This is a genomic window from Rheinheimera sediminis, assembly GCF_004005375.1.
Classification (GTDB): Bacteria; Pseudomonadota; Gammaproteobacteria; order Enterobacterales; family Alteromonadaceae; genus Pararheinheimera.
Map to the genome: position 1 here is coordinate 115,343 of NZ_RZUF01000002.1, position 115,343 is coordinate 230,685.

Here is a 115,343-nt window from a genome sequence, read left to right on the forward strand (position 1 = left end):
GTTTTAACAGCAGTGCCGATAAAGCCGGGCTTAACGTCAAAGAGTTCAGCGCCGAGATAAAGGTGGAAATAGTGATAGTTAAGGCAAATTGTTTATAAAACTGGCCTGTTAAACCTGACATAAAAGCGGTAGGAATAAATACGGCAGCCAGCACCAAGGTAGTTGCAACTATAGGGCCTGTCACTTCTTTCATGGCTTTTTGCGTGGCGGCCATAGGAGACAAACCATCAGCAATATTACGCTCAACGTTTTCGACTACCACTATGGCGTCATCCACCACTATACCTATGGCCAATACCAGACCAAACAAAGATAAAGCGTTCAGTGAAAAACCCAGCAGGTGCATAAAGGCAAAGGTACCGACCAGGGACACAGGCACAGCCACTAAAGGAATAATAGAAGCGCGCCAGGTTTGCAGGAATAACACCACCACTAAAACCACCAGCAACACTGCTTCCAGCAAGGTTTTGACGACAGCTTCAATAGAGCCACGCACGAAGACTGTAGGGTCGTAGACGATGTCGTAAGTTAAACCTTCAGGGAAACCTTTGGACAGTTCTGCCATAGTGGTACGCACGTCATCAGAAATCTGAATAGCGTTGGAACCAGAAGCCTGGAAAATTGGAAGAGCTACAGCATCTTTGTTGTTCAACAATGAGCGCAAAGCATAAGACTGAGCACCTAACTCCACACGGCCAATATCACGGATGCGGGTCACTTCGCCGTCTTCACCTACTTTGACGATAATGTCTGCAAATTCCTGCTCTGTGGTTAAACGGCCTTTGACGTTGATCAGAATTTGGAAATCACTGTCACCTGCAGGTTGGGCACCTAAAGAGCCCGCAGCGGCCTGTTGGTTTTGCTCGCGAATAGCAGCTATTACTTGGGCTGGCGATAAACCTACAGCTGATACTTTGTTTGGATCCAGCCATATACGTAAGCTGTATTCGCTGGCACCAAATAAACGCACAGCACCTACACCTTCAATACGGGCTAATTCGTCTTTGACGTTCAGCGCCGCATAATTCGACAAATACAACATATCGTATCTGTCGTCCGGTGAGGTTAAATGCACCACCATGGTTAAGTCTGGTGATGATTTTTCAGTGACTACACCTAAACGTTGCACTTCCTGCGGCAGGCGAGGGCTGGCTCTGTCAACCCGGCTTTGCACTTGCGCCTGAGCACGGTCTACATCTGTGCCTATAGCAAAAGTGATAGTTAAGGTCATACGGCCATCAGAAGTCGCCTGAGAAGACATATACAGCATGTCTTCGACACCGTTAATTTCCTGCTCTAAAGGCGAGGCGACAGTCTCAGCTATGACTTTAGGGTTAGCACCCGGATAGTTAGCCGTCACTACGACTGTAGGTGGCACCACTTCTGGGTATTCAGTGATGGGGAGTTGCCAGACAGCTAAGGCGCCGCCGATAAAAATCAGCAGCGACAGCACAGCGGCAAAGATAGGTCTTTTGATAAAAAATTGCGATAACATAGCCCTTCCTTAACCCTGGTTAGCCGCTTGTTGCACAGAAGCAGCTTGTTCAGCAGCAGCGGTAAGTTCCAGCTTGCTGTCTGCCTCTAACTGCTGTTGCTCTGCTTTTAAAGCGGAAAGTTGTTGTACAGTGGCCATTTCTACCTGCTTAGGCTGAATGGTCATGGCTGGACGAACACGTTGCAGACCGTTTACCACGATCCGATCCGAGGCATTTAAACCAGAGCTTATAATGCGCAGGCCGTTGACCTTTTCACCTAAAGTGACAGGGCGGTATTCCAGTTGGTTTTCGTTATTCACCACCAGGACAAACTTGTTGTTTAAGTCTGTGCCTATGGCTTTGTCGTCAATCAGAATGCCTTGATAGGCACTGCTGCCAACCAGTTTTAAGCGGGCGAATAAACCCGGAATTAATTTGTTATCGAGGTTTTCAAAGCTGGCGCGGGCACGGATGGTTCCGGTCTGGGCATTGATACTGTTGTCGATAAAATCGATGCTACCGACATAACCAAAGTCGCTGTCACCCGCCAGCGCCATATAGACGGTGTTGTGGGCTGTGCGCTGCTCGGCTCTGTTGCCTTCAGCGGCCAGTTGTACATATTTCAGATAGGTTTGTTCGTCGGCATCAAAGTACGCATACATTTTGCTGGTGCTGACTAAAGTGGTCAGTTGGCTACTGCCAGCCTGAACGAAGTTACCAGCCGTGATTTGCGCATAAGAGACACGACCCGAAATAGGGGCTTTGACCTGGGTAAAAGACAAGTCCAGTTCAGCGCGCTGTAATGCGGCTTTAACAGAAGCCACAGTGGCTGCTGATTGCAATTTACGGCTTAAGCGGGTATCCACTGCTTCTTCAGAGATCGCCCGTTGTTTTTTCAAGGCTTCAGCACGACGGTAATCATTGTCGGCCAGTTTTTGCGCTGTTTCAGCATTGGACAATTCAGCTTTTAAGCGCGCTACTTCAGTGGCAAAAGGACGAGCATCAATCTGGAACAGCAAGTCGCCTTGTTTGACTAAAGCGCCTTCAGTGAAAAACACCTGTTCGATATAACCTGATACTCTTGGTACTAAAGTGACGGTTTCAGGCGCCTGTAAGCGACCGGTAAACTCATCCCATTCAGTAATTTTTTCATGTACTACTGTAGCTACATTAACTTCTGGCGCTGCCATAGCGCCTGGAGCTGCAGCTTCCGGCGTGCCACAAGCGGATAACACTAAGGCAGCTATGCTTCCCAGTACAAAGGTTCGGATAGTGTTGTTGCTCATGACGTTTTCCTCGTGCAATTAGGTCAATTTGGGGCAGTAAAGAGATTCGGTTTCAACTTATGTTGTACAAACTAGTTTCATCTGTTAGTTTTGTACTGGTCGGTAAATATATAGAAGTTCAATCCAGAGTCAATCTTTATTTTGTACTGACCGGTAAAAAATGAAGAACCTTTTGAACTGAGCCGAAAAATTTTGGTTATAAGCTGTAGTTTTGTAGGTGAGCAGTACTACTGCCGGAAGCTCTGTTCACGACTTGCAGCATAAAATTTGTGCTGTGTTTACTGAATATCCAAAAACCGCGTCGTATTGCCTAAAACTACCTGGTGTTAAGTAGTCAGAAGCAGGCCTGGCAACTGGTCTGTCAATATCAGTTGCTATTACATACAATAATGTACCGACTGGTAAGTATTCCTTTCTGGACATGTGTCGCCAGGCAGTTTAAGCTAGGCCATCGTTGTTAATCCGGAGTTTGAAATGTCAGCATCAGCGGTTACACCAGCGCCAACAGTGGGACGCCCGCGCGCTTTTGACATGGAAAAAGCCTTACAAAAAGCACTAGAAGTCTTCTGGCGTAAAGGTTACGAAGGCGCATCCTTACCTGATTTATGTGAGGCTATGGGCATCAACAAACCCAGTTTGTATGCCGCTTTTGGCAATAAAGAACAGTTGTTTTTAAAGGCTATTGAGCTGTATGAAAACCGTCCTTGTGCGTTTTTTTATCCGGCGTTGGAAAAAGAAAGCTCTTATGAAGTTGTTAAACATATGCTTTGTGGTGCAGCCAGCACTACAGCTGATCCGGATAATCCGCCAGGTTGTGTCATAGTGCAGGGGGCTTTGGCCTGCAGCGAATCAGCAGCTTTTGTCAAAGAAGCGCTGATTGCAAAACGTCGAGCCGGAGAAGTCGCTTTATACACTCGTCTGGAACAAGCCAAAGCTGACGGCGATTTACCTGATCATTCAGATCCTGCTGCTTTAGCCCGCTATATAGTTGCTGTGCTGCAAGGTATGGCAGTTCAAGCCACCAGTGGAGCAAATTGCGCAGAGTTAAAGCAGGTCGCTGATACTGTATTATCTGCCTGGCCGGGTAAAAGGCCATAATACTTTTATAATAAAACTACTCACATTGATTCAGCTTGAGGGATGTGAGTTTGCCTTTCTAAACTCAAGTTCTTCGTCCTTCCTTCTTTGCTAAAGTTGCTCTTCCTATAAATGCAACTGCATTCGCTTTTGTTTATCTCTGTAGCGAGCCTATTTGGTCTCAGTTGTTGACGATTGTTTTTTTGAGGGTTAACTTGTGTGAATTAATTAACGCAAGGATGTAAATATGAAGTTGTTGGTGTTCGTTTTGTTGCTCGTGCTATCAGGGGCCGCGAATGCCCAGACAGAGAGGGTTTTGTACCTGACTCGTGCTGATTTGTGTATGGATTGTACCGATAGCCAATTGGCTGAAATGGCTTTAAAGCTAAGCCCGGGTTACTCCACCAGTACTACTGAGACTTATGTTTTTTTGGTCGACCCTGTCCGACAAAACTATAAACAAATTATAGTATCCACGGTCGGCAGGCAAAAAGCCGTCAGTGAAATCAGTGCTATGGCAGGGAAAGAACAACAGACTTTTGCTCCTTTAATGCGTTATGGTCAAGGGGTTCAGGCGTTGCAGCAAGCGATAGCTGTATTTCCGCCCGAAACGCTGTTGAATGATGAAAGCTGCGATACAGCATTGGACGCTTATACCGACAAAGCTTGCGAAGGAGAATTGCGAAGCGAGGTTTTAGCTGAAGCGCGAAAGCAGGATATCTTCAATTTCAGGCCTTTTAATTATGCTTACACCCTTGGTGGCGGCACTCAGACTATCAACAGCAGCGTGACGATAAGCGGACAAGGTTCAGATGGCATAGTTAAGGTCACTTTTTATTGGAAAGATGGTTCGAGAACGGTGTTTAATTTTATAGATGAAGTACTGAGCCTTAATCTTGATTTGAGTGTAGATGAAAATGGTGCGCCATTGACAGAAGTGATTGCCAGACTTGAGCGCGTTGATCCGNAAATCCATTAAAAGATACTATTGCTAAACTAGAACGCGATAAGCCCATGTTAGGCATGGTTTGGGGCGATAAGCTGGGAGACCGAATTAGTGTATGGGAAAGATACAAAAGTAAAGGCTGTGCCCTGATGCCTGGTTATAAAGTTGTGCAATTACAAGTGCTTGAATGCAGGATGATTGAGGCTGGTACTGTTGTCGGTCCTGATGGTCAGTCAATACAACAATATGCCGTAGAGTGCACAGAGATGGGCGGGCAGAACATTCAAAGAGTCTACGAATGTCGCTAAAGTCTGATTCAACGACAATAATGCGCCTTCTGGAACAGTTGGCGCTGTAATCTTCCTGGTGAAATAACGTCTCATAATGGTGATCTAGTGCTGCTTCATGCGTGTGGCGCTTTTCTCTCACTGCTATTTACGTTTTAGCTTCCTCCGCTGTACAACAAAGTGACTGGTTTTACTGAGCTATATGGTTCAACTCAAATTATCCTTAAAATACAACTGCATTCGCTTTTGTTTATCTCTGTAGCNCTTATCTCCCACTGCCAGTGTTTAACCATCAATGTTGCGGCAGAGTTTGTTATGCCTTTTCTCAGCTGATGTTCCAGTAATAACTATGTGAATTTATTGAAGTCTGTACGATGGTTATGCCATTTTAACGTCCTATGACAAGATGCTTGGCTGTAATCTGGCTTTTTGCGATATTTTTTATCAGGACCCTCGCAGTATTCAAGGCATCTCCTTTGATGATTTAACGCGTTTTTCTTTTCGCAAAGGCAAAGCTGTGCGCTTTGACGCGGACAATATTGAAGACTGGCTGGCGCAGGCTAAGCAACATTGGTGGCAAAATCCATTCCGGTTATTTGAGGTGGATTTAACGGACTGTCGTTGGTTCTTGCTTTCCAGACAAGTTGCGTCGATGCTTTATATGGCTGGACGCAAAATGGTGGGAATGGTGCTGGCGTAAAAATATTAGACATGGAAAACAGTTTCAATTCAGCTCATGAAAATCTTCCGACTACTTTTGTGCAAATAAAAAACACTGCAGCAGCAACTAAAAATCATGGCACGGCGGTTATGAGTATTCTTGGGGCTAAAAATAACGGATTTGGGCTCACAGGTATCGCTTATGGTGCTTCTCTGGGGTTTTACTGTTGGGGAAGTAACATCGCAAACTCAATTCGGACTGCGGCTGACCGGCTTAGATCTAAGGGGGAGCTTGGTCGTATTATCAGGTCGTTGGGACAGATGCTATGTGTAGTAATTTGCTTACATGGATCTCCAACCCGTCAGTAACTTTTTATAGTGTTTATGTTAACAATGTGTTTTTGAAAAACTCCTCATTAACAACGGCTTACTTGAATGTTGTTGGCTCAGGAGCAACGGCATACGTTAAGACATGCAATGCATCAGGTTGTAGTAGAGAATCAAACACTATTAATTTGGCTTACAGAAATACATGCCTGTAGTATTGATCTATGCGACTAGTTGCATCTGACACTGTTCTTGCCTCCTAGCCTTTGGATGGCAATTATACTGTTTAACACGCTCGTTTTGCTCTGGCCGGAAGTCTCAAATTAGCAATGCTTCATTCTGACGTGATGACCACAGTAGAGATTTGGTTTAGCTTGTAGTTCACTGAGTTTACATTGAAGTCTCCTTCTAACAGTTCTGGTAAAAACTACAAAATACGCTCAAAATCCATTTTTTTAAGACCAAGTGCATGTTGATATTTTGGCCTGGAGGCTTTTTGGTGAATTCGTCGTTGTTACACTCGTTATTCCGTGTGTTTGGCTTGATACTTTTTGCTTTGGTGTTGCTATCTCCCGTCTTACTGCAATGGCCGCAGCAGGATCTGATGCCTTTTTTACAGTGGAAACTGATAGCTGCTGTCTGGTGTTACCTCCTGGTATTGTCGTTATTCCGTTCTTTATGGCCTGGTTTGGTGTTGTTATTGCCTGCAGCCTTGTTGGTACCGCAGGAGGTGTTTTATCTTTTAACTTATCAGAAAAATACCGACGCACATGCTATTGCCATAGTGGCGGAAACCGATCTGAACGAAGCTCTGGGTTATTTGACTGGGGTTGGTGTTTTTTTAGCTGTGATGGTGGCAGCTATTTTGCTGTTGTGGTGGTACCTGGTTCGCAGCGCCTGGCAACGACAGTGGCGCTGGGAAGCCGGAGTACGCCCTTTGGTCTGGCTTATTGGTATTGGTGTGCTGGCGAGTTTGGGCTGGAATGAATGGCAGTATCAGCAAATCAACAAAGCCAAACAACGCAGTAATCCGGAAGAAAATATCTTTGTGCAACGTCCCTTGCCTTATAGTTATGAAAAGTTTCATGCCACTTATCCGCTAAATATCTTGTTGGCTTTGAATGAATTCGTTAGACAAAAACAAGCTGTTGCGGATATTGCTCAGGACCTGGCTTTGTTTAAGTTTTCCGCAAAACAAACCAAAGCGCCTGAGGCTCGGCAAATTTATCTGCTGGTGATAGGGGAAACCTTGAGGCCAGACAGATTGCAGCTCAATGGCTACAACAGAGCCACTACGCCCCGGCTGGCTGGCACAAAAAATGTGATTAGTTTCACAGACATGGTTAGCCCCTGGGCTTGGACCCGCATGTCTGTGCCAGTGATAATTTCACGTAAAAGCCCAGTGGATCAGCGTTATTTTCCGACAGAAACCTCTTTGGTTGCTGCTTTTCAGGAGGCTGGTTTTAACACGGCTTGGTTGTCAACTCAAAGTCCTTTAGGAGTGCATGATTCGTCCATTGCTTTGCATGCCAGTGAGGCCGATCAGGTGCAATATCTGAATCCAGTCGGTTATAAGCAAGAAGGTTTTTACGATGAGATACTCTTGCCTGCTGTTGAACGAGTAGTGCAACAAAACCACACCAGACAGTTGATAGTCTTACACACTTTGGGCAGCCATTTTAGTTACACAGACCGTTACCCTGAATCCTTCGACTTGTTTACTCCCTCGGGTAAAGGACAAGCCATTAGCATGCATGATAAAAAGTCCAAAGTAATGCTCAATAATGCTTATGATAATACTGTGGCCTACACAGACTTTATCCTGTTTAGTCTGATCAAACAGCTGGAGCAAACTCAAAGTATCAGTACTTTATTCTATGTCTCAGACCATGGAGAAAATATTTTTGATGGCCAATGTAACAAAAGCGGTCATGGTCACAATACAGAGCGTGATTACAGAGTTGCAGCTTTGCTCTGGACCTCAGATGCTTACAATCAACAGTATCCTCATAAAAAAGCTCTGGCAGAAAAAAATCGTCAGCAGCCTTTGAGTACAAGCAGTATTTTCCATAGCATGCTTGATCTTGCCGATATTCAGTATCCGGATCAGAAGCTGAGTCTAAGCTGGGTGAATCCTGCTTGGCGCACCTCCCCCCGATTACTCCAGCAGGGGCTTCATTTCGATACAGCAAAAAGAGTGGGTATATGCCAGGAGCTTCAATCCCCTTAAGTTTTGTCATAATATTGTCATCTTATAGTCATAAAATAGACTTCGAAATGTCATGCTTCTGAAGCGTTATCGCCATATTTGCGATAATCCAACACCGAACCATGAATAAATAAATAGGCGCAGCGACTGGACTTCTGCGCCAAATGTCTATAATTCAGCTAACCAGAGCTTCTGTTCTTAGCCCTAAGTCCCTACCTGAAAAGGATAAAATCATGTTTGCAAAAACTTTAATAAGTATTGCATTGGCTTTAAGTTGTGTTACTACCGTCCAGGCACAAAGCTTGGAAATCTACGGAAAAATTAATGTGACAGCACAACAGTCCGATGAAGGCGAAGGATCGTTCGGTGAATTAAAAAGCAACGCCTCTCGTTTTGGTATTCAGGGCGATTATGCGTTGGAAGACGGTTTGACATTGATTTATCAATTGGAATGGGAAGTAGATCCCTCAGATGAAGCCAACGAAAAAAACATTAAGTCCCGCAACCAATTTATTGGCTTGCAGGGTGCATTTGGTACCCTGACGGCTGGTCGTCACGATACTGCGCTGAAAATGTCGCAAGGTAAGGTCGATCAGTTTGGCGACTATGAAGCCGATATCAAAGCTCTGTGGAGGGGCGAGAACCGGATGAGCGATTCAGTTGCATACAGCTCACCTGCTTTTCAGGGCTTTAAGCTGATGCTTAGTTATGTGATGGAAGATGAAGCAGATGCAGAGGATGCTCAGTCTTACGCCTTGGTGTATGGTGATGATAGTTTAAAAGAATCGAGCTGGTACGCCTCTGTTGCGATGGACAGTAAAATTAATGGCTATGATGCAACCCGAGCTACAATACAGTTTAAGATTGCTGAGTTTAAGCTTGGTGCTATGCTGCAACAACAGAAAGAAGTCAACACAGGTAAAAAAGCGGATGGATATTTAGCCAGTGCTGCTTACCCGTTGAATAAATGGGAGCTGAAAGCCCAGTATCAGACTTTGGAAGATGATCAGGGCATATCTTTAGGCACAGATTACAAACTAGGTAAAAACACCAAAGTTTTTGCTTGGTACAGTAGTTTTGATTTTGATAGCAAAACAGACAGCGACTATCTGGCTGTAGGTATAGAACATAAGTTTTGAAGGCAAAGCTGAATTACTAAGGCAGCCAAATGGCTGCCTTTTTATTATCTGAGATAAAAAAACAAGTTTGAGCGTCAAGTGGCTATTTAAATACAAAATGCTTGGTTATGATAATCGCAAAGCAGTAGCGTAATGAGTGGGTTCTGATGTGGAAGTGGGCGTTGTTGCTCTTGCCCTGTCTGACGTGGTCGGCAGAGTCACTAAGAGCTGTAGTCAGTCAAACCAATACTGCACCTTATGCTATTTTCGATGAACACAACAGTCTGGCAGACGGTGTAGCGAAAGACTTGCTGGATGAACTCGCTGTGCGCTTAAAAATGCCGATACTGTATCTTGATTTACCCAGAGGCAGGGTTGTGGAATGGTTAGTCACTGATCAGGCCGATATCAGCTGTTTTCTCAACCCTGAGTGGGTGCCCGCTACTTATAAACTAAACTGGACCCCTATTCTGTTTCATACCCGCCAATACATAATACGGCGGATTGAAGATGGTCCAGTGCGTTCTAATAAAGACTTGTTTCGAAAGCGTATAGGCACGACCAGAGGCTTTAGTTATCCTGAATTGCAGCAATTATTTGTCACTGGATCTTCTGTACGTGATGATGCTGAATCGCTGGAAAAAAACATTCAGCGGCTGGAGCAGGGGAGGATTGATGTCGTTATGACGGTAGATCTGAGTTATGGCCATTATCAACAACATTTTGATACCTCAAAGCTGGCGGCTGATCCGTTATGGGCTGAACCAGCCGCAGTCTATTGTGCGCTCAATCCAAAAAATGCGCTTTTGGTGCAAAAAATTCAACAGCAGCTTAGTTCTATGCAACACCAAAAATTGATTGAGAGGATGCTGCAGCGCTGGAAGCACTCTTCACCTTAGAGTGTATTCCCTGCACAAATCTGCCATTTCGCACCTTGCCGTTTCGCCACATAAAGGGGTGTACAGCTCAGACCCACTTTGTGCTTTCGTCCTCTCTGATACCACTGCTGTTCTGCATTGATTAAAAAAGTATCCAGATCCAACTGCTGCAGGTGCAATAACTCATATATCCAAACCCTGTCCTGGTGCCTGTCTATTAACTGCTGTTGATAGTCTATCAGCTGCGCTGCCCCTGTCAGGCGTTGGCCAAATAAATTGACCAGTACAGCATCTGCACTAAAGCAACTGCTGAATAATGACCAGTTACGCTGATTAATAGCACTTTGCAAAAGCTCTAATAATTGTTCTGCATGCTGTAGGTTGGACTGAACATTTGCTCCAATTCTGTAAACGGCCTGTTCCAGCATAAAAATCCCCTTTTGGTTTAAATTGCGGTTATGCTAAAACCTCAAGTTAGGTTAAGGTCAACAGTTTTTTATGCAGCAACTAAAAACAGTGTTATCAGTGGGTGAAGTGGCAAAACGGACAGGGGTGTCAGTCGCTACTTTGCATTTTTATGAGCAAAAAGGCTTGATCCATAGCCAGCGCAATGCAGGCAACCAGCGCCGTTATTCGAGAGATGTATTACGCCGGGTGGCTATTATCAAAGTAGCGCAACGCACCGGTATTCCGCTGGAGCAAATAGGCAAAGCTTTGTCAGTGCTGCCTGCAGGTCAAAATGCCGACCAGCACCACTGGCAACAGATGTCGGAGCAATGGAAGCTTGAGCTGGATTTACGTATAGCGCAACTGACTGATTTAAGGGATCAGTTAAGTTTGTGCATAGGATGTGGTTGTTTATCTATGGCGCATTGCCCGCTACGTAATCCACAGGATAAGTTGGCAGCACAAGGTGCCGGTGCACATTTTTATCCACTGCCTGGTGAGGTGTTGCCGGAAGAAAATCCCTGACAGAACCATTAAGGTTTAAGTCAAAGGGCTTTTAGGCTAGAATGACGCTGTTTTTTCTGAGTCTCCAAAGCGCTTGCCATAAGGAACTTTGTCGCCGATGTAGTTGTTAAACCGTTTTTTCTATCTGTAAAAGTAAAAACGCAATTTGGGGCGTTACTGCTTTTATGCCGAAAAAAATGCGTTTATTCAGTACTCAAACACCAAGGAATTCCTGATGTTTCAATCGATACGACAGCAATGGCTGTCTAATGTCCGTGGCGATGTATTATCCGCCATCGTGGTTGCTCTGGCGCTTATTCCCGAAGCTATAGCCTTTTCTATTATTGCCGGTGTAGATCCTAAAGTAGGTTTATACGCTTCTTTTGCTATTGCGGTGATCACTGCTTTTGCCGGTGGCCGTCCGGCGATGATTTCTGCAGCTACAGGTGCCATGGCACTGCTGATGATCACGCTAGTTAAAGAACATGGTTTGCAGTATTTACTGCTGGCTACCTTGCTAACGGGTGTGCTGCAAATTCTGTTTGGTTTATGCAAACTTGGCGAGTTGATGCGGTTTGTCTCCCGTTCTGTAGTCACAGGTTTTGTGAATGCCTTGGCTATTCTTATTTTCATGGCACAGTTGCCTGAGCTAACAAATATGACCTGGCACGTGTACGCTATGACAGCTGCGGGCTTAGCTATTATTTATTTGTTTCCTTACGTGACCAAAACTGTGCCTTCTCCTTTGGTCTGTATTGTGGTGTTAACCTCTATTGCGCTGTATTTCCAGATTGATGTTCGTACTGTGTCCGATATGGGCGCCTTGCCTGATAGCCTGCCGATTTTCTTATGGCCCGATGTGCCTTTGACTCTCGAAACGCTGCAGATTATTTTCCCTTATGCTTTGGGTCTGGCGTTAGTTGGTATTCTGGAATCCTTAATGACAGCCACTATTGTCGATGATATGACGGATACCAACAGCAACAAAAACCGCGAATGTATAGGCCAGGGTATTGCCAACATAGGTTCTGGTTTATTGGGCGGTATGGCGGGTTGTGCCATGATTGGCCAGTCAGTTATTAACGTAAAGTCCGGTGGTCGTACGCGTTTATCCACCTTTTTAGCTGGTATTTTACTACTTATTTTTGCAGTGTTTTTAGGCGAATGGGTGGGGATGATCCCTATGGCGGCCTTAGTTGCCGTGATGATTATGGTGTCTATAGGCACCTTTAACTGGCAGTCAGTGCGGGATTTAACTACTAATCCAAAGAGTTCCAGCCTGGTGATGATTATTACTGTATTGGTGGTGGTCTTTACTCACAATCTGGCTTACGGTGTGTTTGTTGGTGTACTGATGAGCGCGTTATTTTTTGCCAATAAAGTTGGGCAATTACTGGCGATACAGTCTGAATTATCAGTGGATGGCCATAGCCGTCGTTATCTGGTTACAGGCCAGGTGTTTTTCACATCGGCTGAACCTTTTGTTGCTGCTTTTGATTTTAAGGAGCCACTTCGTGTTGTGCAGATCGATTTAACTCATGCACACTTTTGGGATATCACTGCCGTCAGCTCGCTGGATAAAGTGATCTTAAAATTCCGTAAAGCTGGTGTTGAGGTTGAAGTGATAGGTCTGAATCATGCCAGTGCAACTTTAGTGGATAAGTTTGCAATTCATAATAAGCCAGAAGCTATAGAACAACTGATGCACTAACAAAAAGGGTCAGAGCTTTGGCTCTGACCCTTTCATCAGTCAAACGAGGATAGTACTTAGTACTTATAGCTAAAGCTTAAACCGTAGCTTTGGCCTTCAACGCGGCGCTGTAACAACTCACCTTGCTGCATAATTTCAACATCTTCATCCAACAGGTTTTTCAGCGACAGTTTCACTGAAGTCGATTCGAACGGCGTGTAAGAGTAGACAAAGTCCAGCGAGTTAAACGGTTGCTCGTAAGCATCATCTTTATCGTTTACACCAGCAAAAGCGATACGCTTACCAAAGACGTTGTAAGTCATAGTGGCGTTGTGCTTATCGTCGTCGGAGTCAAAGCCTAACTGAAAGTTCACCACATGTTTAGAGTGGCCACTTAATGGACGAGTCAAATTGGTCAGGTTAGTACCGGCAAAAGGCTGAATAGTGATTTCAGACTCACTGTAGGTAAAGTTACCAGCCACAAAGAAGTTATCCAGCCAGTTTTTGCCTTCAAACATATTCAATTGTTGCAGGAATTCCGCTTCCACACCGTACACTTCACCTGTGTCGCCGTTACGGAATGACATCAGTAAGTTGCCGTCTGAACCACTTAATTCAATGGATTCAATTGGCTTGTCCAGGTCTTTATAGAACACACCCACACTGTAGTTGCTTTCGTCGTAGTACCACTCTAAACGGGCATCGTAGCTGCTGACATCAGTCGTTTGCAGGCCAGAAAAACCTGTCACTTTAAAGTCGGTCAGAGGGTCGATAAAGAGGACTGGTGTAACTTCACGTAAGTCCGGGCGAACTACTGTATTGCTGTAACCGAAGCGTGCCTGCAAATCTTCACTGACAAACCAGGTTAAAGATAAGGAAGGGTAGAAACCATCTTCTTCTAACGGGAAATCTTCGACATTACCGCTGATTTCGCCATCCCCATTCAGTGGGATAGAAATTTGGCGGAAGTCTTCATAACGTACACCAAAGTTTAAACGCAGCAGGTAGTCATAGTTCATTTCCATACCCACATAAGCTGCATCTATCATTTGTGCTGCTATGTAGTCGTCAGCTTGAGTGGTGACGTTGGAAATCTGGAAACCATTGGCTGTATTGAGGATATTTTCATCAGAAAAAATTTCAGAAAAGCTCTGGCTCAACTGTGCAAGGCTATAACCTACTGTATTGAAGTTAAACAGGTTACTTTCAGATTCACGGGTCCGTTCAAAATAGGAATAGCCACCGTTCAACGTCATCTCTGCTTTACCTAAGGTAAAGGGCAGTTTGGCATTCCAACTGGCATTTTCAGTATTATCTTCCATTTTACCGAAGATATAGTTAACTGCATTCTGGTTGCGACGCAGGAACGAAGTCACAGAACCGTCAGGCTGAATTTCGTTTAAGTACCGATATTCCACTTCACCCGGTGCATCACGTTCAGCTTTAGCGTCAGTGTATTGCCAGTCAAGGCTAATGTCGTATAACCAAGGCAGAAGATGACGACCACGAACCTGATTACTCAGCATGGAGCGCTCTTCATAGCGGATAGATGTATCGGTATTGAAACGGTCTTCCTCATTGACGGTTTCGATGCTGTCACCATTTTTCACTTTTACTTCGTCTTTGGTATCAAGCAAATAAATAGAAGCAGTCTCGAAACGGTGGTTTTCATCCAGCTCTAAACCAAAGTTCAGCATGCCCGACAATTTCACCTGATGTTCTGTACCTTTGATATCGTCGTAAATATTTAACGGCACTAAGTTATCGCCAGAGACAGAAAAGTAACGCTCCTGTTCTTCAATATTTTGCGTGGATCTGTCGTAACTAACGCCAGCCATGACACCAAAAACCGATGAGCCTATATCGAATTTATCGCCAAAAGAGACACTACCATCAAAATCGGGCTTGATACTTTCACGTTGTACGTCGATATCACGATTAAAAGCTAAGCCTAATTCACGCACTATAGTGTTGGCTTGAGCCAGATTGCCAGCGTTAATACCACCTAAAGCTTCGGCAATATTGATTTGGCTGATGGTACCGTATTGATCCAAAGCAGCGCGTAAGTCAGGCGACATAGTACGGGTGCCATCGTCGCTGCCCATCCAGTCATCACCACCACCATTGTAGCTATAGCCTTTATCACTGTTCAGGCTGTTGTAACCAGTACCTACAGACAGGTTAAAACTGCGTTGTAGTGGGATAGAGGCAGTGCGGATATTAACATTACCACCACCAAAAGCAGCTGGTAGTTCAGGCGAATAGGCTTTTTGTACTACTAAACTTTCAATGATACCGGCTGGGAACATATCCAGAGGAATAACGTTCCGGGTCGGATCCGGGCTTGGAACCATGGCGCCGTTTAACAAGGTACTGGAATAACGTTCCCCTAAACCACGCACATAAATAAACTTGTCTTTCACTAAAGTTAAACCTGTTACCCTGCGCAGTGCTGTTGCTGCATTGCTGTCGCCTGCTCTGGAAATTTGCTCCATGCCCAATAATTCTGCGACATAAGGTTGTTCACGGCGCTCTGCAGCAGCGGAAGCGGCTGAACTCATCAGACGGCCTGATACTTCAATGCGTTCAACGGCCTGTTCTTGTTCTGCAGGTTCTGCAGGAGCTTCCTGGGCTGATGCAGGCATAATGCTGGCTGTGGCGGCTAAAGCCAGCAGCACAGAACGGCCAACCTGACTGATTTTAAAACTTTGCTTGCTGCTCATTTGAACTTGGTCCTATCAGCTAATTCGTACATCAATGTGCCGGGCTTATCCAAAGGAGGCCCGGCACTAAGTGAATTCAAAACTGCCAGCAGGCTGGCAGTTTATGGTGGTCTTAGTCGTCCAGACCTACAGCCCAGCCAGCAGTCCAGTTATTGCTTTCAGACACAGCACCGACAAAGTTAACAGTGTCGAAGAAGGCATCGACTGTTTTCATATCTTTGGCAGGATTAGTATCTATAGTGAATATACCTTTGAGCACTGTACTGCGGTCCGCAACCAGCTTGTTACCTGTTTGTCCAAGGAACCAAGCTTCAGTGCTGATACCCGTAGCTATGTTGCCTCTGGTTGGCTCAGGGCAAGAGATGACTGAGTTGGTCATGGTTAAGTTACCTGCAGCAGCTAAGGCTAAAGACTCGGTAGACTCTATTTCCAGACACTCACCCATACCTGTTGGGCCTGTGATAACAAAGTTTGCCAACTGTGCATTTGTTCCTCTGCGCAGCACAATACCTTCAGAATCGTCATCGCCATCAAAGGTGTTACCAATAATCGTCATGTTGGCGATTGTTGGATTAGAGATCGGGGTTGCACCGAAATTATCTGCGTTGTTATCAGCTTCAATACCACGGTTAGCTTTAGCGTTGCTCGGGTCATGTTTTACCAGTACAAACTGCATTTTACCGTTCCAGCCATCAGCCCAGTCGACTGAATCGTCACCGTTCCAGGTCAGAACCACGTTTTTACAGCTGACTGAACCACCGAAAAACTCAACGCCGTCATCAACGTTCTGGTGAACCTGGATGTTTGAACATTTAGTACCAGAACCCACGCCAGCAAAAGTGATACCGTTTAATTCGTTATCAGGAAGAACTTCATAGCCTGCGTGTTTAACAACGACATAGTTCAATGAACCGCTGCTATCTGCTGCATCTGGACCACCGTATGGACCAGCTTCACCTTCAGCCTGAGTTGCGCAGTTATTCAGATTCGGGCAAGTGTTAGTAGGAGCTTTTCCTAACAGCACTAAACCACCCCATTGTCCAGCGGCAGTAGGTGAACCAATCACATCCTGCACTGAAGTCATAGTGATAGGGTTAGCAGCAGTACCTTCCGCCATAATTTTTGAACCACGGGTAACCACCAGGAAGTCAGCACCGGACTTACCGTAGATTGTTACGCCTGGTTGTACGGTTAAAGTGGCAGCTGTACTGTTATCCACACCAATACGAACACGGCCATTTAGCACATAGTCAGCACCCGCTGCTAACGTGACATTAGTGGTGATATCGCCCGTTAACTGGCAGTTTAAACGGCCTGTTAAACTGACTACTTCAGTAGTGCCTGCTGGGCAAGACGTAAGATTTACACCATCTGCCTGATGTAAAGACGTGGTCCAGCCTTTGGTCCAGTCTGTTGTGCCATTGAAAGCACCAATGTAGTTGACATTATCAAACCAGCCATCGACATTGTTTGATACATTGTAGCCATTACCTAAAGCAGGAGAGTTAGGAGCTGGAATGTAACCACCCAGTAAGGCATCGCCCACTAAGTTATTTGGCTGAGCTTCAAACCAGGTTCTGGCGTTGAAGGTTACGTTTCCTGCAGAATCTCTGATATTGGCAAAAGGCTCGGCGCAATCGATAATGGAGTTACGGAAAACTAAATCACCGCTATTGGCGAAGTTGGCTGTTTCTGTAGTGTTAATTTCAAAACACTCACCCATTTTTTCAGGGCCAGTGACGATGATGTTATACAGCTCAGCAGAGGTACCGGCACGCAATAAAATGCCTTCAGAGTCTTCATCACCATCAAAGTTGTTGCCGATGATTGTCAGGTTAGATATTTTGGGCTTACTAATAGGAGCGGCCGTGAAATTACCAGATTGGTTATCTGCTTCAATACCACGGTTAGCTTTAGTATTGTTTGGATTATGACGAATTAATACGTGTTGCATACGGCCAGTCCAGCCATCTGCCCAGTCTAAAGAGTCGTCGCGGTTACCTGTTAATACTACATATTTCGCATCTACAGTGCCGCCGAAAAATTCAACACCGTCATCAAGGTTGTTGTGAACCTGAATATATTCAACTGTAGTGCCACGACCAACACCAGCAAAAGTAATACCGTTCAACTCATTGTCCGGGATTACCTCAAAACCAGCATAACGTACTTGTACATATTTTAATGCACCACTGTTATCTTCTGGATCTGCACCACCGTATGGTCCAGCTTCACCCTCGGATTCAACCTGGCAAGTAGCCAGAGCAGCTTGATCACATTTGTTGGTAGGTGCTTTACCTAATAAAACCAGACCACCCCACTCAGCAGCAGATTCGTCATCAGATAAACCTAACATGTCGTTAACCGAGGTCATGATGATAGGGTTAGTGGCTGTACCAACTGCCTGAATTTTTGAACCACGGGCTACCACTAGGTAGTCTGCGCCGCTTTTACCAAAAACTTTAGTACCTGGCTGAATAGTTAAGGTAGCGCTGTTAGCGTTGTCGTTACCTACTGTTACTTTACCTGATAAAGCCCAGGCGATATCTGCAGTTAAAGTGATATTGCTTGTGATAGTGCCTTTAATTTCACAGACTGGAGTAGTTACACCGGCTAAAGCTGAAGCCTGAGTAGCAAAAGAAGGGCAGGCACTGGTTGGAGGTGGAGTAGGGGTACCACCACCGTTACTTCCACCATTATTACCGCTGCCGGTATTGATATTGATATCACCACCGCCGCAACCAGCTAACACTAAAGCTGAGGCTATTGCGCTCAGTTTTAAAAATTTACGTAAAGCCATTACTCAATCTCCAAATAAGTACGAACAGGAATGCTGTTGTTATAAAAAGCTGTAGCCAACCATACTTATGCTTAATGACTTTTTTATTACAGTGGCAGGATTTGAAATTGAACTTTAAAGGCAGGCCACGTTTGGCGCGGCATAGCGCTGCCCCTGTCAAAAAAGGTTCATTAAAGTGTCATCTAAAGCGCTTTTTTGTTTATTAGCAAAATGTAAGCGGATTGCTGGTTTTTTATTTCGCTCAGATGTAGTGAAAGAAATGGCGGCCAGAAGCAGTTCTTATTGGTGTGCCAGAGGCTAGCCAGGGTCGTTACCATCTACAATGCTTGTTTTGTTTTCATAAAAGTGTCATAAACAGACGCCATACTGGTCATAATTGGTAAGTTATCCTGAATTGGTAGAGGGTTATGTCTAGAAAAATCCTGGTCGTAGAAGATGAAGCACCTATCCGTGACATGTTATGTTTTGTGCTTGAACAAAATGGCTATCAGGCCAGTACAGCAGAAGATTTTGATTCGGCTGTCAACATGCTGATTGAACCTTATCCTGATTTGGTGTTGTTAGATTGGATGATCCCTGGTGGCAGCGGTATCCAGTTTGCCAAAAAGATGAAAAGTCATGAAGTCACCCGCACTATCCCCATCATTATGATTACAGCTCGTGGTGAAGAGGAAGACAAGGTTCGTGGCTTGGAAGTCGGCGCTGATGACTACGTCACTAAACCATTTTCACCAAAAGAATTGATGGCTCGAATTAAGGCCGTTATCCGCCGTGTTGCGCCAACCAGTCTTGATGATGTGATTGAAGTTCAGGGCTTAAAGCTGGATCCGGTTTCACATCGAGTTACAGCCTCTGAACAGGCCGTGGATATGGGGCCCACAGAGTTTCGGTTGCTGCATTTCTTTATGACGCACCCAGAGCGGGTTTATAGCCGTGAACAGTTGCTGGATCATGTCTGGGGTACTAATGTGTATGTCGAAGACAGAACTGTAGATGTGCATATACGCCGTTTACGCAAGGCCATTTCTGTGGCTGGACATGACCGTTTAGTTCAAACTGTAAGGGGTTCGGGTTATCGTTTCTCTGCTAAGTGAGAATTGAGACCCAGTTTTTGTTGCTATTTACCCTAGTTATTTGGAGTTGCAGTCAGGCGGCAACTGAATGAGACCCCATGAACATAGTTGTAGTATGTGATTGGAGAGCAAGACTGCTGCCCACAACGCTGCGGCTTCAAGAACGACGGGTAATAAGTAGGTGCTATGCGTTTGTTGCTATCTAAAAGGAAGATTTTCGGTAAGATCTTCCTTTTGTTTTTTACTGTTGCGTTAATAGGCTGGCTGCTAGGTCTGCTGTTTCCTGCTTTGTTAGTGGCCGCTTTGTTGTTACTTAGCTGGAACTACCGACATCTTTTTATGTTAGATAAGTGGCTGTGGCGCGATAAAAAACTAACACCTCCCGCAGGGGACGGCAGTTGGCAGCAAGTCTTTGACGGTATTTATTATCGACTGCGTAAAGCCCGTAAAAAGAATAAAGAATTACGTGCTTTGATCCGGCGCTTCCGCGATGGAGCTGAAGCTTTACCTGATGCCATAGTGGTGTTGAACAGCGACTGGACTATTATATGGTGCAATAAACTGGCTCAACAGCTGGTCGGTTTACGCTGGCCACAAGATGAACGCCAGCGTATTGATAACCTGATCCGTAACCCGGAATTTCAAACTTATATTCAGCAAAAACAATTTGAGCAACCGCTGGAGTTGTCTTCGCCAGTGAATGAAGATTTGATACTGGAATACCGTATGCTGCAGTACGGCGATGATCAACATCTGCTGATTGTTCGCGATGTAACTCAACTTAAACTGCTGGAGCAGGTCCGTAAGGATTTTGTAGCTAACGTATCCCATGAGTTGCGCACTCCACTTACTGTGCTGCAAGGCTATCTGGAAGTGATGGATGCGGATAACTTACCAAATGCCGGCATTTGGTTAAAAGCTCACACTGTAATGCTGGAACAAACTAAACGTATGGATGCTTTGGTGCAACAGCTATTGACCTTGTCACGTATTGAAGCTGCGGCTAAAGTGCAATTTGAAGATGGCATTGACGTACCTGCTATGTTGGCTATGTTGGAGCAGGAGTCTCAGACCCTAAATCGTGACAAACATCATCAGATCGTTTTTTCAGTTGAACCCGGTCTGGTGGTTTCAGGTATTCGTGAAGAGTTACGCAGTGCTTTTTCTAACCTGATCACCAATGCGATTAAATACACTCCAAATGGCGGCGAAATCCAGGTCAGTTGGGTACGCCAGCATCAAAAAGCAGTATTTAGCGTCTCTGACAATGGCGAGGGGATAGCTCCTCAGCATGTCAAAAGACTTACGGAACGTTTTTACCGCGTTGATCAAGCCAGAGCGCGCGCAACGGGCGGAACAGGTTTAGGTTTAGCTATAGTTAAACATGTACTGCAACGCCATAACAGTAAGCTGATGATATTTAGCGAACCGAAAAAAGGTAGTAGTTTTTCGTTTAGCTTGCCCGCGGAACAGCAGTCAAAACGCAAAGCTGTCAAGGCGCGATAACAGAGTTACCCTGCTGTAAAAAATCTAAAAACTTTTGCAGCAGGGGCGCTTGATAATTTTTATGTTGCACCAATCGGAAATGTCGCTGCAATTGTAACGGACTTTTGAGTAACATCAGCTGACCAGCGTTAACTTCATCCTGTACAGCCAGCAAAGGTAAACAGCCTATGCCGAGTCCTTGTTTCACTGCTTGTTTAATAGCTTCAGGGCGTTCTAACTCCAGTACATTTTCCGGAGACCAATGCAGTCTCGCTAGTTCATGCTCCAACACAGCACGGGTGCCAGAACCTTGCTCTCTGACTATCCAGCGCTGTGCCAATAATTGCTCTACAGATAAATGCTGATGCAGCTCTGGCTTACCAAATAACACAGTTAAATCCTGCCGCCACTGTCGGATGTTGAATTCCGTACTAAGCACTGGGCCTTCGACAAAACCTAACTGAGCTTGCTGCTGATGCATCAGTTGTATCACTTCGCTGCTGTTACACAGGCGTAGTTTGAAATTTATCTGTGGATTAAGTGCAGTAAATTGTGCCAATAAAGCGGGCAGCAAGTAACAACCTATAGTTTCGCTGGCGACCAGTCTTAGCTCACCTTTCTCAGGGTTTGAATTGACCAGCTCTTGCTGTAGATCGAGGAAGATCTGCAGTTTGGGTAACAGATCCAGTGTATGTTGGGTTGGGATTAATTGCCGGCCCTGACGCAAAAATAATGGCTGCCCCAAACGTTGTTCCAGCTCTTTTAGCGCTTGACTGGCAGCAGACTGACTTAAAGCCAGGCGATCTGCTGCTTTGGTCAGACTGTGTTGACGACAAATGGCATCTAGTAATAACCAGTGACGTGGGCTGGGATAATTCATTTGTTATTTTAATCTGAAGCATAAGATATATCCATTATTCTTATTTCTAAGGCTTAGTACAATAGCGCCGTCACTTTCATTAAGATGAATTTCTATGTTGATATTGCTACTGCTAAGCTTATTACTGCATTTATGTTATCTGGCTTTGCCTGCACTGGAATATCTGATCAGTCCGGTTTTTGTCGCTCTGTTGCTCGGCTTATTAGCTGCTTTTGTATTGCCACTCTTCTCCATTCAACCCCGCCAGGTACTGGCGTCCAGGCTAGATACTATTGCCAGTTGGCAACAAAAGGCTTTACGTTTTGGTATAGTTCTGTTTGCTTTTAGTGTTGAACCACAACTGGTAATGCAGACAAGCTTACTGGCTTTAGTACAGCTAGTTGTTTTGATTCTGGTAACGCTGGCTACAGCACTTTGGCTTGGTATCAAGCTGTTTAAATTGCCGAAAGAGCTAGTACTGTTGATTGGCTGCGGCTTAAGTTTTTGTGGGACTTCAGCTATTTTTGCCACCTGGTCGGTACGGCAAAGCGGGCAGGCGACTTTAACTCAAAGTCTGGCTGTGGTGCTGTTGATGGGGTTGCTGTCTTTACTGGCTTATACTGTGCTGATACAAGGCGGCTGGTTACCTGAAGTCCAACTCGCCTGGCTGATTGGCAGCACGGCGCCTGAAGTATCACAGGCTGTAGCTGCAGGCAGTCAGTTAGGGGATGCAGCACCGCAGGCGGTGATCGCCAAGTTGTTCAGGGTGTGTTTACTGGTGCCTTTTTTACTGTTGCTGAGTTTTAACAGTAAAACGAAAGATGGATTTGCGTTTCCGTGGTTTGTTTTAGCTTTTATCGCAGTCTTGTTACTCACCATGGTTTTTTCCGTGCCAGCTTGGTTCAGCCAGGGCGCTGTGCTGTTGTCACAAAGTTGTCTGATTTTTGCCATGCTGGTGACAGGGCTTTTAACCTGTTGGCAGGATTTGAAGCAATGTAGCGGCAAAGTTTTTGGTTTTGCCGCTGTGGTGATGCTGCTGTTGTTTAGTCTTTCTTTGCTGTTTTTGCCGGGTTAGCCAGATAGTCCAAAGCCAGAGCTGTTAAAGCCCGAACGCCGTTTTCCAGCGCCTGTTCATTGACCTGAAACAGCGGCGAATGGTTAGGAGCCGTTTGTTCTACAGGCGTATTTTCAGGGGCTATGCCTAAAAAGAAAAACATGCCCGGTACTTCTTGCTGGAAAAATGAAAAGTCTTCCGAAGCGGTAATAGGTTTTATTGGCGCAACTCCGGCTTTGCCTGCAGCCCAGTGCAAGCTGGGCATAGCCCATTCAGTCAGTGTGACATCATTCCAGGTCACAGCTGCAAAACTATGGTTATGAAATTCAGCAGTGGCGCCACTGGCGGTCGCTATATGTTCTGAAGTGTGCTGCATTTTTTGCAGGAGCTGTTCGCGCATCTGTGGGTCAAAAGTGCGGATAGTGCCTTCAAGTGTTACGTCATCCGGGATAATATTCCAGCGTATGCCGCCATGCACCTGTCCTACAGACAACACGGCAGGAGCCTGAGTGACATCTAACTGGCGAGCTGGGATTTGATGCAGAGCAGTGATTAACTGGCCCGTCACAGCTATAGGATCTACGCCACGCCATGGGCTTGAACCATGCACTTGCTTGCCTTTGACAGTGATATTAAAACTGTCAGCTGCCGCCATTATGCCTTCACTTTTCACCTGTAACTGACCTGCAGGGCCAGGCCAGACATGAAGGCCAAAAATGGCATCGGGTTTGTATTTGGCAAAGACACCTTCTTTGAGCATCAGCTTAGCACCACCTTCTTCACCGGCAGGAGGGCCTTCTTCAGCGGGCTGAAATACAAACAGAATAGTACCAGTAAGTTGTGCTTTAAGCTCTGTTAGCACAGAGGCAGTGGCCATCAGCATAGCTGTATGAGCATCATGCCCACAGGCATGCATTACACCTACATCTTGTCCATTAAAAGTACTGCGCACTTTAGAGGCAAAGGGCAAATCCACCTGCTCTGTGACAGGCAGTGCATCCATATCAGCGCGCAGCGCCACAGTGGGGCCTGGTTTAGCACCTTTTAATACACCCAAAACACCATGATGAGCTATGCCGGTTTGTACTTCTAAACCAAGAGATTTTAAATGCGCTGCTACTTTCTTCGCTGTATTGACTTCCCGGTTCGACAGTTCAGGGTATTGATGGAAATGACGGCGCCATTGCAGCATTTGTGCTTGAATGTTTTGAATCGCAGTTTCAGTGTGGGGTTTTAAATCTGTACTGGCTTGTGCTGAAAAAGCGCTGGCCAGTAGCACAGAAAGTAGAGTTCTCAACATGATAGTTCCTTCTGGGTGAAGTCACTACCATACTGGTACAAGCTTAGAAAAGCAAAGTGCCTTGCGACACTTTGCCGGAAAGGGGCATCTGGGTTCAGAAATAAAACACGAAAGCCAGCAGGAATACACCTAAAGCCAAACGATAAATCACAAAAGGCATCATGCCCATTTTTTCTATCACTTTAAGGAAAAAATGAATACAAACATAAGCCGAGATAAAGCTCAGAACTGTGCCTAAACCTAAAGCAGTCCAGTCCACGGCTTGTTCGCTTTTCAGCAGCTTCAGGGTTTGATAACCACCGGCCAGCAGAATAATAGGGATAGAAATCAAAAAGGAGAAACGGGCTGCTGCTTGTCGGGTTAGACCCAGCATCAAACCTGCTGTCATGGTGATACCTGAACGTGAGGTACCAGGGATCAGAGCTATAGCCTGAGCCAGACCAATAATAATCACATCTTTGACTGTGAGCTGGTCAGTTTGTTTGATTTGTTTGGCTTTTGCATCGGCGTACCACAACAATAAGCCAAAGATGATGGTTGTGCTTGCAATCACTACAGCAGAGCGGGCGTAGACTTCAATAAAATCTTTAATCAGTAAACCAAACAGAGCTGCGGGAATAGTGGCCAGAATAATCAGCCAGCCCAGGCGGCTGTGTTGGTCATGTTGTCCTTTCAGGCTGCCAAGCCAACTGACACTGATAAGTCCTACATCACGGCGGAAGTAATGCAAAACCGCGGCTAGCGTACCTAAATGCACCGCCACATCAAACGCCAGTCCCTGATCACTCCAGCCGAGTAACTGTGAGGGTAAAATCAGATGAGCCGAACTTGAGATAGGTAAAAATTCGGTAAAGCCTTGCAGTAAGGCCAGAACAATAATTTCCACGATAGTCATAAATGTCCATACAGAGGATGAAAAACCTGTGCTAGTGTAAGGCTGCATTGCATGGTTGTCTAATAAAAAGCCTCTGTATCCAGAGGCTTAATCTAAAAAAGTTGATAACTACTCAAGTGGGACTGTTATTGAATGCTCAGGCATTTAATAGTCAATCAGGGGTATTAACTTTTTCCATGATTTAGCCTCTGGGGGCGACAATTGTTATTTATCAGTCAGCGGCATTAATCAAAGCTACTATTTGATAGATTAGTTCTGACTGATACATCACTTATAGTTTTGAGTTTCTTTTTTCAGATGCTGTGGTGCTCTGAGCCATTCCCGCCAAATAGCAACCAATAAAGCCATCAGCACAGGTCCAACAAACAGACCCACCATCCCCATAGTTTGCACACCACCAATTAAACCAAAAAAAGTCGGTAGAAAAGGCAGCTTGACCGGGCCACCCACCAGGGTTGGCCTGATGGTTTTGTCAACGATAAAGAGTTCGATGCTACCCCATAAAAACAAACCTACGCCCGCTGTTAAATCACCTGTGCCAACCAGATAAATCGAAATTAAGGTAAAAGACAACGGCGCGCCACCCGGAATAAGTGCCATAAAACCTGTTAATACACCAAAAGCCACAGGGGAGGGGACGCCTGCTATCCAGTAGGCTACACCTAAAATTACTCCTTCGCCAATAGCGATAATGGTCATGCCTATAACGGTTGAGCTGACGGTCGCAGGTACTACGCGGGAGAAGCGGTTCCAGCGATCAGGCAAAATGCGCTCACCTACAGTATCCAGTTGCCATGCAATACGTTCTCCGTCTTTATATAAAAAAAACAAAGTGATCAGCATAAACAATAAGGTCAGCATTAAGCCAGCTGTAGTCCAGCCGAAATTTAACACCCATTTGGAGATGCCGCTGATTTGTTCGCCACTGACTAAACTGACCACTTGCCCTAACTGATGGGGTTCAGCTAAATAGGTTTGCCAATAGCTAGCTAAGGTATCACCCACTCCAGGTAAAGCGCTGAGCCAATCTGGTACTGCTGCACCATGTTCATTGGCATGTTTTAGCCACTCGATCCAGGCTCGTATTTCTTTCATCGCATAACTGAACACCATTACTAAAGGGATCACTAATCCCAGTACTATGGCTATGATGGCGAGGCTGGCGGCCAAGGTAGAATTATTGCGGCAGTGGTTTAGCAGATGGCGATACAAAGGCCAACTGGCAAAGCAGATAATAAGTGCTGCAAGAACTGGAATCAGAAAACCGATGAAAAAAAATACCCCTGCACCGAGTATAACCAGCAGTAAAGCTCTGCTAATAGCGTCGTTACTAAAAATCTGCGGCATCTATGACTTTTCCTTTCTGTCTCTGGATCCCAGGGATGAAATTATTACTCCTCATCCGGGTTGGATGAATCAAAGCCCGGGCTTTGTAAACTGCACTCTACTAAATATGGACAGTCCAGTACAAAGGCGATTTTTTTCAGATGTAATTGCTCTTGTTGCAGATCTGCGACCAATAAAGGTTGTTGTTCCAACCATTCTTTCGGCAACAGCAGTGTTAATTGCTGATTTTTCCCTTGCGCTCTGAGTTCAGGCAGGAAGTCGTTGCGACGTTTTTGATTCAGCAATACAGCCAGACGCAATAGCACCAGTAAAGAGACCACTGTACTTGAGCTGTACAGATAAAACTGCGATAGCTCTTCCGTTTTAATTTTGCGACGATGAGAGCGCACCAGCGTGGCTATTAACTGTTGTTGTTCCTGGTTAAACCCCGGTAAGTTGGCATTTTTTAAAATGTAAGACGAGTGCCGCTGTACGCTGGACGAATTAATATGCAGACCTATTTCATACACTGTGGCTGCCCAGCTTAACAAGTCAGCCAGCTCATCGGTCAACTGCCAACTATGGCGTAGCTGAGCAAATAATTCCAAAGCTGTGGCTCGAACTCTCTCTGCCTGACTGGTATCAATACTGTATCTTTTAATCAGACTTTGAATGGTATGTTCACGAATATCGTGGTGATGCAGCCGGTCACTCATTTCATACAGCACCCCTTCACGCAGTGCTGCGTCGACGTAGTACATCTGAGAAATACCAAGCATATTAAAAGCGGCAATTAAAATAGCTAAGCCAGAACAAATAAGTAACTTACGATCATCGGCTAAACCAGGTAAATCCAGCTGCAAACTGTTTTCCTGAGCAATGAGCAAATCTTTTAATTGCAGTAGGTGTTCTAGCTCAATGCAGGCCGGATGCCAGCCTAAACCAATAATGACATCGCGAATAGTTTTGATAGTACCTGAAGTGCCAACTGCCTGTTGCCAACCAGTTTCGCGGTAAGCTGAGACTATAGGTTCCAGTTCCTGCTCGGCTTGTAAAATAGCTCGTTCAAACTTTTTAGCACTGATCCGGCCATTGGGAAAATGAAACTGAGCATAGCTGACACAACCCATATTACGACTGGCCAGTCTGATCGGCAGAAAACCTTCGCCTATAGCGAATTCTGTGCTGCCGCCGCCTATATCCATCACCAGCCGACGTTCTTGATAATGCTCAAAATGGGCCACGCCCTGATAAATAAAGCGGGCTTCTTCCTGACCTGAAATCACTTCAATAGGAAAAGGAAATACCGCCTGAGCGCGGCGTAAAAACATAGCACTATTTTTTGCACGCCTCAGGGTGTAAGTGGCAATAACCCGCACTGATTCGGTGGGTACAGGTTTTAAAGTGTCGGCAAACTGGCTCAGCACGGCTAAACCACGCAACATGGCTTCTTCGGTTAATAACAAGTCTTCTGTTAAACCTTCGGCAAGCTGCACTTTTTGCTTTTCACGGTGCAATAGCTGCAGAGCGCCATCGACAACACGAGCTATCACCATATGAAAACTGTTAGAACCTAAATCAACAGCCGCCATGTAAGCGGCTTTTTGCGCATCTGTTGTATCTGTGTTAGTCCAATGGGTCATTTGCCGGCCTGAATGGATTGCTGCAACTGAGCAAAATAATCGTAGATTTCCTGTTGGGAGCGAATGCTACGCTTATTGCCTCTTTTTACATAGTGATTGCTTTGATCTTTATCAATAATCCGGGCTTTGACATTGTCGTTCCACTGAATATCCAGACTGGTCATAATTTGCTGTTTAATGGCTGCGTCGTAAATAGGAACGCCCACCTCAACGCGCTGATCCAGATTACGGGTCATCCAATCAGCTGATGAGATATATAAATCTGTGTTACCACCGTTGTGGAACACATAAATTCTGGCGTGTTCAAGATACCTATCCAATACACTGATGACATGAATATTATCACTCATGCCTTTTACACCAGGAATGAGGGAGCACATCCCCCGCACTATAATTCGTATTTTCACCCCAGCCATACTGGCTTTATAAAGCAAATCAACAATCTGATTATCGACCAGGTTATTCACTTTTAATAGGATTTCAGCTTTTCTGCCGGAAGTCGCAAAATTTATTTCCCTTTCGATTAGGGCACAAAGTTTTGGTCTGCTCCAGGTAGGAGACACCATCAAATGATTGAACTGAAAGGGTTTGTAGCTGTACTGAATAAATTCAAAGACCTGATCCACTTCATCACAGATTTCACTGTGGCAAGTGAACAAACTCATATCCGTATAAATTCGGGCAGTTTTTTCGTTAAAGTTACCTGTGCCTATATGCACAAATTTAACTGTTTTGCCTTTTTCCTGACGACTGATCAAACAAAGCTTCGAGTGAATTTTTAAAGTTTGCAGACCAAAAATGACTTCAATACCAGCCTCAGTCATACGGCGTGCCCAATTGATATTATTTTCTTCATCAAAACGGGCTTTTAGTTCAACCACTACTGTTACTTTTTTGCCATTACGCACCGCATCGAGCAGGGAGTTAATCACTCTGGAATTTTTTGCTACCCTGTACATCGTCATTTTGATGCTGCTGACTTTAGGATCAAAAGAGGCCTGTCGGACCCACTCCGTGAAATAACTGAAGCTGTGGTAAGGATAATACAGCAAGATATCTGAAGTTCGAATCGCTTCAAAACTGGTGGTATGACGCTCAAACTCCGGACTTTTTAACACTGGCATAGGCGGAAATTCTAAAGATGGATGGCCTATGTTTGGAAAACCAATAAAGTCTTTAAAGTTGCGGTATTTACCGCCTGGGATCAGAGAGTCATACGAGCTGTAACCCAACAGTTTTTTCAGCATTTTTAGCATATGTTCGGGCATGTTGGCGTCGTAAACCATACGCACAGGCTCAGACTTTAGGCGTTGCTTGATGCCTTTTGACATTTTATCGATCAGCGACTGGTCCAGTGTATCGCTGATATTGTATTCAGCGTCACGGGTTAGTTTAAGTGAAAAGGCCTGGATTTCGCAGAAATCAAAAAAACCATCAAATAAGTCCTTAAGGCAATGCACTATAATGTCGTCAAGCAAAATAATCTGCCTGCGGTAACGACCTCGTTTTTTGCTTTTATTTAAATGCAGCGGTAATTCGACAAAACGTGACATGGCATCGGTAGGAACTTGCACTATGGCATATTCGGCTTTGTTGGCACCTGTCATTTCCACCATCAGATAGGTGGCATTATCTTCTAAATGTTTAGCCAGCTTTACTTCTTCGGCAGATAAAATAATGGGAGAAATATGGCGTTGTACTTCGCTGCGGTAAAAGCTACGAACCCACTGAGCTTGCGCTTCGGTCAATTTATAATTGTCAATCAACTCAATATTGTGTTTGCGAAGTGCTTGCAGTAAGTCGTCATAAATTTTATTAAAGCGTTCGCCCATATTCATGACGATATGTTGAATATCATGCAGTAACTGCTCAGCATCTTCTTGTTCATTCGCATGGTATTTTTTCAGCAGGATGCGACGTTTCACATCTGCAACCCGAACCCGAAAAAACTCATCCATGTTGTTAGAATAGATGCCTAAAAAACGCAAGCGTTCTATAAGTGGGTTACGTTCATCTGCAGCTTCTTGCAGTACCCGGCCGTTAAACGCCAGCCAGCTCAATTCGCGGGGGAAATAATTTGTATCGCTCACAGTATGTTTTAACTCTGCAAAAACCATAACAGGCTCCATATCGGGTTCTAGAGTTACTCTATGGCATTTTTATGACGGACTGATGAAAGGATCAAGGGGATGATCCTTTACTACAGAAAAAATTTCTATCTAAGATTAATGCTCTATATCAACCACTACATCCGCAGCTATAGCCTCCAGAGCCTTGACCACTTCATCTTTATTCAAAGTGTCTGGAAGTTCTACAGTGGCAATCGCATGAAACAAGGGAACACCCCAATTGGGAGCGCTCTGTTGGGAGCTTTCAAAATGAATAATATTTGCACCTTTGTGTTTCATCACACTGGACAGTTCACGAACTATGCCGGGTCTGTCATTGCCCGTAATAATAAACTGCAACTGTTTATCCGGATGAATTTCTGAATGCAAGCCTTGCTGAATTTTAATGTCCAGATCGGACATACGCTCTAACTCTGTTGTTAATGCAAAGACATGCTCTTCTGGCACTTCCAGTTGCAGTATCCCCGCGAAATAACCACCTAAATGACTCAAGTTACTGGCCATCCAGTTACCTTGATGACTGGTAATTACTGTGGCAAGTTGTTCAACTAAGCCTGCTTTGTCCCTGCCTATAACGGTTAAAATCAACTGCTTCATACAACCTTACTCCCGGAAACAACAAAAAACTGATAAAAATGCAAAACACCTTTTAAAAAACAGTGGCTTAGCCAAGTTTGGCCTACCCCATTGTAGACGTCTGGCTAGTTTTTAACAGTCAAGTCGTCGCAAATCTTCTTGTAGTTTTAAAAAAAACTGATAAAGGTCACAGGATGCTCTGTCTTTTCGTCATATTAGTGTCATATTTCTTTCTTATGATGGACGCCAGAAAACAACCTGAACCACGAACAGGCATTTGTCTGTTGTGAGGAGAGCAACGTGAAAGTAGCAAAATTGTTTACATCAATCAGTCTGATTGCCGCCACTTTAGGCCTGACAGCTCAGGCAGCCATTATCGAAGCCGATCCTAAATTACCAGCTTATGTAAAAGCCACTGGTGTTTCAGGTAACATTTCCAGCATAGGTTCTGATACGTTAAACAACCTGATGACCAAATGGGCTGAAGAATTCCGTAAGCAGTACCCGAATGTGAATATTCAGATCCAGGGTGCAGGGTCTTCTACTGCTCCTACCGCTCTAACTGAAGGTACATCCAACTTCGGCCCTATGAGCCGTGCGATGAAGCCATCAGAAGTACAGGAATTTGAAGCCAAGTATGGCTACAAGCCAATGGCCGTTCCAGTGGCTATCGACTTACTGGCTGTGTACGTCAACAAAGACAACCCATTGCAAGGTCTGACTATTGCTCAGGTAGACGCTATTTTTTCTGCAACCCGCAAATGTGGTTATAAAGAAGATGTAACGCGCTGGGGCCAGTTAGGTATGGAAGGCGCATGGGCTAATCGTGATTTTACTATGTACAGCCGTAACGCAGTGTCTGGTACTTATGGTTATTTTAAAGATGTTGCCTTGTGTGGTGGTGACTTTAAATCCAGTATCAACGAACAACCAGGTTCTGCCTCAGTAGTGCAGGGTATCAGTGAGTCAATCAACGGTATCGGCTACTCAGGTATCGGTTATATCACTTCAAGCGTAAAAGCTCTGCCTTTAGCGAAAAAAGAAGGTGAGCCGTTTTATGCACCAAATGCGGACCACGCTTTAGACGGTAAATACCCGTTATCACGTTTCCTTTACGTTTATGTGAACAAGCACCCTAACAAAGAAATGCTGCCTTTAGAGCGTGAATTTGTTCGCTTTGTTCTGTCTAAAAATGGTCAGGATGTAGTAGCACACGATGGCTACGTACCTGTACCTGCTTCAGTGGCTGCTAAAGCTTTGGCTGATTTAAGCATCCAGTAAGCCCAGCTCAAATCATATGGGGCCAGAGCAGATTGTGAATGGCTCACAATCTGCTCTGGCCCCATTTTCATTTTAAATGCCTGCAATGTGTCATTTATATGACAAAGTTCCGTGATGTAATATTTCCGTCACAAAACTCTACTATAGTTGCCAACATCTAAAAGTAACTGGTGGTATAGCAACTATGCACTCAACCCATCCAAGTCAGCAGTCAGCCGGTGATGCACCGCGTTCCTTACTGCCAACTGGTGAACGTCGTGCCCGTTTACGGCGCTGGCGCTCTGTTAAAGATAAAATCTCCAAATATGGCATCAGCTTTGCCGGCATCAGTGTGGTGCTGGCTTTTGCTACTATATTTGTTTACCTGTTTTCTGAAGTAGGGCCTTTGTTTTCCTCTGCCTCAGTGGATCAGAAAACCAGCTATCAAAGCCCGACTGCAAAACCTCTGCATAGCAATATAGAGCGTTATGGTGAGATAGGTTTAACAGTGACAGCAGATGCCAAGCTGCAGTTTTTTAATGCGGATACAGGGGAGCTGAAGCAGCAAGTGCAGCTGGCTTTGCCTGCTGATGTCACAGTCACTACTTTTGCCAAAGCTGACCCTCGTACCGGCACTATCATTTTAGGTTTATCTAACGGTCAGGCATTGATTGCCAAGCATGAATATTTGCTGAGTTATCCAAATGATAAACGTCAGGTCAATCCTAAGGTTAGTTACCCTTTAGGCGAAGCTCCTGTGCAGGTGGATGCCCAAGGTCAGGCTTTAGTGGCTATTGCTATACAGGAAAAAGACGAAAACCGGATGTTGAGTGCTTATACGGCTGATGGTCGTTTAGTGCTGTCAAATATGGTGGCCGAAACTGTATTCCTGACCGGCGAAACCACTGTAGTTCGCACAGATTATACTTTGCCAGATGCTCCAGCTTCAGCCAGCAGAATACTGATCGACAATACCTTTCAAAACCTGTTTGTTGCGGATAAAGCCGGACAAATCCATTATTACGCCATCAATAACCCGGAGCAGGCGCGTTTAGTGCAAAGCGTCAATGCCGTCAGTTCTGGTGCGCAGATCACCGCCATTGAGTTTCTGGTCGGTACTGTGTCTTTGATTGTGGGCTCGTCTACCGGTGAATTGAGTCAGTGGTTTTTAGTACGTGACCAGCACAATAACTTCGACTTAAAACAAATTCGTGATTTTGAGCAACATCCTGGTGCTATTACTCAGATTGAAGCTGAATATTCCCGCAAAGGGTTTATGGCCATTGATGACAAGGGACATTTAGGTATTCATTACGGCACCTCGGCCCGAACTTTATTTTTAGACGCTTTTGATGATGAGCTGCAGCCGCAACAAATAGCTATCTCTCCCATTAATACCAATTTCCTGCTGTTAGACACTAAAGGCCAGATGCATAAATTTGAGCTGGAAAACGCCCATCCGGACGTATCTTACACAGCGCTGTGGAATGAAGTCTGGTACGAAGGCCGTGATGAAGCCAAATACATTTGGCAAGCTTCTGCCGGTTCAGATGAATTTGAAGCCAAAATGAGCATGGTGCCTTTAGCTTTAGGGACTTTAAAAGCCGCATTTTTTGCCATGTTGTTCGCTACACCTCTGGCCATTATGAGTGCCATTTATGTCGCTTACTTTATGACGCCAGTGCTGCGTGGCAAAGTGAAGCCTACCATCGAAATTATGGCGGCCTTACCTACAGTTATTCTTGGCTTTCTAGCAGGTTTATGGCTGGCGCCTTTTGTTGAAGAATATTTAAGTGCTGTGTTCGCCATTCTGATCCTGATGCCCTTTATGATGTTAGGTGCAGCTTACTTGTGGCGCTTTATGCCTGAATCTATCCGCAACCGTTTTGGTTTAGGTTGGGAAGCGGCGTTTTTAGTGCCTGTAATTATTCTGTTTGGTTACCTGGCTGTGAGTGCTAGCCCAGTAATAGACAATGCTTTTTTTGATGGCAGTTTACGCCAGTGGTTTACAGATAATGGCATTAACTACGATCAGCGTAACGCGTTAATTGTTGGTATCGCCATGGGTTTTGCTGTGATTCCAAATATCTTCTCTATTGCTGAAGATGCCATTTTTAATGTGCCTCGCCACTTAACTCAGGGGTCTTTAGCCTTGGGTGCTACACCATGGCAAACCATGGTCGGCGTCGTATTACCAACAGCCAGTCCTGGTGTGTTCGCGGCAGTGATGGTTGGTTTTGGCCGTGCTGTGGGGGAAACCATGATAGTACTGATGGCGACAGGTAACAGCCCAGTAGTGAACTTTAATATCTTCGAGGGGATGCGTACTTTATCCGCCAATATAGCGGTGGAGTTACCTGAGACAGCTGTTGGCAGCACCCACTTCCGTGTGTTGTTCCTCGCCGCGCTGGTGTTGTTTGTCTTTACCTTTGTATTTAATACCCTCGCCGAAGTGATACGGCAGCGTTTACGTCAACGCTTCAGCAATCTGTAATTAAGGGGCACTTTGATGAAATCTTTATTTGGCGTAAGAGCCTGGTTCAGATCAGGGACTCCCTGGATTTGGTTAAACGCCGGTGCTATCGCTTTGTGTCTGGTGATGGTGATAGGTGTGTTGGGTTTAATTGTAGTACGTGGTGGCAGTCACTTCTGGCCAGCAGATTTACAGCAGACTGAATGGTCGCCTGAATCTGGTCAGAAAAAAGTCATTATGGGTGAACTGGTTCGTGCTGAAACAGTGTCTGCTGTGATGCTGCGTGAGTCAGGTGCTACAGTGCCGGCAGAGCTGGAAGCTGTGACCCGTTATTTGGTCAAAGTAGGTAACCGTGATCTGTATGGTCGGGATTTCTCCTGGTATATGGATTATGAAATTAGCGGCTGGACTGCACCAGAAGGTGCTATTGCACTGGAGCGTCGTGAGCGTGGTAATTTTTATGGTTTCCCATTAAAGTTAAATGAAGGCGACACCTTGATTGCTGAGGGCACTGCCATGTGGCCTGAACTGTTGAAGCGGGTTGAACGTGCCAACGGTATTTTTCAGCAGATGAAAGATATCGAAAAAAACGATATCAGCCGTATCAACAACCAAATTGAGAAGTTACGTTTAACTGAGCGTCGTCTGGTTCTTGATAAAGTGTCTGATGCTGAAATGGCTGAATTCAAAGCGCAGGCCGAAGCTGAAAACCAAGTGCTAAACGACGAATATGCAGTGATCCAACAAAAACTGGATCAACTGCGAGCAGAGTCTAATCGTGACAGTTTGGTTGCTCGTTCTGCTGAAGGCCGCGAAGTGACTATTTCGTTGGCTAATATAGTGAATGCTTTTGCGCCTAACGATATGTCGGTATGGCAAAAGACGAAACATTACTTTAACGGTATCGCGACTTTCCTCAGTGAAGAGCCACGGGAAGCCAATACCGAAGGCGGTATCTTTCCTGCTATTTTTGGTACTGTCACTATGGTTATTCTAATGGCCATTATCGTCACGCCTTTTGGTGTGCTGGCGGCCATTTACTTGCGTGAATATGCCAAGCAAGGACCACTGCTGAAGATCATCCGGATTTCGGTCTACAACCTGGCAGGTGTACCTTCTATTGTTTATGGTGTTTTTGGTTTAGGCTTCTTTGTGTACATTATGGGCGGCAGTATCGACCAGTTGTTTTACCCTGAAGCTTTACCAAGCCCGACTTTTGGTACTCCGGGTTTATTCTGGGCGTCGTTAACGCTCGCCCTGTTAACTTTGCCAGTCGTTATCGTATCGACTGAGGAAGGTTTATCCCGTATTCCAAGTACTATTCGTATGGGTAGTCTGGCCTTAGGTGCAACCAAGTCTGAAACCTTATGGAAAGTGGTTGTGCCGCTGGCCACTCCGGCTATGATGACGGGTTTAATTTTGGCTGTAGCCCGAGCCGCAGGCGAAGTAGCTCCACTGATGTTGGTAGGCGTGGTGAAATTGGCACCAACATTACCGATAGATGGCAATTTCCCTTACATCCATTTAGATCAAAAAATTATGCACTTAGGTTTCCATGTGTTTGATGTGGGTTTCCAGAGTCCAAACGTTGAAGCTTCGCGTCCGTTGCTTTACGCAACTGCGCTGGTGCTGGTGTTGTTGATTGTGGTGCTGAATATGGCGGCCATTTATATGCGTAACAGATTACGCGAGAAATACCGCAGCGATACTGATTAGATTGCAGCAGGCCTGCACTGCAGGCCTTTAATCACAGAATTTCATAGAATGGTAATGAAGATGAATCAAGATAAATTAACAGCTCCACCAGTAGAAAACGAATTGAAATTATCGGAAGAGAAAATCAAGCTTCAGGTCAACGATCTGAAACTCTATTATGGTGATGCGCTGGCACTAAAAAGCGTCAACATGACGATCCCAGAAAAGCGTGTTACCGCGTTTATCGGTCCTTCAGGTTGTGGTAAATCTACTTTATTGCGTTGTTTCAACCGGATGAACGATTTAGTGGATATCTGCCGTATTGAAGGCCAGATTTTGATGGATGGTCAAAATATTTATGACCCAAAGGTGGATGTTGCTGAGCTGCGCCGCCAAGTGGGTATGGTATTCCAGAAGCCGAACCCATTTCCAAAAAGCATTTATGAAAACGTAGCTTACGGCTTGCGCTTACAAGGTGTCAAAGACAAACGCGTGCTGGATGAAGTGGTAGAAACGTCATTAAAAGGCGCGGCTTTATGGAATGAAGTAAAAGACCGTTTGCATGACAATGCCTTTGGTTTGTCAGGCGGTCAGCAACAACGTTTGGTGATTGCCCGGGCTATTGCCATTGAGCCTGAAGTGTTATTACTGGATGAGCCAGCCTCAGCACTTGATCCAATTTCTACGTTAAAAATCGAAGAGCTGATTTACGAGCTGAAAGATAAATATACTATTGTGATTGTAACCCACAATATGCAACAGGCCGCCCGCGTCTCCGACTATACTGCTTTTATGTATATGGGTGATTTAATAGAGTTTGATGCCACCAATAAGATGTTTACCAATCCATCGCAGCAACAAACTGAAGATTACATCACAGGCCGTTTCGGTTAATAAAAGTCATACCTTGAGTAAGTCGAAGTAGCAGCGAGACGACTAACAAGCAAGAGCGGTTGACAAGACTGCTGCTGGAAGTACCAAGGGTATTGGAGGAGAGAGCGATGGACAAAATGAATTTAACGAAGCATATTTCCAGTCAGTTTAATGAAGAAATTGAGCAGGTACGCAACCATGTAATGGCCATGGGCGGCTTAATTGAACAGCAACTGGCTGATGCACTGAATGCTATCGCCAGCAGTGATGCTGATTTGGCCCGTCAGGTGATAGCCAATGATGAAAAGGTCAACGACTGGGAAATTAAAATTGACCATGAGTGCACTCGCATTATTGCCAAGCGACAACCTGCTGCCAGCGATTTACGTTTGATTATGGCGATTATCAAAACGATTTCTGATTTAGAGCGTATTGGTGACGAAGCTGAGCGTATCGCTAAAGTAGCGCTTGAATCCTTCAATAGCGCCCAGCAGGACTTGTTGGTCAACCTGGATAATATGGGCCGCCATGTTGCGCAGATGCTGCATGATGTGCTGGATGCTTTTGCCCGTATGGATGTCGAAGCTGCATTAGCTGTACATCGTGAAGATAAAAAAGTAGACCGTGAGTACGAAGCTATTACCCGTCAATTAATGACGTACATGATGGAAGACCCGCGGTCTATACCTAAAATCATGAATGTTTTGTGGTCAGCCCGTTCTATGGAACGTATCGGCGATCGCTGTAAAAACGTGGCTGAATACATAGTTTTCCTGGTCAAAGGCAAAGATGTTCGCCACAGTGATGACGAAAAAATGGAACAGGATGCCCGTAGTTAACTAAAATTGGCAAAATGGGGTCAGGACGCATTCGTTTTTACACAATGTGGCTTGGCCCCATTTTTAGTTTTTATCGCACTCTGATCCCAATTTTATTTTTATTACACTTTGATTGCAGTACAATGCGCGCCGACTTTCGTCAACTCAACAACAAGAGGCACACTTATTATGCCAAATCACTTTTTGGCGGTTTTCGCTAAATCCCCTATCAAGCCACTGGAAGAGCATATCAAAAAGGTATTTGATGCCAGCTTGTTGCTGCTGCCCTTTTTTGATGCAGTGTTTTTAAAAGATTGGGATACAGCGGCTGAAGTTCGCAAATCTATTGTGATGTTGGAAAAGGATGCCGACAACTTAAAACGTGATATCCGTGTGCATTTGCCGCGAGGTCTGTTTTTACCTGTCGAACGAACGGATTTGTTAGAACTGGTTTCACAGCAGGATAAAATTGCGAATAAAGCCAAAGACATTACTGGTCGTGTTTTAGGTCGTGAGTTAGAGATCCCTGCTGCTATTCAAGTAGAGTTTAAAGCCTACCTGCAACGTTGTATTGATGCTGTTGAACTGGCATGTGAAGCAATTAATGAGCTGGATGAGCTGCTGGAAACTGGTTTCCGTGGCCGTGAAGTTGATTTAGTGATCAAAATGGTCGAACGTATCGATGAGATTGAGCATGACACCGATCATTTGCAAATCAGCTTACGTAAATTTGTGCGTAAAGCTGAAGCCGAAATGAACCCTGTTGACGTGATGTTCCTCTACCGCACTTTGGAATGGGTAGGCGATCTCGCTGACTCTGCGTTAAAAGTAGGTTCCCGTCTTGAAATCATGTTGGCTCGATAATTCTTAAGGTAATTCAAACATGGATATTTTAACTACGTACGGCTATACGCTGATTATCGTAGCTGCTGTATTTGGCTTTGTTATGGCTTATGGTGTGGGTGCCAACGATGTGGCAAACGCCATGGGTACTTCTGTAGGTTCCAAGGCATTAACTGTAAAGCAAGCTATTTTTATTGCTGCAATTTTTGAATTCGCTGGCGCTTATTTAGCAGGCGGTTCCGTAACCTCTACTATTCGCAGTGGCATTGTAGACCCTGTTCATTTCGCCGCAGCGCCTGAGCTTTTGGTGTTTGGCATGATAGCGGCCTTGTTGGCAGCTGGCACCTGGTTGCTGCTGGCTTCTTATTATGGCTGGCCAGTCTCTACCACTCACTCTATTGTTGGCGCCATTATTGGTTTTGCTGCTGTGGGCGTGGGTGTAGATGCTGTGGAATGGGGCAAAGTAGGCGGCATAGTCGGTAGCTGGGTCGTGACCCCTGTGTTGGCTGGTGTTCTGGCGTACTTAATTTTTATGAGTGCGCAGCGTTTAATTTTTGACACCGACAATCCACTGGCCAATGCAAAAAAATATGTGCCGTTTTACATGGCTTTTGCTGCGCTGATGATGGCCTTAGTGACTGTGACTAAAGGTTTAACTCATGTGGGGTTAGATTTGAGCACAGAACAAAACCTAATGATCGCCGGTAGTATCGCTGTAGTTGTGGGTATAGTAGGTAAAATCGCCATCAGCCGGGTGCATATAGACCCGATGGCTGATAAAGAAATGCATTTTACCAACGTAGAAAAAATCTTCGGTATTCTGATGATTACCACAGCCTGCTGTATGGCCTTTGCTCATGGTTCTAATGATGTGGCGAATGCCATTGGTCCTTTGGCTGCTGTAGTCAACGTGATTCAATCTGGCGGTGAAGTGGTAGGTAAAGCCAAACTGGATTGGTGGATTTTACCTTTAGGTGCTGTGGGTATTGTGATTGGTTTAGCTACTCTTGGCGCCAAAGTAATTAAAACCATAGGTACTGCGATAACCCATTTAACCCCAAGTCGTGGTTTTGCCGCCGAAATGTCAGCTGCGACCACCGTAGTGATTGCATCTGGTACTGGTTTACCTATCTCTACCACTCAGACTTTAGTGGGTGCCGTATTGGGTGTGGGTTTAGCCCGAGGTATTGCTGCGCTTAATTTAAGTGTGGTGCGTAATATCTTTATTTCATGGGTGGTGACTCTGCCTGTGGGAGCAGGTTTGGCTATTGTCTTCTTCTATATCATCAAGGCTATTTTTAGCGCCTGATAGATTCAGTTCTTTGACGAGAAAGCCCGGCTTATGCCGGGTTTTTTATCTGCAGAGCTGTTGTTTTGCCAATGAAGAATTAGTCCGACAAAAAGTGTAACCTCCGGAGACTGTCGCTAATTCTGCTTTTCTTTTCTTCTTTATTCGATTAAATTGCTTTCAATAGAGGCAAGCCATCGGAATAAAGGATGAAGCGTGTACCCAGTATCAAACAGTTGCAGTATCTGCTTGCTTTGCATGAGCACCAGCATTTTGGCCGTGCCGCGGATGCTTGTTATATAGGTCAGTCTACCTTAAGTGCGGCTATCGCCAATTTAGAGGAAACTATGAGTGCGCAATTGCTGGAGCGCGATCATAAAACCTTTATTTTTACGCCTTTGGGTGAAGATGTGGTGCGCCAGGCAAGATATATAGTAGAGCAGTGTGAAGAGCTGACTGAATTCGCTAAATGTCAGGGCAAGCCTATGGCGGGTCCATTGCGTTTAGGTTGTATCCCGACTATTGCACCTTTTGTATTAAGCGAAGTGATGGCGTTATCGCGTGAACGCTTTCCTGAACTGCAGTTGTTGCTCAGGGAAGACACGACTGAGAATTCCCTGCAGTCCTTGATTGAAGGGCGGTTGGATTTAGTCCTATTGGCTTTGCCTTATGACACCGGTGCCTTGCATACAGAGGTTCTGGCTCAAGATCCCTTTAAACTGGTGTTGCACAAAGACTGGCTTAATCGCGGTTTTCAACAGGATATTAGCCAGTGGCCGGACGAAAGTATCTTCTTACTGGAGCGCGAACATTGTATGACAGGGCATGCAGTGAAAGCCTGTGATCTGGATGATAATCGCAAGGTCAATCCTTTTTTTGCCACGAGTTTGCACACGCTCAGTCAAATGGTAAATAACAAGTTGGGTGTGACCTTTATGCCGCAAATGGCAATAAATAGTGGTTTATTGCGGGGTACAGAACTTGTAGCGCAAAAACCCAATTCAGGTCAGGCTTATCGTGATATTGGAGTGGCATGGCGTCCTACCTCTAGTAAATTGCGCAGTTACCGCCAGATGGCTCAGTTAATCTCTGAGGTTCTGCAACAAAAATGCGGTGACTAAGGACTGACCTTCTAAAGGCTTAGGGCAATTCAGGTAAGGTCAGTTGAGGGTGTTTTTGATAAAACTGCTTCAAGTGACCCATTTGATAAAGCTTAAGAAAACGCTGATCCCATAAGCTTTTAAATAAACGGCCAGATTCATTGTCAGCAAAAGCTACATAAATAGGGTCGCGTAGCAGCTCCTGATAAAGTAAAGGTGGCAATTGTTTGGCGCCTTCGCTTAATAAGTAGTGCTGTAACTCATTTTTCTCTGCAAGGTAAATATCAATTCTGCGATTTTTAACCAGCTCAAGACCTTGTTTAATGTTCCGCACTTCGTAGCCTTTTTCCGGTAAGTCCAATACCAAATGCAAATCATAGGCTAAATCCCATGCCAGTTTATAGTGGGCTAATTGGCTTAATTTTGGCAGTGTCGTGTGCGCAGGGTGGTAAACCGCGACAATCAGATCAAAATCAAAGGGGTGAGCGGAGAGCAACAATCCTTGTCGTGCTTTTATCGATTCATGGGCCGACAGACCGGGAACCATGTGGTATTTCCCTTGTTGCACCTGGTTGATAGCGCGGCCAAAGTGACTGAAATGCCATACCAGTTGCACTTGTTCCGTTGGATAAATCAGTTGAAATAAATCTGCATAAATACCGGAACCATCAGCATTAGTAAAACCCGGCCAGACCTGAGTGCTGATCTTAAGCTGCATTGGTAGCTTTTGCTCAGCCTGAGCAGAGAGAGCTACTAAAAAGCAAAACAAAAATACAGTAGCGCTATACATCATCTGGTTTTGTCCTTAAGCTTTTTTCAAGCTTAGCTTAAATTTAGCTGATTACCGTCGTATTAAAAATAGCTTGTATTGAAAAAAGCATCTTTGTAGACTGCCGCGGCGGCGCAATGGTGCGGCGTACTTGGTGCCGGCATCAATGCCGGTTTGATACAGTTTGTCGGTAAAGCGGACTAGACATATGCAAGTAAAAGATTTTTCCTTCGAGCTGCCAGAGCAGCTGATCGCACGTTTTCCTAAAGCTGAACGTTCCAGTAGTCGTTTATTAAAAATGCAGCGCCAGACTGGTGAGTTGTCCCATCTGGTGTTTACTGATTTGCTTGAACAACTTAATAGTGGCGATTTATTGGTATTTAACAATACCCGTGTGATACCAGCCCGTTTATTTGGTCAAAAAGAATCGGGTGGCAAAGTCGAAATACTGGTCGAGCGGGTCTTGGATTCACAACGCTTTTTAGCTCATGTGCGTGCCAGTAAAGCGCCTAAACCAGACAGTTTTATTTTGGTCGATGACAACACAAAGCTGAAAATGCTGCAGCGCCACGAGACCTTATTTGAGTTGGAGCTGCTAGGCGAAGAGGTTTTATTGACTATGTTAGACAGGCTGGGCCACATGCCTTTGCCCCCTTACATAGACAGACCTGATAGCGACGAAGATAAGCAGCGCTATCAGACAGTATATAACCAGAAGCCGGGTGCAGTAGCTGCACCTACTGCAGGTTTGCATTTTGATGAGCCTTTATTGGCCGGATTAAAAGCCAAAGGCGTTGAGTTTGCTTATGTTACCTTGCATGTCGGGGCTGGAACTTTTCAGCCGGTGCGGGTAGATAATGTGTTGGATCACCAGATGCATGCTGAATACATTGAAGTGGATCAGACTGTCGTCGATGCTATTGTGGCCTGTAAAGCTCGTGGCGGGCGAGTGGTCGCTGTAGGGACTACATCGGTGCGTTCACTGGAATCTGCCGCACAAATTGCTTTGCAGCAAGGCAAAAACTTACAACCGTACAGCGGCGATACCAAGATTTTTATCTACCCTGGCTATCAGTTCCAGGTAATAGATGGCTTAATCACCAACTTTCATTTACCTGAATCTACATTGATTATGCTGGTCAGCGCTTTTAGCCAAAAAGACTATGTGATGCAGGCCTATCAAACCGCTATAGAGCAAGAGTATCGCTTTTATTCCTACGGCGATGCGATGCTGCTGCTGTAAATTTTCCTTAATCGGTCGTAGGGGCGGGTCTTGCACCCGCCCGTCTTGAATTCCAATCCGATGCTAAGTTGGACTTATCCCTGTTCTTCTCTTGCTACCATGGAGCCTATGGACGGGCCAGGACAAGACAAGTCGTGGCCCGTACAATTCGTTGTTTACAATGTTTTTTGGCACTAAAGGCTATACCGCTTTAAGGGTGGGGTTTGGCCTTATCTTCTGCTACAATCGGGCGCGAAAAAAGCCGGACTGTTTTTCTGGCAGAGACTGAGGTAGCACGTGAAATTTGAATTATTAAAAACCGATGGCAAAGCCCGTCGTGGCCGTCTTGTATTCGAGCGCGGAGTTGTTGAAACTCCTGCATTTATGCCAGTTGGCACTTATGGCACAGTCAAAGGCATGACGCCTGAGGAACTGGATGCGACAGGTGCACAAATCTGTTTAGGCAATACCTTCCATTTAATGCTGCGTCCTGGCACTGAAATCATCAAAAAACACGGTGATTTGCATGACTTTATGAATTGGCACAAACCTATTCTGACCGACTCTGGTGGTTTTCAGGTGTTCAGCTTAGGTGAGCTGCGTAAAATCAAAGAAGAAGGTGTGACCTTCCGCTCGCCACTCAATGGCGAAAAAATTATGTTAACCCCTGAGCGTTCTATGCAGGTGCAACGTGATTTAGGCTCAGACATTGTGATGATTTTTGACGAATGTACGCCGTACCCTGCGACAGAGCAGCAAGCGAAAAAATCGATGGAAATGTCTCTGCGCTGGGCTAAACGCAGTAAAGATGAACACGGCGATAATCCATCAGCTTTGTTTGGTATTATTCAAGGCGGTATGTACCCAGAGCTGCGTGATATCTCTTTGCAAGGCCTTGAGGAAATTGGCTTTGATGGTTATGCCATTGGGGGGTTATCTGTAGGTGAGCCGAAAGAGGATATGATTAAAATCCTCAATCACACCACAGGCCAGATGCCTCAGCACAAGCCACGCTATTTAATGGGTGTGGGTAAACCAGAGGACATAGTCGAAGCGGTGCGCCGTGGTATTGATATGTTTGACTGTGTGATGCCAACCCGTAATGCCCGTAATGGCCATTTGTTTGTCAGCACTGGCGTGATTAAGATCCGCAACGCTAAACACAAAGACGATGCGTCTACTTTAGATGCAGAATGTGATTGTTACACTTGTAAAAATTATTCTCGGTCATATCTACACCATCTGGACAGATGCAACGAGATTTTGGGTGCGCGCTTGAATACCATCCACAACCTGCATCATTATCAGAAGTTAATGCAAGGCTTACGTGCAGCTATAGCTGAACAAAAGCTGGAAGACTTTGTAGCTGAGTTTTACCAAAAACGCGGTATGGAAGTGCCGCCACTGGAAACAAGCATTACAGAACAATAAGATTTCATTTTTAATTTTAAAAACTTTTAATTTAAAACTTTAGGGGACATGTGATGAGTTTATTTATTTCTAATGCATACGCCAACGCTCCAGCTCCAGCACCTGCAGGTGGTGGTTGGGATTTACTGATTATGTTAGTGGCTTTTGGTTTGATCTTTTATTTCCTGATCTACCGTCCACAAGCTAAGCGCGTAAAAGAGCATAAAAATCTGATGTCTGCTTTAGGCAAAGGTGATGAAGTCTTAACTCAAGGTGGTTTAGTAGGCCGCATTGCAAAGATTGCTGATGATAAAGACTTTGTGGCTATCGCATTAAACGATACCACTGAAGTGACAGTGCAGAAATCTGCTATCGCTGCCGTACTGCCGAAAGGCACTATGAAATCACTGTAAAAGGATTTTAATGTGTTAAACCAGAACTCCATCTGGCGGTACTTAGTGGTGATCATCGTCATGGGCGTCAGCATGCTGTACGCCCTGCCGAATTTATATCCTAATGACCCGTCGATACAAATCAATGCAACCCGGGGCGCTGATGTGACTCAGCAAACTGTGGATGAATTGCAAAAAGCTTTTACTGAACAAGGGTTAACGCCTAAGTCTGCTGTATTGGAAAAAGGCCAGGTGCTGGTTCGCTTTTTAAACACTGAAGATCAGCTAAAAGCGCGTGAAGTTGCGAATAAGACGTTAGGCGATAATTTTGTCACTGCATTAAATCTTGCCCCTGCTACACCAGCCTGGCTGGATGCTATAGGTGCAGCTCCAATGAAATTGGGTCTGGACTTACGTGGTGGTGTGCATTTCCTGATGGAAGTGGACATGAAAACCGCGATGGAGAAAAACGTCAACGACTTGGTGCTGGTCTACCGAACTGATTTACGTGAAGCCAAGGTTCGTTACCGCGCCGTAACTGCTGATGTGCCAAATTTAAAGGTTAATCTGAGTTTCCGCAGCGCTGAAGATTTAGCTGCAGCTCAAACCTTGTTAAGCGGTAAAGACCGCGACATGACCTTTACTGAAATTGACGATCTGACTTTGGTTGCAGCTTTTAGTGAGATCAAAGTAAAAGCATTGCGTGAAGATGCGGTAGCACAAAATATCACTATTATCCGTAACCGTGTTAACGCCATTGGTGTAGCTGAACCTTTAGTACAGCGTCAAGGCGCAGAACGTATTGTGGTTCAATTGCCAGGTGTGCAGGACACGGCGCGTGCAAAAGAAATTTTAGGTGCAACTGCTACTCTTGAATTCCGCATGGTGGATGAAGCTGGTGATTTGCAAAGCGCGATAGAAGGTCGGGTGCCGCCTAATGCGCAGTTGTACAACGACCGCGAAGGTCGTCCTGTGTTGTTGCAAAAACGTGTAATGTTGACAGGTAACCATATCATTGGTGCGAACAGCAGCTTTGATGAATACAGTCGTCCGCAGGTCAATATTGATTTGGATGCCAAAGGAGGAAACACTTTCTCACAAGCGACCAAAGAAGCTATTGGTAAGAGAATGGCCACTGTATTTATTGAATACAAGCCAACAGATAAAAAAGATGCGCAAGGCCGCACTATTCTTGAGAAAAAAGAAGAAGTGATCAACGTGGCTACTATTCAGGCTCGTTTAGGCCGCAGCTTCCGTATTACTGGCGTAGATAGCCCTGCTGAAGCGCAAAATCTGGCGCTGTTATTACGTGCCGGTGCTTTGATTGCGCCTATTCAGATTGTGGAAGAACGTACCATAGGTCCAAGCCTGGGTCAGGAAAACATTGAGCTCGGTACCAACGCTATTATGGTGGGTATGCTGCTGACCGTTATCTTTATTGCCTTTTACTACAAGTGGGTGGGGGTTGTAGCTAACCTGGCATTGGCCAGTAACGTGGTCTTGCTGATAGGTGTCTTATCTATGGTGCCTGGCGCTACACTAACTTTGCCTGGCATGGCCGGTATTTTATTAACTATAGGTATGGCTATCGATGCCAACGTACTGATCAACGAGCGTATTCGTGAAGAACTAGCCAGTGGTCGTTCTGTGCAGCAGGCTATTCATGAAGGCTACAACAGAGCTTTTGCCACTATTACCGACTCGAACATCACCACCTTCTTAGTGGCTATTATTCTGTTTGGTTTAGGTTCTGGCCCGGTCAAAGGTTTTGCCGTGACTTTAGCCATAGGTATTATCACCTCTATCTTTACCGCTGTGACCGTATCCAGGTTGTTTGTCAATCTGATCTGGGGTGGCCGTAAAGTTGAAAAATTACCTATATAAGGAATTATGATGAAGTTTCTTGATTTTAAAGAACCGCTTAACTTTATGCGCTTCAAGTCGCCAGCCATCATATTTTCTTTGTTGCTGGTGCTGGGATCTTTGTTCAGCATTTTTACCAAAGGTATTAACTTTGGTCTGGATTTTACCGGCGGTATAGTGGTTGAAGCTGGTTTTGAGCAACAAGCTGATTTATCAAAAATACGAAATGCTTTAGCTGCAGATGGTTTTCCTGATGCGGTAGTGCAATATTTTGGTACTTCTACTGAGGTGATGATCCGTATAGCGCCACGCGAAGATGTAGACCAAGCTGTAATTGGTGAGCAGATTATTGGCTCTATCCAGAAAGTGGAATCAGGTGAGGTCACTAAGCGTCGTGTTGAGGTTGTTGGTGCTGCGATAGGTGATGAACTGAAAGATGACGGTATGCTGGCTTTATTAGCCTCTTTTATCGGTATCATGATGTATGTGGCCTTCCGCTTTGAATGGCGGTATTCAGTCGGTTCTGTAGTGGCGTTAATTCACGACGTAATCATTACTGTAGGTATGTTTTCTATCACAGGTATGGAGTTTGATTTAACTGTATTAGCGGCCTTACTGGCGCTGGTGGGTTACTCAATCAACGACACCATAGTGGTATTTGACCGCATCCGCGAAATGTTCCGTAAACTGCGTGAAGCCACAGTTGAAGAAACAGTGAATGAAGCTATAACCTCCACATTGAGCCGTACCACTATCACCTCTGGCACTACCGCTTTGTCTTTGGTGGCACTGTTTTACTTGGGTGGCCCTTTGTTGCATGGATTTGCTGCTGCTTTACTATTTGGCATTGCCATTGGTACTTATTCTTCAATTTACGTAGCAAGCTCTATTGCTGTGTTGTTAGGCGCAAGCCGAGAAGATTTGTTACCTGAAGTGATTGAAAAAGAAGGTGAGAATACCCCCTCACTCTAGTCATAGATGATCAATATTACTAAAGGCCGGTTTCCGGCCTTTTTTTATGCCACCACAAAAATTTATTTTGCATAAAACCATGAGTTGTTATTTGTTCAGTTTTTTAGCTTTGTTTATTGATTTTATTAAGTATTTTAGGTCGCCTAACTGAAGGCTTACATAGTTAAGTACTTTTCTATCAACATTTTCCAGCTAAAGATGAAGTAAAACTGCATGCTTTATCACTGTCATAGATTGTCTGGTCTGATCAGTTTGGTTTTAGCGCTTGGCGCACTGCATAAAACTTGTTATAACAGACGTGTAGAGCTCTATTGTGGATGTTTCAAGCAGTCTGAGCCGAACAGGCATACCCTACAAAAACGCCTGGCGGCATACGGAAACGTCGGAACCAGCCCTACTGAACAGTGTCGTCTCACTGGTACGATCTGAAATTTATTGGTTCTAAAGGGCTGGCTTGCTCTTTAGAATGAGCCACCATTTCGGGTTGCACCACAGCTCATGGCAAATAGAAGATAACAGCCCACAGGGCATACTTACTCATGGAACCTCTTACCTATGTCAGACTTTCGAGAACAGGCGCTGAAGTATCACGCCGAACCTAAACCGGGAAAAATCAGTATTGAGATCAGTAAGCCTGCAGAAACAGTCAAAGATCTGGCTTTAGCGTACAGCCCTGGTGTGGCTGAGCCAGTGCGTGAAATAGCGAATAATATTGATGATGTCTACAAATATACAGGCAAAGGCAATCTGGTGGCTGTTATTAGTAACGGTACCGCTATTTTGGGGTTAGGAAACTTAGGCCCCATGGCATCTAAGCCTGTAATGGAGGGCAAAGCTCTGCTGTTTAAGCGCTTTGCTGGGTTAGACTCTATAGATATCGAGGTCACCCATCGTACTACTGAAGAATTTATCGACACTGTGGCTAATATAGCGGATACCTTCGGCGGTATTAACCTTGAAGATATCAAAGCACCTGAGTGCTTTGAAATTGAAAAAGAGCTGATCAGGCGCTGCAATATTCCTGTGTTTCATGATGATCAGCATGGCACTGCTATAGTCACTGCTGCGGGCTTGCTGAATGCTTTGGAAATTCAGGGCAAAGATATCAGTAAAGTCGTGATTGTCTGTTTAGGTGCTGGTGCTGCCGCTATAGCCTGTATGGAGCTCTTGATCAAATGTGGCGCTAAACGCGAACATATTTATATGCTCGATACCAAAGGAGTGATCCACACCCGCCGCAATGATTTAAACAAATACAAAGAGTTATTTGCCAATAATACTGACAAACGTACTCTTGAAGACGCAATGGACGGAGCCGATGTATTTGTTGGAGTTTCTGGTCCCGATGCTTTACCAGCTGAAGCTTTAAAGTTAATGGCTGATAAACCGGTGATTTTTGCTTGCTCGAATCCAGACCCAGAAATTAAGCCTGAATTGGCTCATGCACAGCGCAATGATTTAATTATGGCGACAGGTCGTTCGGATTACCCGAATCAGGTTAACAACGTTTTGTGTTTTCCTTTTATTTTCCGTGGTGCTTTAGACGTGCGTGCCAAAGTTATAAACGATGAAATGAAACTGGCTGCAGTGCAGGCGATTCGCGCTATCGCCAAAGAGCCTGTATCGCAGGCCGTACTAGCAGCTGCTCAGGTGGATAAACTGGAGTTTGGTGCTCAGTATATTATTCCGAAGCCAATGGACCCACGTTTATTGTCACGTGTCGCTCGTGCTGTTGCTGAAGCCGCTGTGGCATCAGGAGTGGCGCGTTTGCCAATGCCTGAAAACTATATGCTGTAAACAAGCCGGTGTCAGGCCTTGAATGTTGAATCTGATTCAACATTCAAGGCCTGACCCCGTGTCTATTATTCTTCGTCCGATTCCGCTTCTTCAATCACAGGAATTGGCTTACCCATACTGGTTAAAATGTTACGTACTTCCACTGGAATTTGGTGCGGATTGTCTTTGCGTAAATCTTCGTCTGCAGGCAAAGGCTGGCCAGTGAATGCATGCAAAAACGCTTCGCATAATAATTCGCTGTTGGTGGCATGACGCAGGTTATTGACCTGACGGCGTGTTCTTTCATCGGTTAACACTTTCAAAACGTTCAACGGGATAGAGACTGTGATCTTTTTTACCTGTTCGGACTTCTTTCCATGTTCCGCATAAGGGTGAACATATTCACCATTCCACTTTGCCATAAGGATACCTTGATTGAATTTAGTTATATGGTCTGCTGACCTTTGCTACGTTGTCGCGCACGTACACGTAATTGAACGAAATTTTACTTCTTTATACCCCCGAGCACAAACTCTGTGCAAGATTTAATAGTACAGACGTCTAAATGTTTTGACTTCTTATTTTTGCTGGGTATACTTTTAGACGTCTAAACATCTAAATTTGAGGTTTTTTATGAGCAAACAACACTCAGCCACAGTTGCTGCCCGCGCCGGAATAGCGCAGGACTCTGCCTATGGTGCTGTGACTCCGCCTTTGTATCTAACCTCAACTTATGAACTCAAAGCCTTTAAACAACCCGGCAAATATGATTATTCGCGCTCGAACAACCCAACACGGGATTTATTAGGTGATGCCTTGGCAGAGCTGGAAGGTGGTGCTAAGGGTTTAATTACCGGCACTGGCATGTCCGCTTGTCTGCTGGCGCTGCAATTGATAGGCCCGGAAGATACTTTAGTCATCCCCCATGATTGTTACGGTGGCAGTTATCGTTTATTCCTGAATCTAGCCACTCGCAAAAAAGCTTTTAAGCTGGTTGTGGTGAATTTCCAGCAAGCCGACTGGGTAGAACAAATTAAAGCAGCACAGCCAAAAATGATTTGGGTTGAAACCCCAAGTAACCCGTTGCTGCAAATTACTGATGTGAAAGCGACTGCAGAGCTGGCTAAAACACTGAATGCGATTTTGGTGGTAGATAACACCTTCTTATCACCAGCTTTGCAAAACCCTCTAGCTTTGGGTGCTGACATAGTGGTTCATTCCACTACTAAATTTATTAATGGCCACAGCGACATAGTTGGCGGCGCTTTAATTGCCAAAGACGCCGCTGTGGGTGACGAGCTGAAATGGTGGGCGAATTGTTTAGGTGTGACAGGTGGCGCTTTTGATGCCTATCAAACCTTACGTGGCCTGCGCACTTTATTACCCCGTATTAAACAACATCAGCACAATGCAGAGCTGGTGGTGGATTTCCTGCAAAAACAACCACTGGTGGGTCGTGTCTATTACCCAGGTTTAAAAGAGCATCCAGGTCATGCTATTGCCAAAGCACAACAGCACGGTTTTGGTTCTATGCTGAGTTTTGATCTGGCTGCCGAAGAAGCCTATTTAGCAGTATTTTTTGCAGCCCTGCAGTGTTTCACTTTGGCGCAGTCTTTAGGTGGCATTGAAAGCTTAATTTGTCACCCTGGTTCTATGACGCATGCCTCTTTAGATGCAGCCACACAAAAAGCCGCTGGTATAGGTCCAACCTTAATTCGTTTATCTGTGGGTATTGAAGACGCACAAGATTTAATAGCCGATCTGGCACAGGCTTTTGCTGCGGTAGATGCAGCGATAAAGCAAAACCACCCAACAGAAAAAGTTCAGTCAGAGCAAGCAGCAGATTCAGCTTTAGCAAAAAATGAACAGCAGCAATTCAGATTAAATCCGGCACTTAGTGTTTTATGGTGAAAGTGATGAGTAGTAGAGTAAAGAATCAGAACACAGTGCATAAATTTGGTGGCAGCAGCTTAGCCAGTGCTGAACGTTTTTCTGCGGTCGCAGCTATTGTGGCAAAAGAGCCTGAAGCCTGGGTCGTGGTATCAGCACCTGGTGACACCACAGACGAGTTATTGGCTTTAATCGATAGTCGTGAACAGCCAGAGCTTTTTGCTGCGTTGCTACAGCAACTGACTGAAAAGCTGAGTTTACTGATCCAACGCACCTTAAATGAACCTAATGCTGCCGCTCTGCGGCAAAAAGTACAAAGCTGGCTCGCTGAAGTACCGGGCTTTTTAGCTAGCGCTCAATTTAACGATGTATTGGCCATAGGTGAGCGGTTCTCAAGCCAGTTATTGGCCGCTTTACTGAATCAGCAAGGCATAGCTGCCAATGCCATTGATGCCCGAGATTTCTTACGTTTAGATGGCAGCGAAGTGCAATACGAAGTGTCCTCTTCATGGCTGGCACCTTTTGAAACCAGTGGCATTAAAGTAGTCACAGGTTATATTGCCCGTGACTTACAAGGCAACAGTATCACTTTAGGCCGTAATGGCAGCGATTACTCAGCTACTATTGTAGGCCGTCTGGTGAAAGCTCAGGCCATTCATATCTGGACTGATGTGGATGCAATTTATAGTGCCGATCCACGTAAAGTGCCTTCAGCACGGGCTTATCGTCAGGTGCCATGGCAACAGGCTTTAACTTTGGCTCAGTTGGGAAATCCGGTGCTGCATGCCAAGACCCTAAGTCCTTTATTGGATGCACCGGCCGATTTAATAGTACGCAGCAGTTTTGAACCTAATCATCCAGGCTGCAAAGTCAGCCAACAAGCCGCTATTGAAGTGCAGTTTTTAACTGACCTGGCCCAAGCTGCATTAGTAACAGTACCTGGGCACTGTACATTGACTGCTGCAACTGCGGCTTCCGCCTTACAAATTACCGTCTTTGCAGCACCCAATGCTTCAAATCAATGGATAGTCGCCAGCAACCAGGTGGATACTTTATTAAGTTACCTGGCAGGCCAGCAAGTGTTTGCCCGGGTTGATCCGCAGGCCTTTCACGCTGTGGTCTGGGTAAAACCTGCTGCTCGTCAGCAAAAACAAGTCAATGCTGCTGCCGGGCGTTGGTTAGACCGTCAGCAAGCGGCTTTTCATTTTGAAGACGAAGAGCTGGCTTTATGGTTATTCCGAAGCGTTTTAACCTCTTTAGAACTGACAGAGCTACATCAACTATTACTGCCAACTCAAGTACAACTGAATATAGTAGTGGCAGGTACAGGCAATGTGGGCGCTGAGTTTTTAGCTTTATTGGCGAAGCAGCAACAAGCTTTTGCGGGGCAGATCGATTTAAAACTAGCAGGTTTGTTGAATTCCCGTCAGGCGCTTTTTGCCGAAAAAATCGATATTCACAACTGGCAGCAGGCGCTGTCTGCCGCGCCAGCCTATACTGAAGTTCAGCTGGATTTGGCACTGCAGCAACTGCCTGAACCTAAAGTGCTGGTGGATTTAACGCCAAGTCGTGTTTTTGCCGAACGTTATCCGCAGTTTATCAATGCTGGTTTAGATTTAATCAGTGCCAATAAACAAGGTGTGACTTTGCCATTAGCTCAGTATCAGCAGATTAAACAAGCCGCTGAACAGCAGCAGGTGCAGTGGCTGAGCAACACCACTGTAGGTGCAGGTTTACCAGTACAGCGATTATTGCAGGAGCTAAAAAGCAGCGGCGATACTGTGCATCGCATCAGTGGGATTTTCTCCGGTACCTTGTCCTGGTTGCTGGCAAAATTTGATGGCAGCAAAGCCTTTTCCGATTTTGTGTCAGAAGCGCAGCAATTAGGCTTAACCGAACCTGATCCACGGGATGATTTATCGGGTAAAGATGTACAGCGTAAATTGCTGGTGCTGGCACGTGAGTTGGATTTAGCTTTGGATATTAACCAGATTAAACTCGAGCCTTTGTTACCCGCTTCATTAAGCTGTGGCAGTATTGAGGACTTTTGGGCGGGGCGCGCAATTCTGGATCAAGAGTTGGCTGCTTTGCAGCAGCAGGCTAAAGCTGCAGGTAAAGTCTTACGTTATGTCGCCGATTTAAAGATAGAAGCGGGTAAGGCCAAAGCTCAGGTGTCTTTGGTAGCTGTCGCGCCTACTGATCCTCTGGCTGCTATCTTGCCCTGTGACAATGTTTTTGTCATTGAGTCCGACTGGTATCAACAGAATCCATTGGTGTTAAAAGGCCCAGGTGCTGGTCGTCAGGTGACTGCTGGTGGTGTTCATGCCGACTTAGCCATTTTAGCTAAACAAAAAATTGCCGCTGCCAAAGCAGCTAAACATAGTCAGGCTCAGGCCGCAGCCTGGGTGAAGTGAGAAATAATATGTCTTTTGTCAGCGCACAGTATGTCGAATCCATGAACCGTAACCTGCAGGATGTGGCAGGTAAAGTGAACGTCAGTTTTGAATTTTTTCCGCCAAAAACCGAGCAGATGGAGAATACCTTATGGCAATCCATCGAGCGTTTAGCCCCTTTGGCGCCGTCTTTTGTCTCTGTGACTTATGGTGCCAATTCAGGTGAACGTGACCGTACCCACGACATTATTAAATCGATTAAACAGCGCACTGGTTTAATAGCTGCACCGCATTTAACTTGTGTTGATGCCAGCCGTGCTGAACTTGAGCGTATTGCCAAAGACTATTGGGACAATGGTATTCGCCATATTGTTGCTTTACGTGGCGATTTACCTCCGGGCAATAAAGAAAAACCAGCCTTGTATGCGGCGGATTTAGTTGAAATTTTACGATCTGTGGCTGACTTTGATATTTCAGTGGCGGCTTACCCTGAAGTACACCCTGAATCACCAAACGCTCAGTTTGATTTACTGAATTTAAAACGCAAAGTCGATGCTGGTGCGTCCCGCGCTATTACCCAGTTCTTTTTTGAACCGGAAAAGTACTTACGTTACCGCGATCGATGTGCCGCCATTGGTATAGATGTGGAAATAGTGCCTGGCATTTTACCTGTGACTAATTTTCAGCAACTGACCAAATTTGCCACTATGACCAACGTAGCTATACCAGGCTGGATGAATAAGGCCTATGAAGGGCTGGAGCAGGACGCAACCACCCGTAATTTGGTGGCCGCTAATATAGCGATGGAAATGGTGAAAGTGTTAAGCCGTGAAGGAGTGAATCATTTCCACTTCTACACCTTAAACCGCTGCGAATTGAGTTATGCGATCTGCCACTTATTAGGAGTGCGGCCGCAGAGTGCCATTGCCTGAGATCAGTGCTAGCCTGAACGACAGATGCTTCCTCAGTCTGAAGTTCAGCCCAGAACAACAACGGCTGCTGCATGCTTATCAGCAGCCGGCTTTTTGTCAGGAAGCGAAGTGGCACCCAGCCAACAACCTGCATCTGACATTGGTATTTTTAGGTCAGCAAGCTTTCGCTGTGCAACAGCAGTTATGGTCACAAAGCCTGGAAGTGCTTCACGAGCTACCACCTTTCGAACTCTGTTTTGACCAGTTGGATCAGTTCAGCCACGCCAAAGTGCTGTATCTTGGGATCTCAAAACCTCCTGCAGCTCTGATGGCCTTACAACAACAGCTGCAACAGCTGGCTTTGCCTTTTCTCAATGCGCCTGTGCCGGAAATTTTTGTGCCTCATGTCACCCTTGCACGTAAGTTTCAGTCTGCTGATGCTTTTCCTTTATCTGTTGAACCTTTGAGTCTGCTTTGTACAGAAGTTGCTTTGTACCATTCCGTCAGCACAGAGCTGGGCGTAAGCTATCAGAGTGTCGAAACTTATACTTTAGTCCCAAAGGGCTGAATCTTTACACTAGATCAACACCTTAGTCGCTAGACTTAGTTACACTCACTTTGTGTTTTGCCACTGGACGGATTCAGATGTCGCACCGCTCTTATTTATTTTCTTTACGTATCGGTCATGCGCTGCGGGAATGTCTGGCTGAAGGTTATAGCTTTGGCGCTTTTAAGCTGGATCTAATTGCCGGTATTACGGTGGGAATTATCGCCATTCCACTGGCGATGGCGCTGGCTATTGCCAGTGGTGTGCCGCCGCAATACGGTTTGTATACAGCCGTTATCGCAGGTTTTTTAATTGCCCTGACCGGTGGTTCGCGTTACAGCATTAGCGGGCCTACAGCGGCTTTTGTAGTGATATTGTACCCTGTAGCACAAAGTTATGGTCTGGCGGGTTTGCTGCTCGCCACCATCTTGTCTGGGGTGATGCTGATCATCATGGCCGCTATGCGATTTGGCCGTTTTATTGAATATATTCCAGAAGCTGTCACCTTAGGTTTTACCAGTGGTATTGCTGTGGTGATTGCCACTTTGCAAATCAAAGATGTGTTTGGTTTGCCGATAGACAAGCTGTCTGAACATTATCTGGAAAAACTACAGCAACTGTCTTTTGCCTTACCTGATATGCACTGGCCATCCTTGCTGGTCGCTGCCGTCACTTTAGCTGTGATGTGGCTCTGGCCTAAACTTAAACTGCCTTTACCACCGCATTTACCCGCCATAGTGATAGCTACAGCTTTGGCCTTAGCGCTGGCTCAGTTTGGGCTGGAGCTGGATACCATAGGCAGTCGATTTAGTTATCTGTTGCCTGATGGCTCGCAAGGGCTGGGTATTCCTGCTGTATTACCCGAATTCACCTGGCCCTGGCTGCAGGCTGGCCCTGATGGGCAAACCTTAGAGTTCAGTACTCAAATGGTGAAAGATTTACTGGCGGCAGCTTTTGCAATGGCGATGTTAGGCGCTATTGAGTCTCTGCTTTGTGCCGTAGTGCTGGATGGCATGACAGGACGCAGGCATAGCGCCAACAGCGAATTATTGGGTCAGGGTATAGGCAACATAGTAGCGCCGTTTTTGGGCGGTTTTACCGCTACTGCGGCCTTAGCCCGTTCTGCCGCTAATGTGCGGGCAGGCGCGCAGTCGCCAGTAGCCGCTATGGTCCATGCAGTGGTGGTGTTGTTAGCCTTGCTGGTACTGGCGCCTGTATTAGCCTATTTACCTATGGCCGCTATGGCCGCTTTGCTATTGGTAGTGGCCTGGAATATGAGTGAAGCGCCTAAAGCTGTGCATCTGCTAAAAACAGCACCCCGTAACGACATTATTATTTTCCTGATTTGTTTTGGCTTTACAGTGCTGTTTGATATGGTGATCGCCATCAGCTGTGGCATGGTGATAGCGGCTTTTTTCTTTGTCAAACAAGTGGCGGATATGACCCGTGTCGCAGATATCAGTCATAACAGGAAATACCTGTTTGAGCCTTTGCCTGAAGGCTGGAAAGCATTTCGGATCAGTGGCCCTTTGTTTTTTGCCGCAGCCGACCGGGTTTTTGGTGAGCTATCGGTAAAACTCAAACAACAGCAAGGCGCTATTTTGGTGATGGATGCCGTGACGTTGATGGACGCTGGTGGCCTCTCGGCTTTTACCAAACTGGTCAGTCTGGCAGAAAAGCAGGGTATTCATTTATTGGTGACCGATTTAACCTTTCAACCGCTAAAAACTCTGGCGAAAGCTAAGGTGCAGCCTTTACCTGGTATTTTGAGTTTTTATTCAACCTTAGCTGATGCGCTAAACAGTCGGCCTGGTCAGAACATCGATCCTCGGGACTAAGCTGTGGGGCTTTGATTTAAGTCAGTTCGACTTCTGCCTTGAGCCGTTTTGGTCTAAGCTGTGGTCTTTCTGCAGTGGATCGGGTGCTTATTTGGATTTATGAATTAAGTAAAATAAAAATTCACTAATTCAGCATAATAATTCTTGAAACTGCATGGAGAAGCCACTACACTGGCCACACTTTTTTGGCTTGGCCTTAATTTATTATTTTTGTTTTCGGAGACTCAGCGACCTATGTCCACTCAATCCACTTCCCCTACCACCAAACTGCGCAGCGCTGTGTTAGGTGCTGCCGGCTATAGCGGCGCCGAATTGGCCGTTATGTTGGCACGGAATCCGTATTTTGAGTTGAGTTATGCTTTTGCTTCTGCTGGCCGCACTGCTGAGCCTTTTTATAATTTATATCCACGTTATCAGGGCGTTGTGGATATCCAGGTTCAGCCGTGGACAGATGATTTAGTGGAAGACTTAGCAGGCAAGCTGGACGTGGCTTTTTTAGCTTTACCACATGAAGTCAGTGAAGCTGTCACGCCTTTGTTATTGGCCAAAGGCATAGCCGTGTTTGATTTATCCGGTGCTTTCCGCTTAAAAGACCCGGCTTTGTATCCTAAATATTATGGTTATGAGCATCAGCATCCGGAATTGCTGGAGCAAGCAGTGTATTCACTGATGGAATGGCTGGATAAGCCATTGCCACAGCTGGTTTCGGTGCCAGGTTGTTACCCAACAGCTTGTTCGCTGGCGTTATTGCCTTTATTAAAAGCAGGTTTAGTAGCTGATGGCTGTATTCCAGTGATCAACGCCACCAGCGGTGTGTCAGGTGCTGGTCGTAAAGCTGCGTTAAACACCTCATTTTGTGAAGTGGGCTTGAATGCTTATGGTTTCTTTAAACACAGACACAGACCCGAAATCGAACAGAATTTAGGCCGTAAAGTGGTGTTCACGCCACATTTAGGCAACTTTAAACGTGGCATTCTGGCGACCAGCGTCGTGACTTTAAAATCTGGTGTTACTGCAGAGCAAGTGGCTGCCACTTTCCAGCAGGCTTATGCAGCTAAGCCATTAGTACGTTTAGTCAAGCATTCGCCCAATGTGGCTGATGTGGCAGGTACGCCATTTTGTGATATCCACTGGCAACAGGACGGTGAGCAACTGGTGATTGTGTCCGCTATTGATAACCTGCTCAAAGGTGCTGCTGCACAAGCGATGCAGGCGGCCAATATCAAATTTGGCGCTCCTGAAACCGCAGGTTTATTTGCAGGAGCAGCAGAATGAGCCAGACACCTTTAGTTCTTAAAATGGGTGGCCGTTTATTGCAGGATCAGGCCGCTTTAGATGCCTTATTAAAAGTCTGTGCAGAGCTTAAAACTCAGTATCCGATCGTGCTGGTGCATGGTGGTGGTGATCAGGTCGATCAGTGGCTGGCAAAATTTGGTTTTACCACTGAAAAAATTGATGGCCAAAGGGTATCTCCAGCTGAACAAATGCCAGTGATCACTGGTGCTTTAGACGGTGCAGTTAACGCTGATATGGTGGCACGAGCGACATTACAGGGTTTAAATCCTGTAGGTTTAAGTCTGGCTGCCGGTGGCAGTCTGGAATTTGACATTAATCATAAATTAGGTGCTGTGGGTATCGCCAAAGCGGGCAACCCACTGTTATTGAATACTTTATTGGCTCAGGGCTTTACCCCTGTATTCAGCTCTATTGGTTTAAGTGCCGATGGTCAGTTATTGAATGTGAATGCCGATATTGCAGCTGCTGCTATTTGCCAGTTGGTGCAGGGACAATTGGTGTTGCTGACCGATGTGCCAGGCATTCTTGATGCCACTATGCAGCTTATCCCAACCTTAACTGCAGCAGAAGCTCAGCAACTGGTCACAGATGGTGTGATTAAAGGTGGCATGAAAGTAAAACTGGATGCTGCGCTGGAAACAGCCCAAGCACTGAAACGTAATATTACAGTGGCAGGATGGCAGCATCCGGACGATTTATTAAAGTTGATGCAACAAGAAGCAGTAGGCACCAACATTATTTACACCGAAAGTAATTGATTTAATGAGTATATTGATCCCGAAACAAAACAGCGCCTGATACCCTGTTGACTCCAACAGAAGCTGAGCCTGTTGCAACGATAAGGATGCCGCCTAGCGGACATGCAGTGTGTTTTTATGAGTAAATTAACCCAGCTTTTATGTTTAGCTGAATTAGATCAGAAGCAATTATCCGACCTGCTGGAGCTAGCGCTTCAGATCAAACAAAATCCAGAGCAATACAGCTCTGCGCTCAAAGGCAAAAGCATTGCCCTGTTGTTTGAAAAACCTTCTTTGCGAACCCGCGTCAGCTTTGATGTAGGGATCAATAAATTAGGTGGTCACAGTGTCTATCTGGATCAGCAAAACGGAGCTATGGGCGTACGCGAATCAGTGGAAGATTTTGGCAGTAATCTGGCCTGTTGGTGTGATGCCATAGTGGCGCGGGTCTATTCTCAGAAAACATTAGTGCAGCTTGCGCAAAGCAGTAAAAAACCAGTGATTAATGCACTGAGCGATTTGTACCATCCTTGTCAGGCGCTGGCCGATTTGTTGACTTTAAAAGAGCATTATGGCGACTTAAGCAAGGTGCATCTGGCTTTTGTCGGTGATGGTAACAATGTTTGCCACTCGCTGATGTTAGGCGCTGCCATTATGGGCATGACGCTGACTGTGGTCACACCACAAGGCTTTGGTCCTGATGCTCATGTATTGTTAAAAGCTCAGGCGATAGCAGAAAAAAGCGGCGCCAAACTGACCTTAAGTCAGCATGTGTCTGCTGCTGCCGGCGCTGATGCTATTTACACCGACACCTGGTTGTCTATGGGCGCGAAGGCCGATCCTAAATTGGTCGAGAACCTGTTTGCGCCCTATCAAATCAATACCGCTGTGATGCAGCGTTTAGCGGTGAAACATTTTATGCACTGTCTGCCTGCACACCGTGGGCAGGAAGTGACCAGCGAAGTGCTGGACAGTGATAATTCCTTAGTGTTGCAACAGGCAGAAAACCGTATGCACGCTCAGAATGCCGTATTAGTCAGTTTATTTAGTTGAGGTTGGACATGAGTATCAAAAAAGTAGTGTTAGCGTATTCAGGTGGTTTAGACACATCAGCCATTGTGCCTTGGTTAAAAGACAACTATGACTGTGAAGTCATAGCTTTTGTTGCCAACGTAGGTCAGGGCGATGAAGAACTGGCTGGTGTGGAAGAAAAAGCTATTAAATCAGGTGCCAGCTCCTGTTATGTGGTTGACCTGCGTGAAGAACTGATCAAAGAAGTGATTTACCCAACCTTGAAAACAGGTGCAGTGTATGAAGGCCAGTATTTGCTGGGTACTTCTATGGCACGCCCTGTGATTGCCCGTGCTCAGGTTGAGCTGGCACTGAAATTAGGTGCTGATGCTTTATGTCACGGTTGTACTGGTAAAGGTAATGATCAGGTGCGTTTTGAAGGCGCTTTTGCTGCCTTAGCTCCACAGTTAAAAGTGATAGCGCCATGGCGTGAATGGCAGTTTAACTCGCGTCAGTCACTGCTGAATTACCTGGCTGAGAAAAATGTGCCTACTACAGCTTCAGCTACCAAAATCTATAGCCGTGACGCCAACTTATGGCATATCTCGCACGAAGGCGGTGAGATTGAAAACCCATGGAATGAGCCATCAGACCAAATTTGGATGTGGACTAAATCTCCGGAACAAGCGCCGGATAAAGCCGAACATATTCAGTTAAGTTTTGAAAAAGGCGAACTGACCCAGTTAAACGGTGAAGCTGTAGCTCCGGTTAAAGCCATTGAAGTGCTGAACGCTATTGGTTCAGAGCATGGTATAGGCCGTATCGACATAGTCGAAAACCGTTTAGTAGGTATGAAATCCCGTGGTTGTTACGAGACTCCTGGCGGTACTATTTTAGTGGCGGCTTTACGTGCACTGGAATCTCTGGTGTATGACCGCACTTCACTGAAATACCGTGAAGAAGTGGGCTTAGAGTTTGCTCAGCTGGTGTACGACGGCCGTTGGTTCACGCCGTTAAAAGATGCCTTATTAGCAGCTGCTACTTCATTGGCTGATCAACTGACAGGTGACATAGTGGTCAAGCTGTACAAAGGCAACGTGACTGTGACGCAACGCCGTTCACCCAACAGCCTGTACTCTGAAGCCTTTGCCACTTTTGAAGGTGATGAAGTGTACAACCAAAAAGATGCTGCAGGTTTTATCCGCCTGTATAGCTTAGCCAGCCGTATTCGTGCTTTGCATAGCAAAGGTTAAGCTTCTGGCGTGACTATTAATAGGGCGGCCACCAAGCCGCCCATTCTATTTGGATAAGAGGTATTTATCATGGCGATGTGGGGTGGTCGGTTTACCGAAGCCAGTCTGGCCGAGTTTAGTGAATTTAATGACTCATTAAGTTTTGATTATCTGCTGGCGCAACAGGATATTCAGGCCTCCCGTGCCTGGACCATAGGCTTGCTTGAAGCAAGCATTATTACGGCAGCCGAAGCAGAGCAACTGGATCATGCGTTGGCGGATTTGGCTTTAGCGCTCGAATCTAATCCTAAGCTGCCATTGCAGACGCAGGAAGAAGATATTCACAGTTGGGTGGAAGCTCAGTTACAGCAAAAAATTGGTGGTGTAGCGAAAAAGCTGCATACAGGCCGCAGCCGTAACGACTTAGTAGCCACCGACTTACGCTTGTGGACCAAATTGAATGCCAATCAGGTTCGCAGCACGTTAATCACGTCCATTGGTGCCCTTATTACTTTTGCTGATGCGCATTTTGGTGCTGTGATGCCGGGCTTTACCCACTTGCAACGGGCACAGCCTGTGCTGGTCAGTCACTGGGCTTTGGCGTACATCGAAATGTTTAAACGGGATTTAAGCCGTATTGATGATGCTTTAGCGCGGATGGATGTTTGTCCTTTAGGTTGTGGTGCTTTAGCCGGTACTGGTATTCAAATCGACCGCACAGCGTTAGCGCAGCGTTTAGGTTTCCAATCTGCAGCACTGAATAGCTTAGATGCCGTATCTGACCGGGATTATGTGGTGGAGCTGTCCGCTACTGCATCTTTGTGTATGACACATTTGTCGCGTTTATCTGAAGATGTGATTTTCTTTTGCTCAGGCGAAGCGGCTTTCTTTAAGTTGGGTGATGCGATTAGCAGTGGCTCGTCTTTAATGCCACAAAAGAAAAACCCTGATGTGTTTGAGTTATTACGTGGCAAAACCGGCCGGGTGTTGGGTCATTTAGTGGCTATTTTGCATGTACTCAAAGGTTTGCCATTGGCGTACAACAAAGATATGCAGGAAGACAAGCAGGGCTTTTTTGATTTGATGGCCAGCTGGCAGCAATGTTTGCTGGTGCTGGCGACAGTACTGCCGCATTTATCCGTCAACGTTGAACGTTGCCGTTTAGCTGCTGAGCTCGGCTATAGCAATGCCACTGACCTTGCTGATTATCTGGTAGGAAAAGGCATAGCCTTCCGTGACGCTCATGAGTTGTCCGGTGAGCTGGTGCTGGTGGCTTCAAAGCAGCAAAAACCGCTGGAAGCTTTAGCTTTAGACGAAATGCAGCAGGTGTCGCCTTTAATCAGCGACGATGTTTTTGCCGCCCTGACCATTGAAGCAGGTCTGGCAAAACGCGCCTCTTTAGCCGGCACCAGTCCGGACAGAGTCAAAGAAGCGCTGGACGCCACTAAAGTCTGGTTTGAAGCACTCTGAGTTGATTTGACCCAAATGAAAAAGCCGGATTTTTGATCCGGCTCTTTTGCTTTTTGCTTTTTGCCGCAGCCAAAAGTTAAGCGGCTAATGCCTGTTTGGCCTGAAAATCCAGCTCGGCTTTGAGTTCGACCGGTAATTTAAGCTGACGTGCCAGCTCCTGCAGATAAGCCCCTTCCATATAGTTTTGTTCATTGATCACCAGCAGGCTGGCCAAATACATCTCAGCTGCCATTTCTTCTGTAGTGGCTGCGCTTGCGATATCGGCTGGATCTAAAGCTTTGGCCAATTCCTGCTCAAACCAGCGCTGCAGGCTGAAATCCGACGTCAGTTTGGCGATTTCACTGTCAATCAATTCGCGCTCTTGCTGATCAATATGGCCATCGGCTTTGGCTGCACCAATCAGCGCTTTTAAAATCGCGTTGCTGTGCAGCTCTGCCTCTGGAGCTGGCAAGCGATCCACCGTCTGTGGTTCATGTTGATCCACTGTGCCTTTGTTTTGCTGTTGCCAGTTGCCATAGGCTTTATAAGCCAGCACACCCAAAGCCGCCAGGCCACCATAAGTAATCACTTTACCACCCAAGCTGCGACCTTTTTTTGAGCCTAACAACAAAGCTAAAGCACCTCCTGATAAGGCTCCACCGCCAAAGCCTGACAGCAAGCTACTGACAGAGGAGATATCTGACTGTTTGCTGCTAGCAGGTCCTGAGGTATTTTTTTGCATTAGATCTGAGCCCGTTTTTAATAACTGATCTAGCAAAGCTTTGGTATTCATTAATTTTTCCCTTTTTGAATTGAGTTAAAAATTCTGACAGATCTTTTCTTAAAAAATTCATTAGCTTGTGTAACGGAATGTATCAAGCAACAGGATCCACCCGCTAAAAATAGCTTTCGCTAACCAGAGTGTGTTGACCTTTTTGAACTTTATTGCCCAGATGGTTGCAGGTAAGGGAGCTGGGGATCGGCGGAAGCATCCCTAAGCTTCATTCTTGCTTTTGCGCTCAAAGCGTCGTTAGAGCAAATAAAATTTAATCATCGCAACGTCAGTTTGTTCTCAATTTCTGATGGAAAAATATGCACTAATTCGGACTGTTGCAATTGCACTAATAGGATCACAACACATAACTCATGAACGATAATGGTGCATTTATATTCATTTTTGTGGGTGTGGTACTTTTAGTGCTGTTTGATTGTGGTGCAGAAAGTAAAAGGCGATTTTACTTTGAAAAGATCAATTGAAACATAGTATTGCATGAAATACTAATTTTCATCTGATGGTTAATTTTTATTCATTTGACGGGTGTTGAACTAAATAGGACTGTATTTATATGTTGATTATTTGAATTGAAAATCAACGGGTGGCGGCGCGATTTTGCCGCGTTCAGGGCAGAAATACAACTTTACCTCTCATTCTGGATAAAGACTATGAAAATAAAAAAAAATGCGTTAGCTCTTCAGATTGGTGCCGCTTTACAAGGTGCTGTGTTACTTAGTTTTAGTGGCTTTGCCCTTGCTGCAGAAGAGGATGATGCAGCCAAAGAAAAAGAAAATGTTGAGAAGATTGCTGTCGTTGGTTCCCGCGCCGCGCCGCGCTCAGTTGGAGAGTCTCCGGTACCTATCGATATTATAGGGGCCGAGGAGTTCGCCAATCAGGGTAATCCGGACATGCTCAATATGCTAAGCACCTTAGTTCCCAGTTTTAATATTAACACTCAGGCGATCAGTGATGCTGCGACTCTAATCAGGCCCGCAAACTTACGCGGTCTGGGTCCAGACCAAACATTGGTATTAGTGAACGGTAAAAGGCGCCACAGAGCTTCGGTTATTGCTTTTGCCGGTGGTGGTATATCAGATGGTGCCCAAGGCCCTGATATTTCAGTGATCCCTTCTGTTGCAATCAAGCAGGTGGAAGTATTAAGAGATGGTGCTGCCGCTCAATACGGCTCAGATGCCATAGCTGGCGTGCTGAACTTCCAGTTAAAAAACGACAACGAAGGTGGCATGCTGGAAGCCAAGTGGGGTCAGTATTACGAGGGGGATGGCGCTAGTGAAACACTGGCTGGCAATATTGGTTTGCCATTAACAGATTCAGGTTCAGCTAACTTTAGCTTTGAGTACAAAAATGCAGATCCGACTGACCGCAGCGTGCAGCGTTCTGACGCTGCAGCTTTGATTGCTGCGGGCAATACGGCTGTAGCCAATCCGGCTCAGGTCTGGGGTTCTCCGGAAATTAAAGACGACTATAAGCTGTTTGCTAACCTGGAACTGGATCTGAAAAACGGCAAAGAAGCCTATGCTTTTGGTAACCATGCCTCGCGCGAAGTAGAAGGTGGTTTTTACTACCGTAACCCAAATCTTCGTTCTGGTGTTTATGCAGGTCCTAAAGTCACAGTAGGCGGGGTAGACTATAACACAGTAAGAGTAGGCGACATGACGCCAGATGATGGTAATAGTTGTGGGCCTTTACGACTGGACGCCAATGGTATCCCTATTGCCTCTGATCTGGCTGCGGTCACAGCCGACCCGAACTGTTGGTCTTTTGTTGAACTGTTCCCGGGTGGTTTTACCCCAAAATTCGGTGGTACTGTGACTGACAGCGCCATTGCTGCTGGTGTAAAAGGCGAGCTGGTCGACACTGTCTTTTTTGACGCCAGTGCCTCTTATGGTCGCAATGAAGCTGAGTTTAAAATTAACAACACGGTGAATGCGTCTATGGGCGCTAATTCTCCAACCAGTTTTACACCTGGTACTTACGTGCAAAGTGAGCTGGGGTTAAATTTCGATTTATTCCGTGAATTTGAAGTGGGTTTGTATGACGCCGTGGTGCTGGCCGGTGGGGTGGAGTGGCGTGAAGATACCTTTGAGGTCAAAGCAGGAGATGTTGCGTCTTACACTGTAGGTGTGCTGGCAGATCAGGGCTTTGGTATTGGTTCTAACGGTTTCCCCGGCTTTAAACCTGAAACCGCCGGTATATTTAGTCGCCACAACTTATCGTTTTATACTGACCTTTCAAACTGGGTTACTGAGAGTCTGATGCTCAATGCCGCCTTAAGGTACGAGGATTACTCAGACTTTGGCGATACCACCAACTGGAAGATGTCTGGCTTGTACAAACTGACTGACAGTATCTCGATTCGCGGTGCTACAGGCACTGGCTTTCGCGCGCCAACTATAGGTCAGAGTAAGGTAGTGAACGTCAGTACGCTGTTCGGACCCAACGGTTTGATCGATCAGGCGACTCTGCCTCCAGATAACCCTATAGCAGTGCAAAAAGGTGGCAAGGCCTTAACGCCAGAAGAGTCGAAGAATATTTCTTTTGGTTTTGTCGGTGAGTTCGGGTCTACCCATGTCTCCTTAGACATGTACAGGATCGACGTGGAAGATCGCTTAAGCCAAACCTCTGGTTTGGAACTGACGACAGCAGATATTGATGCGTTACTTGCACTAGGGATAGCTGATGCAACCAGTTACTCCAGCGTCACTTTTTTTACCAATGACTTTGATACTGAAACCACAGGTGCTGATTTAGTGATCAGTCAGGATCTGGATTTAGGCTCAGGTGCGTCCAAGTTAAGCTTCTTAATGAACTGGAATAAAACCGATGTGACTGTGGATCCAACCACTACCAACATCGATGACGTGAAAATCCGTACTCTGGAAGAGAACTTACCTAAAACCCGCGGAAGCATTACCTTTAATCACGCTCAGGACAACTGGCGTGCTTTGGCAAGACTGAACTACTTTGGTTCATTTTGGGAAGTTGACGACACCTATGATGCAACTCAGGGCATGTCCGAAAGTTCTGCCTTTCTGGTTGATCTTGAACTGGCTTATATGCTCAGCAGTAATATCGAATTGATTGTAGGTGCGCAAAATGCCTTCGATAAATATCCGGGCTTAAACCCTTATGGCGATTCTGTAGGTGCTAAATACCCAGTGACATCGCCTTATGGTTTTAACGGTGGATATTATTACTTCAGAGGCGTGTATACCTTCTGATCTTGCTGCATGACTGGCTCGGGCTGAGGAGCGTAATGCGCAGCCTGACGCCAGTTCTCTCTGATATTGACCCTTCTGCTGTTGGGCAGGATCTTGAGGTGTAGGGCCGATGACAAATCCGGACAATAAACAAATCCCTGCTAAAGGCTTAACTCGCAGAGAAGCCTTGTTGTGGATAGGCAAAGTGGCAGGTTCTGCCGCTATGCTGCAGGCTGCAACTCTATTTGGAGTGCTCGCAGCGCCAGTAGCGGCACAAACTGAACAGGTGAAACTAAAGCCACTGACAACAGGGCGTAAAACTGTCTTGATACTCGGAGCTGGTATCAGCGGTTTGGTGGCGGCCTATGAACTGGGAAAGGCAGGCTATCATTGTAAAATCCTTGAAGCATCGCACAGAGCTGGTGGCCGGAATTTCACTATCCGCCATGGTGATTTTATTGATGAGTTGGGGAATCCACAATTTTGTAACTTTGACAAAGACCCAGATCTTTACTTTAACGCTGGGCCAGCCCGTATTCCGGCTCACCATACCGCTATTTTGCATTATTGCCGTGAGTTTGGGATCGAAATGCAGCTGTTTTGCAATCATAACAAAAACTGCTACACCCAGGATAACACTGCTTTTGGCGGCAAAGCAGTGCGTATTGGTGAATATGAAGCTGATACCAGAGGTTTTTTCAGTGAACTGATGGCGAAATCTATTCAGTCTCAGGCAAAACTGGATGCTCCTTTTGACGACATAGACAAACAAAAGTTGCTTGATTTTTGCCGTTCTTATGGTGATTTATCCAGTGATTTTACCTATGAAGGCAGCGTGAGAGCGGGTTATAAGTCAGGCGGTATTTTATCGCCTGGTGTACTGAAAACTCCCAGAGCCTTGGCGGATTTACTGCAAAGCGACTTCTGGGCTGGTGCTATGCACTTTGGTGAACTCTCTGATCAGTCTGCTGCATTAATGACGCCTGTAGGGGGCATGGATAAAATTGTCGATGCGTTTTTAAGCCGGCTTGTTGGCAAAGTACAATTAAAAGCTCAAGTACAGAAAGTACAACTTTTACCGCTTGGGGTGGAGGTGAGTTATTGGCTGGATGGACAGCTGCAAGTTGAACAGGCGGACTATTGCCTGAATTGTATTCCAGCACAGTTGATGGCTGGTATAGAAAACAATTTCCCGGCTGACTATGTCGGTGTGATGCGCCAGCTAAAACGGGGCAAATTATCAAAAATTGCACTGCAAGCCAAAGAGCGGTTTTGGGAAAAAGATCAGATTTATGCCGGTATTAGCTGGACCAGTCAGGATATAACCCAAATTTGGTATCCTTCTCATGGCATGTTCAAAGCGAAAGGCATTTTATTAGGAGCTTATAGCTGGGATCCCGCCATCTCGGATCGATTTTCTGCCATGACAAATCAAGAGCGTATAGCTACAGCTATTGCTCAGGGGGCTAAGTTGCATCCGGACTATGCCAAATACATTGAGCAGGGCAACAGTATTTGTTGGCAGCGAATGAATCATATGCTCGGTTGCGGCGCAGTTTGGTCTGAAGATCTGTTAAAAACCAGTTTTGCCAGGTTACAAGCACCAGTTGGCAGTCATTATCTGGTTGGTGATCAGGTCAGCTATCATCCGGGTTGGCAGGAAGGAGCTGTGCGCTCTGCCTGGTATGCGATGGAAAGTATTCAGCAGCAAGAGCAACAAAAACAACGACAGGGGGCTGCATGAAAAATTTGATCTTAGGTTGTCTGTTGTTTTGCGTTTCTGTTCAGGCTGAAACCTTTCACAAGGATGCGCAATATTGTCTGGTCTGTCATGGCAGCAATGCGCAGGGCAACGAAGCCATCAGTGCACCTAATCTGGCTATTTTACCTGATTGGTACTTATCTTCTCAGCTACAGGCATTTAAATCCGGTTGGCGTGGTCATCAAACAACAGATGCCTACAGCAAAGAAATGATGGCTGTGGCTCAAAGTATGAGTCCTGAGGATGTAAAGCGCGCTATTGGTTTTATTACTGCTTTTCAGGTCAGCAAAGCAGTTGAAACTCTGGATGGTGATATCAGTCATGGTAAAGATTTATTTCAGACGTGCGCGGCTTGTCATGGAGCCTCAGCTGAAGGCAATAAAACCCTGGGAGCCCCTCCTTTGGCGGGGCAGTACAGCTGGTATTTGTTGAGGCAGCTTGAAGCATATCGCAGCGGGCAGCGTGGTGCTGCTGCACAAGACAGTAATGGTGCGATGATGAAACAAATAGCCACAGCCATTAAAACTGACCAGGATTTGAATGACCTCGTGGCTTATATCAATACTTTAGCTCTTCCATCAACAAAGGTTAAACATTAACAGGAAATGATTTCATGAAAACATGGACAAAATTAGCTTTTTTATCACTTTGCGTTGCAAGTACAGGCCTGCTGGCTGAAGTGAAACGTTATCCTCTGCCAGACAACAGCACTTTTCCTATTGCCAATGCAGTGGAAGTGAATAAGCTGGTGTTTGAAAGTGGCAAAGTACCGGCACCAAAAGATCCGAACGCTGCCAAAGGTACAGTCGAGTTTTGGGGAAATACAGAAGAACAGACTCTGAGCGTGTTGAGCCAGATTGAAAGCTCGTTAAAGCAAAAAGGTTTGGGCATGGGGGATGTGATTAAAATGACTGTCTTCTTGGTCGGCGATCCGGCTTTGGGTGGGAAAATGGATTTCAGCGGTTTTATGAAAGGGTACACCCAGTATTTTGGTACCAAAGAGCAACCTGCTTTGCCAGCTCGTTCTGCGCTGCAAGTTGCCGGTTTAGTCGCTGAGGGAATGTTGGTGGAAATCGAGGTAATAGCAGTTCGCCCCTGAGCCTCCTTTGTTACCTGAAACCTATGTGCTTGAATGCTCGCGATCACCCCAGTCACTCAGGTGACTGAGGTGTTACTTGTGAGTGTCCCAGCTGCAACTCTACTCTGTTTAACTCACCTGCACTCTGGATTATGAGTGTAGAACACTCTAAATTTGACATTACAAATCAATTAGATAAATGAACGCACTGAAGTAACTTAAGTCTTTGCAACGCACAGAGGCTAGACAAGATGCTTGTTCAGTGGCGCGGCTTATCCCGAGTACACCAGGTGGTCTGTATTGCCTTGGTAGCCAGTTGATCCGCGGCCATTGCAGTATACTTGCGGATGCTGATAAAAAAGGCCGCAAAAGCGGCCTGTTTTATCAGTTGGGTTAAGTCATCAGAACAACTCGATATCTTCCTGCTGTTGCTGATTATTTTGGGTTGGCAATTGTTGTACCGATGAGTTTACATAAGTTTTTGGTTCAGTACCCTGGATAAAAAACTCGAAGCCGCTGCTGCTATCTGTTGCCTGAGTCAGTAAACCTGTTTTTAAATCAATACGCACTGAAGTAATACCTACAGGTGGTTGCACATAGACTTGTGGTTTGTCTTTCAAAGCAAAACCAACAAATTCCTGCCAGGCAGGTAAAGCTGTTTTTGCTCCGGATTCACCGCCAGCAATCTGATCTTTACCTAAGTTGTTATTCCAGGCCGTTTTACCTAAGCGGCTTTCTGAATCATCAAAGCCTACCCATGCAGTGACGACCAGTTCTGGCGAAAAGCCAGAGAACCAGGCATCTTTTACATCGTTGGTAGTGCCTGTTTTACCTGCCAAGTCTTGACGTTTCAACTCTCTTAACCTGTGTGCTGTGCCAAGCCAACCCGAGCCAGCTTTCCAGTCTCCGCCTCCCCAAATAGAGCTTTTCAGAGCATCCGCAATTAAAAAAGCATTTTGTGCTGATATAACTCTTGGCGCATAAACAGCAGATTGGCTTTTTGTCTGCTCTTCGGCTTGGCCGGCCATGGCTGTCTGTTCGGCAAAGTTGGCCTCCAGCAGTGCTTCAGTGTCGTTAAGCTCTGTACTTTCTTCCGCCGCTTCGGCGGCAGATGTCTGTTGCTCGCATTCAGTGCAGACTGATGCAGGAATGTGCTCGTAAATCAGATTGTTTTGGTCATCCAAAATTTTCGTGATGACATAAGGCTTTACTAAATAGCCTCCATTGGCGAAAACCGCATAACCAGTGGCCAACTCCAGTGGTGTTAATGAAGCAGAACCTAAGGCCAGAGTTTCACTCTGTGGTAAATCTTTTTCTCTGAAACCAAATTTCGTCAGATGCTGACGAGTATTTTCTACCCCAACAGCACGCAGTAAACGCACTGCGACTACGTTTTTTGATTTCGCTAAAGCTTCGCGGATACGAATGGCGCCATCATAAACTTCAGGTGAATTTTTTGGCCGCCAAGCCTGATTAGAGCCTTCATCCCATTGATGAATAGGCGCATCGTTCATCAAAGTGGCTAAAGTGAGATTCGCCTCTAAAGATGCAGAATAAATAAAAGGTTTGATGTTTGACCCTACCTGACGATTAGCCTGAGTCGCGCGGTTAAACTGCGTCATGGCAAAGCTGTACCCACCCACCAAGGCCTGCACAGCACCATTTTTTGGATTAATGGCCACTATAGCGCTACTGACCTCGGGAATTTGGCCTAAACGCCATTCGCCTGCTTCAGGACGCACCAATACATGCATGCCAGGAGCCAACACATCAGCTGCAGCTTTAGGGGCGTGGCTTTGTCGGTCGTGGCTGATAAAGGCCCTTGCCCAGCTCAAACCTTGCCATGGTATGGTTATTCTGCGTCCGCCTGATAAAATAGCTTCGGCCTGCTGACCTGCAATCTCTGTGATTACTGCTGGAATTAAATCTTCCAAACCGTCTTGTGTATCCAGATAAGCTAAAATAGCTTCATCGCTCAGACGTCCAGATTCCGAAAACTGCACAGAACCGTCTGCCTGTGACACCGGTGTGGCTTGCCACAAAATAGCCACAGGCCCCCGATAGCCATGGCGCTCGTCATAGCCTACGACATTTTTTTGTACTGCCGCGACAGCTTTACCCTGCAATTTGGAATCTACAGTGGTAAATACCTGAAAACCTTTGGAATAGGCTTCATCTTCGCCAAATTTCTGTACTACTTCCTGACGTACCATCTCGGCAACATAAGGAGCTGAAGCAGTAATTTGAGCACCATGCAGTTTCGATACAATAGACTCTTGCACTGCTTCGTCATGTTGTGTTTGCGTGATATAGCCTTCGTCCAGCATTCGACCCAGCACTATGTTACGACGAGCCCGGGCTCGGCTGGGTGAACGCACCGGATTCAATACGGATGGGCCTTGCGGTAATCCCGCGATAATCGCCATTTCAGATAAGGTTAAATCCTGAATGTTTTTGCCAAAATAGACTTGAGCCGCAGCGCCTACACCAAAAGAGCGCTGGCCTAATTCAATTTTGTTTAAATACAGCTCCAGAATTTCATCTTTAGTGAGTTCTTGTTCAATACGTAAGGCTAAAAAGATTTCTTTAATCTTGCGGATTAATTTTTTCTCTCGAGTCAGAAAAAATACACGGGCCAATTGCTGAGTAATAGTACTGGCGCCTTGCCGCGCTTCACCGCTCATAGCCACTACAGTAAATGCCCGAAACATGCCAATCACATCAATGCCTGGATGTTCATAGAAGCGATTATCTTCTGTGGCCAGAACAGCTTTTAATAGCAAATCTGGCATTTCATCCAGTTTCAACGGAATACGGCGTTTTTCACCAAATTGTGAAATAAGTTCGCCGTCCTGGCTAAAAACGCGCATAGGTGTTTGTAGCTTCACATCTTTTAAAGTAGCCACGCTTGGTAGATCATCTTTAACGTACCAATAACTCGCTGCAACCACTGCTACAACGGAAAAAACGCCTGCAAGCAGCAGAATGATTAGTTTTTTAAGCCACGACACTGATTAACCTCAATGTATATTTTGGACCTAGCGGGAGTGCTAGTCTGTTTTTTTTAAAAGCTGTTTGTCTACCCTACGCAATATTGTATGAAACGACTAAGCTTTTGATAGCAACACAACATAACTCATTGACCAGTGTGCAGGACGCCATGCTAAAGCAGCTGTTTCAAACAAAGAAAGCCTTGATGTTAGGGGTCGATATTGGTTCACATGCTGTGAAAGCTGTGTTGTTAAGCCAACACAACCTGCATTATAAAGTAGAAGCCTTTGCAATAGAACCTATGCTGAAGGGCAGCATGGTCGATAGTGAAATTCAGGATATTGAAGTTGTAGCTGATGCCTTACTGAATGTCAGAAAAAAGATAAGTAAATCAATAAAATATGCTGCAGCTGCCGTGTCCGGTTCGTCCGTGATTAGTAAAATTATTTTTATGGATGCCAGTTTAACAGAGGCTGAACTAGCACGACAGATTGAATTGGAGTCAGATAGTTTAATTCCATATCCGCTGAATGAAGTTAGCTTAGATTTTGAGCGGCTTAGCGTCAACGAAACTGACCCAAGCAAAGTCAATGTGCTTTTAAGTGTTGCTCGCACAGAGAGTGTTCAGGCAAGAGTGACTGCCTTAGAATCCGCAGGGTTTATTGCCAAAGTTGTCGATGTCGAAAGCTTTGCGTTGAGCAGAGCTGCTGCATTATGTCTTGATCAATTACCTGCCAATGCTGCGGACAAACTTATAGCTGTGCTTAATATAGGCGCTACTATCACCTTGCTCAGTATAATAAAAGGTGATCAACATCTCTATACGAGAGATATCGCTTTTGGTGGTGAATACTGTAGTCGCAGTATTATGAATTACTGTAATAAGACCTATGAAGAAGCTGAACGGGCAAAGATTTTTGCCGATTTGTCCTCAGATTGTCAGGTTGAAGTTTTGCTTCCTTTTCAGACCATGTTAGTACAACACATTCGCCGTGCTATTCAGATGTACCTGGCTACGAGCGGGCAGGAACAGGTGGATTATTTACTGATCTGTGGCGGCAGCAGCTTACTGCAGGGAATGGACAGATCGATCAGCCACAAGCTGGCTATTAAGACTGTGATCGCCAATCCGTTTCGTCATCTCGCGTTTGCTGAGACTGTAGACCATGAAGAACTGACTGCAAAAGCCCCTTGTCTGATGATAGCCACAGGCTTAGCACTGAGGAGCTTTGAATGATGGCATCAATAAACCTGCTGCCATGGCGTGAAGCAGCGCGCAAGCAAAAACAATTAAGTTATCTGACTCTGTTAGCGCAGGTGGTAGTGTTCGCTTTTGCAGTGATGTTTTTTGTCTACTGGCTTTATCAGGCTCGCGTCGAAGGCCAACTTAGCCGTAATGCGTTATTGGAAATAGAAATTCAGCGCCTGAGTCAACGCCTTATCCAGATCAGTCAGCTGGAAAAACAAAAAGCAGCTTTGCAGCAGCGTATTGCGCTGATCGAGCAGTTGCAGCACAGCAGAAATCTTGGGACTCAAATTCTGAACGAAGTTGCGAAGGCTGTTCCCCCTGGTGTGTATTTGGTGTCCTTAGAGAGAAAGCTGAATAGTTTACTTGTGACTGGGAAAAGCGAATCTAATAACAGATTGTCCAGCCTGCTGCGCATGATTGAACACTCACCTGCATTGACTCGGCCTGTGTTGGAGTTTATTCAGGTGAGTCAGGAAGGCAGCGGTCTGTTGAGTGATTTTAAAATGAGGATAGATCTAGTTGAACATGGGCCATTGCCACCTGACGCAGCAACTGGTGTCTCTAAGGGAGGAGTAAGCCAATGAACTTGAGTACTGGCTGGCCCGACTTGGATTTGTCGCAAATTAATATCAAAGATATGGGATCCTGGCCCAGAGCAGGGAAAATTGGGCTGGCTATGGCGGTAGCCTTCATTGTCGTGCTGTTAAGTTACTTTTTCTTGATAGAAACCCAAGTCAGCACACTGAATACTGCACAAAAAAAAGAGTCAGAGCTGCGCCTGGATTACCAGCAGCAGTTCGCAAAAGCAGTTGCTCTGGATATGTACCAGCGACAAATGCTGGACATGGAAATAGTATTCTCCACCCTATTAAAGCAATTACCCACTAGCCACGAAACTCCAAGTATGCTGGACGACATCACCTTTGCAGGTACTTCGGTGGGATTGAATTTTGTGCGTATTCATTGGATGTCAGAGATTGAACAGGAATTTTATACAGAATTGCCCATTCAGATCGAAGTGATTGGGGATTACCATCAGATCGGGAATTTTATCAGTGAAATAGCCAAATTACCCCGAGTTGTCAGTTTGCACGATTTTCAGATCCTCAGTCTGGACAATGGTAAACAGCGTTTCAGTGTTATCGCTAAAACTTACAGATACAAGGAGTAATTAAAATGAAAATGATGCATTTTTTCCTGTTGGTCTTCAGTTTTTATTTAACAGGCTGTTTTGATGACACTACAGATATTCAACACTTTATGATTGATGTGGAAGCAAGCTCTAAAGCACAGATTCAACCCTTGCCAGCCATCAGAGTTTTTGAACATCTGCCTTACAGCGGCTCTGATTTGCGTAATCCTTTTAGCCTTCCATCAGCAGATGCGCATAATCAGAGTGGGGAGCCTAAGTCAGTCTGTATCCAACCTGCTAGTCGAGGCGCAAAGCAGGCATTGGAAAAATTTGCTATCGATAACTTAACGATGCGTGGCACCTTGGGTCATGCTGACCAGTTATGGGCTTTGATTGAGGCTTCAGACCAGAGTGTACACAGGATCAGCGTTGATGACAGGCTGGGTTTATTTCAAGGCAAAGTAACAGCAGTAAAGCCGGACTATATTGAGATCACAGAATTCATCCCTGATGGCATGGGTTGTTCTGTGCAAAGAAACAGCAGGCTGCAGTTGGTGCACGCGTCTGCTGATATTGCCGAGGCTCACTGAGTGTGCTGAATGATGATACAGATTAATTCAAGTGACAAAATGCGCTGTTTTCATTGTGCCGTGGTTTTGTGCTGGCTTATGGCGACAGCTAATGCTTTGGCGCATCAATCGAATAAAGACTTTACCAATGAAATTGAGTCAATAGATTTTCGTCGTGGCGAACAAGGCGAAGCTAAAGTACTAGTGTTTCTGCAACAAAACTCCGCTGTGGTGGATGTCACTGAACAAAATGGCCAAGTGCAGCTGGACTTTCACGACACCAATATCCCTGATGAGTTGCTGTATCAATTGGATGTGCTGGATTTCGCTACTGTAGTCAAAGGTATTGAAACTTTTCGTGATGGGAATAAAGCCAGTTTAGTGATTGAAACCCTGGACACTTTTACTTTTACCTACCAGCAAATTGACCTGGTGTTCTATTTGGTTGTACGAAGGAAATCTGCAGAACAGACCAAATCAGTTGCTGTGGATCAGTATGTCGGTCGTGCTATTTCTTTAAATTTTCAGGATATTCCGGTTCGGACCGTGCTGCAGGTTATTGCTGACTATAATGACTTTAATCTGGTTACCAGCGACTCAGTGACAGGCAATATCACTTTACGTCTGGACGGTACGCCCTGGGATCAGGCGCTGGATACAGTGCTGAAAATCCGAGGGCTGGATAAACGTATGGACGGCAATATTCTGATGATAGCTCCGTCCGACGAGTTTGCGGCCCGCGAAGCGAAAGAGCTGCAAGCCCAGCAGCAGGTTGAACAGCTTGAAGCACTAAAGTCTGAGCTTCTGCCCATCAATTATGCCAAAGCCGCCGATATTGCTGCCTTGTTAAACAATAAAGAGGCTACTTTATTATCGGCCCGAGGCAATGTTGCAGTAGATGACAGGACCAACAGCTTATTGGTAAAAGACACTGCTCCTATCATTGAAAGTGTCAGACGTCTGTTAAAACGACTGGATGTTCCTGTTAAGCAAGTACTGATTGAATCCCGTATGGTGACTGTCAAAGATAATGTGCGTGATGAAATAGGTGTGCGCTGGGGTTTTAGTGAACAGCAAAATGACAGAGCCTGGTCAGGAAATGCGCCCGGTGCCAACGACCTGGCGGTGGGCACAGTACCTGCACTGAATGACAGATGGAATGTTAATTTACCTGTAGCAAATCCGGCGGGCAGTATTGCTCTTCATGTGACAAAACTTGCTGATGGTACTTTGCTTGATTTAGAACTTTCCGCCCTGGAGCAGGAAAACAAAGGCGAAATTATTGCCAGCCCCCGTATTACCACAGCGAATCAGAAAAAAGCCAGAATAGAGCAGGGTACCGAAATTCCCTATCTGGAAGCATCCAGTAGCGGTGCTACCACTGTGACCTTTAAAAAAGCTGTTTTAAGCCTGGAAGTCACGCCCCAAATTACACCTGACAATAAAATTATTCTGGATTTAGAAATTACTCAGGACACCCGGGGTGAAACTGTATCTACTGGTAATGGCCCGGCGCAGGCAATAGACACTCAGCGCATCCAGACCCAAGTTTTGGTGGATAATGGCTCTACAGTGGTCTTAGGTGGCATCTATCAGCAGCAGATGACTCAGACCATTTCAAAAGTCCCTGTGTTTGGCGACATTCCTTATCTGGGCTACTTATTTAAACGCCGGAATGACTTTAATGAAAAAACTGAATTACTGATTTTTGTCACGCCAAAAATCCTGACCGAAAGTTTGTAACAGGATTTAAAGCAAGGCCGGAGCGGACGCTGGCTACGGCAGAAAATTCGCTTGCCAAGCCAAGCCCATTACTGACATAATTCACCGCTTCAAATTTTCGTGGGAGCTTTCGGGTCCTGAAATTAACCTTCTAAGTTAGCGCAGCAGCATTACGAACTATGGCAGAAAAACGCAATATCTTCCTGGTAGGCCCAATGGGTGCAGGCAAAAGTACAATTGGCCGTCATTTAGCAGACATGCTTCATCTCGAATTCTACGACTCGGATCAGGAAATTGAGCGCCGTACCGGTGCAGATATAGCCTGGGTCTTTGATCTGGAAGGCGAGGAGGGGTTCCGTGTTCGTGAAGAAAACGTGATCTCGGACTTAACAGAGTTACAAGGCATAGTACTGGCGACTGGTGGTGGTTCAGTGCTAAGTAAAGAAACCCGCAACCGTTTATCCGCGCGTGGCATAGTGGTTTATCTAGAAACCCCTATAGAGAAACAAGTGGCTCGTACTCAACGTGATAAAAGACGTCCGTTGTTACAAACCGAAGAGGCGCCAAAAGAGGTGCTGGAACGTTTGGCGGCTGAGCGTAATCCTTTATATGAAGAGATTGCTGACTTTACCGTACGTACAGACGAACAAAGTGCCCGTTCAGTGGCGAATCAAATCGTTGAACAACTTGGTTTCTAGTTTGAGATAACTTTTCAGGTATATAAGGAGAGCTGTGTATGCAAAAAGTTGCAGTACAACTTGGAGAGCGCAGCTACCCTATCCTGATTAGCCCCCAGTTATTTAGTCAGTCTCTGACGGAATTTTTACCTCAAGCCCGTCAAGTGGTGATTGTATCTAATCCAGTGGTTGCAGGGCTTTATTTGCCTGCTGTCACTGCATTATTCCCTGATTCAGCAGTACACTCCTTTATTCTACCCGATGGCGAAGCCTACAAAACCCTGAGCTCTTTTGAGCAGGTGATGTCCTTTTTACTTGAGCATAAAATCAACCGTGATGTATTGCTGGTGGCATTAGGTGGTGGAGTCATTGGCGATCTGACAGGTTTCGTCGCAGCCTGCTACCAACGTGGAGTGCGTTTTATTCAGGTTCCTACCACTTTGTTGTCTCAGGTGGATTCTTCCGTCGGCGGTAAAACAGCGGTGAATCATCCGCTGGGAAAAAACATGATAGGTGCTTTTAAGCAGCCGGATCTGGTGTTGATTAACACCGCTGTTTTAAGTTCTTTACCTAAAGCTGAATTTGCTGCAGGTATGGCGGAAGTCATCAAGTATGCGCTGATCAGCGATTTGGTCTTTTTTCAATGGCTGGAAAAAAATCAACAGGCTATCCGTGCACTGCAACCTCAAGTTTTAGGCGAGATGATCCGTCATTGTTGCCAGATGAAAGCGGATATCGTCAGTCGCGATGAAACTGAGCAAGGCGAACGGGCTTTATTAAATTTAGGTCATACTTTTGGCCACGCGATTGAAGCCTTTATGGGCTACGGCCAATGGCTGCATGGCCAAGCTGTTTCTGTGGGTATGGTGATGGCGACAGAATTAGCCGTCAGCCGTGGTGATGTCACTGCAGCAGAGCTTGAACGTATAATCTGCTTATTGTCTGCTTTTGATTTGCCTGTGGCACCACCAGAGCATATGAGCATCGCAGATTTTATGCCTTATATGAAAACTGATAAAAAAGTACAGGCAGGTAAGATGCGCTTTATTGTTCCTACGTCCTTGGGGCAAAGCGCAATAGTCGATGATGTGACCGAACAAGAACTAATGGCTCTCTTTAGCATATGAGTAAACAAGCTCTGCAACAGCGTTTAACGCAACATTCTGGCCTCTTAGCCTCTCAACGACAGTTAGTGCAACGCTTGTTGCTGCAACTTGAGTTTAACCAACCCGATCGCCTGCAGCTTGTGGGCTCAAGTGGCTGCGGTAAATCGACGCTGATTTTGGCGTTGGCCGAAATATGCTCTGAGCAATTTAATTTAGCTTTACTACAGGCTGATGCCGGTCTGACCCCTGTTGATGTGCTAAAAGTATTGCAACAGCAATGGCTGGGGCTAGCAACTATGCCGCGGACTCTGACAGATTTTATTGCTCAGCTCGATAAAAAACAGCAATATCTTCTGTTAGTAGATGATGCCGATCTTTTGAATGAGACAAGTTGGCAGCTGGTGCAGCAATTGCCTGTCAGCGTTTTTGTCAGTTGCCTTAAAGCTAAAAATGATATTCGACTAGCGATCAATGTTCCTGCCTTTAGTGAGGCAGAAGCCTTAGAATTGTTAGCTCCCTATAATTTGTCAGGACGTGAGCTACGCGAGCGAATTGAAGATTGTGCTGGCGATTTGCATTTATTATTACATGGATTAGATGCAAACCAAGGCCGAAAAACAGTAGCGTTCTCTAAAGTAAAGACAGAATCAGCAGCTTCACCCCTGACATTTTCGGCGCGGGAAGAGAGCGCTGAACCTGCTTTTATTACCCATGCCAGAGAGACTGGTTTTAATTTAAATAGCGGGGATGATCCACTTGGCTTGAGAGCTATAGATACAACAGACGAACAGCCTACGTTTTCAATTCAGACCGAACAGCGCAGCGATTACCTTAGTCGGACTGTGGAAGAACCAAAACCTGCAAAACAAGCATCAGGCCAGTTTTTTTCTCCTTTTTTGATAATGAGTCTGGGGTTTGGTTTGATAGCTGCTGTAGTTATGTTCTGGTTATGGACAGAGCAGCAATTCAGGGAACCTGTTGCGGACGATATAGTGCCTTATTATCCAGCGGCAGACACCAGTGCTGCAGCACGCTTGCAAGTTGAGCGTCGTTTTGAGCCTACAGTAGAAATCAAAGCGGAAATGCCGGCGCAGTCTGCTGCTGTGGTCAATAATTCTGCGGCAACAAACAGCGCTCAAGCTGTTGTTGCTGAACGGGGGTTGCCACAAATGGCTATGGAAAAAACCACTGATGCCGCCAGCATGACAGTGCGTCAGGAAGTGGTTAAAGATGACAATGGTTTGCCTCAACAGCAAATAGTTTCTATGACTATTGAGTCTGAGCCTATGCGCGAACAACCTGTGATCCCCGCGCTACCTGCACCAGGTCAGGACGCTGCTGTTGTTGATGCACCAGAAGCCGCAATAGAAGCGTCTGTGCAACAAGCGCCTGCTGAAGCTGTACCTGAGCAAAATGACTTACTTGCAGAGATGGCTGCTGACGCCGAGCAATCCGGTCAGCAAACAACCCCGACAGCCTCAGCTCAAGGTGGTGCCTCTGTGCTGTTAGGTATGTTACCAGACACCGTGGCTATTCAACTGGGTGTATTTTCTCAGGAATCTGCTGCGAAGAAATTCTTACAGCAGTATTCAACATTAAATTTGCAGTTGTACCAGCGTCAACAGCAAGGTAAAACTCAGTTTGTTGTGGTGTCCGCATCTTATGTCAATGGTGCAGCTGCGCGGCAGCAAGTCAAATCTTTGCCTGAAGAGTTGCGGCAGCAAACTCCATTTGTGAAACCTTTAAGTGATATTCAGCGTGAGATCCGCTCAGCCAATGCAAACTAACATCATACAGCGGCAGAGTAGACAGGTGATTTGCTTATGCTGAAGAAGTCCAGAGCTTTTCTTAAATGGGCTGGCGGTAAATACAATTTAGTTGATGCCATTTCTTTGCAACTGCCAAAAGCGCCTTTATTGGTCGAGCCTTTTGTCGGAGCTGGTTCAGTGTTTTTAAACACGGATTATCCGGAATATTTGCTGAATGATATCAATGTTGACCTGATCCATCTGTACCAGCTGTTGCAAACTCAGCCTGCGAAGTTTGTTGCAGATGCCAGAGGGTTGTTTGTTCAAAGCAGCAACGAAAAAAGCAGCTATTTGTCTTTTCGGGAAGAATTTAATCAAAGTACCGACAGCTATCAGCGTTCGTTATTGTTTTTGTATTTAAATCGTCATGGTTACAACGGTTTATGCCGTTACAATAGCAGCGGTAAATTTAATGTGCCTTTTGGCAGCTACAAAAAGCCCTATTTTCCAGAGGCTGAATTGTGGTTTTTTGCTGAAAAAGCGCAAAAGGCTAAGTTTGTTTGCATGGGTTACAACGAGCTGATGCAGCAAATCAATTCACCGGCAGTGGTGTATTGCGATCCACCTTATGTTCCACTGAGTCGTACAGCCAGTTTTACCTCCTATGCCAAGAACAGTTTTGATCTGGATGACCAGGCCGAGCTGGCAAACCTGGCTGAAAATTGCCAGAGCCGTGGCGTTAGTGTAGTGATCAGTAATCACGACACCACGTTAACTCGCAAACTGTATGAAAAAGCTGAACTGACTTCTATTCAGGTAGGACGTTCTATCAGTCAGAAAGGTGAATCCCGGGGTAAGGTAGCAGAGTTGTTTGCGTTATATGCAACTAAGGCTCAGGCTGGAAGCACCCAACTGACTAGTAACAGCAGTATTCCAATGAAAATGACTACCGCAAAAACCCCGGCCATCAAATAAGGCCAAATACTCGTTGTTTCAAAGTCCTGTTGACGTTGTTGTTCCGATTGTACTCCAACAAAGGCACCGAAAACAGCTTTGAAAACCTGCTTAAGACCCGGAGATTTTGCCATTTTAGCCCCTGTGGTTAAAACGGTTAAGCAATTCGAGTAAATCAACAAAGTGGAATTGTGTAGAGCGGCTATTACCTTGCAACCAGCTAAACCAGCTCTGCTGAGAAGGCTTGCAGAGTGCGGAAAAAGCTAAGGCTTTTGTTTGCTCTGTCGGCACTGCAGGTTGACATAATTCAGCACCAGTGTCTTTGTGTTGATGAATAACCACTGCGAGACACAAGCTAATAGCCAAAGCTGACCCAAGTCTGCGATCTGTGCGCTGCCTCATACGAACCTCAACTGGTTGAATTATGTGCTGGATAATACTCAAGTTGACTGCAGGTTACAAGTTTTTAACCTGTGCTGCCAGTGACAAAAGTCACTTTAAGCTGATTTTTTATTGAGCAAACTGCAATGAAAGAACAGGGCAGAGTAAATAACCTGAACTCGGGATAAGCCATGCCACTGAATAGACATCTTTTCGCGCCTCTCTGCGTTGCTCCGTCTAGCCATAGCTTGCTATGGCGTACAACAAAGCGCCTTGAGATCCACAAAAATCTGTGCATTCAGTCAGCAAAGACTTTGTTTGCTTAACGTAATTATTTAACTTCGTTGATTTAATTCATTACATCGAAAAAAGTCGACACTCATTATCCCGCGTTCAGGTTAAATAGGGGGCATTAGGGGGGAAGGAGGGCGGTGTCAGAAGCAGCAAAGAGGAGCAAACAAGAGTGTTTTGCTCCTCCTACGAAAATTAGAAAGATTTGCTTAAAGTTAAAACACCACGGCCATCACATAAATCGCAATCTGCTGAACCTTCGATGTTCGTATCAGCATATTTTACAGATACACCAGCGCCCCAAACTTCCGTACTGAAGCCTATGCTCCAGTCGATGTAAGCATCTTTGCTAACTGGACCAGCAGCTAAAAAGGTTTCAAACTCCTCGGAGTCTTCAAAGACGTTGTAACCAAAATGCAGGTCAACGGCAAAATTTTCGACCATTTGATATTTATAATCAGCAGATAAGTAGTAGTAGTCGTTTACATCTGTGCCAAAGTAGTCTGGCGAGTAGGCAACACCTAAAGTCCAGCTGTCATAGAAAAACTTCGCATAGCCCTCGTAGAAATCAAATTGGTCTACCTCGTTGTCACCTTTAGGATAACGGTATTGCATGACGCCTACATCGACATTCCAGCTTTCGTTTAAAGCGCCGGCCCAACCGCCCAGAATATCCAGCTCCATGCTACCTTCACCAAACTTGATGTTAGAACCCCAGGTAGACAGATAAAAGCCAGATTCTCCACTTAACGTAAAACCACCCTGAATCGCAGGGCCTTTATCCGTTTGCGATATGCCGCGGAATAAATAATCTGAAGTAAAGGCTACATTGCCTGAAAGGCTAGCGGCGTTTACACCGAAACTGCTGCCCGCGATGAGCAAAGCAACAAGGCTAAGGCGAAGTGTTTTACTTGTTGCTTTTGATCCCAGTATTACTTTTTTTGTCATTTTATTTGCCCTTATCTATTAGTTCCCATCAATACTGTCCATTTTTTATGCCATTGCGTTATCTTCATATAAATCATATAGATATAAGTTTTGTTTTGACGTTTTCAGTAAAATATGTGCAAAAATGGTGCGTCGCTGCCTGATTTTCGTGCAGAAAGCCCGAGTAACAAAGATGATTTTTTTTCTGCTATTCAGTAAAGTCTGGGCCTTGTTAAGTAACAACAGCTTTTTGGAGAGAAGATGCGCCAACAGAATTGGATTGCTCCGTCAATTCTATCTGCAGATTTTGCCCGTTTGGGGGAGGATGTCGCCCGTGTATTAAAAGCTGGAGCTGATATTATCCATTTTGATGTAATGGACAATCACTATGTGCCTAATCTAACCTTTGGTCCTATGGTATGCAGCGCTTTGCGCAACTACGGCATTACAGCTCCTGTGGATGTGCACCTTATGGTTGAAGATGTGGATAGCCTGGTACCAGCTTTTGCACAGGCCGGGGCTTCTATCATTAGCTTTCATCCGGAAGCCTCCAAACATGTTGATCGAACCTTGCAATTAATCCGTCAACAGGGTTGTAAAGCTGGTTTAGTGTTTAATCCGGCAACTCCGTTAAGCTACCTCGATTATGTGCTTGATAAGGTCGACTTAGTCTTACTGATGTCAGTCAATCCTGGTTTTGGTGGCCAGTCTTTTATTCCTGCAACCTTAAACAAGTTGCAACAAGCCCGCCAAATCATTGATCAAAGTGGATTACCCATCCGGCTTGAGGTTGATGGTGGCGTCAAAATAGAAAACATTCGCGAAATAGCCGAAGCTGGTGCTGATACCTTTGTTGCTGGTTCCGCTATTTTCAGTCAGGCTGACTACCATGCCGTGATTACACAAATGCGCTCTGAGTTGGCCGGAGTGCAATAGTGAAATTTTTTCGTGTTATTGCTTTTGATTTGGATGGAACTTTGGTTGATAGCGCGCCAGATATCTTACCCGCTTTAAATCAGATGATGGTAGCTTTAGGAAAAGCACAGGTCAACTTAGTTCAGGTTCAACACTGGCTGGGTAATGGCATGGCCAAACTAGTTCAAAGAGCCTTGACTGGTCAGCTGGAACCTGATTGCTGCGATGTCGCTGAATTTCATCAGGCACAAGAGTTATTTATTCGATTTTACCGGCAGACTAATGGCTCGCAAACCCGCCTATTCGACCACGTTCCCGACGTATTGGCACAATTAAGTGGACTTTATACGCTAGCGCTAGTCACCAACAAACCCAGGCAGTTTACCGAACCTTTGCTGCGGCATTTAGGTATTGAACAGTTTTTCCAAGCGGTTTGGTGTGCTGATGATCTCGGCAAAGCTAAGCCGGACCCGCAAATGCTGTTAGCCTTATCCGCGCAACAACAGGTGCCGATAGCCGATATTTTGTTGGTTGGAGATTCCGAAAACGATATATTTGCTGCCCGTGCGGCTGGTATGCCTGTCATTGCGCTGAGCTACGGGTATAATCATGGCCAATCCATTGCACAAAGTCAGCCGGATCTCGTGTTGGAGTCTTTCTCCTCATTACCAGATTCCATTTGTTGTTTAGAACAGGAAAGATAGATGTCAGAGTCAAAAGTGAGTCAGCCTCAAGCCAAACCTATTGTTTTAAGTGGTGCTCAGCCTTCAGGTCAGCTTACCATTGGAAATTATCTTGGTGCTTTGCGTCAGTGGGACAGGATGCAGGACAACAACGATTGTTTGTACTGCATTGTTGATTTACATGCCATCACAGTCCGTCAGGACCCGGTGGCTTTGCGTAGTGCTTCACTTGATAGTCTGGCGCTGTATTTAGCCTGCGGCATAGATCCGGACCGTTCCAGTGTATTCATGCAATCTCATGTGCCGGAACATAGTCAATTGAACTGGATTTTGAACTGCTATACCCAATTTGGTGAACTAAGTCGTATGACGCAGTTTAAAGATAAATCTGAGCGTCACAGCCATAATGTCAACGCAGGTTTGTTTACTTATCCAGTGCTAATGGCTGCCGATATTCTGGTTTATAATGCACACCAGGTACCTGTAGGTCATGATCAGAAACAACATCTTGAGTTAGCCCGCGATATTGCCAGCCGCTTTAATGCTTTGCACAGTGACGTCTTTACCATTCCTGAACCTTATATTCCCGGTGTAGCAGCCAGGGTGATGAGCTTGCAAGAGCCGACGAAAAAAATGTCCAAATCGGATGAAAATCCGTGGAATTTTGTTGGTTTGCTGGAAGACCCAAAAATGATCAGCAAAAAATTCAAGAAAGCCATGACAGACTCTGAAGATCCACCTCGTGTGGCCTATGACCAGGAAAATAAAGCAGGTGTCGCCAACCTGTTAAGTATCTTAAGTGGCGTCACTGGTAAGTCGATTGAACATCTGGTTGCTGAATACGAAGGTAAAATGTATGGCCACTTGAAGGGCGATGTGGCTGATGCGGTCATTGCTTTATTAGAGCCTGTACAAGCAAAGTTCCATGAAATTCGCCAAGATCAGGCACTGATGGATCAGGTATTAAAACAAGGTGCAGCACAAGCAAGAGCGCGCGCAGCTGTGACACTTGAAAAAGTGTATCAAGCTGTAGGTTTTGTTTTACCTACCTAAGTGAGCTGTGCTTCTGTTGAACATCGTATTTTAAATACCGGATTGTTATGATTTTGTTGATAGATAATTACGATTCTTTTACCTATAATTTAGTTCAGTATTTCGCTGAATTAGGCGAGCAGGTACTGGTAAGGCGTAACGATGAAATCAGCCTGACCCAAATAGCGGCAATACGGCCTTCCAGCCTGGTAATTTCACCTGGCCCCTGCAGTCCGGATCAAGCTGGAATTTCTTTGGCCGCTATTCAGCATTTTGCCGGACAAATCCCTATTTTAGGGGTGTGTTTAGGCCATCAGGCTATAGCTCAAGCTTTTGGGGCCCGAGTGGTGCGCGCCTCTACTGTTATGCACGGCAAAAACTCGTTGATAAAGCATAAAGGGCAGGGCTTGTTTAAGGGGCTGAATAATCCATTAAACGTAACTCGATACCACTCATTGGTTGTAGAACGTCACTCTGTGCCTGATGACTTTAGTATTGAAGCCTGGACTGAAACAGAGCAGCCGGAAATTATGGCTTTGTCGCACAAAAAGTTAGCTGTGCATGGGGTCCAATTTCATCCCGAGGCCATACTAACTGAACAGGGACATCAGTTATTACAGAACTTTCTGACATTGTGCAAAGGCCTGAACAATAGTGATAAATAAGGTGTGTAAACACACAAAGTAAAGGGTAGTTATGTCCGCGTCTTCGTTCTCCTCTTTGGAGCAGATCTTTATTGATAATCTGATAGGGGTTGACCCTAATCAGCACCGTTTACGTTATCTAAAAAAACAGCAAACAACCAACGAACAGCGCCCCATGTTAGAGGTTGAACGCAAAGCCTTGGAAGCACGCCAGTCAGGTGAAAACGCCAAAAAAGTATTCCTCGATTTTACCCAGGCTCACTTACATGACGAAGTGGCGCAGGAATTGATGCAACGTCTGAGCAGTATCGAAGTGGTTAGCAGTTCTTTATTTGATTTAGGGCCAAATTTCCCTGCGTTACTTGATGCTTTAAGTGCCAAAGCAGTCACCTTAAACCAACTCGACCCGCTGATCAGTAAAGTGGACTGGCTGAAAGATGATGTATTGCGTTTAGTCAATCAGCCCAGATATCGCAATAAAACCAGTTCAGGTAATTTAGTCAAAGACATTAAAACTGCATTAAGGTTTCTTGGCATCGAAGCTTTGCAAGCCTTGGTTCCTGTGTATGCTTTTCGTCATTGCATCCCACATTCCACCGATCCTTTTGCTCAATTTAAAGTGAAAATATGGGAGTACTCTTTAGCTACAGCTCTAGCTGCCCGAGAGATTGCGAATACACAAGGGGTTAACGGTTTTGTCGCTTTTTGCGCAGCTATGTTCCAAACCATGGGGCACATGGTGGTGATCAGAAATTATTTACGCAGCTACGCTCAGGTGAAACGCACTGAGTTGTTACGAGCGCGGGATGCACGTGATACGGAGCTTACAGATGCATTGGAAGCTTTGGATGCTGATGCAAGTTTTTTATCCAGTAGTATTGAAGAGTTTGCCGCTATTATCAGTGCCGATTTAATAGCGCGTTGGCAGTTGAAGCGCATCCCTTTGGCAGCTGTATTGGATCAGATCGCCGATGACACTCCACTGAGTAGTTGTAATGATTTGACCCGTGTTGTCAAACAAGCCAATACCTATGTGCAAGTGAAGTTTCTGGTCAATGAGCAGCGATTGGATATCGAAGAGGCCAATAAAGCGTTAAACGATGCTGGTGTTCATCACGAAATGCGCAAAATGTTGTCGCTACTGGACCTTAAGAAGCTGTCTTTTGAATAAATTCAAAAAAAATAGTCAATAAACATGCAGTTTTTTTCGACACATCTTCGTAAAGGTCAAAAAGCAAAGCAGATCAACAGGGCTATTCGCTCCTATGTGTTTTTCTGCTCTGTTTCCTGAGGAAAGCACATAGCTAGTTATTCACATCCTATGCAAAACTATCTGGAAGCCTTATTTATCAAGGCTTTTAGCGGTTTTGAGCGCAAGACTTTTCATTTTTTATCTGTAATAATGCGCTGAAGCATCTTTTTTAGTGTGCTGTTGTTCACTGAAAATGTGACCAGAGTAAACAGCACAGAGTTATTGCAGCAGAGGTAAAAAATGGCAGAACATATTCAGGTCACCCGTGCGCTATTTAATGAAGTCATGGTTCCAAACTATGCACCGGCTCCTATTATTCCAGTTCGTGGTCTTGGCTCTCGAGTTTGGGATCAGGCGGGTCGTGAATACGTTGATTTTGCCGGTGGTATAGCGGTCAATGCTTTAGGTCATTGTCATCCGGCATTGGTGACAGCTTTAAAAGAGCAAGCTGACAAGTTGTGGCATTTGAGTAATGTGATGACCAATGAACCCGCACTTCGGTTGGCACAAAAGTTAGTCGATAGCACTTTTGCCGATAAAGTATATTTTGCGAATTCAGGAGCGGAAGCCAACGAAGCCGCTTTAAAGCTGGCGCGCCGCTGGGCTCTGGATAAGTTTGGCGAGCAAAAACAGCAAATTATCTCTTTTAGCAAAAGCTTTCATGGTCGTACTTTTTTTACGGTCACAGTCGGTGGTCAGGCCGCTTACTCTGACGGTTTTGGTCCAAAACCAGGCGCCATCGATCACGCTGAATACAACAATATAGAAAGTTTAAAAGCACTGATGTCAGAACAGACCTGTGCTGTAATTTTAGAACCACTACAAGGCGAGGGAGGCATTATTCCGGGTGATCTTGCATTCTTGCAAGGTGTGCGTGATTTATGCGATCAATTCAACGCCTTAATGATTTATGACGAAGTGCAATCAGGTGTTGGGCGGACAGGTAAATTGTATGCCTATATGCACAGCAATGTAGTGCCTGATATTTTAACTACGGCAAAGTCTTTAGGTGGTGGCTTCCCTGTGGGCGCTATGTTGACCACTACAGCTATTGCCAGTCATTTAAAAGTAGGTACTCATGGCAGTACATACGGCGGCAATCCATTGGCTTGTGCTGTTGCTGAAGCTGCTTTAGATACTATCAATCAGCCTGAGGTTCTGAATGGTGTGATAGAGCGCGAACAATTGTTCCGTCGGGAGCTTGCTGCTATCAATGAAAAACACAATGTGTTCAGCACTGTTCGTGGTCAGGGGATGTTGTTAGGTGCCGTATTAAATGACGAATTTAAAGGGCGTTCCCGCGACTTTTTCCTGGCAGCTGCTGATCAAGGGTTATTTGCTTTAGTAGCTGGCCCGGACGTTATTCGTTTTGCCCCTTCCTTAGTGATCCCTGAAGCAGACATTATCGAAGGCATGAAACGTTTTGAACAAGCGGTAGCTCAGGTGAAGCAGGGCTGAATTTAGCATTCTGGCGCTGTTCGACTACCCCATAATAAAGCAAAAAATGAAGCGCCTTTTCAAAGGCGCTCTGAAGCAAAATAACAGGAGTAAGCGACTATGATGGTCATTCGCCCAATCCGAGCCGAAGATTATGCTGAACTGTACGATATCGCTGTCGAATCAGGTCATGGCTTTACTTCGTTGCCCGTCAATGATGAGTTGTTACAACGTAAGATCAGTCGATCTGAAGCCTCCTTTGCCAAACAAGTGGAGAAGCCCGGCGATGAAGGTTATCTGTTTGTGCTGGAAGACCCGCAAACAGGAGCTGTCCTTGGCACCAGTGCTATTGAGGCGGCCGTGGGGCTGGAGGATGCGTTTTATCATTATCATCTAGGCAAAGTGGTGCACACCTCTCGTGCTTTAGGTGTGTACAACCCTGTAGACATCCTGACTTTGTGCAATGACTACACCGGAGTATCAGAGCTTTGCACACTATTCTTACGTGAATCCAGCCGCAAACAAAATAATGGTCGTCTGTTATCTAAATTCCGCTTTTTGTTCATTGCTGAATTCCGTCAACGATTTGCTGACAGGGTGATTGCGGAAATGCGTGGTGTGTCTGATGAAGACGGTCATTCGCCATTCTGGAAGTGGTTGCAGGACAGCTTCTTTTCGGTTGATTTTCCTACAGCTGACTACCTGACAGGGATAGGCCAGAAGGTGTTTATTGCTGAGCTAATGCCCAAATACCCTATTTACGTCAGTTTATTGAGCAAAGACGCTCAGGCTGTGATTGGCAAAGTACATGAAAAAACCCGTCCTGCTCTGGCTTTATTGCAATCCGAAGGTTTTTCTAACACGGGTTACGTTGATATTTTTGATGCAGGCCCTACGGTCGAAGCCAAAGTAGAGCATATCCGCACTGTTCGTGGCAGTCGCAGATTGCAAGTACAAATTGGAGCTGTGACTGGTGGCCAGCCTTACATGGTATCGAATACGAAGTTGGAAGATTTCAGGGCGACTTGGCTCTATCTGCTTCCTGATGAGAACAGTGACGTAGTGATAATACCTCAAGACTGTGCAGATTTATTACAGCTCAATAGTGGCGACTGGGTGCGGATAGCGCGGATTTAAGCTCGAAGGGATGGACTTCATGAAAGAACTAGCAGTGCAATTTATTAATGGGCAGTGGCAACAAGGCGCTGGCCCGTTGTTTTCTTCATTAAACCCAGCTAAACAGCAACTGATTTGGCAAGGTCAGAGTGCTGATGCGGAGCAGGTGAGCAGCGCCATCGCAGCGGCCAGGGCAGCTTTTGAGTACTGGAGTGAGTTAAGTTTTGATGCCCGTTTACAGATAGCCCGATCTTTTGCACTGCAACTGACAGAACATAAAGAACAATTGGCTTGGTGTATCGCCGAGGAAACAGGCAAACCATTGTGGGAAACCCGTACTGAAGTAGCAGCTATGATTGGTAAAATCGATATATCTGCCCGCGCCTACCAGGAAAGAACTGGGGTGAAAGAAAATCCGATGCCCCTGGGGAAAGCCTGGATCAGGCACAAGCCTCATGGCGTAGTTGCAGTTTTTGGTCCTTACAATTTCCCAGGCCATTTACCTAATGGTCACATAGTGCCAGCTTTATTGGCGGGTAACACAGTGGTATTTAAACCCAGCGAGCTGACACCAAAAGTGGCAGAGCTGACAGTGCAGTTATGGCAAAAAGCTGGTTTGCCAGCAGGTGTGCTGAATCTACTGCAAGGTGAAATTGATACAGGTAAAGCTATTGCCAGTCATCCTGGCATTGATGGTTTATTTTTTACCGGTAGCTCTGGTACTGGCCATTATTTACATCAACAATTTGCTGGTCAGCCGCATAAAATTCTGGCGTTGGAAATGGGCGGTAATAACCCTCTGATAGTGCAGAACGTAAAGGACATAGACGCAGCTGTCCATGACATTATCCAGTCAGCTTTTATTTCTGCCGGTCAGCGTTGTACTTGTGCGCGTCGATTATATTTGCCTGTGGGGGCAGAAGGCGATGCGATACTGGCTCGTTTACTTGAGGTGACGAAAGCGCTAAAAGTGGGGCTGTACGATGATGCTGAACAGCCTTTTATGGGCACATTAATTTCCGAAAAAGCCGCTTTAGGCATGCTAAAAGCGCAGCAGGATTTAATAGAACGGGGTGCACAAGTGCTGTTGGCTATGCAGCAGCAAGAGCAAAGCCCTGCTATGTTGAGCCCTGGTATTCTTGATTGCAGTGCTATTCGAGTTATGCCGGACGAAGAACATTTTGGTCCCTTGTTAAAAGTGTTCCGTTTTGCTGATTTTGGCGATGCGATTCAAGCGGCCAATGAAACCAGTTTTGGTTTATCGGCAGGCTTATTGTCAGATGATGAAGACTTGTATCAGCTGTTTTTCCGAAAAATCCGAGCAGGTATAGTCAACTGGAACAGACCTATTACCGGCGCAAGCTCTGCCGCTCCTTTTGGTGGCATTGGTGGCAGCGGCAATCATAGGGCCAGCGCCTATTATGCTGCTGACTATTGCGCTTATCCTGTTGCTTCAGTGGAGCTTGAACAGTTGCAGTTACCAGAACAGTTGTCACCGGGTTTAAGCTTTTGAGCCTGACAAAGTCGTTTTTTAAGTTTTATTTTAGTCGGGGCTATGCCCCGATTTGTTTTATCGAATAAAATTTGCTTAAATGACACTCACTTATCGGCAATTTATCTGGGCTTTTGTTCCAGACGCAGATAAAGTCCATTATCCAGAGTTGCGCACTATAGGTGTTTCTTTTGTATGGTCACTGATAAACCCGGCTACGAACATTTGATCCAGTTTTTGACGGAACATCTGTCGCTATTTGAACAACGAGGACCGGTAGTCGCCGGCGCTAAAACGTTGGGCGAAGTGCTTGAAGAGTCTATTTCTGAGCAAATCATTCAGTTGTGTACTCAGCATACAGAACTTGAAATGAATCATCGCAGCATGATAGTGCGCGAAGTGGATGGCATCTTATACGACTTTCAGGAAGTCTTAGCTTCTGTGCTGGAAGAGCCCGCGACGGAACAACAAACAGAGCTCATTCAAGAGATATCGTTATTGATCAAAAATCTGTTTGATAATGCTATTGCCGATTTGATGGATTAATCTTAACTAGCCTCGTTTGTCTGTTTTCCGTAAAATAACTTCATATTAATACGGACTTCAGGATCTTCTATGCAAGCCAGCGTAAAATGGGTCGGTGATCAGACCTTTATCGGCCGCTCTGATAGCGGTCACAATGTTGTATTTGATGCCCACAAAGAGGGCGGTGCTGCGCCTAGTCCGATGGAAATGGTGTTGATGGCTGCTGGAGCTTGCTCTTCGGTGGATGTGGTCAGCATCTTGCAAAAAGCCAGACAACAAGTCACTGATTGTGAAGTGATTTTAACGGGCGAACGTGTGGAAACTATCCCTCGGGTATTCAGTAAAATTCATCTTCATTTTGTAGTCACGGGTTTTAATGTCAGTGAAAAGCATGTAGAAAAAGCAGTTAATCTGTCGGCTGATAAATATTGCTCCGTTTCTATTATGTTGTCGCAAAGTGTTGAAGTAACTCATTCTTTTAGTGTGAAACAATCTGAAATACAGCCAACTGCTGAATAAAGATTGATGAGTGCTGTTGTTCTATACTGAACTACAGTGCTGATTATTGAGGTAAAGAAAACGTGGTTAAACCTTTTGAAAAACTAAGACTGCATGGTTTTAATAACCTGACCAAAAGCCTGAGCTTCAGCATTTACGATATTTGTTATGCTCAAACTGAACAGCATCGTCAGGAGTATATTTCTTATATCGATGAGCAATACAATGCAGACCGTCTGACTGACATCCTCAGTGAAGTGGTGGATATAATCGGTGCTAACATCCTAAATATTGCCCGGCAGGATTATGATCCACAAGGTGCCAGCGTGACTATTTTGGTCTGTGAGGAGCCTATCGAAGGTTCACCAGACAATTCAGAAAATCCGGGGCCTTTGCCTGACTCTGTGGTAGCTCACCTTGATAAAAGCCATATTTGTGTGCATACCTATCCTGAAGTGCATCCGCAAGATGGCATTTGTACCTTCCGTGCTGATATTGAAGTCTCAACTTGTGGTTTAATTTCGCCACTGAAGGCGCTTAACTTCCTGATCCACAGTTTTGAGTCGGACATAGTGACCATAGATTACCGGGTCCGTGGTTTTACCCGTGATGTGAAAGGGGTCAAACACTACATAGACCATCCTATTCATTCAATTCAGAACTTTATGGACGAGCAGACTAAAAATGCCTTCCAGATGGTGGATGTGAATGTGTATCAGGAAAACCTGTTCCACACCAAAATGATGCTTAAAGAATATGATTTAAATAACTATTTGTTTGGTACTGGTGTTGGCGAGCTGGATGATGCACAACGCAAAGCCATTAATAAAAAAGTAAAACGCGAAATGCGGGAAATATTTTACGGTCGCAATTTACCGGAAATGGAATAACTGCGGGGTCAGGCCTTGAATGTTGAATCAAATTCAACATTCAAGGCCTGACCCCAGTAGTTCACTCAAGCCAGTTAATCTGCCCCCTGGCCTGACGACGCTTAATAATCAGCTGCTCTACCAAAGGCGTTAAAATCAACTCCATAGCTAAGTTCATCTTTCCGCCAGGCACTACAAGTGTGTTGACTCGGGACATAAAAGCGCCGTTGATCATTTGCAGGTAGTAGGGGAAATCGACATGCTTAATACCGCGAAAACGGATCACGACAAAGCTCTCATCTAAAGACGGAATATCTTTAGCGCTGAAGGGGTTAGATGTATCGACTGTAGGCACCCTCTGAAAATTGATATGAGTGCGGGAAAACTGTGGTGTGATCTGATTCACATAGTCATCCATACTGCGCACTATGCTCGACATCACGGCCTCGCGGCTATGCCCCCGTTCTGAAGTATCACGGATAATTTTCTGGATCCACTCTAAGTTGACAATAGGCACCATGCCGATCAATAAATCTACATGCTGGGCCACATTGTTTTGTTCAGTCACCACACCTCCATGCAGGCCTTCATAAAACAACAAGTCAGTGTTGGGTCTTAGATCCTGCCAGGGGGTAAAAGTACCAGGCAGTTGGTTGTAAGGCACAGCTTCATCAAAGGTATGTAAATACTGCCGTACTTTACCTGTGCCTGTTTCAGCATAACTGGAGAAAAGCGACTCTAAAGCGGCAAAGTCATTCGCTTCGGCGCCAAAATAGCTGATATGTTTGCCTTGCTCTTTGGCTTTACGTATTTCCAGATCCATTTCTGGCCTGCTGTATTTGTGAAAACAATCCCCTGCAACAAAACCGGCATCAATACCAAGGCTGCGGAATATATGAGAAAAGGCGCTCATAGTTGTGGTGGTGCCAGCACCTGAGGAGCCTGTGACCGCAATAATAGGGTTTTTGTGAGACATAAAAAGCCAGGTTGTGTTGATTGTCAGCCGACTACCATAAAGGATAAAGTAAGGTTACTGCAAGCACAGTCATGAAGCTGCTGCTGATAAACAAAGAAGGACCATCAAGTGCGATCATTTTCTCTTGCTTTGGCTGTGATGACGTTGCCAGTGGCAGCTGCCTTGCCACAGTACAATTTATATCTAACTGACTTGTCAGAAGATTTATCTGTCTCTAACAGAGTTAAAATTAACGAAACTCCAACTTATATCAACCAGCCAGCTTTTAGTGGTGATGGGGAGCGCCTGTTTTTCACGCTGGAGCAGGGCAAAGATGCAGCGGTTCAAACCGATATTGGGCGTTATCATATCGCGGATAAAAAACAAGATGAGCTGACGAAAACAGCATTAAGTGAATATTCACCGACTTTATTACCTGATGGTTCAGGTGTTTCTGTTGTCGTGGTAGAAGCGGATCAAACGCAACGATTATGGAAAGTGGACTGGCAAGGTAACAGCAGCTTACTGAAGACAGATCCCAAAGGTGTTGGCTATCATGCCTGGGGGCCACATCAGGATTTATTGTTGTTTATTTTGGGTGATAAAGAAGATAACCACACAGTGCGCTATCTGGATAAAAACGGAAAGCTGACGACTCTGGCGACAGGTGTAGGACGGGCTTTAAGCTGGCAGCCTGGTACTCAAAAAGGGTTTTATGCTCAGGCTAAAAAAAGCGAGCTGTATTTAAGTTCGTACGATGTAAAGACTAGCATGACTACCCTTACTGAATTCGCGCTTCCAACAGGTGGACAGGATTTAGTCTGGTGGTCTGAAGACAAGTTGCTGGTGTCTGCTGGTACAAAAATTTATCAGTGGCAGCTTCAGGGCAAACAAGAATGGAAGCTGTGGCTGGACTTATCTACAGAATGTGACACCGAAATCAGCCGTTTTGCGCTGAATAAAAAACGTAGTCAACTGGCTTTTGTTTGTAAGGCATAGAAGAAGGTCAGAGCTAACAGCTCTGACCCAGAGGTTTAAAACTTAAAGTCGATTAAAACCGGGTCATGATCCGATGAACGGAATGGGTCCGGCGCGTATAAGGTTTTTTGCTGAGCTGCCGATTTAAACTCAGTGTTGTAATCAAGTATCGCTGGCTCATCGGCATTGATATTCCAATGCTGGAATTGAGTCAGTTTTTGCACCATGCTTTTGCTGGCAAGGGCATGGTCCAGTGAGCCGGTGCGGCCTCTGAACACATAGGAATAATGCCCGCTTTCATCTTTGGGTGCCAGATGCACCCAACCTGCTTGTTCCAGTGCATAAATCGGATCTTCCTGACGGTAGGCATTTAAATCGCCGATCACCAGCTGATGAGGTGTATTGACGTCAGTTGGCTGGGTCTGTAACCATGCAGATAAGGCGTTGGAGGCCTCAACACGGGATTGATTCCAGCAGCTCTGACCATCTTTGTTATCTCTGTTGCCACTGTCTACAGCAGCTTTATCTTCCGGGCAACTGCCTTTGGATTTAAAGTGATTCACACTGACAGTAAAAAGGCCTTCTGTGGATTTGGCTTTAAATGTCTGAGTCAAAGGGGCTCTCGAACCATAAGCAAAGGGGCCTTCGGCAATCATCACTGCTTTGCCAGCTTCTGTGACTTTATGTTGGTTGTAAATAAGAGCCACTTTAATAGCGTCACCCCCTAACGCCTGTTGCGGCTGCACAAAAGCATAACGTTGCTCTCCCAGGGCTTTATTCAGTTCTCGGACCAAAGTCGCCAAAGCACTGCGCTGAGCAAAACCGTTATTCTCCACTTCCAGTAAACCAATGACATCAGCATCCATCCGGGATAAGGCCGCAATCATTTTGGCTTGCTGGCGCTGCAGCTCATTTGCATCAGTGGCGCCACGACGGGTAGGGAAAGGCTTAGCCGCGGTTTCGCCAGTAAAAAAGTTCAGCACGTTAAAACTCGCGACCCGAATATGATCAGCGGCTTTGGCTTTAGGTGCTTCAGTTCTTGCATTGCTGGCTGCAAAATCCGGCACTCGTGCCGCAACTAAGCGATAACCCTGCTTAGTTTCAATTAAATAACCCTGCAGGTTTTTTACTGTATCGCCAACCCGCACAGTATTGCTGGCTGATAAATTGCCGTCAGGGAAGGTCACAGGATCCGGGTTCTGCTCAAAAATACCGTCATCCAGCCAGAGCTGACTTAAATTCTGTTGTTGCTCCAACTCTTTTGCTGCTTTACCTGGTCTGTGTAGCTCGGTTGCTACCCAGAGTCTTTTATCGGCCAGTAAAATTTCGCCATAGCGCGCTAACGGATAAGTGTCGTTGACTATTAAGGCTTGAGGAAAGGCCAAATACTGGCCTTCCAAAGCTTCCCAGTCTTGTCTGGATTTTACTGGCAATGTGGCCACTGCAGGTTTTGGCGCTTCCTGTTGACCACAAACTGAGGTTTTTACGTCCACCAAAGCTGTCATGCCGTCTAGCTCAACCACTTTACCTGTGACTTCTAGCTGTTGACCTGCTTTTGCCTGTTGAACCAGCTTTTTATCAGCAATAAATAAGGCGTCACTGGTTTTTGGATTGGTATCAGGGGTCAGGCTTTGGATCAAAACACCAGCTGCTTTGCTGCCCGGATAAAGAACTGCTGTGACTACGCCTGATGTAGACACAGTTTTGTTTAACAGCGGACTTTGTTTAGCATCGCCCTGAATTGCTGCAATAGTGGTTTCTGTGTTACAAGCAGCAGAAACAGCAAATGAACCAGTGGTTAGCACCAGTAAAGTAAAAATGGATAATTTCATCAAAAGTGTCCTTTAAAACAGATGCGTACAGCCTAAGGCACCCAGAAAAATCTACAAGGGCAAATCGTTGAATTTCGTATGAAATTGCTGTGAATGGCGGTTAAATAAAAAATTGCCGGAGCAATTTTTAACATTGGAGCGCAGCGACGATGGCCCTGAGGGTGAGCGCGATGGATGGCAGCGAATAAAAAATTGCCGGAGCAATTTTTAACATTGGAGCGCAGCGACGATGGCCCTGAGGGTGAGCGCCATGGATGGCAGCGAATAAAAAATTGCCGGAGCAATTTTTAACATTGAAGCGCAGCGACGATGGCCCTTTTGGGTGAGCGCCATGGATGGCAGCGAATAAAAAATTGCCGGAGCAATTTTTAACATTGAAGCGCAGCGACGATGGCCCTTTTGGGTGAGCGCCATGGATGGCAGCGAATAAAAAATTGCCGGAGCAATTTTTAACATTGAAGCGCAGCGACGATGGCCCTTTTGGGTGAGCGCCATGGATGGCAGCGAATAAAAAATTGCCGGAGCAATTTTTAACATTGAAGCGCAGCGACGATGGCCCTTTTGGGTGAGCGCCATGGATGGCAGCGAATAAAAAATTGCCGGAGCAATTTTTAACATTGAAGCGCAGCGACGATGGCCCTTTTGGGTGAGCGCCATGGATGGCAGCGAATAAAAAATTGCCGGAGCAATTTTTAACATTGAAGCGCAGCGACGATGGCCCTTTTGGGTGAGCGCCATGGATGGCAGCGAATAAAAAATTGCCGGAGCAATTTTTAACATTGGAGCGCAGCGACGATGGCCCTGAGGGTGAGCGCCATGGATGGCAGCGAATAAAAAGGCGCCATAAAGGCGCCTTAGTCATAAACTAATACACTTTAATTCTTTTCGCGGGCGATAGCACGATAGCCTATATCTCTGCGACTAAAAACACCGTCCCACTGCACTTTATCGGTTAGCTCGTAGGCTGCTTTTTGTGCCGCCGTCACATTCACGCCTAAGGCAGTAGCACACAAAACACGACCACCAGCCGTCAGTACCTGACCGTCTTTTAAGACTGTGCCAGCGTGGAATACTTTGGCTTCACGGCTGTCTTCTGTAGGTAAACCCGAAATCACATCACCTTTGCGGTAATCATCCGGATAACCACCGGCGGCCAGCACTACACCTACAGCGGCACGGCTGTCGAATTTAATTTCTTGCTGGGCTAATTTACCTTCCACAGCAGCCTGACACAGCTCCACTAAGTCGGACTGTAAACGCATCATAATAGGCTGAGTTTCAGGGTCACCAAAACGGCAGTTAAATTCCAGCACTTTACAGGTGCCATCAGGCGATACCATCAAACCTGCATAGAGGAAACCTGTGTAGATATGGCCTTCAGAGGCCATCCCATTGACTGTTGGGTAAATCACGTTTTGCATCACCCAATCATGTACTGCTGGTGTTACTACTGGAGCAGGGGAATAAGCGCCCATACCACCGGTATTTGGACCTTTGTCGCCGTCATCACGGGCTTTGTGATCCTGAGATGAAGCAAAAGCTAAGGCATGAGTACCATCAACCATTACGATAAACGAAGCTTCTTCACCTGTTAAAAACTCTTCAATCACCACACGGCTGCCAGCTGAGCCAAACTTGTTACCAGCAAGCATATCGTCAATGGCAGCAAAAGCTTCAGCTTCGGTCTGAGCGATAATCACGCCTTTGCCTGCAGCTAAACCATCAGCCTTGATCACTATCGGCGTACCATTGGCTCTGACATAAGCTTTAGCAGGTTCTATGTCAGTAAAGTTGGCGTAAGATGCCGTTGGAATTTTATGACGGGCTAAAAAATCTTTGGCAAAAGCTTTCGAGCTTTCGAGTTGAGCAGAGGCTTGGGTAGGGCCAAAAATAGCCAGACCCTGCTGACGGAAGGTATCGACCACACCTTTGGCCAGTGGTGCTTCAGGGCCCACTATAGTCAAAGCTATGCCTTCGCTTTTGGCAAAGGCGGTCAGGGCTGGCACATCGTCTGCTGCAATAGCCACGTTGGTCAGATTCGCTTCGAGCGCAGTACCTGCGTTGCCCGGAGCTACAAAGACTTGTGTCACATGAGCCGATTGTGCTGCTTTCCATGCCAGAGCATGTTCACGACCACCACCACCTATTACTAATACTTTCATCGTCAGTCTCGCCCCAATCAAAAACTAAAAAATATCAAAAACTAAAAAATCAGTGTGACTAAAACAAACAGCAGCCTAGTTGGCTGCTGGTTTGCGGAATTTCAGAGTCATACGGTCACTTTCACCAATGGCCAGATACTTGTCTTTGTCCTGCTCTTTTTGTGACAGAGTAGGAGGCAAAGTCCAGACACCACCTGGGTGATCTGCTGTATCTTTTGGATTGGCATTGATGTCACTGCTCTGTTCTAAGACAAAACCAGCTTTTTGCGCCAACTCAATAGCTAAACTTTGTGGGAAATAGCCTGATTTTAACCAGTCAGCTGATTTTTTATCTTCAGGTAAACGGTGTTCTACTACGCCTAACACTCCACCCGGCTTTAAAGCCGCGTAAAAGGACTTAAAAGCATCGATCGTGCCTTGTTCACCTTTTTGCATATACCAGTTGTGCAGGTTGCGGAAGGTTAGTACCACATCTGCACTGTTGGCTGGAGCTATTTGCTGGTCTGGTAAAGGAGAGAATTCGGTCACAACCACGTTTTTGTAGGCTTCATTAGAGGCAAGCTTTCCTTTAAAAGCTTTCAGGTTGCGTGTTGCGTATTCTGAGGTGCTGTTGGCAGGGAAATGAGCTGCATAGTATTTGCCTTCTTTGGCCAATAATGGCGCCAGAATTTCAGTGTACCAACCACCACCTGGTGATATTTCTACCACAGTACTTTGTGGTGTAACCCCAAAAAAGTGTAAGGTTTCAACAGGGTTTCTGTATTGATCCCGTGCTTTATTGGCTTCCGAGCGAGCCGGGTTCTGCACCGCCTGCTGTAAAGCTGTGATATCAGTATTTGCAAAAGAAAACTGGCTAAGCACTAAACTGGATGCTAAAACGAACTGCGATAACGCCTTCATAACACGATCCTTCTGAGTTAAAAACCGGCGCTAGTGTAGCAAAGCACAAAGGCTTTTGCAGTCAGAAATCACCAGCGGTGATATTTGTGGGATGTAAAGCCTTCATTCTTGAAGCTTCCGCTTTGTTGCCAGCGTGCTTTCGCCCCAGTAATTCCGAGAACATCGGTCAGACATGACTTGCTAGTTCTCGCCTCAATTCAATTGCATATAGGTGAACTATGCTCCTGGGGTTTGTCGCCTCTGTGCAACTCCAATTACTTTGGCTATAAAATAAGTTACTAACGCATCTAATTTCAGATGGCTGGACTGCTAAATTTCAATCAACAAAAATTATATGCTGTGATAAAATGCCGCCCCTTGAATTTTTAAGCTTGCTGCTGTGCTGAAGATTGCTGCAGAACAGTAACAGGCTTTCCATATAAGTATAGGCTGGAGCGGGCATGTTAGAGCAAATCCGAATAGTGTTAGTGGGTACCTCTCATACCGGAAACATAGGTTCAGTTGCCCGCGCTATGAAAACTATGGGTCTGAGCAAGCTGGTGCTGGTGTCACCAAAAGAATTACCGGACGGTCAGGCGTATGCCTTATCTGCAGGCGCCAGTGATATTCTGGCAAATGCGCAAGTGGTAGATACCTTAGAGCAGGCTATTGCCGACTGTGGTCTAGTGGTTGGCAGCAGTGCCCGTTCCCGTACTTTATCCTGGCCTATGCTGGAACCGCGTGAATGTGGCGAAAAAGCTGTGCTGGAAGCGACGCAAAAACCTGTAGCCCTGGTGTTTGGCCGTGAGAACAATGGCCTGACCAATGAAGAGCTGCAAATGTGTAATTACCACGTCTGTATTCCGGCCAATCCTGAATACAGCTCTTTAAATTTAGCTATGGCTGTGCAGATTATTACTTATGAAGTCCGGGTGGCCTTTTTAGCGCAGCAGGATAAAGCTCCGGAAGCGGATTTAACTGTTTACCCGGAAATAGACCAGATGGAGAAGTTTTATGTCCATTTGGAGCAAACCCTGAGCGACACTGGTTTTATTATCAAACAGCATCCGGGCATTGTGATGGCGCGTTTACGCCGTTTATTTGCCCGTTCCAGACCTGATGATCAGGAACTGAATATTTTGCGTGGCATTTTGGCCTCTATTCAACGCACCACCAAGCAATAGGATGTGGAAGATGTTTGCAGGTATCAAAGAAGACATTAAAAGTGTGTTCGAGCGGGACCCGGCGGCGCGCAGTGCTTTTGAAGTACTGACTAACTATCCTGGTTTACATGCCATCTGGTGGCACAGAATGAATCACAGATTATGGAAAGCCGATTGGAAATGGCTGGCGCGTTTTTTAAGCACCATAGCGCGATGGTTAACAGGGGTCGAAATTCACCCTGGTGCTAAAATTGGCCGTCGTTTTTTTATCGACCATGGCATGGGTGTGGTGATAGGTGAAACCGCAGAAATAGGTGACGACGTCACTTTGTATCATGGCGTGACTTTAGGTGGTACCAGTTGGAACCCAGGCAAACGCCACCCAACTTTAGGCAATGGCGTAGTGATAGGCGCAGGTGCCAAAGTATTGGGGCCTTTATATGTCGGTGAATCTGCCCGTATTGGTTCCAATGCTGTGGTGGTAAAAGATGTACCCCCAGGCGCGACTGTGGTGGGTATTCCCGGTCGTATTGTTGCTAAACAGGATATGGCTCTGACTGAGCAGCGCCAACAAATGGCGAAAAAGTTTGGTTTTGATGCCTATGCCGTCTCTAGTGATAATCCTGACCCTGTAGCAAATGCTATGGGAAGGATGCTGGATCATATGCATTTCCTGGATAACAAAGTGACGGAGCTGTGCCAAAGTGTCAACAAGCTTGGCGGCAATGTCTGCGCTATAGTGCCGGAAATCACTATTGAAGATGAGACTTTTATTCAAGCCGAGCGCGAAGCCGCCGAACAACGCAAGAAAGCTGTGGATGCATTTGACCCGACTATTTAGCCGGGACTAGTCCTTCATCGGAAAAATAGTTGAACCTAAACGGATAATACCTGACTAAAACAGTAGGATTAATACTTGACTAAAACAGTCAAGAATGTACAATTTGCGCCATTCGTTTAGGGAGTCCGTTATGCGTTTAACTTCAAAAGGCCGTTACGCTGTAACCGCTATGCTGGATGTTGCATTACATGCCGAGTCTGGCCCTGTGTCATTGGCGGATATCTCTGAGCGTCAGGGTATTTCCCTGTCTTATCTTGAACAGCTGTTTGCCCGTTTACGCAAACAAGGCCTGGTCAGCAGTGTGCGTGGTCCGGGTGGTGGTTACCAGTTGGGCCAGGACCCGATGCAAATATCTGTGTCTGCTGTGATCAGTGCGGTCGACGAGTCCGTAGATGCCACACGCTGTCAGGGTAAATCTGATTGTCATAGCGGAGCTAAATGTTTAACCCACACTTTGTGGACAGACTTAAGTGATCGCATCGAAGACTTCCTCACCGGTATCACTTTAGGTGAGCTGGTTCGCCAAAATGAAGTGAAACAAGTGGCGAAACGGCAAGATGGCCGTGTGTTAAAAAATCCAGCAACTGAAATCGAAGTCAGTTGCCAGTTGTAGGCAAAAGCCGGAGCAAAAAAATGAAGCTACCTATTTATTTAGACTATGCAGCCACAACCCCGGTCGATCCGCGGGTGGCCGAAAAATTGATGCAATTTCTGACTATGGATGGTTGTTTTGGTAATCCTGCGTCACGTTCGCACAAATTCGGCTGGCAGTCAGAAGAAGCGGTAGAAATCGCCCGTGCGCAAATTGCCGAACTGGTGAACGCTGATCCTCGTGAAATTGTTTTCACCTCGGGCGCAACTGAATCAAACAATTTGGCTATCAAAGGCGCAGCGCAGTTTTATCACAGGAAAGGTAAACATCTGATCACAGTCAAAACCGAACACAAAGCCGTGTTGGATGCCATGCGCGCTTTGGAACGTGAAGGTTTTGAAGTGACTTATCTGGATGTAGAAGCCAGTGGTTTAGTCGACTTAGACAAGTTAACTGCTGCGATCCGCCCTGATACCACGTTAATCAGCATCATGTTCGTTAACAATGAAATTGGTGTGATTCAGGACATCGCTGCTATTGGCGAGCTGTGCCGCAGCAAAGGTATTATCTTCCATGTCGATGCAGCTCAGGCGACAGGCAAAGTGGATATTGATTTAGAGACCTTAAAAGTAGATCTGATGTCGTTCTCAGGCCACAAAACTTATGGTCCAAAAGGTATTGGCGCTTTGTATGTTCGTCGTAAGCCACGTATTCGTTTAGAAGCTCAGACGCACGGTGGTGGTCATGAGCGTGGTATGCGCTCAGGCACTTTAGCTACGCACCAGATTGTGGCCATGGGTGAAGCTTTCCGTATTGCTAAAGAAGAAATGCACGCTGAACGTGAACGTGTTGCTGTGTTACGTGACCGTTTATTAGACGGTATTAAAGACATCGAACAGGTGTTTTTAAATGGTGACGCTGTGCAACGTGTACCAGGTATTACCAACGTCAGCTTTAACTATGTCGAAGGTGAGTCGCTGATTATGGCGCTAAAAGACATCGCCGTATCTTCAGGTTCAGCTTGTACTTCAGCCAGTCTCGAACCTTCGTACGTATTACGTGCTTTAGGTTTAACCGACGAGTTGGCACATAGTTCTATTCGTTTCAGCATCGGCCGTTACACCACGGAAGAGCAAATTGATCACACCATTAAGATTGTGCATGACGCCATTGGTAAATTACGCGACATGTCACCTCTGTGGGAAATGTACAAAGACGGCGTGGATTTAGGCAGCGTAGCCTGGGTTGCACACTAAGTTATTAATCAAATTAGGGACTTAGAATCATGGCATACAGTACTAAAGTCATAGACCATTATGAAAACCCGCGTAACGTCGGTTCTTTCGCTAAAGACGACCCAACTATAGCTACAGGTATGGTTGGCGCACCGGCTTGCGGTGACGTGATGAAGTTACAGTTAAAAATTAACGACCAAGGCATCATTGAAGATGCCAAATTCAAGACCTATGGCTGCGGCAGCGCTATTGCATCCAGCTCCTTAGTGACAGAATGGGTGAAAGGCAAAAGCATAGACGAAGCGGCTTTAATCAAAAACACCGATATTGCGCAGGAACTGGCTTTACCACCGGTAAAAATCCACTGTTCTATTCTGGCGGAAGATGCAATCAAAGCAGCCATTGCTGATTACAAACAACGTCACGGGAACTAAGTTATGGCTATTTCAATGACACCAGCGGCAGCGGATCGCGTCAGAAGCTTCCTCGCTAATAGAGGCAAAGGCCTTGGCTTGCGTGTGGGTGTAAAAACCACAGGTTGCTCAGGACTGGCGTACGTGCTGGAGTTTGTTGACGAGTTAAACGATGACGATCAAGTGTTTGAACAAAACGATTTGAAACTCATCGTTGACGGTAAAAGTCTGGTTTATATAGACGGCACTCAGCTTGATTTTGTCAAAGAAGGTTTAAACGAAGGGTTCCAGTTTAACAACCCCAACGTCAATGGCGAATGTGGTTGTGGCGAAAGCTTCACCGTTTAACTAAGGGCGCAGATGAATTACTTTCAGCTTTTTCATCTGCCAGCTCAGTTTGAGCTGGATTTGACTGAATTAGGCACCCGTTATCTGGAGCTGCAGCGTCAGTTTCACCCGGATAAACATGCCGCAGGGTCTGAGCGCGATAAGCTGATGGCGGTGCAACAGGCTGCCAATATCAACGATGCGTATCACAGCTTAAAACAGCCGTTATTACGTGCTGAACATTTACTGGCGTTACGGGGTTTAAAAATCAGTAATGAGCAGCGCAGTTTCATGGAACCTGCTTTTTTAATGCAGCAAATGGAATTACGTGAGTTGCTGGCAGAGATTAGCGATGCAGCGGATCCTGATGCGTTAATTGATGAAGCTGACCAGCAAATTCAGCAACAGAAAAAAGCCTTATTACGACAGTTGCAATCGGCACTGGACGCCAACAACCCTGAGCACGATCATCAGGCGGCTGATATAATCCGCAAACTCAAATTTTTCTTTAAGCTGCAGCAAGAGCTGGAGCTGATTGAACAAACACAAGACTAAAGAGCAGCATGGCGTTATTACAAATTGCAGAGCCCGGTCAAAGCGCGGCTCCACATCAGCACAAGTTAGCCGCAGGTATTGATCTCGGTACCACCAATTCGCTGGTTGCCACTGTCCGCAGTGGCGAAGCCAAAACTCTGTCTAATTCAGCAGGTCAGGATATGCTGCCTTCTGTGGTGCGGTACACCGCGGATAACGTCATAGTCGGTCATGCTGCTGCAGCTGATGCTGTGCTGGATCCACACAACACCATAGTTTCAGTGAAACGTCTGATGGGCCGTGGTTTTGCTGAAATCAACGCCGATGCAGAACATATTCCTTACGAGCTGGTTGATCAATCTGGTTTAGTGGCCATTAATACCATTCAGGGTATCAAGAATCCGGTTGAAGTCTCAGCTGAAATTCTGGCGACTTTAGCCGATACCGCAAGCCAGACCTTAGGTGGCGAGCTGACAGGTGTGGTCATTACCGTGCCTGCTTATTTTGATGACTCGCAACGTCAGGCAACCAAAGATGCAGCTAAGCTGGCAGGTTTAAATGTATTACGTTTATTAAACGAACCTACAGCTGCCGCTTTAGCTTATGGTCTGGATTCAGGTCAGGAAGGTGTGGTTGCTGTTTATGACTTGGGTGGTGGTACTTTTGATATCTCAATCCTGCGCCTCAAGCGTGGTGTGTTTGAAGTATTGGCGACTGGCGGCGACTCGGCTTTAGGTGGTGATGATTTTGACCATGCTTTAGTCAACTGGTTACAACAGCAAACAGGTCAAAGCACACTTTCGCATTCAGAGCTGCGCCAGTATCTGGTGACTGCCCGTCAAATTAAAGAAAACTTAAGTGCCACAGAGCAGTTGGATTTTGTCCTGCCTTTAGCTTCCGGTGAATTTAAAGGCCAAATCAGTCGTGCCGATTTTGATGCATTAATTCAGCCTTTAGTACGCAAGACCATCCGAGCCTGTAAACAAGTGCTGCGTGATGCCGGTTTAGACACCGAAGAAATTCAACAAGTGGTGTTGGTCGGTGGTTCTACCCGCGTACCATTAGTACGAAGCGCTGTGGCGGAGTTTTTTGCCGCAGAGCCTTTAACTTCGATAGACCCGGATAAAGTAGTAGCCATAGGTGCTGCTATTCAGGCCAACGTGCTGGTCGGTAATAAATCAGATCACGACACTTTGCTTTTGGATGTGATCCCTTTGTCTTTAGGTTTAGAGACCATGGGCGGTTTAGTGGAAAAAATCATTCCACGTAATACTGTTATTCCTGTTGCCCGCGCTCAGGAATTTACCACCTTTAAAGATGGTCAGACCGCTATGGCTATTCATGTGTTGCAAGGCGAACGTGAACTGGTCGATGCCTGTCGTTCTTTGGCGCGTTTTAATCTGACCAATATCCCGGCTATGGCCGCTGGTGGCGCACATATCCGTGTTACTTTTCAGGTCGATGCTGACGGTTTATTAAGCGTCACAGCACAGGAAAAGTCGACTGGGGTCAGCGCCAGTATTCAGGTGAAACCTTCTTACGGTTTAAGTGACGATCAGGTCGCAACTATGATCCAAAGCTCTATGTTGTATGCCAAACAGGACATGCAGCAGCGCTTGTTAAAAGAGCAACAGGTGGAAGCTGAGCGTGTACTGGAAGCTGTGACTGCGGCTTTGCATGCTGATGCCTCGCTACTGAGCCCAGAAGAAAAGTTAAATGTAGAACAAGCCCTTGCCGCACTTGATACAGTGAAACGAGGCGAAGACACTGCAGCTATTAAAGCCGCTATTGAACATACCAATCATATAACGGATGAGTTTGCAGCACGCCGTATGGATATTTCCATTCGAAGTGCCCTGCAGGGTCATAAGGTCGACGAGGTCTGATATGCCACAAATCATCTTTTTACCCCACGCAGAGTTGTGCCCTGAAGGTGTCGCAGTTGAAGCTAAAACAGGCGAAACTGTGCTTGATGTTGCACTTCGTTGTGGTATTTCTATTGAGCATGCCTGCGAAAAATCCTGTGCTTGCACCACCTGCCACGTCATAGTGCGGGAAGGCTTCCGCTCGCTGAATCCAAGTGATGAGCTGGAAGACGATATGCTGGATAAAGCCTGGGGCTTAGAGCCAGACTCTCGCTTAGGTTGTCAGGCCCGTATCGCGGATGAAGACTTAGTGGTTGAAATTCCTAAGTACACAGTCAATATGGTCAGTGAAGGGCATTAAGCCTGCTGTTGCATGGTTATAGCCGCACCAAGGTTCTGGGACTGTGTCGGCTTTCAGACTTGTATTTACATAAAAATAGGCTTTTTATTTTGCTTAGCGTATAATTCGCGGCCTTAAAAATTTATTCACCCTTTTGATTACAGGAGTCTGTCATGGCTTTAGAACGTACTTTTTCAATCGTGAAACCAGATGCAGTAGCAAAGAACCATATCGGCGCTATCTACCACCGTTTTGAGTCTGCAGGTTTGCGCATCGTAGCAGCTAAAATGTTGCACTTAAGCCAGGAACAAGCTGAAGGCTTCTACGGCGAGCACAAAGAGCGTCCATTTTTCAACGCTTTAGTTTCTTTCATGACTTCTGGCCCAGTAATGGTTCAGGTGTTAGAAGGCGAAGATGCCGTGCGTAAAAACCGTGAAATCATGGGTGCTACTAACCCTAAAGATGCTGCTGCCGGTACTTTACGTGCTGACTACGCTGCCAGCATCGACGAAAACGCTGTTCACGGTTCAGACGCTGCTGCTTCTGCTGCCCGTGAAATCGCGTTCTTCTTTACTGAAGCAGAACTGTGCGCCCGTACTCGTTAATTTATTTAAACCGTCGTTCTTGAAGCGGCAGCGCAGCTGCAACTCCAATTACTTAGGTTTAAAAAAGTGTAAAGGGACGATTCGATAAAAGGGAGCTTAGCTCCCTTTCTATCTATTTAAACTGTCCTATTTTTTATCTATCTATGTTGTGAGGAAATGCCTAAATGAGCCAAACAGAAAACAAAGTCAATCTGCTTGATCTGACCCGTACCCAGATGAAGGAGTTTTTTGTCTCTATTGGTGAAGCAGGCTTCAGAGCCGATCAGGTGATGAAATGGATTTACCATTTCTGCATCGACGACTTTGACAAAATGACCAATATCAACAAAAAGTTGCGTGACAAATTAAAAGAAAAAGCCGTGATTGCAGCGCCAGTGGTGGTGACGCGTCAGGACAGCGCCGATGGCACTATCAAGTTTGTCATGGGTTTGTCGGGTGGTCAGGAAGTTGAAACTGTCTGGATCCCGGAAAAAGATCGTCGTACTTTATGTGTGTCTTCACAAGTTGGCTGCGCTTTAGAATGTACCTTTTGCTCCACAGCTCAGCAGGGTTTTAACCGCAATTTAAAAGTATCTGAAATTATTGGTCAGGTCTGGCGTGTGGCGCAGATCATTGGCAGCTACGGCGATACAGGCGAAAAACCAGTCACCAACGTGGTGATGATGGGCATGGGCGAACCTTTGCTGAATCTGAACAACGTAGTGCCAGCCATGGAGCTGATGCTGGAAGACTTTGGTTTTGGTTTATCCAAACGCCGTGTGACTTTAAGTACTTCAGGTGTAGTACCTGCTTTAGATATGCTGAAAGAACGTATCGACGTGGCTTTGGCTATTTCTTTACATGCGCCGAATAACACGCTGCGTGATGAGTTAGTGCCAGTCAATAAAAAATACCCCATGGAAGAATTTCTGGCTGCGGCGAAGCGTTATGTCACAGATTCACGTGCCAACGATAAAGTCACAGTCGAATACGTGATGCTGGACGGGGTTAACGACAGTATGGAGCAAGCCCATGAGTTGGCACATGCTCTTAAAGGCACGCCGTCAAAAGTGAACCTGATCCCGTTTAACCCATACCCGGGTTCACCCTACAAACGTTCCAGCAATTCCCGTATCGATCGCTTTAACAAAGTGCTGCAGGAACATGGTTATACAGTGATGGTGCGCAAGACCCGCGGCGATGATATTGACGCTGCTTGTGGTCAGTTAGTAGGGGATGTAATAGACCGTACCAAACGTGTAGAAAAAAAACAGATGAAAGGTCAGGAAATTTCAGTAAAAATGGTGTAAATCCCATTCAACTGGCATTGTCATGCAAAAACTCAGGCTAATTGCTTGTGTTGTTTTCAGTTTACAGTTGGTCGCTTGTGTCACTGAAACCACAGTAGTGGGCAGTGACCGGCAAATTCGTCCCAAAACAGAGCAAAAAGAAGCGGCCCGAACCCGTATTGCGCTTGGCATTAACTACCTGCAAAGGGGGGATAATGCCCAGGCTAAGTTTAATCTGGAAAAAGCCAAAAGCTTAGCGCCTCAACTGGCAGAAGTGCATAACGCCATGGCTTATTATTATCAGCAGGTGGCTGAATTTGCTGCGGCTGAAAGTTCCTACCAAAAAGCCATAGCTCTTGAGCCAGACAACCCAGACTCTTATAACAACTATGGTGCTTTTTTATGTCAGCGTGGTAAATACCTTCAGGCTGAAAAGCTCCTGCTACAGGCGATCAGCCGTCCTGGTTATATTCGTGCTGCAGACAGCTATGAAAACATCGCCCTGTGCCGGCTGGAACAAAAAGATTTTGTTCAGGCCAAGTCCTATCTGAACCTATCCCTCAGACACAATGCCAGCAGACCCAGCGCTTTGTTTAACTTAGCTTCGGTCAATTATGCGATGGCCGATTTGCCCGCTGCTTTGGTGCTTCTTGATAGAATGCAAAGTGCGTCCCAGATTTCGCCACGTTCTGCATTGCTGCGTTACCTCATTGCACAAGAACAACAAGACTATAGCCAGATGCAAGCTGCAGAGCTGCTGCTGCAGACGACCTATCCGCAGAGCAAGGAAACTTTATTATTAACTCAGAGAAAACTAGCAGAGTCTGAGTTCAGCCTGTTACGAAAACACTACACAGCTAAATTACAGCAGCAAAGCCCACGTCAAGCCAAGGAGCTCAGGGGCGAGCCTAAAATTAAAATAACCCGTAAAACGGCTGCAACCAACAGCCTGTCTCAGCCGGGTGTGCAAAGCCCAAAATCAGTTGTAGTGACGGAACCCCAAGTCAGACAACATCAAGTGCAACAAGATGAAACCTTGTATGGCATAGCAGAGCGTTACAGTGTTACTATTAGCGACATAATCAGCTGGAACTCTTTGCGTGTTAATCAGTCTCTTGTTAAGGGGCAGCTGCTGTGGATTGGACAGCAGGCACCCGGGCAGATTGAAGCGCAAATTGAAGTGCCAGAACGTTATCAGATTCAGTATGGAGATACTTTAGTACGGATTTCGATGCGTTACAGGGTGAAATTAGCCAACCTGCTGCAATGGAACAATTTATCTGAGCAAAGCCCGATTCGGGTTGGGCAATTTATCTACTTAAAAGATCCGGCACAATTAGAATTATGACGACTGAATTAACGCCGCCCAGCAGCGTAGTAACACCTCTTAGCGCTGGACAGATATTGCGTCAGGCCAGAGAGCACCAAAAGCTGACGACAGCGCAAGTTGCACAGCAACTGAATTTAAGTAAAGGTCTGATTGACGATCTTGAACAGGATCAAGTTGATGCAAAGCTGTCTTCAACTTTTGTGCGTGGTTATTTACGCTCTTATGCCAAGGTGCTGAAAATACCAGCTCAACAGGTGCTTGATGCCTACAGCAATAACTCTAAAGGCTTACATCAGGTTCCTAGTTTAACCCGCAGCTTTTCAAAACGTACCGCGAAAGAAGCGACAGAGAATCGTTTTATCTGGGTGACTTATTTTGTCATTGCGGTCTTTGTGGTGCTGTTAGTCTTAGGTTTTTGGCAAAATCGTTTTGGTAGCTCAGCTTCCGGTAGCGTTTTGCCTATGGCTCAAACAGACGAAACTATGCTGGCTAGCGAAGAATCGCAGCCAACCCAAAGCGAGATTTTTGAGCAAAGCCAGCAGGTACAAAATCCAATACCAGTCAATCAACTGGATAGCTCGACGACACCGGCAGAGACAGCTGCGTTAAGTACTGAGCCACAACTCAGTCTTACTGTGGATGCGCCTGTGCTGCAGGTAAAAGAGCCAACCGCAGATCCTGTTGCTGATAGTAGTTCTATGCCTCAAAATTTAGCATCTGAAGCTAATACTTCTGTTTCTGAAGCCAGTACTCCAGAGGTTTCGGTTGAGGAAACGCCAGCTTCTGTTACTTCAGAATCTCAAACTCTCCCTACAGCAGATGTATCAGCCAATGCTAACATCAAGCTGTCTTTGACAGCAGAATGTTGGGTCGATGTAGTGGATGCGACTGGCAAACGTTTGGTATTTGGCAGCAGGCAAGCTGGTGAAGAGCTAAATGTGCGCGGTATGGCACCAGTCAAAGTTTTATTAGGCAATGCAGCAGCAGCCACTCTTAGCTTTAATGGCGAAGCCATCGATCTGTCAGGTTATCCAACAGGTCGGGTCGCCCGGTTAACCCTTGGACAAAACTGATGAGTTACGCAGAGAATCCTATTAAAAGACGTCAATCCACGCAAATCAAGGTGGGAAATGTACTGATAGGTGGTGATGCCCCTATTGCTGTGCAGTCGATGACTAATACTAAGACCACAGATGTCGCGGCTACAGTAGCGCAAATTCAGGCTATTGCCAAAGCAGGCGCTGATTTAGTGCGGGTCTCAGTGCCAACTATGGAGGCGGCAGAAGCCTTTAAGCTGATTAAGCAGCAATCTCCTATTCCTTTGGTCGCTGATATTCATTTTGATTACCGTATCGCTTTGAAAGTGGCAGAGTACGGTGTGGACTGTTTGCGGATTAACCCTGGCAATATAGGTCGTGAAGACCGTATTCGCTCTGTGGTTGAAGCGGCGCGCGATAAAAATATTCCCATTCGTATTGGTGTCAATGGCGGTTCGCTGGAAGCTGATTTACAGGAAAAGTATGGCGAACCTACGCCAGAAGCGCTTGTGGAATCAGCCATGCGTCATGTCGAAATTCTGGACCGACTGAACTTCGACCAGTTTAAAGTCAGCGTCAAAGCATCCGACGTTTTTTTGGCTGTCGGCGCTTACCGCTTACTGGCGAAACAAATTAAGCAACCTTTGCATTTGGGTATTACCGAGGCAGGTGGTGCTCGTGCAGGTTCAGTCAAATCTGCTATAGGTCTTGGCATGCTGTTGTCTGAAGGCATAGGCGATACCTTACGTATTTCACTGGCGGCCGATCCGGTGGAAGAAGTGAAAGTGGGTTTTGATATTTTAAAATCACTGCGCATTCGTTCCCGCGGCGTTAACTTTATTGCCTGTCCAAGTTGTTCCCGCCAGGAATTTGATGTGATCAAAACTATGAATGAGCTGGAACAACGACTGGAAGATGTGATCGACCCAGTCACTGTGTCTGTGATTGGTTGTGTCGTCAATGGCCCAGGCGAAGCGCTGATCTCTGATTTAGGCGTAGCTGGAGCCAACCGGATGAGCGGTTTTTACCTCAAAGGCCAGCGCCAGAAATTACGCATTGATAACAACAGTGTGGCAGAGCAACTGGAAGCTCAAATCCGCTTGTATCTGGCAGAGCAAAAACGACTGATTGAAATTAAACAGCTGGATTGAGCAGATTTTCTGCCTCATCCGCTTAGGATAAAGAGATAAAACCCGTGTCTAAAGATATCCAGGCCATTCGTGGCATGAACGACTGCTTACCCGTTGATACTCCGGCATGGCAGTATGTGGAACAGATTTTACGTAAAACAGTACGCAACTATGGCTATGAAGAAATTCGTTTTCCTATAGTGGAAATGACCGAACTCTTTAAGCGTTCTATCGGCGAAGTGACCGACATCGTTGAAAAAGAAATGTACACCTTTGCTGATCGCAACGGTGATAGTCTGACCTTGCGCCCAGAGGGCACAGCGGTTTGTGTGCGTGCAGCCAATCAGAATGGTTTGCTGTACAACCAGGAGCAGCGCCTTTGGTATATGGGCCCTATGTTCCGCCACGAGCGTCCGCAAAAAGGCCGCTACCGCCAGTTCCACCAATTTGGATTAGAAGCCTTTGGTATGGCCGGCCCTGACATTGATGCCGAAGTGATTTTGCTCAGTGCCCGTTTATGGAAAAGCTTAGGATTATCTGCTCATGTCACTCTGGAGCTGAACTCTTTAGGCTCGAATCAGGCCCGTGCTGATTACCGCGCTGCGTTAGTGGCTTATTTAGAGCAACATAAAGACCTGTTGGACGAAGACAGCTTACGCCGTATGTACAGTAATCCACTGCGGGTACTGGATAGCAAAAATCCAGTGATGCAAGAGATGCTTGGTAAAGCACCTCAGTTATTAGACTACTTAGATGAAGAATCCAAAGTTGATTTTGATGGCCTGCAAAAACGTTTAAAAGCCGCAGGCGTAGAGTTTGTTATCAACCCGCGTTTAGTGCGTGGCCTGGATTACTACAACAAAACTGTATTCGAATGGGTGACCAGCAGCTTAGGTTCACAAGGCACAGTCTGTGCCGGTGGTCGCTACGATGGTTTAGTGGAACAGCTGGGTGGTAAAGCAACTCCAGCCGTTGGTTTTGCCTTAGGGATGGAACGGCTGGTATTATTGCTGCAAACCTTAGACTTATTGCCACAAGTGCAGGCTCAAACTGATATTTATCTGATGGCCTTAGGTGAGAGCGCGGAACTTGCCGCAGTTTCTATTGCCGAAGCCCTGCGTAATGAGTTACCGGACCTGCGTTTGATGACGCACTCTGGTGGTGGTAATTTAAAGAAACAGCTTAAAAAAGCAGATAAGTCTGGTGCCCGCCTTGGACTATTGTTGGGTGAAACTGAATTGAATCTTGGCGAGATAACGCTCAAATGGCTCAGAGAAGAAAAACCGCAACAAAATATAAAATTGACGGAATTAAGCAGCTATCTTAGCAACGTATGAAATTGACTGAATTGAGCTGCTATTTCTGAAGCAGCTGATTTAAAGGGATCGAAGATGGAAATTTACAACAGCGAAGAACAACAAGTTGAAGCCATTAAACGCTTTTGGAAAGAAAACGGCACCGCTATTATCGCTGGTGTTGTTTTAGGTTTAGGTGGTTTATACGGTTGGCGTTATATTCAGGACCAGCAACTGGAAAGTACAATGGCGGCGTCCAGTGCTTATACAGAGTTACTGGAACAACAGCAAAAAGCATCAGACAGTCCTGAGTTGCTGGCTCAGTTTCAAACCTTTGTCGATGATAATAGCGACTCTTCTTATGCTCTGCTGGCCGCTTTTGTGGCTGCTAAAGACGCTGTCGCCAAAGAAGATTATGCAACTGCGGCAAAACAACTGAGCTGGGTTGCTACTAACGCAACACAACCAGAAATCAAAGCTCTGGCACAACTACGTTTAGCCCGGGTGCAAAACGAACAAAAAGACTACACAGCCGCTCTGGCTACTCTGGCTTTAGCTGTTCCCGAAGCGTTTAAAGCGCAACAGCAAGAGCTTATTGGCGATGTATTTTGGAGTTCAGGCGAGCTGGCCAAGGCTAAATCCGCCTACCTGGCTGCTGCTGCAGCGAATAAAGATGCTCAGAATCCTATTC

General features: G+C 45.7%; 100 protein-coding genes (2 of these 100 running past the window's edge). 76 read left to right on the top strand and 24 right to left on the bottom strand.

Going from position 1 to position 115,343, the window contains the following annotated elements:
* On the bottom strand, window positions 1-1,495 hold the 5' portion of the coding sequence (locus EMM73_RS01620; protein WP_127684718.1) for an efflux RND transporter permease subunit. 1,691 nt of this gene lie to the left of the window's left edge; only the first 1,495 of its 3,186 coding nucleotides appear in the window; it begins with the start codon at window positions 1,493-1,495; its stop codon lies off the left edge, out of view.
* Window positions 1,496-1,504: 9 nt separating this feature from the next.
* Window positions 1,505-2,761: an efflux RND transporter periplasmic adaptor subunit gene (locus EMM73_RS01625; RefSeq protein WP_127684719.1), complete on the bottom strand. Its 1,257-nt coding sequence runs from the start codon at window positions 2,759-2,761 to the stop codon at window positions 1,505-1,507.
* Window positions 2,762-3,235: 474 nt separating this feature from the next.
* On the opposite strand from EMM73_RS01625, the gene EMM73_RS01630 reads away from it, so the two are divergent.
* From EMM73_RS01630 to EMM73_RS01655, 6 genes are all read left to right on the top strand, one after another.
* Window positions 3,236-3,859, top strand: coding sequence for a TetR/AcrR family transcriptional regulator (locus tag EMM73_RS01630; protein WP_127684720.1), 624 nt, complete (start codon window positions 3,236-3,238; stop codon window positions 3,857-3,859).
* A gap of 1,618 nt (window positions 3,860-5,477) precedes the next feature.
* Window positions 5,478-5,771, top strand: coding sequence for a hypothetical protein (locus EMM73_RS01640; RefSeq protein WP_127684722.1), 294 nt, complete (start codon window positions 5,478-5,480; stop codon window positions 5,769-5,771).
* A gap of 11 nt (window positions 5,772-5,782) precedes the next feature.
* Window positions 5,783-6,100, top strand: a complete 318-nt coding sequence (locus EMM73_RS20500; RefSeq protein ID WP_222422569.1) for a S8 family serine peptidase — start codon at window positions 5,783-5,785, stop codon at window positions 6,098-6,100.
* Between the two features lie 457 nt (window positions 6,101-6,557).
* Window positions 6,558-8,288, top strand: coding sequence for a phosphoethanolamine transferase (locus tag EMM73_RS01645; RefSeq protein WP_186435093.1), 1,731 nt, complete (start codon window positions 6,558-6,560; stop codon window positions 8,286-8,288).
* A 212-nt stretch (window positions 8,289-8,500) separates the two neighbouring features.
* Window positions 8,501-9,406 carry a porin gene (locus EMM73_RS01650; RefSeq protein ID WP_127684724.1) on the top strand — a complete coding sequence of 302 codons (906 nt, stop codon included), beginning with the start codon at window positions 8,501-8,503 and terminating at the stop codon, window positions 9,404-9,406.
* A 146-nt stretch (window positions 9,407-9,552) separates the two neighbouring features.
* On the top strand, window positions 9,553-10,284 hold the full coding sequence (locus tag EMM73_RS01655; protein ID WP_127684725.1) for a substrate-binding periplasmic protein: 732 nt from the start codon (window positions 9,553-9,555) through the stop codon (window positions 10,282-10,284).
* Here EMM73_RS01655 and EMM73_RS01660 read toward each other — a convergent pair.
* Window positions 10,281-10,691, bottom strand: a complete 411-nt coding sequence (locus EMM73_RS01660; protein WP_127684726.1) for a DUF4440 domain-containing protein — start codon at window positions 10,689-10,691, stop codon at window positions 10,281-10,283. The two genes, EMM73_RS01655 and EMM73_RS01660, sit on opposite strands and share 4 nt — an antisense overlap.
* A 70-nt stretch (window positions 10,692-10,761) precedes the next feature.
* On the opposite strand from EMM73_RS01660, the gene soxR reads away from it, so the two are divergent.
* Together soxR and EMM73_RS01670 are read left to right on the top strand one after the other, a co-directional pair.
* Window positions 10,762-11,235 carry a redox-sensitive transcriptional activator SoxR gene (soxR, locus tag EMM73_RS01665; RefSeq protein WP_127684727.1) on the top strand — a complete coding sequence of 158 codons (474 nt, stop codon included), beginning with the start codon at window positions 10,762-10,764 and terminating at the stop codon, window positions 11,233-11,235.
* Between the two features lie 214 nt (window positions 11,236-11,449).
* Entirely contained in the window at window positions 11,450-12,925 is a 1,476-nt protein-coding gene (locus EMM73_RS01670; protein ID WP_127684728.1) for a SulP family inorganic anion transporter, read from the top strand.
* Window positions 12,926-12,981: 56 nt separating this feature from the next.
* On the opposite strand, the gene EMM73_RS01675 is transcribed toward EMM73_RS01670, so the two are convergent.
* Window positions 12,982-15,627: a TonB-dependent receptor domain-containing protein gene (locus EMM73_RS01675; RefSeq protein WP_127684729.1), complete on the bottom strand. Its 2,646-nt coding sequence runs from the start codon at window positions 15,625-15,627 to the stop codon at window positions 12,982-12,984.
* A gap of 112 nt (window positions 15,628-15,739) precedes the next feature.
* Complete coding sequence (locus EMM73_RS01680; RefSeq protein ID WP_127684730.1) at window positions 15,740-18,427, bottom strand: hypothetical protein; 2,688 nt, start codon at window positions 18,425-18,427, stop codon at window positions 15,740-15,742.
* A gap of 407 nt (window positions 18,428-18,834) precedes the next feature.
* Here EMM73_RS01680 and phoB point away from each other — a divergent pair, with 407 nt between their 5' ends.
* Window positions 18,835-19,521, top strand: coding sequence for a phosphate regulon transcriptional regulator PhoB (phoB, locus tag EMM73_RS01685; RefSeq protein WP_127684731.1), 687 nt, complete (start codon window positions 18,835-18,837; stop codon window positions 19,519-19,521).
* 165 nt (window positions 19,522-19,686) lie between these two features.
* Window positions 19,687-21,006, top strand: coding sequence for a phosphate regulon sensor histidine kinase PhoR (gene phoR, locus EMM73_RS01690; RefSeq protein ID WP_127684732.1), 1,320 nt, complete (start codon window positions 19,687-19,689; stop codon window positions 21,004-21,006).
* Here the strand turns inward: phoR and EMM73_RS01695 are convergent.
* The gene (locus EMM73_RS01695) at window positions 20,993-21,865 is read right to left on the bottom strand and encodes a LysR family transcriptional regulator (protein WP_127684733.1); all 873 of its coding nucleotides are present in this window, start codon (window positions 21,863-21,865) and stop codon (window positions 20,993-20,995) included. The genes phoR and EMM73_RS01695 overlap by 14 nt on opposite strands.
* A gap of 94 nt (window positions 21,866-21,959) precedes the next feature.
* Here EMM73_RS01695 and EMM73_RS01700 point away from each other — a divergent pair, with 94 nt between their 5' ends.
* The gene (locus tag EMM73_RS01700) at window positions 21,960-22,919 is read left to right on the top strand and encodes a putative sulfate exporter family transporter (RefSeq protein WP_127684734.1); all 960 of its coding nucleotides are present in this window, start codon (window positions 21,960-21,962) and stop codon (window positions 22,917-22,919) included.
* On the opposite strand, the gene EMM73_RS01705 is transcribed toward EMM73_RS01700, so the two are convergent.
* The 6 genes from EMM73_RS01705 to EMM73_RS01730 form a co-directional block, all read right to left on the bottom strand.
* Window positions 22,888-24,198, bottom strand: coding sequence for an amidohydrolase (locus EMM73_RS01705; RefSeq protein WP_127684735.1), 1,311 nt, complete (start codon window positions 24,196-24,198; stop codon window positions 22,888-22,890). The genes EMM73_RS01700 and EMM73_RS01705 overlap by 32 nt on opposite strands.
* A 94-nt stretch (window positions 24,199-24,292) precedes the next feature.
* Complete coding sequence (locus EMM73_RS01710; protein ID WP_127684736.1) at window positions 24,293-25,093, bottom strand: undecaprenyl-diphosphate phosphatase; 801 nt, start codon at window positions 25,091-25,093, stop codon at window positions 24,293-24,295.
* Window positions 25,094-25,360: 267 nt separating this feature from the next.
* The gene (locus tag EMM73_RS01715; RefSeq protein WP_127684737.1) at window positions 25,361-26,440 is read right to left on the bottom strand and encodes an AI-2E family transporter; all 1,080 of its coding nucleotides are present in this window, start codon (window positions 26,438-26,440) and stop codon (window positions 25,361-25,363) included.
* Window positions 26,441-26,484: 44 nt separating this feature from the next.
* On the bottom strand, window positions 26,485-28,062 hold the full coding sequence (locus tag EMM73_RS01720) for a Ppx/GppA phosphatase family protein (RefSeq protein WP_127684738.1): 1,578 nt from the start codon (window positions 28,060-28,062) through the stop codon (window positions 26,485-26,487).
* Complete coding sequence (gene ppk1 / locus EMM73_RS01725) at window positions 28,059-30,179, bottom strand: polyphosphate kinase 1 (RefSeq protein WP_127684739.1); 2,121 nt, start codon at window positions 30,177-30,179, stop codon at window positions 28,059-28,061. The genes EMM73_RS01720 and ppk1 overlap by 4 nt, the downstream gene beginning before the upstream one ends.
* Window positions 30,180-30,287: 108 nt before the next feature.
* On the bottom strand, window positions 30,288-30,788 hold the full coding sequence (locus tag EMM73_RS01730; protein WP_127684740.1) for a glycine cleavage system transcriptional repressor: 501 nt from the start codon (window positions 30,786-30,788) through the stop codon (window positions 30,288-30,290).
* A gap of 279 nt (window positions 30,789-31,067) precedes the next feature.
* On the opposite strand from EMM73_RS01730, the gene EMM73_RS01735 reads away from it, so the two are divergent.
* The 8 genes from EMM73_RS01735 to EMM73_RS01770 all read left to right on the top strand — a co-directional run bounded on the left by EMM73_RS01735 (window position 31,068) and on the right by EMM73_RS01770 (window position 41,138).
* Window positions 31,068-32,048 carry a PstS family phosphate ABC transporter substrate-binding protein gene (locus EMM73_RS01735; RefSeq protein WP_127684741.1) on the top strand — a complete coding sequence of 327 codons (981 nt, stop codon included), beginning with the start codon at window positions 31,068-31,070 and terminating at the stop codon, window positions 32,046-32,048.
* A gap of 184 nt (window positions 32,049-32,232) precedes the next feature.
* The gene (locus EMM73_RS01740; protein WP_127684742.1) at window positions 32,233-34,521 is read left to right on the top strand and encodes an ABC transporter permease subunit; all 2,289 of its coding nucleotides are present in this window, start codon (window positions 32,233-32,235) and stop codon (window positions 34,519-34,521) included.
* Window positions 34,522-34,536: 15 nt separating this feature from the next.
* Window positions 34,537-36,216 (top strand): phosphate ABC transporter permease PstA, encoded by a 1,680-nt coding sequence (gene pstA, locus EMM73_RS01745; RefSeq protein ID WP_127684743.1) that lies wholly within the window; start codon window positions 34,537-34,539, stop codon window positions 36,214-36,216.
* 60 nt (window positions 36,217-36,276) lie between these two features.
* Window positions 36,277-37,089, top strand: coding sequence for a phosphate ABC transporter ATP-binding protein PstB (gene pstB, locus EMM73_RS01750; protein ID WP_127684744.1), 813 nt, complete (start codon window positions 36,277-36,279; stop codon window positions 37,087-37,089).
* Between the two features lie 107 nt (window positions 37,090-37,196).
* On the top strand, window positions 37,197-37,907 hold the full coding sequence (gene phoU / locus EMM73_RS01755) for a phosphate signaling complex protein PhoU (RefSeq protein WP_127684745.1): 711 nt from the start codon (window positions 37,197-37,199) through the stop codon (window positions 37,905-37,907).
* 168 nt (window positions 37,908-38,075) lie between these two features.
* Entirely contained in the window at window positions 38,076-38,750 is a 675-nt protein-coding gene (locus EMM73_RS01760; protein WP_127684746.1) for a TIGR00153 family protein, read from the top strand.
* A 19-nt stretch (window positions 38,751-38,769) separates the two neighbouring features.
* Entirely contained in the window at window positions 38,770-40,038 is a 1,269-nt protein-coding gene (locus EMM73_RS01765) for an inorganic phosphate transporter (RefSeq protein WP_127684747.1), read from the top strand.
* 188 nt (window positions 40,039-40,226) lie between these two features.
* On the top strand, window positions 40,227-41,138 hold the full coding sequence (locus EMM73_RS01770; RefSeq protein ID WP_127684748.1) for a hydrogen peroxide-inducible genes activator: 912 nt from the start codon (window positions 40,227-40,229) through the stop codon (window positions 41,136-41,138).
* Between the two features lie 19 nt (window positions 41,139-41,157).
* Here the strand turns inward: EMM73_RS01770 and EMM73_RS01775 are convergent, their stop codons facing one another.
* Entirely contained in the window at window positions 41,158-41,910 is a 753-nt protein-coding gene (locus tag EMM73_RS01775; protein ID WP_127684749.1) for a substrate-binding periplasmic protein, read from the bottom strand.
* A gap of 184 nt (window positions 41,911-42,094) precedes the next feature.
* Between EMM73_RS01775 and queA the strand changes: the two genes are divergently transcribed.
* The 6 genes from queA to EMM73_RS01805 all read left to right on the top strand — a co-directional run bounded on the left by queA (window position 42,095) and on the right by EMM73_RS01805 (window position 49,542).
* Complete coding sequence (gene queA / locus EMM73_RS01780) at window positions 42,095-43,129, top strand: tRNA preQ1(34) S-adenosylmethionine ribosyltransferase-isomerase QueA (RefSeq protein ID WP_127684750.1); 1,035 nt, start codon at window positions 42,095-42,097, stop codon at window positions 43,127-43,129.
* A gap of 276 nt (window positions 43,130-43,405) precedes the next feature.
* Window positions 43,406-44,539 carry a tRNA guanosine(34) transglycosylase Tgt gene (tgt, locus tag EMM73_RS01785; protein WP_127684751.1) on the top strand — a complete coding sequence of 378 codons (1,134 nt, stop codon included), beginning with the start codon at window positions 43,406-43,408 and terminating at the stop codon, window positions 44,537-44,539.
* Between the two features lie 53 nt (window positions 44,540-44,592).
* Entirely contained in the window at window positions 44,593-44,931 is a 339-nt protein-coding gene (yajC, locus tag EMM73_RS01790) for a preprotein translocase subunit YajC (protein ID WP_127684752.1), read from the top strand.
* Window positions 44,932-44,943: 12 nt separating this feature from the next.
* Window positions 44,944-46,794: a protein translocase subunit SecD gene (secD, locus tag EMM73_RS01795; protein WP_127684753.1), complete on the top strand. Its 1,851-nt coding sequence runs from the start codon at window positions 44,944-44,946 to the stop codon at window positions 46,792-46,794.
* Between the two features lie 9 nt (window positions 46,795-46,803).
* Entirely contained in the window at window positions 46,804-47,745 is a 942-nt protein-coding gene (gene secF, locus EMM73_RS01800; RefSeq protein ID WP_127684754.1) for a protein translocase subunit SecF, read from the top strand.
* Window positions 47,746-48,300: 555 nt separating this feature from the next.
* Complete coding sequence (locus EMM73_RS01805) at window positions 48,301-49,542, top strand: malic enzyme-like NAD(P)-binding protein (RefSeq protein ID WP_127684755.1); 1,242 nt, start codon at window positions 48,301-48,303, stop codon at window positions 49,540-49,542.
* 65 nt (window positions 49,543-49,607) lie between these two features.
* On the opposite strand, the gene metJ is transcribed toward EMM73_RS01805, so the two are convergent.
* On the bottom strand, window positions 49,608-49,943 hold the full coding sequence (gene metJ, locus EMM73_RS01810) for a met regulon transcriptional regulator MetJ (RefSeq protein WP_127684756.1): 336 nt from the start codon (window positions 49,941-49,943) through the stop codon (window positions 49,608-49,610).
* Between the two features lie 211 nt (window positions 49,944-50,154).
* Here metJ and metB point away from each other — a divergent pair, with 211 nt between their 5' ends.
* From metB to argH, 10 genes are all read left to right on the top strand, one after another.
* Entirely contained in the window at window positions 50,155-51,432 is a 1,278-nt protein-coding gene (gene metB / locus EMM73_RS01815) for a cystathionine gamma-synthase (protein ID WP_127684757.1), read from the top strand.
* Window positions 51,433-51,437: 5 nt separating this feature from the next.
* Window positions 51,438-53,825, top strand: coding sequence for a bifunctional aspartate kinase/homoserine dehydrogenase II (gene metL / locus EMM73_RS01820; protein WP_261373302.1), 2,388 nt, complete (start codon window positions 51,438-51,440; stop codon window positions 53,823-53,825).
* An 8-nt stretch (window positions 53,826-53,833) separates the two neighbouring features.
* Entirely contained in the window at window positions 53,834-54,736 is a 903-nt protein-coding gene (gene metF / locus EMM73_RS01825) for a methylenetetrahydrofolate reductase (protein WP_127684759.1), read from the top strand.
* On the top strand, window positions 54,723-55,283 hold the full coding sequence (gene thpR / locus EMM73_RS01830; RefSeq protein ID WP_127684760.1) for an RNA 2',3'-cyclic phosphodiesterase: 561 nt from the start codon (window positions 54,723-54,725) through the stop codon (window positions 55,281-55,283). The genes metF and thpR overlap by 14 nt, the downstream gene beginning before the upstream one ends.
* A 77-nt stretch (window positions 55,284-55,360) precedes the next feature.
* Entirely contained in the window at window positions 55,361-57,100 is a 1,740-nt protein-coding gene (dauA, locus tag EMM73_RS01835; protein ID WP_127684761.1) for a C4-dicarboxylic acid transporter DauA, read from the top strand.
* 234 nt (window positions 57,101-57,334) lie between these two features.
* Complete coding sequence (gene argC, locus EMM73_RS01840) at window positions 57,335-58,375, top strand: N-acetyl-gamma-glutamyl-phosphate reductase (RefSeq protein WP_127684762.1); 1,041 nt, start codon at window positions 57,335-57,337, stop codon at window positions 58,373-58,375.
* Window positions 58,372-59,154: an acetylglutamate kinase gene (gene argB / locus EMM73_RS01845; protein WP_127684763.1), complete on the top strand. Its 783-nt coding sequence runs from the start codon at window positions 58,372-58,374 to the stop codon at window positions 59,152-59,154. Before argC ends, argB begins: the two co-directional genes overlap by 4 nt.
* A 117-nt stretch (window positions 59,155-59,271) precedes the next feature.
* On the top strand, window positions 59,272-60,186 hold the full coding sequence (locus EMM73_RS01850; protein ID WP_127684764.1) for an ornithine carbamoyltransferase: 915 nt from the start codon (window positions 59,272-59,274) through the stop codon (window positions 60,184-60,186).
* A gap of 2 nt (window positions 60,187-60,188) precedes the next feature.
* Window positions 60,189-61,397 carry an argininosuccinate synthase gene (locus EMM73_RS01855; protein WP_222422573.1) on the top strand — a complete coding sequence of 403 codons (1,209 nt, stop codon included), beginning with the start codon at window positions 60,189-60,191 and terminating at the stop codon, window positions 61,395-61,397.
* Window positions 61,398-61,466: 69 nt separating this feature from the next.
* A complete protein-coding gene (gene argH, locus EMM73_RS01860) occupies window positions 61,467-62,846 on the top strand; it encodes an argininosuccinate lyase (RefSeq protein WP_127684766.1) in 1,380 nt (459 codons plus the stop codon).
* Between the two features lie 76 nt (window positions 62,847-62,922).
* Here argH and EMM73_RS01865 read toward each other — a convergent pair whose 3' ends face one another.
* Window positions 62,923-63,618, bottom strand: a complete 696-nt coding sequence (locus tag EMM73_RS01865) for a tellurite resistance TerB family protein (RefSeq protein ID WP_127684767.1) — start codon at window positions 63,616-63,618, stop codon at window positions 62,923-62,925.
* A gap of 650 nt (window positions 63,619-64,268) precedes the next feature.
* Between EMM73_RS01865 and EMM73_RS01870 the strand changes: the two genes are divergently transcribed.
* The 4 genes from EMM73_RS01870 (at window position 64,269) to EMM73_RS01885 (ending at window position 69,682) form a co-directional block, all read left to right on the top strand.
* On the top strand, window positions 64,269-66,842 hold the full coding sequence (locus tag EMM73_RS01870; RefSeq protein ID WP_127684768.1) for a TonB-dependent receptor plug domain-containing protein: 2,574 nt from the start codon (window positions 64,269-64,271) through the stop codon (window positions 66,840-66,842).
* 109 nt (window positions 66,843-66,951) lie between these two features.
* The gene (locus EMM73_RS01875) at window positions 66,952-68,565 is read left to right on the top strand and encodes a flavin monoamine oxidase family protein (RefSeq protein ID WP_127684769.1); all 1,614 of its coding nucleotides are present in this window, start codon (window positions 66,952-66,954) and stop codon (window positions 68,563-68,565) included.
* Entirely contained in the window at window positions 68,562-69,182 is a 621-nt protein-coding gene (locus tag EMM73_RS01880) for a c-type cytochrome (RefSeq protein ID WP_127684770.1), read from the top strand. The genes EMM73_RS01875 and EMM73_RS01880 overlap by 4 nt, the downstream gene beginning before the upstream one ends.
* Window positions 69,183-69,196: 14 nt before the next feature.
* Window positions 69,197-69,682, top strand: coding sequence for a RidA family protein (locus tag EMM73_RS01885; protein WP_127684771.1), 486 nt, complete (start codon window positions 69,197-69,199; stop codon window positions 69,680-69,682).
* A 380-nt stretch (window positions 69,683-70,062) separates the two neighbouring features.
* On the opposite strand, the gene EMM73_RS01890 is transcribed toward EMM73_RS01885, so the two are convergent.
* On the bottom strand, window positions 70,063-72,672 hold the full coding sequence (locus tag EMM73_RS01890) for a penicillin-binding protein 1A (RefSeq protein WP_127684772.1): 2,610 nt from the start codon (window positions 72,670-72,672) through the stop codon (window positions 70,063-70,065).
* A 149-nt stretch (window positions 72,673-72,821) separates the two neighbouring features.
* Between EMM73_RS01890 and EMM73_RS01895 the strand changes: the two genes are divergently transcribed.
* The 9 genes from EMM73_RS01895 (at window position 72,822) to EMM73_RS01935 (ending at window position 81,830) form a co-directional block, all read left to right on the top strand.
* On the top strand, window positions 72,822-73,889 hold the full coding sequence (locus EMM73_RS01895) for a pilus assembly protein PilM (protein WP_127684773.1): 1,068 nt from the start codon (window positions 72,822-72,824) through the stop codon (window positions 73,887-73,889).
* Entirely contained in the window at window positions 73,886-74,485 is a 600-nt protein-coding gene (locus EMM73_RS01900) for a PilN domain-containing protein (RefSeq protein ID WP_261373303.1), read from the top strand. Before EMM73_RS01895 ends, EMM73_RS01900 begins: the two co-directional genes overlap by 4 nt.
* Window positions 74,482-75,072: a type IV pilus inner membrane component PilO gene (locus EMM73_RS01905; RefSeq protein WP_127684774.1), complete on the top strand. Its 591-nt coding sequence runs from the start codon at window positions 74,482-74,484 to the stop codon at window positions 75,070-75,072. The genes EMM73_RS01900 and EMM73_RS01905 overlap by 4 nt, the downstream gene beginning before the upstream one ends.
* A gap of 5 nt (window positions 75,073-75,077) precedes the next feature.
* Complete coding sequence (locus EMM73_RS01910; RefSeq protein WP_127684775.1) at window positions 75,078-75,623, top strand: pilus assembly protein PilP; 546 nt, start codon at window positions 75,078-75,080, stop codon at window positions 75,621-75,623.
* A 78-nt stretch (window positions 75,624-75,701) separates the two neighbouring features.
* Window positions 75,702-77,345 (top strand): type IV pilus secretin PilQ, encoded by a 1,644-nt coding sequence (locus EMM73_RS01915; RefSeq protein WP_261373304.1) that lies wholly within the window; start codon window positions 75,702-75,704, stop codon window positions 77,343-77,345.
* 158 nt (window positions 77,346-77,503) lie between these two features.
* The gene (gene aroK / locus EMM73_RS01920) at window positions 77,504-78,022 is read left to right on the top strand and encodes a shikimate kinase AroK (RefSeq protein ID WP_008900467.1); all 519 of its coding nucleotides are present in this window, start codon (window positions 77,504-77,506) and stop codon (window positions 78,020-78,022) included.
* A gap of 38 nt (window positions 78,023-78,060) precedes the next feature.
* Complete coding sequence (gene aroB, locus EMM73_RS01925) at window positions 78,061-79,128, top strand: 3-dehydroquinate synthase (protein WP_127684777.1); 1,068 nt, start codon at window positions 78,061-78,063, stop codon at window positions 79,126-79,128.
* On the top strand, window positions 79,125-80,894 hold the full coding sequence (locus EMM73_RS01930) for an SPOR domain-containing protein (RefSeq protein WP_127684778.1): 1,770 nt from the start codon (window positions 79,125-79,127) through the stop codon (window positions 80,892-80,894). The genes aroB and EMM73_RS01930 overlap by 4 nt, the downstream gene beginning before the upstream one ends.
* 36 nt (window positions 80,895-80,930) lie before the next feature.
* Window positions 80,931-81,830: a Dam family site-specific DNA-(adenine-N6)-methyltransferase gene (locus EMM73_RS01935; RefSeq protein WP_127684779.1), complete on the top strand. Its 900-nt coding sequence runs from the start codon at window positions 80,931-80,933 to the stop codon at window positions 81,828-81,830.
* Here EMM73_RS01935 and EMM73_RS20505 read toward each other — a convergent pair.
* From EMM73_RS20505 to EMM73_RS01950, 3 genes are all read right to left on the bottom strand, one after another.
* Window positions 81,749-81,943, bottom strand: coding sequence for a DUF2970 domain-containing protein (locus EMM73_RS20505; RefSeq protein WP_127684780.1), 195 nt, complete (start codon window positions 81,941-81,943; stop codon window positions 81,749-81,751). The two genes, EMM73_RS01935 and EMM73_RS20505, sit on opposite strands and share 82 nt — an antisense overlap.
* A gap of 1 nt (window position 81,944) precedes the next feature.
* The gene (locus EMM73_RS01945) at window positions 81,945-82,211 is read right to left on the bottom strand and encodes a hypothetical protein (RefSeq protein WP_127684781.1); all 267 of its coding nucleotides are present in this window, start codon (window positions 82,209-82,211) and stop codon (window positions 81,945-81,947) included.
* A gap of 465 nt (window positions 82,212-82,676) precedes the next feature.
* A complete protein-coding gene (locus EMM73_RS01950; protein ID WP_127684782.1) occupies window positions 82,677-83,429 on the bottom strand; it encodes a TorF family putative porin in 753 nt (250 codons plus the stop codon).
* A 240-nt stretch (window positions 83,430-83,669) separates the two neighbouring features.
* Here EMM73_RS01950 and rpe point away from each other — a divergent pair, with 240 nt between their 5' ends.
* From rpe to speD, 11 genes are all read left to right on the top strand, one after another.
* Window positions 83,670-84,344 carry a ribulose-phosphate 3-epimerase gene (gene rpe, locus EMM73_RS01955; RefSeq protein WP_127684783.1) on the top strand — a complete coding sequence of 225 codons (675 nt, stop codon included), beginning with the start codon at window positions 83,670-83,672 and terminating at the stop codon, window positions 84,342-84,344.
* Complete coding sequence (locus EMM73_RS01960; RefSeq protein ID WP_186435094.1) at window positions 84,344-85,027, top strand: phosphoglycolate phosphatase; 684 nt, start codon at window positions 84,344-84,346, stop codon at window positions 85,025-85,027. The genes rpe and EMM73_RS01960 overlap by 1 nt, the downstream gene beginning before the upstream one ends.
* Window positions 85,028-86,059: a tryptophan--tRNA ligase gene (gene trpS, locus EMM73_RS01965; RefSeq protein ID WP_127684785.1), complete on the top strand. Its 1,032-nt coding sequence runs from the start codon at window positions 85,028-85,030 to the stop codon at window positions 86,057-86,059.
* 47 nt (window positions 86,060-86,106) lie between these two features.
* Window positions 86,107-86,703 (top strand): anthranilate synthase component II, encoded by a 597-nt coding sequence (locus EMM73_RS01970; protein ID WP_127684786.1) that lies wholly within the window; start codon window positions 86,107-86,109, stop codon window positions 86,701-86,703.
* Window positions 86,704-86,734: 31 nt separating this feature from the next.
* A complete protein-coding gene (locus EMM73_RS01975) occupies window positions 86,735-87,853 on the top strand; it encodes an HDOD domain-containing protein (RefSeq protein ID WP_127684787.1) in 1,119 nt (372 codons plus the stop codon).
* 321 nt (window positions 87,854-88,174) lie between these two features.
* The gene (locus EMM73_RS01980; protein WP_127684788.1) at window positions 88,175-89,392 is read left to right on the top strand and encodes an aspartate aminotransferase family protein; all 1,218 of its coding nucleotides are present in this window, start codon (window positions 88,175-88,177) and stop codon (window positions 89,390-89,392) included.
* Window positions 89,393-89,491: 99 nt separating this feature from the next.
* Window positions 89,492-90,508: an arginine N-succinyltransferase gene (astA, locus tag EMM73_RS01985; protein WP_127684789.1), complete on the top strand. Its 1,017-nt coding sequence runs from the start codon at window positions 89,492-89,494 to the stop codon at window positions 90,506-90,508.
* A gap of 19 nt (window positions 90,509-90,527) precedes the next feature.
* Window positions 90,528-92,000 carry a succinylglutamate-semialdehyde dehydrogenase gene (astD, locus tag EMM73_RS01990; protein ID WP_127684790.1) on the top strand — a complete coding sequence of 491 codons (1,473 nt, stop codon included), beginning with the start codon at window positions 90,528-90,530 and terminating at the stop codon, window positions 91,998-92,000.
* A 174-nt stretch (window positions 92,001-92,174) separates the two neighbouring features.
* On the top strand, window positions 92,175-92,525 hold the full coding sequence (locus tag EMM73_RS01995; RefSeq protein ID WP_127684791.1) for a DUF3802 family protein: 351 nt from the start codon (window positions 92,175-92,177) through the stop codon (window positions 92,523-92,525).
* A gap of 69 nt (window positions 92,526-92,594) precedes the next feature.
* Window positions 92,595-93,023, top strand: a complete 429-nt coding sequence (locus EMM73_RS02000) for an OsmC family protein (protein ID WP_127684792.1) — start codon at window positions 92,595-92,597, stop codon at window positions 93,021-93,023.
* A gap of 62 nt (window positions 93,024-93,085) precedes the next feature.
* Window positions 93,086-93,892 (top strand): adenosylmethionine decarboxylase, encoded by an 807-nt coding sequence (gene speD, locus EMM73_RS02005; RefSeq protein WP_127684793.1) that lies wholly within the window; start codon window positions 93,086-93,088, stop codon window positions 93,890-93,892.
* A gap of 61 nt (window positions 93,893-93,953) precedes the next feature.
* On the opposite strand, the gene EMM73_RS02010 is transcribed toward speD, so the two are convergent.
* Entirely contained in the window at window positions 93,954-94,847 is an 894-nt protein-coding gene (locus tag EMM73_RS02010) for a phosphoribulokinase (protein ID WP_127684794.1), read from the bottom strand.
* A 108-nt stretch (window positions 94,848-94,955) separates the two neighbouring features.
* Here EMM73_RS02010 and EMM73_RS02015 point away from each other — a divergent pair, with 108 nt between their 5' ends.
* Window positions 94,956-95,825: a TolB-like translocation protein gene (locus EMM73_RS02015; protein ID WP_127684795.1), complete on the top strand. Its 870-nt coding sequence runs from the start codon at window positions 94,956-94,958 to the stop codon at window positions 95,823-95,825.
* Window positions 95,826-95,860: 35 nt separating this feature from the next.
* On the opposite strand, the gene EMM73_RS02020 is transcribed toward EMM73_RS02015, so the two are convergent.
* The 4 genes from EMM73_RS02020 to EMM73_RS02035 form a co-directional block, all read right to left on the bottom strand.
* Window positions 95,861-97,636, bottom strand: coding sequence for an ExeM/NucH family extracellular endonuclease (locus EMM73_RS02020; protein WP_127684796.1), 1,776 nt, complete (start codon window positions 97,634-97,636; stop codon window positions 95,861-95,863).
* Window positions 97,637-97,843: 207 nt separating this feature from the next.
* A complete protein-coding gene (locus tag EMM73_RS02025) occupies window positions 97,844-98,416 on the bottom strand; it encodes a hypothetical protein (RefSeq protein WP_127684797.1) in 573 nt (190 codons plus the stop codon).
* A 95-nt stretch (window positions 98,417-98,511) separates the two neighbouring features.
* Window positions 98,512-99,798, bottom strand: a complete 1,287-nt coding sequence (purD, locus tag EMM73_RS02030; protein WP_127684798.1) for a phosphoribosylamine--glycine ligase — start codon at window positions 99,796-99,798, stop codon at window positions 98,512-98,514.
* Between the two features lie 75 nt (window positions 99,799-99,873).
* Entirely contained in the window at window positions 99,874-100,698 is an 825-nt protein-coding gene (locus EMM73_RS02035; RefSeq protein ID WP_127684799.1) for a class I SAM-dependent methyltransferase, read from the bottom strand.
* Between the two features lie 440 nt (window positions 100,699-101,138).
* Here EMM73_RS02035 and trmJ point away from each other — a divergent pair, with 440 nt between their 5' ends.
* The 16 genes from trmJ to EMM73_RS02115 form a co-directional block, all read left to right on the top strand.
* On the top strand, window positions 101,139-101,861 hold the full coding sequence (gene trmJ / locus EMM73_RS02040) for a tRNA (cytosine(32)/uridine(32)-2'-O)-methyltransferase TrmJ (RefSeq protein WP_127684800.1): 723 nt from the start codon (window positions 101,139-101,141) through the stop codon (window positions 101,859-101,861).
* A gap of 10 nt (window positions 101,862-101,871) precedes the next feature.
* Window positions 101,872-102,681 (top strand): serine O-acetyltransferase, encoded by an 810-nt coding sequence (gene cysE / locus EMM73_RS02045; protein WP_127684801.1) that lies wholly within the window; start codon window positions 101,872-101,874, stop codon window positions 102,679-102,681.
* A 130-nt stretch (window positions 102,682-102,811) separates the two neighbouring features.
* Window positions 102,812-103,294 (top strand): Fe-S cluster assembly transcriptional regulator IscR, encoded by a 483-nt coding sequence (iscR, locus tag EMM73_RS02050; protein ID WP_127684802.1) that lies wholly within the window; start codon window positions 102,812-102,814, stop codon window positions 103,292-103,294.
* A 20-nt stretch (window positions 103,295-103,314) separates the two neighbouring features.
* Window positions 103,315-104,529: an IscS subfamily cysteine desulfurase gene (locus tag EMM73_RS02055; protein ID WP_127684803.1), complete on the top strand. Its 1,215-nt coding sequence runs from the start codon at window positions 103,315-103,317 to the stop codon at window positions 104,527-104,529.
* A 29-nt stretch (window positions 104,530-104,558) separates the two neighbouring features.
* Window positions 104,559-104,942: a Fe-S cluster assembly scaffold IscU gene (gene iscU, locus EMM73_RS02060; RefSeq protein ID WP_127025628.1), complete on the top strand. Its 384-nt coding sequence runs from the start codon at window positions 104,559-104,561 to the stop codon at window positions 104,940-104,942.
* Window positions 104,943-104,945: 3 nt separating this feature from the next.
* Window positions 104,946-105,269, top strand: a complete 324-nt coding sequence (iscA, locus tag EMM73_RS02065) for an iron-sulfur cluster assembly protein IscA (RefSeq protein WP_127025627.1) — start codon at window positions 104,946-104,948, stop codon at window positions 105,267-105,269.
* Between the two features lie 12 nt (window positions 105,270-105,281).
* On the top strand, window positions 105,282-105,803 hold the full coding sequence (gene hscB / locus EMM73_RS02070; protein WP_127025626.1) for a co-chaperone HscB: 522 nt from the start codon (window positions 105,282-105,284) through the stop codon (window positions 105,801-105,803).
* Between the two features lie 8 nt (window positions 105,804-105,811).
* Window positions 105,812-107,668: a Fe-S protein assembly chaperone HscA gene (hscA, locus tag EMM73_RS02075; protein ID WP_127684804.1), complete on the top strand. Its 1,857-nt coding sequence runs from the start codon at window positions 105,812-105,814 to the stop codon at window positions 107,666-107,668.
* Between the two features lies 1 nt (window position 107,669).
* The gene (gene fdx / locus EMM73_RS02080; RefSeq protein ID WP_053424395.1) at window positions 107,670-108,008 is read left to right on the top strand and encodes an ISC system 2Fe-2S type ferredoxin; all 339 of its coding nucleotides are present in this window, start codon (window positions 107,670-107,672) and stop codon (window positions 108,006-108,008) included.
* 152 nt (window positions 108,009-108,160) lie between these two features.
* Window positions 108,161-108,592 (top strand): nucleoside-diphosphate kinase, encoded by a 432-nt coding sequence (ndk, locus tag EMM73_RS02085; protein WP_008900498.1) that lies wholly within the window; start codon window positions 108,161-108,163, stop codon window positions 108,590-108,592.
* Window positions 108,593-108,756: 164 nt separating this feature from the next.
* Window positions 108,757-109,881, top strand: coding sequence for a bifunctional tRNA (adenosine(37)-C2)-methyltransferase TrmG/ribosomal RNA large subunit methyltransferase RlmN (locus EMM73_RS02090; RefSeq protein ID WP_053424397.1), 1,125 nt, complete (start codon window positions 108,757-108,759; stop codon window positions 109,879-109,881).
* Between the two features lie 22 nt (window positions 109,882-109,903).
* Window positions 109,904-111,208, top strand: coding sequence for a type IV pilus biogenesis/stability protein PilW (gene pilW / locus EMM73_RS02095; protein ID WP_127684805.1), 1,305 nt, complete (start codon window positions 109,904-109,906; stop codon window positions 111,206-111,208).
* Window positions 111,205-112,263: a RodZ domain-containing protein gene (locus tag EMM73_RS02100; protein WP_127684806.1), complete on the top strand. Its 1,059-nt coding sequence runs from the start codon at window positions 111,205-111,207 to the stop codon at window positions 112,261-112,263. The genes pilW and EMM73_RS02100 overlap by 4 nt, the downstream gene beginning before the upstream one ends.
* Window positions 112,263-113,378, top strand: a complete 1,116-nt coding sequence (gene ispG, locus EMM73_RS02105) for a flavodoxin-dependent (E)-4-hydroxy-3-methylbut-2-enyl-diphosphate synthase (RefSeq protein WP_127684807.1) — start codon at window positions 112,263-112,265, stop codon at window positions 113,376-113,378. Before EMM73_RS02100 ends, ispG begins: the two co-directional genes overlap by 1 nt.
* A gap of 44 nt (window positions 113,379-113,422) precedes the next feature.
* The gene (gene hisS / locus EMM73_RS02110; protein ID WP_127684808.1) at window positions 113,423-114,694 is read left to right on the top strand and encodes a histidine--tRNA ligase; all 1,272 of its coding nucleotides are present in this window, start codon (window positions 113,423-113,425) and stop codon (window positions 114,692-114,694) included.
* A 54-nt stretch (window positions 114,695-114,748) separates the two neighbouring features.
* Window positions 114,749-115,343, top strand: the 5' portion of a protein-coding gene (locus EMM73_RS02115) for a YfgM family protein (protein WP_127684809.1). 44 nt of this gene lie beyond the right edge of the window; only the first 595 of its 639 coding nucleotides appear in the window; it begins with the start codon at window positions 114,749-114,751; its stop codon lies off the right edge, out of view.

Excerpts from the sequence above, each read along its gene's own strand:
- EMM73_RS01625 (WP_127684719.1), bottom strand. The coding sequence starts at position 2,761 with ATGAGCAACAACACTATCCGAACCTTTGTACTGGGAAGCATAGCTGCC.
- EMM73_RS01630 (WP_127684720.1), top strand. The coding sequence starts at position 3,236 with ATGTCAGCATCAGCGGTTACACCAGCGCCAACAGTGGGACGCCCGCGC.
- EMM73_RS01640 (WP_127684722.1), top strand. The coding sequence starts at position 5,478 with ATGCTTGGCTGTAATCTGGCTTTTTGCGATATTTTTTATCAGGACCCT.
- EMM73_RS20500 (WP_222422569.1), top strand. The coding sequence starts at position 5,783 with ATGGAAAACAGTTTCAATTCAGCTCATGAAAATCTTCCGACTACTTTT.
- EMM73_RS01650 (WP_127684724.1), top strand. The coding sequence starts at position 8,501 with ATGTTTGCAAAAACTTTAATAAGTATTGCATTGGCTTTAAGTTGTGTT.
- EMM73_RS01655 (WP_127684725.1), top strand. The coding sequence starts at position 9,553 with ATGTGGAAGTGGGCGTTGTTGCTCTTGCCCTGTCTGACGTGGTCGGCA.
- EMM73_RS01660 (WP_127684726.1), bottom strand. The coding sequence starts at position 10,691 with ATGCTGGAACAGGCCGTTTACAGAATTGGAGCAAATGTTCAGTCCAAC.
- soxR (WP_127684727.1), top strand. The coding sequence starts at position 10,762 with ATGCAGCAACTAAAAACAGTGTTATCAGTGGGTGAAGTGGCAAAACGG.
- EMM73_RS01670 (WP_127684728.1), top strand. The coding sequence starts at position 11,450 with ATGTTTCAATCGATACGACAGCAATGGCTGTCTAATGTCCGTGGCGAT.
- EMM73_RS01675 (WP_127684729.1), bottom strand. The coding sequence starts at position 15,627 with ATGAGCAGCAAGCAAAGTTTTAAAATCAGTCAGGTTGGCCGTTCTGTG.
- EMM73_RS01680 (WP_127684730.1), bottom strand. The coding sequence starts at position 18,427 with ATGGCTTTACGTAAATTTTTAAAACTGAGCGCAATAGCCTCAGCTTTA.
- phoB (WP_127684731.1), top strand. The coding sequence starts at position 18,835 with ATGTCTAGAAAAATCCTGGTCGTAGAAGATGAAGCACCTATCCGTGAC.
- phoR (WP_127684732.1), top strand. The coding sequence starts at position 19,687 with ATGCGTTTGTTGCTATCTAAAAGGAAGATTTTCGGTAAGATCTTCCTT.
- EMM73_RS01695 (WP_127684733.1), bottom strand. The coding sequence starts at position 21,865 with ATGAATTATCCCAGCCCACGTCACTGGTTATTACTAGATGCCATTTGT.
- EMM73_RS01700 (WP_127684734.1), top strand. The coding sequence starts at position 21,960 with ATGTTGATATTGCTACTGCTAAGCTTATTACTGCATTTATGTTATCTG.
- EMM73_RS01705 (WP_127684735.1), bottom strand. The coding sequence starts at position 24,198 with ATGTTGAGAACTCTACTTTCTGTGCTACTGGCCAGCGCTTTTTCAGCA.
- EMM73_RS01710 (WP_127684736.1), bottom strand. The coding sequence starts at position 25,093 with ATGACTATCGTGGAAATTATTGTTCTGGCCTTACTGCAAGGCTTTACC.
- EMM73_RS01715 (WP_127684737.1), bottom strand. The coding sequence starts at position 26,440 with ATGCCGCAGATTTTTAGTAACGACGCTATTAGCAGAGCTTTACTGCTG.
- EMM73_RS01720 (WP_127684738.1), bottom strand. The coding sequence starts at position 28,062 with ATGACCCATTGGACTAACACAGATACAACAGATGCGCAAAAAGCCGCT.
- ppk1 (WP_127684739.1), bottom strand. The coding sequence starts at position 30,179 with ATGGTTTTTGCAGAGTTAAAACATACTGTGAGCGATACAAATTATTTC.
- EMM73_RS01730 (WP_127684740.1), bottom strand. The coding sequence starts at position 30,788 with ATGAAGCAGTTGATTTTAACCGTTATAGGCAGGGACAAAGCAGGCTTA.
- EMM73_RS01740 (WP_127684742.1), top strand. The coding sequence starts at position 32,233 with ATGCACTCAACCCATCCAAGTCAGCAGTCAGCCGGTGATGCACCGCGT.
- pstA (WP_127684743.1), top strand. The coding sequence starts at position 34,537 with ATGAAATCTTTATTTGGCGTAAGAGCCTGGTTCAGATCAGGGACTCCC.
- pstB (WP_127684744.1), top strand. The coding sequence starts at position 36,277 with ATGAATCAAGATAAATTAACAGCTCCACCAGTAGAAAACGAATTGAAA.
- phoU (WP_127684745.1), top strand. The coding sequence starts at position 37,197 with ATGGACAAAATGAATTTAACGAAGCATATTTCCAGTCAGTTTAATGAA.
- EMM73_RS01760 (WP_127684746.1), top strand. The coding sequence starts at position 38,076 with ATGCCAAATCACTTTTTGGCGGTTTTCGCTAAATCCCCTATCAAGCCA.
- EMM73_RS01765 (WP_127684747.1), top strand. The coding sequence starts at position 38,770 with ATGGATATTTTAACTACGTACGGCTATACGCTGATTATCGTAGCTGCT.
- EMM73_RS01770 (WP_127684748.1), top strand. The coding sequence starts at position 40,227 with ATGAAGCGTGTACCCAGTATCAAACAGTTGCAGTATCTGCTTGCTTTG.
- EMM73_RS01775 (WP_127684749.1), bottom strand. The coding sequence starts at position 41,910 with ATGATGTATAGCGCTACTGTATTTTTGTTTTGCTTTTTAGTAGCTCTC.
- queA (WP_127684750.1), top strand. The coding sequence starts at position 42,095 with ATGCAAGTAAAAGATTTTTCCTTCGAGCTGCCAGAGCAGCTGATCGCA.
- yajC (WP_127684752.1), top strand. The coding sequence starts at position 44,593 with ATGAGTTTATTTATTTCTAATGCATACGCCAACGCTCCAGCTCCAGCA.
- secF (WP_127684754.1), top strand. The coding sequence starts at position 46,804 with ATGAAGTTTCTTGATTTTAAAGAACCGCTTAACTTTATGCGCTTCAAG.
- EMM73_RS01805 (WP_127684755.1), top strand. The coding sequence starts at position 48,301 with ATGTCAGACTTTCGAGAACAGGCGCTGAAGTATCACGCCGAACCTAAA.
- metJ (WP_127684756.1), bottom strand. The coding sequence starts at position 49,943 with ATGGCAAAGTGGAATGGTGAATATGTTCACCCTTATGCGGAACATGGA.
- metB (WP_127684757.1), top strand. The coding sequence starts at position 50,155 with ATGAGCAAACAACACTCAGCCACAGTTGCTGCCCGCGCCGGAATAGCG.
- metL (WP_261373302.1), top strand. The coding sequence starts at position 51,438 with ATGAGTAGTAGAGTAAAGAATCAGAACACAGTGCATAAATTTGGTGGC.
- metF (WP_127684759.1), top strand. The coding sequence starts at position 53,834 with ATGTCTTTTGTCAGCGCACAGTATGTCGAATCCATGAACCGTAACCTG.
- dauA (WP_127684761.1), top strand. The coding sequence starts at position 55,361 with ATGTCGCACCGCTCTTATTTATTTTCTTTACGTATCGGTCATGCGCTG.
- argC (WP_127684762.1), top strand. The coding sequence starts at position 57,335 with ATGTCCACTCAATCCACTTCCCCTACCACCAAACTGCGCAGCGCTGTG.
- argB (WP_127684763.1), top strand. The coding sequence starts at position 58,372 with ATGAGCCAGACACCTTTAGTTCTTAAAATGGGTGGCCGTTTATTGCAG.
- EMM73_RS01850 (WP_127684764.1), top strand. The coding sequence starts at position 59,272 with ATGAGTAAATTAACCCAGCTTTTATGTTTAGCTGAATTAGATCAGAAG.
- argH (WP_127684766.1), top strand. The coding sequence starts at position 61,467 with ATGGCGATGTGGGGTGGTCGGTTTACCGAAGCCAGTCTGGCCGAGTTT.
- EMM73_RS01865 (WP_127684767.1), bottom strand. The coding sequence starts at position 63,618 with ATGAATACCAAAGCTTTGCTAGATCAGTTATTAAAAACGGGCTCAGAT.
- EMM73_RS01870 (WP_127684768.1), top strand. The coding sequence starts at position 64,269 with ATGAAAATAAAAAAAAATGCGTTAGCTCTTCAGATTGGTGCCGCTTTA.
- EMM73_RS01875 (WP_127684769.1), top strand. The coding sequence starts at position 66,952 with ATGACAAATCCGGACAATAAACAAATCCCTGCTAAAGGCTTAACTCGC.
- EMM73_RS01880 (WP_127684770.1), top strand. The coding sequence starts at position 68,562 with ATGAAAAATTTGATCTTAGGTTGTCTGTTGTTTTGCGTTTCTGTTCAG.
- EMM73_RS01885 (WP_127684771.1), top strand. The coding sequence starts at position 69,197 with ATGAAAACATGGACAAAATTAGCTTTTTTATCACTTTGCGTTGCAAGT.
- EMM73_RS01895 (WP_127684773.1), top strand. The coding sequence starts at position 72,822 with ATGCTAAAGCAGCTGTTTCAAACAAAGAAAGCCTTGATGTTAGGGGTC.
- EMM73_RS01900 (WP_261373303.1), top strand. The coding sequence starts at position 73,886 with ATGATGGCATCAATAAACCTGCTGCCATGGCGTGAAGCAGCGCGCAAG.
- EMM73_RS01905 (WP_127684774.1), top strand. The coding sequence starts at position 74,482 with ATGAACTTGAGTACTGGCTGGCCCGACTTGGATTTGTCGCAAATTAAT.
- EMM73_RS01910 (WP_127684775.1), top strand. The coding sequence starts at position 75,078 with ATGAAAATGATGCATTTTTTCCTGTTGGTCTTCAGTTTTTATTTAACA.
- EMM73_RS01915 (WP_261373304.1), top strand. The coding sequence starts at position 75,702 with ATGGCGACAGCTAATGCTTTGGCGCATCAATCGAATAAAGACTTTACC.
- aroK (WP_008900467.1), top strand. The coding sequence starts at position 77,504 with ATGGCAGAAAAACGCAATATCTTCCTGGTAGGCCCAATGGGTGCAGGC.
- aroB (WP_127684777.1), top strand. The coding sequence starts at position 78,061 with ATGCAAAAAGTTGCAGTACAACTTGGAGAGCGCAGCTACCCTATCCTG.
- EMM73_RS01930 (WP_127684778.1), top strand. The coding sequence starts at position 79,125 with ATGAGTAAACAAGCTCTGCAACAGCGTTTAACGCAACATTCTGGCCTC.
- EMM73_RS01935 (WP_127684779.1), top strand. The coding sequence starts at position 80,931 with ATGCTGAAGAAGTCCAGAGCTTTTCTTAAATGGGCTGGCGGTAAATAC.
- EMM73_RS20505 (WP_127684780.1), bottom strand. The coding sequence starts at position 81,943 with ATGGCAAAATCTCCGGGTCTTAAGCAGGTTTTCAAAGCTGTTTTCGGT.
- EMM73_RS01945 (WP_127684781.1), bottom strand. The coding sequence starts at position 82,211 with ATGAGGCAGCGCACAGATCGCAGACTTGGGTCAGCTTTGGCTATTAGC.
- EMM73_RS01950 (WP_127684782.1), bottom strand. The coding sequence starts at position 83,429 with ATGACAAAAAAAGTAATACTGGGATCAAAAGCAACAAGTAAAACACTT.
- rpe (WP_127684783.1), top strand. The coding sequence starts at position 83,670 with ATGCGCCAACAGAATTGGATTGCTCCGTCAATTCTATCTGCAGATTTT.
- trpS (WP_127684785.1), top strand. The coding sequence starts at position 85,028 with ATGTCAGAGTCAAAAGTGAGTCAGCCTCAAGCCAAACCTATTGTTTTA.
- EMM73_RS01970 (WP_127684786.1), top strand. The coding sequence starts at position 86,107 with ATGATTTTGTTGATAGATAATTACGATTCTTTTACCTATAATTTAGTT.
- EMM73_RS01975 (WP_127684787.1), top strand. The coding sequence starts at position 86,735 with ATGTCCGCGTCTTCGTTCTCCTCTTTGGAGCAGATCTTTATTGATAAT.
- EMM73_RS01980 (WP_127684788.1), top strand. The coding sequence starts at position 88,175 with ATGGCAGAACATATTCAGGTCACCCGTGCGCTATTTAATGAAGTCATG.
- astA (WP_127684789.1), top strand. The coding sequence starts at position 89,492 with ATGATGGTCATTCGCCCAATCCGAGCCGAAGATTATGCTGAACTGTAC.
- astD (WP_127684790.1), top strand. The coding sequence starts at position 90,528 with ATGAAAGAACTAGCAGTGCAATTTATTAATGGGCAGTGGCAACAAGGC.
- EMM73_RS01995 (WP_127684791.1), top strand. The coding sequence starts at position 92,175 with ATGGTCACTGATAAACCCGGCTACGAACATTTGATCCAGTTTTTGACG.
- EMM73_RS02000 (WP_127684792.1), top strand. The coding sequence starts at position 92,595 with ATGCAAGCCAGCGTAAAATGGGTCGGTGATCAGACCTTTATCGGCCGC.
- EMM73_RS02010 (WP_127684794.1), bottom strand. The coding sequence starts at position 94,847 with ATGTCTCACAAAAACCCTATTATTGCGGTCACAGGCTCCTCAGGTGCT.
- EMM73_RS02020 (WP_127684796.1), bottom strand. The coding sequence starts at position 97,636 with ATGAAATTATCCATTTTTACTTTACTGGTGCTAACCACTGGTTCATTT.
- EMM73_RS02025 (WP_127684797.1), bottom strand. The coding sequence starts at position 98,416 with ATGTTAAAAATTGCTCCGGCAATTTTTTATTCGCTGCCATCCATGGCG.
- purD (WP_127684798.1), bottom strand. The coding sequence starts at position 99,798 with ATGAAAGTATTAGTAATAGGTGGTGGTGGTCGTGAACATGCTCTGGCA.
- EMM73_RS02035 (WP_127684799.1), bottom strand. The coding sequence starts at position 100,698 with ATGAAGGCGTTATCGCAGTTCGTTTTAGCATCCAGTTTAGTGCTTAGC.
- trmJ (WP_127684800.1), top strand. The coding sequence starts at position 101,139 with ATGTTAGAGCAAATCCGAATAGTGTTAGTGGGTACCTCTCATACCGGA.
- cysE (WP_127684801.1), top strand. The coding sequence starts at position 101,872 with ATGTTTGCAGGTATCAAAGAAGACATTAAAAGTGTGTTCGAGCGGGAC.
- iscR (WP_127684802.1), top strand. The coding sequence starts at position 102,812 with ATGCGTTTAACTTCAAAAGGCCGTTACGCTGTAACCGCTATGCTGGAT.
- EMM73_RS02055 (WP_127684803.1), top strand. The coding sequence starts at position 103,315 with ATGAAGCTACCTATTTATTTAGACTATGCAGCCACAACCCCGGTCGAT.
- iscU (WP_127025628.1), top strand. The coding sequence starts at position 104,559 with ATGGCATACAGTACTAAAGTCATAGACCATTATGAAAACCCGCGTAAC.
- iscA (WP_127025627.1), top strand. The coding sequence starts at position 104,946 with ATGGCTATTTCAATGACACCAGCGGCAGCGGATCGCGTCAGAAGCTTC.
- hscB (WP_127025626.1), top strand. The coding sequence starts at position 105,282 with ATGAATTACTTTCAGCTTTTTCATCTGCCAGCTCAGTTTGAGCTGGAT.
- hscA (WP_127684804.1), top strand. The coding sequence starts at position 105,812 with ATGGCGTTATTACAAATTGCAGAGCCCGGTCAAAGCGCGGCTCCACAT.
- fdx (WP_053424395.1), top strand. The coding sequence starts at position 107,670 with ATGCCACAAATCATCTTTTTACCCCACGCAGAGTTGTGCCCTGAAGGT.
- ndk (WP_008900498.1), top strand. The coding sequence starts at position 108,161 with ATGGCTTTAGAACGTACTTTTTCAATCGTGAAACCAGATGCAGTAGCA.
- EMM73_RS02090 (WP_053424397.1), top strand. The coding sequence starts at position 108,757 with ATGAGCCAAACAGAAAACAAAGTCAATCTGCTTGATCTGACCCGTACC.
- pilW (WP_127684805.1), top strand. The coding sequence starts at position 109,904 with ATGCAAAAACTCAGGCTAATTGCTTGTGTTGTTTTCAGTTTACAGTTG.
- EMM73_RS02100 (WP_127684806.1), top strand. The coding sequence starts at position 111,205 with ATGACGACTGAATTAACGCCGCCCAGCAGCGTAGTAACACCTCTTAGC.
- ispG (WP_127684807.1), top strand. The coding sequence starts at position 112,263 with ATGAGTTACGCAGAGAATCCTATTAAAAGACGTCAATCCACGCAAATC.